General features: G+C 35.0%; 86 protein-coding genes, 1 tRNA gene and 1 pseudogene. 39 read left to right on the plus strand and 49 right to left on the minus strand.

Going from position 1 to position 105464, the window contains the following annotated elements:
* Positions 1–285: hypothetical protein (locus ACP5P5_RS03625; RefSeq protein ID WP_428284750.1), on the plus strand; the 285-nt coding region annotated here is incomplete at its 5' end.
* 788 nt (positions 286–1073) lie between these two features.
* Here the strand turns inward: ACP5P5_RS03625 and ACP5P5_RS03630 are convergent.
* The 3 genes from ACP5P5_RS03630 to ACP5P5_RS03640 form a co-directional block, all read right to left on the minus strand.
* The gene (locus ACP5P5_RS03630; protein WP_428284751.1) at positions 1074–1280 is read right to left on the minus strand and encodes a type II toxin-antitoxin system HicA family toxin; all 207 of its coding nucleotides are present in this window, start codon (positions 1278–1280) and stop codon (positions 1074–1076) included.
* A complete protein-coding gene (locus ACP5P5_RS03635; RefSeq protein ID WP_428284752.1) occupies positions 1277–1501 on the minus strand; it encodes a type II toxin-antitoxin system HicB family antitoxin in 225 nt (74 codons plus the stop codon). The genes ACP5P5_RS03630 and ACP5P5_RS03635 overlap by 4 nt, the downstream gene beginning before the upstream one ends.
* A 104-nt stretch (positions 1502–1605) precedes the next feature.
* The gene (locus ACP5P5_RS03640; protein ID WP_428284753.1) at positions 1606–1827 is read right to left on the minus strand and encodes a hypothetical protein; all 222 of its coding nucleotides are present in this window, start codon (positions 1825–1827) and stop codon (positions 1606–1608) included.
* 452 nt (positions 1828–2279) lie between these two features.
* On the opposite strand from ACP5P5_RS03640, the gene ACP5P5_RS03645 reads away from it, so the two are divergent.
* Positions 2280–3314, plus strand: coding sequence for a sensor histidine kinase (locus tag ACP5P5_RS03645; RefSeq protein ID WP_428284754.1), 1035 nt, complete (start codon positions 2280–2282; stop codon positions 3312–3314).
* Positions 3311–4024 carry a LytR/AlgR family response regulator transcription factor gene (locus ACP5P5_RS03650; RefSeq protein ID WP_428284755.1) on the plus strand — a complete coding sequence of 238 codons (714 nt, stop codon included), beginning with the start codon at positions 3311–3313 and terminating at the stop codon, positions 4022–4024. The genes ACP5P5_RS03645 and ACP5P5_RS03650 overlap by 4 nt, the downstream gene beginning before the upstream one ends.
* A 154-nt stretch (positions 4025–4178) precedes the next feature.
* Here ACP5P5_RS03650 and ACP5P5_RS03655 read toward each other — a convergent pair whose 3' ends face one another.
* Complete coding sequence (locus ACP5P5_RS03655) at positions 4179–6791, minus strand: outer membrane beta-barrel protein (protein WP_428284756.1); 2613 nt, start codon at positions 6789–6791, stop codon at positions 4179–4181.
* 310 nt (positions 6792–7101) lie between these two features.
* On the opposite strand from ACP5P5_RS03655, the gene ACP5P5_RS03660 reads away from it, so the two are divergent.
* Positions 7102–7653, plus strand: coding sequence for a hypothetical protein (locus ACP5P5_RS03660; RefSeq protein ID WP_428284757.1), 552 nt, complete (start codon positions 7102–7104; stop codon positions 7651–7653).
* A 315-nt stretch (positions 7654–7968) separates the two neighbouring features.
* Here the strand turns inward: ACP5P5_RS03660 and ACP5P5_RS03665 are convergent, their stop codons facing one another.
* The 6 genes from ACP5P5_RS03665 to ACP5P5_RS03690 all read right to left on the minus strand — a co-directional run bounded on the left by ACP5P5_RS03665 (position 7969) and on the right by ACP5P5_RS03690 (position 21663).
* On the minus strand, positions 7969–9189 hold the full coding sequence (locus ACP5P5_RS03665) for a serine hydrolase domain-containing protein (protein ID WP_428284758.1): 1221 nt from the start codon (positions 9187–9189) through the stop codon (positions 7969–7971).
* A 54-nt stretch (positions 9190–9243) separates the two neighbouring features.
* Positions 9244–12393, minus strand: a complete 3150-nt coding sequence (locus ACP5P5_RS03670) for a DUF5107 domain-containing protein (RefSeq protein ID WP_428284759.1) — start codon at positions 12391–12393, stop codon at positions 9244–9246.
* Positions 12394–12463: 70 nt separating this feature from the next.
* A complete protein-coding gene (locus ACP5P5_RS03675) occupies positions 12464–13573 on the minus strand; it encodes an acyltransferase family protein (RefSeq protein ID WP_428284760.1) in 1110 nt (369 codons plus the stop codon).
* A 1-nt stretch (position 13574) separates the two neighbouring features.
* Positions 13575–16883 carry a VCBS repeat-containing protein gene (locus tag ACP5P5_RS03680; RefSeq protein WP_428284761.1) on the minus strand — a complete coding sequence of 1103 codons (3309 nt, stop codon included), beginning with the start codon at positions 16881–16883 and terminating at the stop codon, positions 13575–13577.
* An 87-nt stretch (positions 16884–16970) separates the two neighbouring features.
* A complete protein-coding gene (locus ACP5P5_RS03685) occupies positions 16971–18605 on the minus strand; it encodes a SusD/RagB family nutrient-binding outer membrane lipoprotein (RefSeq protein ID WP_428284762.1) in 1635 nt (544 codons plus the stop codon).
* A 19-nt stretch (positions 18606–18624) separates the two neighbouring features.
* Entirely contained in the window at positions 18625–21663 is a 3039-nt protein-coding gene (locus ACP5P5_RS03690) for a SusC/RagA family TonB-linked outer membrane protein (RefSeq protein ID WP_428284763.1), read from the minus strand.
* A gap of 372 nt (positions 21664–22035) precedes the next feature.
* Between ACP5P5_RS03690 and ACP5P5_RS03695 the strand changes: the two genes are divergently transcribed.
* The 11 genes from ACP5P5_RS03695 (at position 22036) to ACP5P5_RS03745 (ending at position 36274) form a co-directional block, all read left to right on the plus strand.
* The gene (locus tag ACP5P5_RS03695) at positions 22036–23412 is read left to right on the plus strand and encodes a Gfo/Idh/MocA family protein (RefSeq protein ID WP_428284764.1); all 1377 of its coding nucleotides are present in this window, start codon (positions 22036–22038) and stop codon (positions 23410–23412) included.
* Between the two features lie 83 nt (positions 23413–23495).
* Positions 23496–25688, plus strand: a complete 2193-nt coding sequence (locus tag ACP5P5_RS03700; RefSeq protein ID WP_428284765.1) for an alpha-N-acetylglucosaminidase — start codon at positions 23496–23498, stop codon at positions 25686–25688.
* Positions 25689–25723: 35 nt separating this feature from the next.
* Positions 25724–26740 (plus strand): LacI family DNA-binding transcriptional regulator, encoded by a 1017-nt coding sequence (locus ACP5P5_RS03705; protein ID WP_428284766.1) that lies wholly within the window; start codon positions 25724–25726, stop codon positions 26738–26740.
* A gap of 91 nt (positions 26741–26831) precedes the next feature.
* Complete coding sequence (locus ACP5P5_RS03710; protein ID WP_428284767.1) at positions 26832–27911, plus strand: phosphotransferase enzyme family protein; 1080 nt, start codon at positions 26832–26834, stop codon at positions 27909–27911.
* A 14-nt stretch (positions 27912–27925) separates the two neighbouring features.
* Positions 27926–29605, plus strand: coding sequence for a GMC oxidoreductase (locus ACP5P5_RS03715; RefSeq protein ID WP_428284768.1), 1680 nt, complete (start codon positions 27926–27928; stop codon positions 29603–29605).
* 7 nt (positions 29606–29612) lie between these two features.
* Positions 29613–30491, plus strand: a complete 879-nt coding sequence (locus ACP5P5_RS03720; protein ID WP_428284769.1) for a sugar phosphate isomerase/epimerase family protein — start codon at positions 29613–29615, stop codon at positions 30489–30491.
* A gap of 18 nt (positions 30492–30509) precedes the next feature.
* A complete protein-coding gene (locus ACP5P5_RS03725; protein ID WP_428284770.1) occupies positions 30510–31787 on the plus strand; it encodes a sugar MFS transporter in 1278 nt (425 codons plus the stop codon).
* Positions 31788–31812: 25 nt separating this feature from the next.
* A complete protein-coding gene (locus tag ACP5P5_RS03730) occupies positions 31813–33741 on the plus strand; it encodes an alpha/beta hydrolase family protein (protein ID WP_428284771.1) in 1929 nt (642 codons plus the stop codon).
* A gap of 6 nt (positions 33742–33747) precedes the next feature.
* Positions 33748–34488 carry a glucosamine-6-phosphate deaminase gene (locus ACP5P5_RS03735; RefSeq protein WP_428284772.1) on the plus strand — a complete coding sequence of 247 codons (741 nt, stop codon included), beginning with the start codon at positions 33748–33750 and terminating at the stop codon, positions 34486–34488.
* 10 nt (positions 34489–34498) lie between these two features.
* Positions 34499–35677 (plus strand): N-acetylglucosamine-6-phosphate deacetylase, encoded by a 1179-nt coding sequence (gene nagA / locus ACP5P5_RS03740; RefSeq protein ID WP_428284773.1) that lies wholly within the window; start codon positions 34499–34501, stop codon positions 35675–35677.
* 87 nt (positions 35678–35764) lie between these two features.
* On the plus strand, positions 35765–36274 hold the full coding sequence (locus ACP5P5_RS03745) for a DUF421 domain-containing protein (protein WP_428284774.1): 510 nt from the start codon (positions 35765–35767) through the stop codon (positions 36272–36274).
* A gap of 75 nt (positions 36275–36349) precedes the next feature.
* On the opposite strand, the gene ACP5P5_RS03750 is transcribed toward ACP5P5_RS03745, so the two are convergent.
* The 5 genes from ACP5P5_RS03750 to ACP5P5_RS03770 form a co-directional block, all read right to left on the minus strand.
* Positions 36350–36982 carry an outer membrane beta-barrel protein gene (locus ACP5P5_RS03750; protein WP_428284775.1) on the minus strand — a complete coding sequence of 211 codons (633 nt, stop codon included), beginning with the start codon at positions 36980–36982 and terminating at the stop codon, positions 36350–36352.
* Positions 36983–37019: 37 nt separating this feature from the next.
* The gene (locus tag ACP5P5_RS03755; protein ID WP_428284776.1) at positions 37020–37658 is read right to left on the minus strand and encodes a DUF4136 domain-containing protein; all 639 of its coding nucleotides are present in this window, start codon (positions 37656–37658) and stop codon (positions 37020–37022) included.
* Between the two features lie 180 nt (positions 37659–37838).
* Entirely contained in the window at positions 37839–38084 is a 246-nt protein-coding gene (gene atpC / locus ACP5P5_RS03760) for an ATP synthase F1 subunit epsilon (RefSeq protein ID WP_428284777.1), read from the minus strand.
* A gap of 31 nt (positions 38085–38115) precedes the next feature.
* A complete protein-coding gene (atpD, locus tag ACP5P5_RS03765; protein ID WP_428284778.1) occupies positions 38116–39621 on the minus strand; it encodes a F0F1 ATP synthase subunit beta in 1506 nt (501 codons plus the stop codon).
* 168 nt (positions 39622–39789) lie between these two features.
* Positions 39790–40422 carry a DsrE family protein gene (locus ACP5P5_RS03770; RefSeq protein WP_428284779.1) on the minus strand — a complete coding sequence of 211 codons (633 nt, stop codon included), beginning with the start codon at positions 40420–40422 and terminating at the stop codon, positions 39790–39792.
* 337 nt (positions 40423–40759) lie between these two features.
* Here ACP5P5_RS03770 and ACP5P5_RS03775 point away from each other — a divergent pair, with 337 nt between their 5' ends.
* Positions 40760–44116, plus strand: a complete 3357-nt coding sequence (locus ACP5P5_RS03775) for an Ig-like domain-containing protein (RefSeq protein WP_428284780.1) — start codon at positions 40760–40762, stop codon at positions 44114–44116.
* Positions 44117–44236: 120 nt separating this feature from the next.
* Here ACP5P5_RS03775 and ispF read toward each other — a convergent pair whose 3' ends face one another.
* The 3 genes from ispF to porU all read right to left on the minus strand — a co-directional run bounded on the left by ispF (position 44237) and on the right by porU (position 49539).
* On the minus strand, positions 44237–44725 hold the full coding sequence (gene ispF, locus ACP5P5_RS03780) for a 2-C-methyl-D-erythritol 2,4-cyclodiphosphate synthase (RefSeq protein ID WP_428284781.1): 489 nt from the start codon (positions 44723–44725) through the stop codon (positions 44237–44239).
* Positions 44726–44873: 148 nt separating this feature from the next.
* On the minus strand, positions 44874–45962 hold the full coding sequence (gene porV / locus ACP5P5_RS03785; protein ID WP_428284782.1) for a type IX secretion system outer membrane channel protein PorV: 1089 nt from the start codon (positions 45960–45962) through the stop codon (positions 44874–44876).
* Between the two features lie 112 nt (positions 45963–46074).
* The gene (porU, locus tag ACP5P5_RS03790; protein ID WP_428284783.1) at positions 46075–49539 is read right to left on the minus strand and encodes a type IX secretion system sortase PorU; all 3465 of its coding nucleotides are present in this window, start codon (positions 49537–49539) and stop codon (positions 46075–46077) included.
* Positions 49540–49700: 161 nt separating this feature from the next.
* Between porU and ACP5P5_RS03795 the strand changes: the two genes are divergently transcribed.
* The 5 genes from ACP5P5_RS03795 (at position 49701) to ACP5P5_RS03815 (ending at position 54174) form a co-directional block, all read left to right on the plus strand.
* Positions 49701–51266, plus strand: coding sequence for an SUMF1/EgtB/PvdO family nonheme iron enzyme (locus ACP5P5_RS03795; RefSeq protein WP_428284784.1), 1566 nt, complete (start codon positions 49701–49703; stop codon positions 51264–51266).
* Between the two features lie 129 nt (positions 51267–51395).
* Entirely contained in the window at positions 51396–52682 is a 1287-nt protein-coding gene (locus tag ACP5P5_RS03800) for a UDP-N-acetylmuramoyl-tripeptide--D-alanyl-D-alanine ligase (protein WP_428284785.1), read from the plus strand.
* Between the two features lie 13 nt (positions 52683–52695).
* On the plus strand, positions 52696–53343 hold the full coding sequence (locus ACP5P5_RS03805; protein ID WP_428284786.1) for a Crp/Fnr family transcriptional regulator: 648 nt from the start codon (positions 52696–52698) through the stop codon (positions 53341–53343).
* A gap of 35 nt (positions 53344–53378) precedes the next feature.
* Complete coding sequence (locus tag ACP5P5_RS03810; protein ID WP_428284787.1) at positions 53379–53717, plus strand: rhodanese-like domain-containing protein; 339 nt, start codon at positions 53379–53381, stop codon at positions 53715–53717.
* A 22-nt stretch (positions 53718–53739) separates the two neighbouring features.
* Positions 53740–54174: a DUF983 domain-containing protein gene (locus tag ACP5P5_RS03815; RefSeq protein ID WP_428284788.1), complete on the plus strand. Its 435-nt coding sequence runs from the start codon at positions 53740–53742 to the stop codon at positions 54172–54174.
* A gap of 9 nt (positions 54175–54183) precedes the next feature.
* On the opposite strand, the gene ACP5P5_RS03820 is transcribed toward ACP5P5_RS03815, so the two are convergent.
* The 7 genes from ACP5P5_RS03820 to ACP5P5_RS03850 form a co-directional block, all read right to left on the minus strand.
* Positions 54184–55440 (minus strand): hypothetical protein, encoded by a 1257-nt coding sequence (locus ACP5P5_RS03820; RefSeq protein ID WP_428284789.1) that lies wholly within the window; start codon positions 55438–55440, stop codon positions 54184–54186.
* Positions 55441–55603: 163 nt separating this feature from the next.
* Entirely contained in the window at positions 55604–56152 is a 549-nt protein-coding gene (locus ACP5P5_RS03825; RefSeq protein ID WP_428284790.1) for a hypothetical protein, read from the minus strand.
* A gap of 65 nt (positions 56153–56217) precedes the next feature.
* Positions 56218–57627: a hypothetical protein gene (locus tag ACP5P5_RS03830; protein ID WP_428284791.1), complete on the minus strand. Its 1410-nt coding sequence runs from the start codon at positions 57625–57627 to the stop codon at positions 56218–56220.
* Positions 57628–57654: 27 nt separating this feature from the next.
* Complete coding sequence (locus tag ACP5P5_RS03835) at positions 57655–60465, minus strand: carboxypeptidase-like regulatory domain-containing protein (protein ID WP_428284792.1); 2811 nt, start codon at positions 60463–60465, stop codon at positions 57655–57657.
* A 200-nt stretch (positions 60466–60665) separates the two neighbouring features.
* Positions 60666–60752 (minus strand) — tRNA-Ser (locus ACP5P5_RS03840).
* 118 nt (positions 60753–60870) lie between these two features.
* Complete coding sequence (locus ACP5P5_RS03845) at positions 60871–61638, minus strand: TatD family hydrolase (RefSeq protein WP_428284793.1); 768 nt, start codon at positions 61636–61638, stop codon at positions 60871–60873.
* 153 nt (positions 61639–61791) lie between these two features.
* A complete protein-coding gene (locus ACP5P5_RS03850; protein ID WP_428284794.1) occupies positions 61792–62427 on the minus strand; it encodes a polysaccharide deacetylase family protein in 636 nt (211 codons plus the stop codon).
* Positions 62428–62482: 55 nt separating this feature from the next.
* Between ACP5P5_RS03850 and gltX the strand changes: the two genes are divergently transcribed.
* The 4 genes from gltX to ACP5P5_RS03870 are packed head-to-tail and all read left to right on the plus strand — an operon-like array spanning position 62483 to position 66840.
* A complete protein-coding gene (gene gltX, locus ACP5P5_RS03855; protein WP_428284795.1) occupies positions 62483–64006 on the plus strand; it encodes a glutamate--tRNA ligase in 1524 nt (507 codons plus the stop codon).
* 38 nt (positions 64007–64044) lie between these two features.
* On the plus strand, positions 64045–65601 hold the full coding sequence (locus ACP5P5_RS03860) for an ArnT family glycosyltransferase (RefSeq protein WP_428284796.1): 1557 nt from the start codon (positions 64045–64047) through the stop codon (positions 65599–65601).
* A 39-nt stretch (positions 65602–65640) separates the two neighbouring features.
* Positions 65641–66060 carry a cobalamin B12-binding domain-containing protein gene (locus tag ACP5P5_RS03865; RefSeq protein WP_428284797.1) on the plus strand — a complete coding sequence of 140 codons (420 nt, stop codon included), beginning with the start codon at positions 65641–65643 and terminating at the stop codon, positions 66058–66060.
* A 3-nt stretch (positions 66061–66063) separates the two neighbouring features.
* On the plus strand, positions 66064–66840 hold the full coding sequence (locus ACP5P5_RS03870) for an enoyl-CoA hydratase/isomerase family protein (RefSeq protein ID WP_428284798.1): 777 nt from the start codon (positions 66064–66066) through the stop codon (positions 66838–66840).
* Positions 66841–66845: 5 nt separating this feature from the next.
* On the opposite strand, the gene ACP5P5_RS03875 is transcribed toward ACP5P5_RS03870, so the two are convergent.
* The gene (locus tag ACP5P5_RS03875) at positions 66846–68243 is read right to left on the minus strand and encodes an alpha-L-fucosidase (protein WP_428284799.1); all 1398 of its coding nucleotides are present in this window, start codon (positions 68241–68243) and stop codon (positions 66846–66848) included.
* Between the two features lie 145 nt (positions 68244–68388).
* Here ACP5P5_RS03875 and fumC point away from each other — a divergent pair, with 145 nt between their 5' ends.
* Positions 68389–69783, plus strand: a complete 1395-nt coding sequence (gene fumC, locus ACP5P5_RS03880; protein WP_428284800.1) for a class II fumarate hydratase — start codon at positions 68389–68391, stop codon at positions 69781–69783.
* A gap of 234 nt (positions 69784–70017) precedes the next feature.
* On the opposite strand, the gene ACP5P5_RS03885 is transcribed toward fumC, so the two are convergent.
* The 6 genes and pseudogenes from ACP5P5_RS03885 to ACP5P5_RS03910 form a co-directional block, all read right to left on the minus strand.
* Positions 70018–70368, minus strand: a complete 351-nt coding sequence (locus tag ACP5P5_RS03885) for a hypothetical protein (protein ID WP_428284801.1) — start codon at positions 70366–70368, stop codon at positions 70018–70020.
* 3 nt (positions 70369–70371) lie between these two features.
* On the minus strand, positions 70372–70659 hold the full coding sequence (locus tag ACP5P5_RS03890; protein ID WP_428284937.1) for a hypothetical protein: 288 nt from the start codon (positions 70657–70659) through the stop codon (positions 70372–70374).
* Between the two features lie 34 nt (positions 70660–70693).
* A pseudogene (locus ACP5P5_RS03895) lies at positions 70694–70837 on the minus strand (hypothetical protein); the annotation flags it as partial.
* On the minus strand, positions 70834–72165 hold the full coding sequence (locus ACP5P5_RS03900) for a hypothetical protein (RefSeq protein ID WP_428284802.1): 1332 nt from the start codon (positions 72163–72165) through the stop codon (positions 70834–70836). The pseudogene ACP5P5_RS03895 and the gene ACP5P5_RS03900, both read right to left, overlap by 4 nt.
* A gap of 363 nt (positions 72166–72528) precedes the next feature.
* Positions 72529–73884: a Y-family DNA polymerase gene (locus ACP5P5_RS03905; protein WP_428284803.1), complete on the minus strand. Its 1356-nt coding sequence runs from the start codon at positions 73882–73884 to the stop codon at positions 72529–72531.
* Positions 73885–74005: 121 nt separating this feature from the next.
* A complete protein-coding gene (locus ACP5P5_RS03910; protein ID WP_428284804.1) occupies positions 74006–74584 on the minus strand; it encodes a hypothetical protein in 579 nt (192 codons plus the stop codon).
* Between the two features lie 74 nt (positions 74585–74658).
* On the opposite strand from ACP5P5_RS03910, the gene ACP5P5_RS03915 reads away from it, so the two are divergent.
* From ACP5P5_RS03915 to ACP5P5_RS03935, 5 genes are all read left to right on the plus strand, one after another.
* Positions 74659–75159, plus strand: coding sequence for a LexA family protein (locus ACP5P5_RS03915; protein WP_111293782.1), 501 nt, complete (start codon positions 74659–74661; stop codon positions 75157–75159).
* Between the two features lies 1 nt (position 75160).
* Entirely contained in the window at positions 75161–76408 is a 1248-nt protein-coding gene (locus ACP5P5_RS03920) for a PA0069 family radical SAM protein (protein WP_428284805.1), read from the plus strand.
* Between the two features lie 125 nt (positions 76409–76533).
* A complete protein-coding gene (locus tag ACP5P5_RS03925; protein ID WP_428284806.1) occupies positions 76534–77532 on the plus strand; it encodes a 2-hydroxyacid dehydrogenase in 999 nt (332 codons plus the stop codon).
* 40 nt (positions 77533–77572) lie between these two features.
* On the plus strand, positions 77573–78565 hold the full coding sequence (locus ACP5P5_RS03930; RefSeq protein ID WP_428284807.1) for a hypothetical protein: 993 nt from the start codon (positions 77573–77575) through the stop codon (positions 78563–78565).
* A 90-nt stretch (positions 78566–78655) separates the two neighbouring features.
* Positions 78656–79165: a hypothetical protein gene (locus ACP5P5_RS03935; protein ID WP_428284808.1), complete on the plus strand. Its 510-nt coding sequence runs from the start codon at positions 78656–78658 to the stop codon at positions 79163–79165.
* Positions 79166–79330: 165 nt separating this feature from the next.
* Here the strand turns inward: ACP5P5_RS03935 and ACP5P5_RS03940 are convergent, their stop codons facing one another.
* The 5 genes from ACP5P5_RS03940 to arfB all read right to left on the minus strand — a co-directional run bounded on the left by ACP5P5_RS03940 (position 79331) and on the right by arfB (position 83846).
* Entirely contained in the window at positions 79331–79990 is a 660-nt protein-coding gene (locus tag ACP5P5_RS03940) for a lipoprotein signal peptidase (protein ID WP_428284809.1), read from the minus strand.
* A 61-nt stretch (positions 79991–80051) separates the two neighbouring features.
* The gene (locus ACP5P5_RS03945) at positions 80052–81554 is read right to left on the minus strand and encodes a lipopolysaccharide biosynthesis protein (RefSeq protein WP_428284810.1); all 1503 of its coding nucleotides are present in this window, start codon (positions 81552–81554) and stop codon (positions 80052–80054) included.
* An 82-nt stretch (positions 81555–81636) separates the two neighbouring features.
* Positions 81637–82695, minus strand: coding sequence for a cytochrome-c peroxidase (locus ACP5P5_RS03950; RefSeq protein WP_428284811.1), 1059 nt, complete (start codon positions 82693–82695; stop codon positions 81637–81639).
* A gap of 23 nt (positions 82696–82718) precedes the next feature.
* On the minus strand, positions 82719–83423 hold the full coding sequence (locus ACP5P5_RS03955) for an MbnP family protein (protein WP_428284812.1): 705 nt from the start codon (positions 83421–83423) through the stop codon (positions 82719–82721).
* Positions 83424–83435: 12 nt separating this feature from the next.
* A complete protein-coding gene (gene arfB, locus ACP5P5_RS03960) occupies positions 83436–83846 on the minus strand; it encodes an alternative ribosome rescue aminoacyl-tRNA hydrolase ArfB (protein WP_428284813.1) in 411 nt (136 codons plus the stop codon).
* A gap of 35 nt (positions 83847–83881) precedes the next feature.
* Here arfB and dtd point away from each other — a divergent pair, with 35 nt between their 5' ends.
* The 4 genes from dtd to ACP5P5_RS03980 all read left to right on the plus strand — a co-directional run bounded on the left by dtd (position 83882) and on the right by ACP5P5_RS03980 (position 86617).
* Positions 83882–84334: a D-aminoacyl-tRNA deacylase gene (gene dtd, locus ACP5P5_RS03965; RefSeq protein WP_428284814.1), complete on the plus strand. Its 453-nt coding sequence runs from the start codon at positions 83882–83884 to the stop codon at positions 84332–84334.
* A gap of 18 nt (positions 84335–84352) precedes the next feature.
* The gene (locus tag ACP5P5_RS03970; protein WP_428284815.1) at positions 84353–84739 is read left to right on the plus strand and encodes a group III truncated hemoglobin; all 387 of its coding nucleotides are present in this window, start codon (positions 84353–84355) and stop codon (positions 84737–84739) included.
* Positions 84740–84750: 11 nt separating this feature from the next.
* Complete coding sequence (locus ACP5P5_RS03975) at positions 84751–85077, plus strand: nucleotide pyrophosphohydrolase (RefSeq protein ID WP_428284816.1); 327 nt, start codon at positions 84751–84753, stop codon at positions 85075–85077.
* 73 nt (positions 85078–85150) lie between these two features.
* Positions 85151–86617, plus strand: a complete 1467-nt coding sequence (locus ACP5P5_RS03980) for a glycine--tRNA ligase (protein WP_428284817.1) — start codon at positions 85151–85153, stop codon at positions 86615–86617.
* A 48-nt stretch (positions 86618–86665) separates the two neighbouring features.
* On the opposite strand, the gene ACP5P5_RS03985 is transcribed toward ACP5P5_RS03980, so the two are convergent.
* The 3 genes from ACP5P5_RS03985 to ACP5P5_RS03995 all read right to left on the minus strand — a co-directional run bounded on the left by ACP5P5_RS03985 (position 86666) and on the right by ACP5P5_RS03995 (position 88875).
* Complete coding sequence (locus tag ACP5P5_RS03985; protein ID WP_428284818.1) at positions 86666–87526, minus strand: segregation and condensation protein A; 861 nt, start codon at positions 87524–87526, stop codon at positions 86666–86668.
* A gap of 123 nt (positions 87527–87649) precedes the next feature.
* Complete coding sequence (mscL, locus tag ACP5P5_RS03990) at positions 87650–88072, minus strand: large conductance mechanosensitive channel protein MscL (protein WP_428284819.1); 423 nt, start codon at positions 88070–88072, stop codon at positions 87650–87652.
* 56 nt (positions 88073–88128) lie between these two features.
* On the minus strand, positions 88129–88875 hold the full coding sequence (locus ACP5P5_RS03995; protein ID WP_428284820.1) for a PPK2 family polyphosphate kinase: 747 nt from the start codon (positions 88873–88875) through the stop codon (positions 88129–88131).
* Positions 88876–88941: 66 nt separating this feature from the next.
* Between ACP5P5_RS03995 and ACP5P5_RS04000 the strand changes: the two genes are divergently transcribed.
* Positions 88942–89808, plus strand: a complete 867-nt coding sequence (locus tag ACP5P5_RS04000; protein WP_428284821.1) for a DMT family transporter — start codon at positions 88942–88944, stop codon at positions 89806–89808.
* 58 nt (positions 89809–89866) lie between these two features.
* Here the strand turns inward: ACP5P5_RS04000 and frr are convergent, their stop codons facing one another.
* Positions 89867–90430, minus strand: a complete 564-nt coding sequence (frr, locus tag ACP5P5_RS04005; protein WP_428284822.1) for a ribosome recycling factor — start codon at positions 90428–90430, stop codon at positions 89867–89869.
* A gap of 105 nt (positions 90431–90535) precedes the next feature.
* Positions 90536–91669, minus strand: coding sequence for a glycosyltransferase family 4 protein (locus ACP5P5_RS04010; RefSeq protein ID WP_428284823.1), 1134 nt, complete (start codon positions 91667–91669; stop codon positions 90536–90538).
* A gap of 188 nt (positions 91670–91857) precedes the next feature.
* On the opposite strand from ACP5P5_RS04010, the gene ACP5P5_RS04015 reads away from it, so the two are divergent.
* On the plus strand, positions 91858–92700 hold the full coding sequence (locus ACP5P5_RS04015; protein ID WP_428284824.1) for a transketolase: 843 nt from the start codon (positions 91858–91860) through the stop codon (positions 92698–92700).
* A 66-nt stretch (positions 92701–92766) separates the two neighbouring features.
* Here the strand turns inward: ACP5P5_RS04015 and ACP5P5_RS04020 are convergent, their stop codons facing one another.
* The gene (locus ACP5P5_RS04020; RefSeq protein WP_428284825.1) at positions 92767–93984 is read right to left on the minus strand and encodes an ABC transporter permease; all 1218 of its coding nucleotides are present in this window, start codon (positions 93982–93984) and stop codon (positions 92767–92769) included.
* Positions 93985–94020: 36 nt separating this feature from the next.
* A complete protein-coding gene (rbfA, locus tag ACP5P5_RS04025) occupies positions 94021–94395 on the minus strand; it encodes a 30S ribosome-binding factor RbfA (RefSeq protein WP_428284826.1) in 375 nt (124 codons plus the stop codon).
* A 65-nt stretch (positions 94396–94460) separates the two neighbouring features.
* Here rbfA and ACP5P5_RS04030 point away from each other — a divergent pair, with 65 nt between their 5' ends.
* Positions 94461–96281, plus strand: a complete 1821-nt coding sequence (locus ACP5P5_RS04030) for an ABC transporter ATP-binding protein (RefSeq protein ID WP_428284827.1) — start codon at positions 94461–94463, stop codon at positions 96279–96281.
* Between the two features lie 131 nt (positions 96282–96412).
* Here the strand turns inward: ACP5P5_RS04030 and ACP5P5_RS04035 are convergent, their stop codons facing one another.
* The 3 genes from ACP5P5_RS04035 to ACP5P5_RS04045 all read right to left on the minus strand — a co-directional run bounded on the left by ACP5P5_RS04035 (position 96413) and on the right by ACP5P5_RS04045 (position 102404).
* On the minus strand, positions 96413–97309 hold the full coding sequence (locus ACP5P5_RS04035) for a TraR/DksA family transcriptional regulator (protein ID WP_428284828.1): 897 nt from the start codon (positions 97307–97309) through the stop codon (positions 96413–96415).
* Positions 97310–97314: 5 nt separating this feature from the next.
* Positions 97315–100653 (minus strand): isoleucine--tRNA ligase, encoded by a 3339-nt coding sequence (ileS, locus tag ACP5P5_RS04040; RefSeq protein ID WP_428284829.1) that lies wholly within the window; start codon positions 100651–100653, stop codon positions 97315–97317.
* A 113-nt stretch (positions 100654–100766) separates the two neighbouring features.
* Complete coding sequence (locus tag ACP5P5_RS04045; RefSeq protein ID WP_428284830.1) at positions 100767–102404, minus strand: amidohydrolase; 1638 nt, start codon at positions 102402–102404, stop codon at positions 100767–100769.
* A gap of 143 nt (positions 102405–102547) precedes the next feature.
* On the opposite strand from ACP5P5_RS04045, the gene hemN reads away from it, so the two are divergent.
* On the plus strand, positions 102548–103915 hold the full coding sequence (hemN, locus tag ACP5P5_RS04050) for an oxygen-independent coproporphyrinogen III oxidase (protein ID WP_428284831.1): 1368 nt from the start codon (positions 102548–102550) through the stop codon (positions 103913–103915).
* Here the strand turns inward: hemN and ACP5P5_RS04055 are convergent, their stop codons facing one another.
* Positions 103916–104797 carry a ChaN family lipoprotein gene (locus ACP5P5_RS04055; RefSeq protein WP_428284832.1) on the minus strand — a complete coding sequence of 294 codons (882 nt, stop codon included), beginning with the start codon at positions 104795–104797 and terminating at the stop codon, positions 103916–103918. It abuts the gene before it with no gap.
* 5 nt (positions 104798–104802) lie between these two features.
* On the minus strand, positions 104803–105348 hold the full coding sequence (locus ACP5P5_RS04060; RefSeq protein ID WP_428284833.1) for a CopD family protein: 546 nt from the start codon (positions 105346–105348) through the stop codon (positions 104803–104805).
* Between the last annotated feature and the right edge of the window lie 116 nt (positions 105349–105464).

Below are 105464 nucleotides of genomic sequence, written 5' to 3' on the forward strand. Positions count from 1 at the left end.
ATCATCCAGGAAGTAGAGATGAATGGCTTGCAAGAAACGCTACGTAAGTACAATTTATCTCAATCGCTTTTTCATAAATGGCGAAGGGCCTATAATGGCGAAGGCATGAATGGATTAAAGCCCCGGTATAAAACCGTTGATCCTGTTGTCGCAGGAGCATGTTTTATTCCCGTTGTTGGTGAAGTGGTAGGTCCATTGTGGTTTGTCGGGAACTTAATTTCTTTAGGAGTTAATAGAAAAAGTTTAAGTGAAAATATTCAGGGCAGTCTTGAAAATGACAAATAAAACAAAACGACATGATTTTTTATAATAACATTTTTGCATCTAGTTATAAATATTATTCGAAATTTAAAAGGGAAGCACCGTTGTTTAGTTCTGTGTGCGTTGTTATTGTATGCCAGATGACTTTCTTTTTCTTGATACTTGTTATTTTGAAGAAACTTAATATTATTAACTTATTTAGTTTATTTCCTAGCAAGTTTTACTTCTTGCCAATATTTTTTTCATGGCTTTTCTTGTTGTTTAGATATTACACAAAAAATAGAGCGGAGGAAATTGTTATAGCTTTTAACAAGAAACCTACTAAAGAAAGAAAAATGTGGGGTGTGCTTACCTTAGCTTCTTTTGTGATTCCTTTAATTGTAATAGCTTTTTTACTAAAGAAATAATAACAATGAAGGCCCATTCAGGGCTTTTGTTTTATAACGCTGTAAGAAATGAAATATTACGAAACCATTTGCTGAAATTGTTTCTATACAATAAAACCACCAATCAATTTTTTAAAAACGGTTTTATCATCATCGGTAAACAGTTCAACAGTTTTAAATTGTTGTAATAGTTCGGTATCCCACCCCCATCTCATCGTAGTTTATTTGTTAAAAAATTTTCCCTCGGCGTATGGCTGTGCCTATGCCCTACTTTTTTGTAGCTTGCAACTACTATCAACAACATTCCTTTACCCCAATTGGTTATTTGCCTGTTAGCATTAATAATAAAACATATTATTCTAATCATATTATCGTCAATATACTTTCTTAATTTTTTTTAAACCACTCATTTCTGTGGGGCTTTTTTTAGTCCAAGTCATTTTTATCAATACCAGCCTGTTTAAGGATAGCAAGGAAAGTACCTTTTTTCATATCCTTACCACCGTGTACAGGTACGATAACAGTTTTATTGGTTTGGGCATTGTAGTATAAAGAGTGCGAACCTTTGGAGCGTTTGAAAACAAAGCCATACTGTTCCAATATTTTGATAAGGTACTTTGGGTTTAGGTTCATACACTTTCCAGGTTTAAAGAGTATTCCAAAGTATTGCTATCGTCAGGGATAACTTCGCCTCTTTCCTGCAACTCTTCAATATATAATTCGATAGCTTCTTTTGCCATTGAGATAGCTTCATCCACGTCTTCTCCATAAGTAATACAACCAGGCAAAGCAGGAACAGAAACTGTAAAACCGCCTTCGGTTTCTTTGTGTAAATGAATTTTGTATGTGTACATATTTTTAAGCAATTAAAGTTTGTAAATTATCTTTCATTCCCTTATTGGCTAAAGCCAAATCTATCATTTTGAACAGAGCTTGCTATTCATCCTGTGCAAGCTAATCAATCATTTTTTATTTTTTGCATCATAGGCAAATTCAATTCTCCTTCCAATTCATCCGCATTAAAAAACGCTGAAATAGATACTTCAAAAACAGAACCTGGTTTTTCCAATGTAGAAATAGACGGCTCAACCTTCCCATCAGTAATCTGGCTGTACTGCACTTGCCGAATAAACGAATCGGCACAGACTTCCTTTTGAGATAGACTTTTAAGATATCTCAAACGCCTGATATGCTTAGCAATTAACTCAATTGTCAGTACCATATCGTTTATAATTCAACAAAACTAATAAAATTAGGCTTTTGATGTATCTATATGAAATTTTTATGGGGTGTAATGATACAGTTAAATACATAACTGCCCCCCTCAGTGTAGTTTAACAATATCAAAATAATAAAACGGACTAGGCGTATGGCTGCGCCTACGCCCTACTTTTTTGTAGCTTTTAGCTACTATCACCAACATTTATAAAACAAATAACTTCCCCCTCAAAACCCACCACCCCCATCATATCCTTCAAAAAAATAGAAGGTGGGTAAGCAGGTCGACATCATTACCAAAAAGATAATCTTATAAAAGGTTGGCTTTTTTTATTTTGGGCTGTTGGTAGCTAAAAAACAAGTTTTTGTCGCACTTACATAAGCATTCTATCATAACTACAATATTTTAGTAGCATGAAACAACGGTGGTACGCAAAAAAATGGGTAATTATTGCCATGCACATTGCTGCATGGACACTACTTTTTTCACTCCCTTTTTTACTGCGGCCTGCTTACGAAACTAAACATGAGCATGATGATTCTTATTCACTTATAAAATACATGATTACAGCCGCACTTTGGGCCGGTTATTTTTATTTGAATGCTTATTTACTAATGCCCAAATTCATTTACAAGAAAAAATATTGGGAATTTGCATTGATACAAGTTGTGATTTTTGTTATTCAAATTGTCTTCGATTGGATTTTGTTTGAAACCTTTTTAACAGTAAGAACCTATGAATTAAAGCCTGCTATATTATTTGTATTCTTTCCCTTTCTGTTTATTTTGGCTACTAGTACAGCTTACAGAATGATTCGCGACAAAATAAAGTACGACCATATTTTACAACAAAAAGAAAAAGAAAATTTAACCACCGAACTTTCTTTTTTACGTTCGCAGGTTAGTCCGCATTTTATGTTTAATGTATTGAATAATATGGTGGCATTAGCCAGAAAAAAATCGGATGTATTAGAACCATCGCTTATTAAATTATCGGCTTTAATGCGCTATATGTTGTATGAAGCCGATGAAGAAAAAGTACCCCTTGAAAAAGAAATTGAATACCTGCAAAGTTATATTGACCTGCAACAACAACGCTTTGGCAACCATGTTACCGTTCAGTTTAATGCCAGCACACCTGATAAACATTATGATATTGAGCCTATGCTATTAATTCCATTTGTTGAAAATGCATTTAAACATGGCACAGGTTTAATAGAAGAAGCAAAAATTATGATTGAGTTGAAGGCTAATAACAATCAATTATTATTTAAAGTTCAAAATAAATACAACCCAACCTCTAGTGAGGTAAAAGATAAAACCTCAGGCATCGGCTTAAACAATGTTGAACGAAGATTAAAACTGCTTTATGGTAATTTTCTACATTTATCCATTCAACAACAAGATGGCTGGTTTATCGTTACCTTACAACTAAACTTTCATGCATGATACAATGTATAGCAGTTGATGATGAGCCCCTGGCTTTAGAATTACTGGCCGATAATATTAGCCAGGTTCCTTTTTTGCAACTAAAAGCAACTTGCAATAATGCAATGGAGGCCATGAAAGTATTACAAACTCAGCCTATTGATTTAATTTTCCTCGACATACAAATGCCCGGATTAACCGGTTTACAATTTATTCAAAGCTTACCCAATAAACCAATGATTATTTTGGTTACAGCTTATGAAAAGTTTGCCTTAGACGGATTTAATTTAGATGTGGTTGACTATCTCGTAAAGCCGGTATCGTTAGATAGATTTGTAAAGGCGTGCAACAAAGCATGGGAACTATTCCAATTAAAAAATGCGCATGCACAAATCAGTACTACTCCAACCCCATCCTATTTTTTTGTGAATGTGGATTACACGCTCTTAAAAATTGCTTTTAAAGATATTGTATGGATTGAAGGTTTGAAAGATTATATTAAAATTCATCTCATCCATTCTAATAAACCTGTTGTTACCCGCATGAGCATGAAAACATTGGAAGAACAATTACCGGGCAACTTATTCATCAGAATTCACAAGTCATACATCATTGCTATTGAACACATCACTGCCATTAAGCGAAGCAGCATTTTCATCAACAATATTGAACTACCTATTGGCGACAACTATAAAGATGCAGTGATTGCTTTAACTGGCAACACCTCTTAATGCATCCTTTCTAACAGAAATATTACACGAATATCATTTTCTTATTCATTAACATTTTAGTGAATAAGAAATGATTAAGCATTATATCAATAAAAAACAAACCGCCCCCCAACTGAATGGAAGACGGCTTTTTGCCTATCAAATCAAACCATCATTACTGAACACCTTGCAGAGCGTCCATACCGGAAGTATTGGTATTTTTTCTTTTAAATAACGAAACATCCATTTTACCAAACCGATAAGTAAAGTTGATACGTACCATTTGTGGGTTACGCAATCTGTTATAATCTTGTACAAAAAAGTTACTGAAAGAGTACTGATCAGAATAGCGGGTTCTAAAAATATCACTCATGCTAACACTTACTGTTGCAGCATCATTTTTCAAAAAGCTACGGCTAATAGCAGCATCAACACTATAGAATGAACGGATATACCCTTGCGAAGCACTTTGTGATTGCATCATTGGTGGCCCCATTTGCTGCCCGCTATTATTATTAACAGGTAAGTTGGTTTTTGATTGGTATAAACCGGTTAATTGTAGTTTGAATTTTCCCGGCAATGTAAAATTGTTGTTGATTTTTCCAAACCAACTCCACAATGCTGCCTGAGAAGTGCCTGTAATATTATTGGTATTGATTTGAGAGTTATAAATGTTTACATTCATCGTCATATCCCACCATTTGGCCAACTTGGCTACGCCTGTTAATTCAGCACCAACGGTGTAGCTTGAGTTAGCGTTTACATATGTATTGATAATATCTTGTTTACCGGTTAAATAGTTTTGTGCGGTATCTAAATATCGGGTTATTAAACCCTCGGTATGCTTATAATAAAGTGAAGCCAGGAATGTATTATTATGAGGTAAAGTTTTTAAATACGACAACTCAAATGAACTGGTAAACTCAGGCACCAAATTAGGATTACCGCGGGTAATATTTAAACTATCAGAATAATCAGTATAAGGAATTAACTGAAAAAAATTGGGGCGGTTAATACGGCGTGTATAACTAAATTGTACTTCATTCGTACCCTTAAACTTCTGGCTTAAAAATATAGATGGAAATAAACTGATTGGATAACTATTACTAAAATGTTGTTGTGTATTCAACAAATCACCGGAATAGTCTGAACGTTCGGCCCTTAAACCAATTTGATACCCAAAACTTTTAATAGCACTAGTTACAGAGGCATAAGCAGCATACACATTATTGGTGTTTTTGTAATGAATGGAAGCCAAATTAGAAAGTACAAAATTTTTGCTTGCATTATCTAGATAATAATTATCAGTTTCATTGGTTAATTTTTGTTGCTGAAAACGTAAGCCAGTTTCTAATTTAGATTTTTTACCAAATGGTTTTACATAATCGGTTTGTGCAGTTAGAAACTGATTATAGCCTGTTCCCAAAGTTTGTTGCTGTGTATTATTCACAATTGTACTACCTGCTCCATTGTTATAATAATTGGTATTGTATAACACGTTATTGGAGTTGTTACCTGAAAAGTAATTCATGTCAGCAGTTAGTGTTTGCCCCTCTTGTTTAAATAGTTGCTTAAACCCAAATTGTGCACCTGTACCATCAAACTTACGGTGGGTATTGGCATATCGTTCACTATATTGATTGGCAGTTCCCGATTGTAATAAACTATCAATATTAGTTGACAGGAATTGGTTAGGACTCATATCGGCATGTACTTTTATCATACCGGCTGAAAAAGAGGTGCGGTTGGTCATAAAATAATCTAGCCCTACTCTACCAAAAACAAAACCTCCATTATCTTTATCGGTTGAGGATTGATTAACTACCGTACTAGTATCGCCAAAGTTGGTACGATTGGTTGTGCCGAAAGTTTTCCCTTTATTTTGATTAACAAAAGCCGAAGCATTGAAATTAAATTTTCCCTGGCGTACATTAAAATCACCTCCACCATTTAAAGCGCCATAGCTATCAACTCCAGCCCTAAGATTACCATTATACCCTGTTTTTCTATTTTTCTTTAAAATGATATTTAAAATACCTGCACCACCGCCCGATGCATCATATTTAGCAGAAGGATTAGTAATTACTTCTACGCTTTCAATTGCATCAGCAGGAATTTGATCAAGGGTTAACGTTGTAGGACGCCCTTCAATATATATTTGTGGTGTTGCATTGCGTAAAGTTACATTGCCATCAATATCTACATTTACGGAAGGAACATTCTTCATTACATCTAATGCAGTTCCACCGGCATTTACAATATCTTTCTCAACATTATATACTTTTTTATCTATGTCCATTTTAAGTGTGGGTTTAGCAGAAGCTGTTACCACTACGCCTTGCAATTGATTCACAGATTCTGTTAAACGAATGTTACCCAAATCTTTATCAAAAGCATTGAAGGCCTGATTCATATTACCCATTGGTGATTGAGCACCCGGCTTAGGCATTGCAAAACTTACATTTTGAGAAATGGGCTGAAAACCGGTAGCTGAAATCTTTAATTGAAGGGCTCCAATAATTGGCACATCTTCAAAACTAAAGTCACCATTGGCTTTAGTGGTAATTCCTTTATACAATACTTCTTTTGCTTTTTTAGTGGTAGCATCCATACGGCTTTGTAATAACAATACGGTAGCATCATGTATGGGTTTTCCGGTACTGTCTAAAACACGTCCATAAATGTGCCCAATATTAGTGGCTGCAGGTTTGCCACCCATACCGGGCATTTGACTATATGCAGCATAACTAATTAACAAGGATAAGCAAATAACTATTAGTCTTTTCATATACTATGATTATAATGCCCAAAATTATGTGCACTAAAAGCATTGAAATGGATAGTTGCGACCAGTTAGAGAATTGTTGCGACGAAAATGTGAGATTAACCTCTCAATAAAGCAAGCAAATGGTTAATTGTTTTGAACAGGAATATGAGTTTAGTTTAAAATGATTAATTTTTTTTATAAAAAAGTGTCTAAATATTTGCATTTCAAAACAAATTTTCTATCTTAACAACAACCCTTTAAAATACTATCTTAAGAAAACCCTGTTCATTCCTCTCGCTTTATTTTTTAAACCTTTAAAACATTACACAAAATGAAAACATTTTTAGTAATTGCCTTATGGGCATTATTATTATCCTGTAACCAAAAAGAGGCCAATAAGGATAATACAACCTCAATGGCAAAAGACAGTATGGGTATGGCAATTCAATCTCCCTACCCTATTGGTTATTCTTCCAATTTTACAATGGGTAATCCAAAAAATGCAGAAAATTTACTACAGTTATGGAAAGACTGGGAAAATGGCAATCTTAGCGCCCACAGTAATTTTTTTGCTGATTCTGTTACTATATTTTTCGCAGATGGCAGTAGTATTCATGGATCAAGAGACAGTGTTATGGCCGGTGCTCAACGTGAAAGAGATATGTTATCATGGAGCGTAGTAAATGTTGATGCCATTATACCTGTTAAAAGTGTTGATAAAAATGAAAACTGGGCTTTAATTTGGGGAAGAGAAGTAGACACCTATAAAAACGGCAAAAAAGATTCCACCAATATTCAAGAAACTTGGCGTTTTAATAAAGAAGGGAAAGCTGATTTATTCTACCAATTTAAAGCAGCAGCAGCCCCACCTAAAAAGAAATAATCAATAGGAATGAGCCCCGGTTTCGGGGCTTTTTCTTTTGAAGAGAGGATAAAACCAAAGTGCTATCTTCTTTATGCATGTTAGGTTAGTAGGTTTATCGTTATGATGGTATTGTATGTGTAACTAACAACAACCCATTACCCAATTTACGTTGTTAAAAAGAAAAAGCGATGAATTACTGAATTGAAGGCAGGCAGATTCGATATTTCTCCCTATCAACAGCGTTGCGCAACGCTGTTGAGTCGAACGAGAGTCGAAGCAATATAGAATGTGGTCGGAATAGATTGAATCTTTGGTTGATGATGTATGTCTGCTCTATTGGTTACAATACTGCATTACCGCTTGAAAAATTTGCTTGCGAATAGGTGTTACATCAAAATAGGTGCCATTCGGCAACAAACCCATATGTTGCCGATTAATGAGTAAAATAATGGAAGTATGGTATTGAGGTATTACAACAATGCTGGTACCGGTAAAGCCGGTATGCCCAAAACTACCTTCAGGTGCATTTTTCATAAATGAATCATGGGTATCCATCATCCACCCCAAACCATTTTGAAAAGCATCTTTTGTAAAAAAGGTTTGCAGTGTAGTAGCACTAATAAAAGATTGGCCATTAACAGTACCATTATTTAAAAACATATCCACTAGTTGCTGTATGTCTGCTGCTGTGGAAAATAAGCCAGCTGCTCCGGATACACCGCCGTTGGCATACCAAGCATTTCCGTCGTTAACCTCACCACTTAACACATAGTTTCGCCAACCATTCCATGAAGTGGGATCAATATCTTTTTGGGTAAAACCTAAAGTACTATCATACACCATTCTTTTTTCATAAGGGTTACCGAATGAAGTAGCAGCAAAGTGTGTAAACAATTTCTTTTGCAAAGGATTATAAGTTGTATGCAACATATTCAAAGGCTTGAATATTTTTTCATCCTCAAATTGTTCAAAAGGCATACCCGTAATATTTTGAATAATTTCACCAAGAATAGTAAATCCTAAATCACTATACTTACGTTGTGCACCAATGGGATACCGTAAAGGTAATTTAGCAATTAAAGAAAAAACCTGTTTTCGGTTATTGGCTTTATAAAATAAAGGGTACCACTCAATAATACCTGATGTATGAGTTAATAAATGCCGAATAGTAATATTTTTTTTATCGGGTGTATTAAAATCGGGTACATATTTACAAACCGGATCATCAACCGACAATAGATGCTTGTCGACCAAATACATAATAGCCGTAGTTGTACCTACCACTTTTGTAAGTGAAGCCAAATCGAATAAAGTATTTAGTTGCATTTTTTCCGGCCGCTTCAATAATTGATGTTGATTATTAAACAAACGTGCATAACCATAGGCATGTTGGTATAATATTTTGCCATCTTTTTTTATTAAAATAACAGCACCAGGTATGTGTTGTTGCTGAACTTGCGAGTGTAAAATGCTATCAATGTTGCAAATGAGCGCTACTTTTGGGGTACCGGGCTGTGCAGAAACAGACCAGATATAAAATAAACAAATACTCAAAAATAGAAGCTTGTTGATACGGTAATACATATAATTTGATTCTAAAAGTGAGAACTATTTATTCAATGTAATTTGCCGCCATGATTGCCAAATTTCTATGTTTACATCATTGTTAAATACAGTATTAAATAAATTATTTTGGTTATTAAAACCATTATTGATTACTTCATATAACCTTGCATTAGCAGGAAATGTTTGTATACACTGTTGTACAAAATGGTTAAGTGCATCTTTGTTATTTAATTGATGAAATGCACATAAAGTTACATAAAAACGAAATGGGGAAATATACCCGTCGGCTATTTTAAGTTGGCTTTCAGAATTTTGAATTAATTGCAATAAAATTTTATAAGCTGCAGTATCAATGTGTAAAGCTAAATAGTTTTGATAAGAAAGCCAATTTTCAACTGATTCATCCAACATATTATCATAAGGTTTACCTACACCCAAATTTGTGGGCCATATTGTTGAACGTTGAATATATTTTAGGGCTTGTTGATAATTTTTTTTAGTCATATTCTGAATTGCAAGCATTAATAATGCTTTACGGTATAAATTCCTTCCAATTGTGGAACCTTCATATGGTAATATTTCAATAGAATTCAATACATTCAACACCTCATCATATTGAGCGTTTTCCATTAAGGTATTAGCATAAACAATACCCATTAAATAGTTAGTAGTATCATTTTGGAAAGTTTTTTTAGCTAAAGCAAGTGCTTCATTGAATTGATGATGTAGAAGAAAGTATTGCACTAATGACTGTGCATAGCGCCATTGTTTAGGTTCTAATTGGTATGCGCGTTGTAAATCTTTATATATTTTTACTGAATCTTTTTCAGCATATAGAGATGCGCGTACAGCAAAATATGGAGCAAACTCAATATTATTATCATAATTTAATAATAAGTTTAATGCAAGTGCTGAATGGTTGTTATTCCTTTCAATTAAAGCACTATAATAATTTAATAACCAAAATTTTTGCTCCTGCATTAATTGTTTTAAAATTCGATTTGTTTCATTTCTAAATGGAAAAATTAAATCGGGAATTAAATTTTTATTCAAGGGTTGATGTGTGAGATAAGCCAGCCATATAAGCACTTCTGTATTTTTCGGTGCCATTCGCAACAATTGAATGGCCTCTTGAATAAAACCAATATTTCTGTACCAAATAGCCATTTCTAAAAATGTTTGTGTAGGAAATTCATTGGTCATTTTCCTTAAGAATTCTTGTTTATTTTGTTTGTTAGGATTTGCTAAATAATTTTCAAATGCTACAATATGATTAAGTGGATTATAAGTCTGTAATTTATGAATTGCTTTTTTTTGAAGAGAAGTATTATTGATATGTCGACCTATTATTGCTAAGATTTGGTAGGCATCTATATTATTCTGATTGACTATAAGTGATTGCTGTGCATAGTATATGGCTTTATGCCATTGTTGTTCGCTACAATAAATTTTGGCTAATGATGTATAAGCAGCACTTCTATATGTTACATCTAGTGCTGCCACTTCAAACCCATCAATTGCATCAGCTGTCCTTCCTAGTTGCTGATTAGCCAACCCATAATAATAATTAGCTGAAGGATTATAAGTATTCAATGATAGTGCTCTAGTAGTAAATAATAAAGAAGAATCATAATCGCCATTTCTATAATGTATAATAGCAGCATCAACCAATGCGGGTAAATAATTGGAATCTTTTTGAATGGCCATTTGTATATACTGCAAAGCACTTGCATAATTTCTTTCTACCATGTTTTCATGACCTAGAGTATATAAACCGTTTACACTTGTCCAATCATAATTTTGAGGTGTTTGTAAAGGGCGATTTAATTTAAATTGCTGCGTATCGGTATAATAAATTAATAAGTTATCCCCAATAACAATTGTATAATTGGAAATAGAGTCATTGATAGGAATATTTTGCTTAAACAGTTGCAGCGGTGATAAACTGAACTGTTTTTGGAATAAAGTATTTTTACCTGATTTAATTTTTAATGTATCACTTATTTTTTGAAGTGGAGAAAAATAAACATCTATAGTATGATTATGTTTGATTACATTAAGTACGCCAATGTTATTGGCCATAACCATGCCCTTTGTATGTAAGGCCGGGAACCAATATTCAGTCCAAACATCGGTGGTATGTGGTTCAAATCCTTTATGCTTAAAGGGAGTAAAGCTACTTTTTTCCTCGGCCTGATTAAAAAGGCGGCCACTTTGTACCTCTGCATATTGCCCACCAGAGTCTGTAAGTAATTTTTCCCAAATCATTCCTTGCTTAGAAAGACCCCACATCCAGATTTTTTTCCCCAGTTTATCATCCCTGGTACTATATCTACCCATACCTAATTCATCATCATGCCAATAAGCACCAAAAAAATTAGTTAAAGCACCAAAAACATGGTAAGATTTATAACTTCCAAAATCATTTTCTTTATACCAATCAATATGCTTTTCATTTTTTTTATTGATAGGCCAGCTATGATACTGCCCCTCATGCCCTAGATATGTGTTACCCGGAAAGATAAATTGTAAATCATTTTTGGCCTTTATAGCAGCATTCATCCAGTTATAGTATGGTTGTTCAAAATCATTCGCATTATACCAAAGAGAAGATGTGGTAAAATAGGCCTTATCTTTTGGTAAATTAATTTCAATTTGCCAAGATGTTCTGGTAAGTAAATCTAAAACACCAATAAAACAACTCACACTGCCATCTTGCTTATGTTGAATGGTATAATCAACCGGTGTTGCACAGTTAGGTGTATGGCCAATAATGCCATAATTAGCTTCAATACCACCGCTAGTCCAAGGACCACGCATAGCTACGTCTCTAAACTTAACAACATCATTTTTATAAATAAACGGTTTACCGGTAGACTTTTCAATGGCTGTCCAAATTTTTCCACCAATCTCCGGCATAATCAAAATCTTTATATAAGCATTCTCTAATTCTATTACTTTCCAAGATTTTTTAATAGAATGGTTTGTAAATAAATCATACCTAAAATAAGGATAAATAATATCTTTTTGAGGAATAGGATTTGGATCACTATAAGGATATGTGGTAAATATTTTATTGTACTCTTTAACAATAGTTTTTTTTTGTGCAAATAACTGTTGACATAACATTAAGATAATGAATAAAATAGATACCAATTTAACTCTTTTATTAAAATACGAATTAATGAACATGTTTACACATTTATAAGATTTACTAAATTAATACATATTATATATTTTATATTTTATACACATAGTTAATTTATAATTTAATGAAAATCTTTTTTTTGTACAACCAATTACACAAGTACCAATAAATAAACCACACAACTAATGCATTAATGAAGTAACTAACAGGTTGTGAAATATGCATTAGTTGAGCAAATCCACCAACAAAAATAAAAGTAGTGGGTCTTAACCACTGGTAACCAACAGTTTCAAAAAAGAGATAAATAAAAATTGCATTCATACCAACCGGTATAATGCTCCATGTATACTTTTTATGATTTTTTATGTCAACCCACCAATAAAGTATTAATAATATTAACAGTACCCAACCAAATGAGACCAAAACAAAAGCAGCAGTTGCAATACGCTTAATAATAAGTGATAAACCAATAAAATTGAGCAAATAACCCGAAATAATGGCTGCAACAGCAAAACTTATTAATGGAATTAAAGCAGTTTTTTTATTTTTTTTCTCCATCAAATATTTGCCAATGGTAACTCCCCACAAAGTGTGAGCTGCAGTTGGTATACAATTAATAGCCACCCAACCATCGGTATTTATTTTACCCATTAATAAAATATCAATATAACTTCCCAAATTCTTACCTTCAACAAAAGGTAAATTAAAAAAAGGTATTTGAATGAAATGATAAGCAATATCGTTAACAGCAATCAATAAAATACCTACTAATATTTGTACAAAACAAGAAGCATTTATGAATAAATAGGAAATTATAGTTGTAACAGCCAATTGGGTTAAAACATTCCAGAGTTCAAAAACAAGTTTGCCGGCATAAACACAATGTAAACCAGTACCTAATAAAAACAATTTTAAACTTCTGATGAGAATATGTTTAAAATTTTGTTGCCAAGAAATACCGAGTTTTAATTTTTGTGCATATGAAATATACATTGCAGTGCCAGCAATAGTCATAAAGGCAGGCTGAACTAAGTCCCAAAAATGCAAACCATGCCAGGGGTGATGAAAAAATTGTTGATTTAGATTGTTTAACCAATAAGGAATTGATAATTTTTGTAAAGATGAATAGAGGGTAGCACTTTCACCGGCTAATAAAATCATAATAAGGCCACGCATAACATCAAGTGAGATTAGCCTATCTGTTTTATTAAGGAATGTGGACATGTTAATGATTGAATTTTAAATCAATTACAGAAGTATCATTTGAACTAACCAATATATGTTGTTCATTGCCTATATGAATAATTGCATTTGAGCGAACATTCGTTCGAATTTTTAATCCTGACTTATATTGAGGTACATATGTAAAATTCCCTTTACCATCGCCTAACAATAAAATACCATGATTTGCATCATACCTACCAAACTTAATTCTTGTGTAGGTATTATTTCCTGTTAATAAAATGTCCTTAATTCTATCTTTATTAGCATCTAATACTGTTATGCCAAATATAGGGGCGTACTGTGCCTCAATCGGAAGGGTATGCAACTGAAAACCATCTTTTCCCTTATTTTCTAAATAAACAGTTGCCATATTATTACAAATTAATTGATTAGCATCTTGCAACTGTTCTTTTGAAAATAAATCGGTTATAGTGGCATTTGCATAATCATGGTATTGTAAAAACTTGTTTTTAAGTGAAGGAATTTGTTCAGTAATATCATCTTTTGAGAAAGCTGGATAAGAAATTCCATTAATGTAATAACACAAAATTGGATCAATGGATCCATTTCCATCAAAATCTTTATAATAAAGTTCCATAGGTGTTTTGTCACTTACCTTAAATTGTGTATTATATCCATAGTTACCAATAATTAAATCCATATCACCATCATTATCCATATCAGCAACTTCAATTTTATTCCACCAACCATTATTAGGGAAGTGAAAATATTGTTGAGAAGCATCAGTAAATTGTCCATGCTGATTTATATATATTTTTAACGGCATAAACTCTCCTACTACAATTAAATCGGGTAATTTATCACCATTTACATCTAACCATGTAGCATCAGTTACCATTCCAATATATTTTAAATTAGGTGGTGTAACATCTGTAAAATGACCTTTTCCATCATTTAGCCAGATAGCACTGTTAGGTGTTTGAGGATATTTACCAGGAATAACTCTACCACCTACAAATATGTCTAAATCGCCATCACCATCAATATCGGCCACCTTTACAACACCTGCACAAATTTTAGTATTTGGCACAGAATTAATATTTTTTTTAAAAACGCCATTCCCCATATTTAAATATAACCTACACTGCAGCAATGTATCATTTTGAGGTAAATGATATCCGGTACTTGCTACCAGTAAATCAGGCAATCCGTCACCGTTAGCATCAAAAAAAACTGCTGATGCATCATCATAAAATTTATCTTTTTCAAAATCGGGTACTATAATTTTTTGAAGTAAACCATTTTTTTGTTGAAGGAATAATTGACCGGGATGTAATGGAGAACCTCCTAAAAAAATATCCTCTAAACCATCTTTATTTACATCTGCAACAGCTAAACACGGCCCCTGATGAGAAAGAAAATTAGGCAAAAGAGGTTGAATAGAAAAATCATTAAAATCGTTTCCCTTATATTTTATTTGTGATAATACATTTTGTGTAAAAATTGGAACTGAATTAGAAATTGTTTGGTTATAATGATATACATTATTTGCCTGATTTAAGTGAAACTGTATAGTTTGATTGGCTTTTACATTTTTTATTGTTTGCGTAGCATCAGATGGCCATATAACCACAACTGAATCAATAATTGTATGAGAACCAATACCGAAATTAAGAATAGGGTCGCTGGAAGATTGAAAACCTCTTACAGGAAATGCTTCTTGATAAAAAACTTCATTTTTACAATATAATTTAACTTTAGCACCAATACCATTTATATTTTTGTTATCACCCTGGAGTTTTACTTTTAAAAAATGGTTGTTGGTATTTTTATCTGCATTATTTTTATAAACAGAAGCTATATCATTTGTATTATTCATTACTATATCCATATCACCATCATTATCTAAATCAACATAAGCAGCCCCTGCAGATACTGTAGTTTGAATAAGCCCCCATTGATTATTTATTTTGGCAAATGAATCATTTCCTACATTTTTAAAAATGTAGCTATGTTGTTTATTTTCAGGCATTTTTTCAATGAATGTTTTTACAGCATCTTCTTTGTTTAAAATGTTATTTTTTGAGGCTTTATCTGCAGAAAACTGAAGAAAATCCATATCAGTATAATCCTTCACATAGCCATTGGTTATGAGTAAGTCTTTTTTACCATCATTATCAAAATCTGAAAATAAACCCGACCAACTCCAATCAGTATTGGAAACTCCGGCCAATTGTCCAATTTCAGAAAATGTACCATCACCATTATTTTTTTGCAACATATTTCTACTATACTGGTAGTAAAATCCTCTATTAAAAAGAAGTTGAAATTTGTTATAATTCTCTGCACCGCTATGCATTTTTTGCGTATAGTTATCTTCCGGCAACATGTCTAATGTTAATAAATCAATTAATCCATCATTATTATAATCAGCAGCATCGGAACCCATTGAATATAAAGAAACATGATCCATGCTTTGTTTTAAATGATCAGTAAATGTTCCATTACCATTATTTAGAAAAAGATAATCTGGCTCATTAAAATCATTTGATATATATACATCAGGCCATCCATCATTATTAAGATCAGATATAGCTAACCCTAAACCAAAAGTGTATACATTAGAAGTAATACCGGCTTTTGCAGAAACATCTGTAAAAAAAGGATGCTTTAATTGTTCATTCCAATCGTTCCGATATAGCTTGCATTCAAATTCTGGAATTGATTTGTTTCTTAGTTGAGGATTTTCTATTGCCCCTGTTGTATATTCATGTAAAGAATGATTTATCAAAAACATATCTAAATCACCATCTTTATCATAATCAAAAAAAGCAGCCTGAGTAGAATAACCTGTGTTATCTAACCCATATTCTTGCGCTTTTTCTGTAAAAGTTAAATCACCATTATTTATAAAAAGTAAGTTTCTTCTCATTTTAGTATTTATATCAGCGGAGCGACAGATATAAATATCTAATTTTCCATCACCATTAATATCGACCATTGTAGCACCTGTGCACCATCCTTGCATGGAAGCAATCCCACTTTTATCTGTAATATCTTCAAATTTAAAATGCCCTTTATTTAAATATAATCGATTTTTTACCATATTACCGGTAAATAAAATATCAGGAAGCCCATCATTATTAATATCCCCAATTGCAACCCCTCCGCCATTATAGAAATAAATATAATTTAATATATTGAAGGATGATTCATCAAACAACTGGTTATTAAATTGAATATTAGTATCATCGGGACTTAATTTTGTTAATAACTTATCTGAATTTACTCGACAACTACCTATAACCAAAATAATACACAATAGGAATAAATATTTAAGTGAGTGCATAGGTTCTATTTAAGCATTAAACTTACGCTTTATAATAAAGGATTCCATCTTATAAAAGATGGAATCCTTAAAATAGAGCTAAAAAAATTAATTTTTATCCCACCAGAGTGGTGTGGTAACTTTATCTGGACCACCTAATAAATTAACTGCTTTGGTTACCTCGGCACCATTGGTTTGGTATTCAGATAATAAGAAAGGAATTCTTCTAATCCATTGCGTAGAGGTGTTTGTAATATCCGGATTATCGGAGTTAACTACCGGATATAATTTTAATACATGGCTTCTTCTATAATCAGCCCAAGCCTCTTGCCCATCGGGGTATAATGCCAACCATTTTTGTGTCATAATTTGTTCTAATTGAATAGCCGGGTTAGATGTATTAAAAAGAACAGGAATATTCGTCATAGGTGGCGAATTTAAAAAATCACCGGGGGCAATTGGAGTAGCAGTACTATTAATATAATTATTAATAACCGTAGCATCTGTAATGCCCCATTGATTAAATGAGGCAGTAATGCCCTGATTGTACAATGTTTGAGGAGTACCCCCCATGTTCCATCCCAACATTGCCCCTTCTGCTCTAAGAAAATATACTTCGGCACTGCACATAATATTTTGCCGGGTAGACAAAGAGGTAGCTGAACCGGTCACATTTCCATTGATATCAGTAACATTGGTTGAAGACCATCTTTTACCAACATGTGAATTGTTATTATAATTATTGGCAGGCTGTGTTAATTGGTTTACACTTAAACCATTTCTCAATCCATCATACTGATTGGTATTTACTGCTGGAAGAAAATATTCCTGCATTCTGGGATCATTATAACCCTTTAATACTGATTCCATAGAAGCACTCATTCTAAACTCATTCCAATCCGACATAATAGACAAGCCATTACCGTCATTTCCCTTTGTACTCCTATTTACAAGTGCATCATCGCCACCCGGGTTAGCTGTTGGATCGGTAATAGGAGCACTAACAGTCATAACACCACCTGCATAAGCAGCTTCGCCTTCAATTTTAGCTCTTGCAGGATCTACTTTTGAAATACGTATGGCTAATCGTAAACGAAGTGAATTAGCAAACTTAATCCAATGGTCAACATCTCCACCATATATTAAATCATAACTTCCAAAATGATTTTCTCCATGGTGTTGATTGAGTACTGCTACAGCAGTAGCCAAGCGTTTAAAGAAATCGTCATATATTTTATCTTGCGGGTCATAAGGAACGGATGGCGTAGAAACCTTGCCTGCCTGAAAATATGGAATGGGCCCCCAGTAGTCCGTAACTCTGTGAAAAGTATAAACCCACCATATGCTAGCCATAGCATATTCAGCAGACATAGAATCTGTATTTGCAAAAATAGTTTGCAATTGTGGCATTACATCTGTGTACATAGGGTCGAATGCAGCACCTACCCAATCTTGCCTTATTACTAATCTGTCAGAAGGAAAATAAGTAGCCTCACAAGCAAAATATTGCGCATATTGATCTGCAAATAAATTTTGAGCTACTTGATAATTATACATATCATGCGGTGCGGCAGAAAGTGCTTTAGAAAATAGAAAGGGCAATTCTGCAGGGCCTACTGTGGCTATTGTATTTTTATCAGTATTAATTGACTTAAAGTCTTTCGTACAGGCACTGATATTGACAACCAATGCAAAAAACAATAAGTATAAACCCGTTTTGATATTGATATTTAATTTGTTCATAATTATACTTATTTAATGTTTAGAAGGTAAGTTGTAGATTAACACCAATCGATCTTGTTGCAGGCAAAGTACCATAAGTAATACCTTGATAGTTCCCATTGCCTAAACTCATATCAGGATCAAATGTCATTTTACGCTTTCCTAATCCTGGTATACTTAATAATGATTCTCCGCGATATAACCAGAATAAGTTACGGGCAACAGCAGAAACTCTTGCGCCTTTAATGAAAAGAGTATTTTTTAAAGGGATATCATAACCTAAAGTAAGTTCACGAACTCTGAAACTGGTTGCATCATAAGCAAAGAAATCACCAACCCCATAACGTTTTCCGGAAGCAGTTTGCCAAAATTGTTGTGCAGTAATACTGGTAGTAACTGGATTGCCATTGGCATCAACACCACCTAAACTCCAACCACCTTCTCTGTATTTTGCAGTTGCTGCTGGAATACCACTGAAGGCTAAATTCATTTCAGTACCATCTACAATTACCCCCCCAATTCTTCCATCTACTAATATTCGCAAAGAAAAGTCTTTGTACCTGAAGGTGTTGGTTAATCCTAAATTTTCATTGGGATTAAAGTTGCCAATGTAAGCTTGTGCATCACCTGTTTGATAAGAAGTTAAAGGTGTACCATCCGCATTTACCTCATATCGGCCTTTGGCATCTTTCAACCATTTAAATCCAACCAAATCGCCATATCGGCCTCCTTCTTGTATTTGCATGGTAGCTGCTCGGCTATCACCAAAATAAACTGTTTTCAATTCAGGGCTCAGACTAATTACTTTATTTCTGTTTAAAGCAAAGTTCAAAGCAACATCCCAATTAAAGTTTTTTGAATGTATAGCATTAGCATTTAAAACTAACTCAATACCCTGATTTTGGATATTACCGGCATTAATATATTGTGTACTATACCCCGTTGAAGTGGGTAAACCAATTTGCAATAATTGATTAAATGAGTTGCTTTTATAATAGGTTAATGTAAATCCCCATTTATTTTTATTAAATCTGGCCTCAATGCCTGCTTCAGTATTTTTAACTATTTCAGGTTTTAAACCCGGAATTGGCAAAGTAGTACTTCTGCTTAAAAACCCATTACCGGCACCTTGGCTATAGCTATAAGTACTAGTTAATAGACCAAATTGGCCTCCGTTACCTACCTCGGCATAGTTTAAATTAGCTTTCAAAAATGAAATATAATCCGGAAGATTAATCAAATCAGAAAGTAAGGCAGATGCACCAATTGAGTAATATTGATATGCATATGGAGCAGGCAATCTTGAATCCCAATCATTTCTAATACTAGCATCTAAGTAAATAGCATCTTTGTAAGAAAAGTTTGCTTGAGCAAAAACAGCTTGTGTTTGCACTTCGGTTCCCGTTTGGTATGAAGCAGGATTAGTTGCATAATTTAAACTAAATTTATTGGTAACGTTTAATCCATTTGCAATGCCCTGCACTAAATCAAATTTATTATCCTGATAAATGGCTCCAAAATGATAGTTAGCTTTAATATTGTCAGAAATTTTATTGCTACCATCAAATATTGCATCAAACCATTTTTGTGTTGTTACTAAATTTGTTTGAGAAAAATACCCTCCGGCCTGGTTTGCCCATAATAAAGTACCTTGCGCATATTGCTCTGTTAGTTTATCTATACTTCTATCTAGGTTAGCTCTGCCTGTTACACTTAACCAAGGGGTTAATTGGTACTTAGCAGATAAAAAACCCATAATCCTATCGCGGGTTTCATTTAAAGCAGTATTATTAATAATCCAATAAGGATTTTGATAAATAGAAGTTAATGTAGAAGGCCAAGGATTTGGGGAAGCAACTCCCACATTATTAATACTTTGATACTGTTGTGCTTCTGCTAAACTTACATTTCTTGGTATTTGAAAAATATCAATTACGGGTGAATTCTCTTCGCCTGTACGTGGTTTATTTTTAATATCTTGATTAATATAAGTTACTTTAGCATCAGTAGAAAATTTAGAACTTATTTGATTAGTAACCCTTAATGTAACAGTATGACGTATCAATACATTTTTAGGCACAATTCCTTGAATTGAATTATTAGTATAAGAAAGATAAGTTTGAGCCTTTGAATTTCCACCAGAAACACTAATTGAGTTATTTAATCCTAAACCTGTTTGAAAAAAATCTTTAATATTATTAGATTGAGGATTATATTTTTGTGTTTGGCCTAAAAAATTGGTAAATGACTGACCAGTCATTTTAGCACCCCAACTATCGCCAAACAAAGAATCAACATATACATTATTGTTGCCTTGTCCATATATATTTTGCACCTTCGGTAACGAAAAGGCAGATTCAAAAACAGCACCTGAATTTACATTTACAGAAATTTTATCCTTTGAGCCTTTTTTTGTTGTAATAACGATTACGCCATTACCTGCCTGACTCCCATATAAAGCAGCAGCAGAGGCTCCTCTTAAAACTGTTACAGATTCAATATCGTCAGGATTAATATTAGAAGCACCATCAGAACCTTGTATTGAACCAAATGTACCGCCAGCAGCACTATAGGTGTTATTTTCAATGGGTACACCATCTACAACAATCAGTGCATTATTATCTCCTTGAATAGAGCGATTACCTCTTAAAACAATACGAGCACCACTGCCAGGGCCACCTGAACCTTGATTAATTACTGCATTTGCAATTTTACCTTGTAAAGAATTGAGTACATTATCTGATGCACGAACGCCTGTAAGTTCAGATACTTTTACATTTTGTGTAGCATACACCAATGTTTTTGCCTGCCTTGTAATACCCAAGGCCGTTACAACTACATCTTTTAACTGACTTGAGTCACTTCTTAATTCAATTGTTAAGAAGTTTTCATCTGGCTTTACATTTACTTCCTTCCTTATAAAACCAACCGAAGTAATTTCTAATTGCACCCTTCCATCAGGCACTTTTAAAGAAAAATTTCCATCAGCATCAGCAGCAGTTCCCTGCGTTTTGCCTTTGATGAGAACAGAGGCTCCCGAAATGGGTTTCTTGTCCGAATCAATAATCTTTCCCGTCACTGTTCTAGTTTGCGCATTTACAGTAGAACTTAGCAAGAACGCGAAGAGAAAGCATAGAGAGAAGCTAAATTTCCTCATAACACAGTAGTTTTTGTTAAATAATAATAAAATTTATCTAATTTAAATAAAAAAAAATAAAAAGTTTGAATTCCTAATTGCACAAACGTTTGCATGTAAAATGCCAACCAACTCACAAACTCTTTTATTTAATTCCATTCGCATTTAAAAAAAATTATGTTTTAGAAAGAATCTTGTTATTCCTGTTTTAGATGCAAAAATTTATCAAAAAACTTCCGCTAACGTTTGCATGCTCTACATGAAAGAATTTGGAATAAGTTTACGCTATTTATTTAAAATCAAAATACGATTGCAATGTATAACCGCAGAAAATTTATTAAAAACGCCACTTTGACTGGTGCAGGAATTACACTTTTTTCCAACCCTATTTTTTCATTTGCATCCATTAAAAAAGAAAAAATAAATATTTCAATAATTGGGGTTGGAGCAAGAGGAAAGTTGCATTTAGAACAAATGCTAAAAAGGAATGATGTTAACGTGATAGCAATTGCAGATCCAGATGCAAATAGTATTGCTACAGCTCAAGAAGTAATGGCAAAATATGGTAAAAGCCCAGTTAAGGCATATGGCAATGGGCCAAATGATTACAAAAGGCTTTTAAATAGAAAAGATATTGACGCAGTTATAATTGCGTCACCATGGGAATGGCATATTCCGCAAGCTATATATGCCATGCAAAACAAAATTGCAGTTGGTTTAGAAGTATCCGGAGCATTACATCTTCAAGATTGTTGGGATATTGTAAATACTTATGAGAAAACAAAAACCCCTGTCATGATTTTAGAGAATGTATGTTACAGAAGAGATATTATGGCCGTTTTAAATATGGTTCGTAAAGGATTATTTGAAGATGTATTGCACGTAGAAGGAGGTTATCAACATGATTTAAGAGCAGAATTATTTAATACCGCAGACAAATGCTGTTCTGGCGTAAATTTTGGGCCTACAGCAAAAGGTTCAGCTAAATGGAGAACTGAATATTATGTTAAAGAAAATGAAGACAATTACCCAACACATGGATTAGGTCCAGTTGCAATGATGATTGATATAAATAGAGGAAATAGACTAACCAAATTATCTAGCATTGCAACACCTGCAAAGGGCTTTAATAGGTATGTTGCTAAAAATCCGTTAGGTGGGCCTAATAGTCCAAATGCAAAACTAAAATTTAAGCAAGGAGATATTGTAACTACACAAATACAAACGCACAATGGTCAAACCATTGTTTTAACATTGTCTACCTCTTCACCCAGGCCTTATAATTTAGGCTTTAAAGTACAAGGTACAAATGGTATATGGCAAGAATTTTCTGCAGGCCAATTTGATAAAGGTTTGATATATTTTGAAGATAAGAGCCCCGCTGAAAGTTGGGAAAATCCTACAAAATATATGGAAGAATATGACCATCCACTTTGGAAAAAATATGCAAATGAAGCAGTAGGCTCTGGGCATGGAGGAATGGATTTCTTTGTTGATAATGCTTTTGTAGAATGCGTAAAAAGAAATATAGATTTTCCTTTAGATGTTTATGACTTAGCCACCTGGTATGCTATAACACCAATCAGTAGAACCTCTATTGCCCAGGGTGGAACTTTACAAGATATTCCAGATTTTACAAAAGGCGCATGGAAAACAAGGAAAAATACTTTCGCTATTAACGACGATTATTAAATACTTTCCCAGTTTTTTTCATAAGGCAATTAGTTCCGTTATTTCTATTTCGGAACTTTTTATTGTATAAAACAATCACTATAATGAAAAAGTTATATTTATTTATATCAATAATAATACTATCTCAACATCTTAAGGCCCAAAACAGAGAAGCCATCTTACAATTAATTAAAAGAACTATTCCGGAGAAAGCATCATTTTTTGATGTTGAATACAAAAAAAAATTATCCGGAAACGATTTTTTTGAAATAACTACAAAAAAAAATAAGATACTTCTAATTGGTAATAACAATGTAAGTATTGCTAGTGCATTGTATTATTATTTAAAGAATATAACACATTGTAGTATTAGTTGGAATGGCAGCAATTTAAAATTGCCCAAAATACTGCCAAAGTTGGCAAAGAAAATTACATGCAATACTCCTTATCAATACAGATATTATTTAAATTATTGCACCAATAATTATACCATGACGTGGTGGAATTGGGAACGCTGGGAAAAAGAAATTGACTGGATGGCTTTAAATGGAATTAATATGCCACTGGCCATTATTGGACAAAATATAATTTGGCACCAATTATACAGATCGATGGGTTTTAGCGAAGCTCAATTAAAAGATTACTTTACAGGTCCAGCTTATTCTAGTTGGTTTTGGATGAACAATATTGATAAGTGGGGTGGGCCATTGCCTTACAGTTGGTTAAAAAAAATGGAGATACTTCAAAGAAAAATATTAGAAAGAGAAAGAGCACTTGATATGATGCCAATACTACCTGCATTTACAGGTCATGTACCTAATTCATTTAAGAGTATATACCCAAATGCAAATATAAAAAAAGTAAATTGGGGCCCTGGTTATGATGATGTATCAATACTAGATCCTAATGATTCTTTATTTAAAATTATAGGCACAAAATTTTTAAAACTGCAAAAAAAAATATTTGGCACCAATCATTTTTACTCAGCAGATACCTTTAATGAAAATATTCCTCCTACTAACGACTCTTTATACTTAAATAATTTAAGTACAACCGTATACCAAACAATGGCAACTGTAGATTCAAATGCCATTTGGGTAATGCAAGGTTGGCTATTTGTAAATGCCCCGGAATTTTGGCAACCTAAACAAATTAAAGCTTTATTGAACGGAATAAAAAATAATAATATGATTATTTTAGATTTATGGAGTGAAACAAGGCCTATCTGGAACAAAACAGAAGCATATTATGGAAAAAAATGGATTTGGTGTATGCTGCATAATTTCGGAGGAAACATTGGCATGTATGGGAAAATGGACACAGTGGCTATCTTACCCTCAAAAACATTAAAAAACCCACTTAGTAAAAACTTAAGTGGAATAGGATTAACTCCGGAAGGTATAGAACAAAATCCTGTAATGTATGCACTAATGCTAGAAAATATTTGGCGCGATGAACCTATCGAACTAAACAATTGGCTTAAAAACTATGCAACAAATAGATATGGAAAAACAAACAATCAGATAGATAGCGCTTGGCAAATCCTTAGGAAAACAGTTTATAATGGTGGAGATACGGAGGGAGCACCTGAATCAATTATTACCGGAAGGCCTACACTGAAAAAAGATGCTATATGGACTTACACAACCTTACATTATGATCCAAAAAAACTTCTACCGGTATGGAAAATTTTTATTGAAAACATAGCGCAATTAAAAAATAGCGATGGATTTAGATATGACCTTGTAGATATTACAAGACAAGTATTAGCCAATTATGCAGATACTTTACAACAGCAAATTGCAATATCATTCAAAGAAAAAAATTTAGAGCATTTTAACCACCTCACAGTAAAATATTTAAACTTATTAGATGATTTAGACAATTTGTTACAAACAAGAACGGATTTTTTGTTGGGTTCATGGATAAATAATGCCAAAAAAATGGGAAATACAAAAAATGAAAAATTAATATTTGAAAGAAATGCCAGAAATCTCATTACTACATGGGGAGATAAAAATTCAGGAACACATGATTATGCTAATAAACAATGGGCGGGTTTAATAAAAGACTTTTACAAACAAAGGTGGCAACAATATTTTCAGTTTTTAAAAGAGAATTGGGATAATTATGACGAAAGTTTGAAACAAAATGAATTTGAAGAAAAAATCAAAGACTGGGAATGGAAATGGGTTCTACAAAATAATAATTACAACAATAGTACTGTAGGAAGCAGCATTAAAATAGCAACTAATTTATTTGAAAAATATTACCCGTTACTATTACAACAATACTAAAAAATTTATTTATATTGTAATAGGAAAATTCAATTATGACAAAAGGAATGCCTACTATAAAAGAAATAGCAAAAAAGCTAAATATATCATTTTCAACAGTTTCCAGAGCCTTACACGATCATCCAAGCATAGGCTTGGGAACAAAACTTAAAGTAAAAAAACTAGCTGAAGAAATGGGTTATGAACCTAATCAAACAGCGGTTTTTTTACAACAAGGTAGAACTTTTACTATTGGAGTAATTTTGCCACACTTAGCAGAGTCCTTTTTCCCTGCTGCAATAAGTGGAATTGAAGAAGTAGCTATAGAAAATAATTATGTGGTATTATTAGGGCAATCACTAGATAGCATAGAACGTGAAATTATGCTAGTTGAATCAATGCGCAAACATAGGGTTGATGGTTTAATAATTTCAATGGCAAAAAATACCAATAGCTATGAACATTTTGAAAAACTAAAAATAAATAATATCCCAATTGTATTTTTTGATTGTATACCTAACATGAAAGATATACACACAGTATCATGTAACATGATATCAGGTAGTATTCAAGCTGTAAGTTATCTTCTAAAAAAAGGACATAGAGTAATTGGTTTAATTAATGGGCCTGAAAAACTGACTGCATCAAAAGAAAGATTAGATGGCTATCAAAAAGCTTTACTCAAAAACAGATTAAAATTTGATCCATCACTCGTAGTTAATTCAGATTTAACAAAAAAAGGGAATATAAATGCATTACAAAATATTCTAAAAAATAAAAGAAAAGTAAGCGCAATTGTTGCTTTTCATGATAATTTGGCATTAGATATTATGCAGGAGTTAGAAAATATTAACAAAGAACATAAAATTTCCATAGTTAGTTATGCGAATTTGCCAATGATGCCATTTTTAAAATATAAGCCCGATGCCTCGGTAGAGCAGTTCCCATTTTTACAAGGGAAAAAAGCTACAGAAATACTGTTAGATATAATAAATAATAAGTTTAAAGAAACAATTGAGAATAATGCTTTTTATAAAATAATATTAGACTCGAAACTAATAGAATACGATTAAAATGAACATATTTAAATTTTTTACACAAACGTTTGCCAAGCAAATTCTAGTTTAATCGTGGTAAATTTAAATTCATTACAAAGTTAAAATAATGAACGATTTAGCACATGTATTACTAGTATTAAAGGAATTAAATTTAGAAAATGAAATAGTAAAAATTCAATCCTTTGGAAGTGGGTTAGTAAATAATACTTGGTTAGTAAATCTTAAAACAAATAAGATTATAGTTCAAAGAATTAATAAAAATATTTTTAAAAACCCAGAATACATAGATCACAATCTTAACATACTTGCAAATTATTTTTCAGAGAATTATCCTGAGTACATATTTACAAAGCCACTAAGCAACCCATTTGGCAAAACCCTTTTTTATATTCAAAATGAATATTATAGGGCATATGAATATATTAATAACTCATATTCTTATAACACAATTGAAAAAGAAAATTTAGCATATGAAGCTGCAAGGCAATTTGGAAAATTTACAAGCCAATGCACATGTGTAGATATTAGTAAAATAAAGCCAACTATACCAAATTTCCACCATCTTACTTTAAGATATCAAAATTTTGAACAAGTACTTAGAAAAACAAAAATTGAAAAGAAAAAAGAAGCAAAATATCTAATTCAAAAAATAGCGAATAAAAATTATTTAGTAGAACATTATAATTTGATAAGAACAAAAGAAAAGTTAAAATTAAGAATTATTCATCATGATACTAAAATAAATAATGTTTTATTTGACGTCAATAATAAAGCCATTTGCATAATTGACTTAGATACTATTATGCCCGGCTATTACATAAGTGATGTTGGTGATATGATGCGAACATATCTATCACAGGCTGATGAAAATGAGATAGATACCACTAAAATTAATATTCGTTCTGAATATTTCAAAGCAATAGCAGAAGGATATTTAGAACAAATGAAAAATTCATTAATAGAAGAAGAGTTAAACGAATTTGTTTTTTCTGGTGAATTTATGATTTACATGCAAGCTGTAAGGTTCTTAACCGATTATCTAGAAGATAACAAATATTATGCTACAAATTATCCGCTTCAAAATTTTGATCGGGCTAAGAATCAAATGGTATTACTTGAAAAATATGAAGAAATGATACCATATTTTAAAAATTTTATTAGGAATAAACTTTATTATATTTTATAATAAATTAAATATTTATGGAGAACAATACTTTTGATGCTATTGTAGTTGGAAGCGGAATTTCAGGTGGTTGGGCAGTTAAAGAATTAACAGAAAAAGGTTTAAAAGTATTATTACTAGAAAGGGGGAGAAATTTTGAACATATAAAAGACTATGTAAACGCTAATAAAGAATTTTGGGATTGGCCACATAGAGGAGAGAGAACGCAAGCTATGATAAAAGCCTATCCGGTTTTAAGTAGAGATTACCTAATGGATGAAAATATTATGGACTATTGGCCAAATGAACAAGATTGTCCCTATAAAGAAATTAAGCCCTTCGACTGGTTTAGAAGTTATCAAATGGGAGGAAGATCAATTATGTGGGGGCGACAAAGTTATCGTTGGAGTAATTATGACTTTGAAGCAAATTTAAAAGATGGAATAGCTATTGATTGGCCAGTACGATATCAAGAAATTGCGCCATGGTATGATTACGTTGAAAAGTTTGCAGGAATCAATGGATCGAAAGAAAATTTACCACAATTGCCTGATGGAATTTTTCAACCTGCAATGGAAATGAATATTGTTGAAAAACAGCTTTCACAAAAATTAAAATTCTATTATTCAAATAAAAGAACAATGATCATTGGTCGTTCAGCTAACCTCACCATTAATTTGCCAGGACGAACTAAATGTCAGTATAGAGATAAGTGCGCACTAGGATGCCCATTTGGGGGCTATTTCAGCACACAATCGTCAACTCTACCAGCTGCATTAGCAACCAAAAATCTTACAATTAGAGTATGGAGTATTGTAACTAGAATATTATATGATAAAGACAAAAAAAAAGCAACAGGTGTAGAAATAATTGATGCACTAAATAATAAAACCTATGTATTCAATGCCAAAATTATCTTCTTAAACGCTTCTACACTAAATAGTACTTGGATACTCATGAACTCAGCTAATGAAATTTGGCCCGAAGGTTTAGGAAGCAGTTCTGGAGAATTAGGACATAATCTGATGGATCATCATGTTGGCATTGATGCTTCAGGAGAAATAGAAGGATTTGAAGATAAATATTATTACGGAAGAAGGGCTAATGGAATTTATATACCACGTTTTAGGAATTTATTCGGGGATAAAAGAAATTATTTACGTGGATTCGGCTATCAGGGAAGTGCAAGCAGAGAAGGATGGAATAGAGATGTTGCAGAATATTCTATAGGAATAAATTTAAAAGAAAACTTATCTGAACCCGGCAAATGGAAATTTGGTATAGGCGCATTTGGAGAAATGTTACCCTATCATGATAATAAAATTATGCTAGATAAAAGTAATAAAGACAAATGGGGTTTACCAATTTTAGCAATTGATTGTGAAATTAAAGAAAATGAATTTAGTATGCGAAAGGACATGTTAAATGATGCTGCTGAAATGCTAGAAAAAATAGGTGTTAAAAATATTCAAACTAACGATAATGCTGGGGCTCCTGGAAGAGCCATTCATGAAATGGGTACTGCAAGAATGGGTTCTAATCCTAAAAATTCGGTACTAAACAAATTCAATCAGGTTTGGGACGCCAAAAATGTATTTGTAACAGATGGATCATTTATGGTTTCGTCTGCATGTCAGAATCCATCATTAACCTACATGGCGTTTACTGCAAGAGCAGCTAATTATGCAGTAAACGAATTAAAAAAAAGAAATTTATAAATTAGTCATGAAAAAAAAAATTAAAAACACCTTCCCTGTATCACTAGTTTTTTTGATAATATTCAATATATCCTGTAATACAAATCTGAGTCATAATAATGACTCTATCAATACACCACCATGGAATTTAGGTATTCAGTTATGGACATTCCATCTTTTTCCTTTTATTACAGCAATAGAAAAGGCAGACAGCTGTAAATTAGTGAATTTAGAAGCCTATTCCGGACAACCCATTGGGGGGGTATACCGCGATTCATTTAATATAAATATGTCTGAAACATCAAAAAGTTTTGTGAAAGCCTTTCTAAAAAATAAAAAAATGAAACTGATTGGTTTTGGCGTACTAAATCCAACCGATAAAAATGAATGGAAAAAAGTATTTGTATTTGCTAAAGAACTAGGAATACAAATATTAACAGCGGAACCAAGAAAACAAGACTTAGACTATGCAGATAGTTTAGCCGGAATATATGGGATTAAAATTGCTATTCATAATCACCCCAAACCAGCTCAATATTGGCATCCAGATTCAGTATTGGCTGCATCCATACATCATCCAAACATATTTGCATGCGCAGATATTGGACATTGGGCAAGAAGTGGCTTGGATCCTTTAAAATGTATTCAACTTTTAAAAGGCAAAATTGCCGATATACACTTAAAAGATGTTGACGCTTTTAATAAAATTGATGCTAATAATATGATATTGGGAGATGGTATAATTAACCTAAAAGCTATTTTTTCAGAATTAAAAAATCAAAGCTATAGTGGCCAAATATCTATTGAACATGAACAAAACTGGATGAACAATGTGCCAGACATAAGATTGAACATAAATTGGTATAACCAAGAAATGCTAACACTATTTAAACCAAACAAACTGTAATTAACATAATTGTATTACATGAATACAAAAACAATTTCAAAAGAAATAAATACCAAAGCTATTTTTATTATTGGTGTATTATTTTTCATATTTGGATTTATTACCTGGTTAAATGGAACGCTCATTCCATTTTTAAAGATTATATGTGAATTGCAAACAGACACGCAAGCATTCTTTGTAGTAACAGCCTCTTATATGGCATATTTTTTTTTAGCAATACCGGCATCTTTTATTTTAAAAAAAACGGGATATAAAAATGGAATGGCATTTGGCTTATTAATAATGACATTTGGCACTTTGATATTTCTGCCGGCTGCATCTTCGAGAAACTTTTCCTTTTTTTTGACTGGATTGTTTTTACAAGGAGCCGGACTTGCACTTTTACAAACTGCAGCTAACCCATACATAAGCATCCTTGGACCCATTGAAAGTGCCGCCAAAAGAATTAGCATCATGGGTATTAGTAACAAATTAGCTGGTGTAATTAGCCCATTAATATTAAGTACACTGTTGTTAGGAAATATTGAAAGTGTTGAAAAAAAACTAATAAACAATTCAAGTTTATCTGAAAAAACATTGATACTTACAGAATTAGCCAATAAAATAAAAGTTCCTTATATAATAATGGCAGTTATTCTATTTTCACTTGCTGTTTTAATTTTTCGTTCCGCATTACCGGAAATTAGGGATTCTAAGCAAAGTAATAATACTTCGGAAATAAATGCAACAACAAAAAGTATTTTTTATTATCCGCATCTTTGGCTCGGTGTATTAAGTATTTTTTTATATGTAGGAACAGAAGTATTAGCAGGTGATGCTATCGGAATTTATGGAAATGCAATGGGAATGCCATTCAATGAAACCAAATATTTTACATCATTTACGCTGAGTGGAATGTTAATTGGTTACATATTTGGTATTTTAACTATTCCAAAATATATTTCTCAGCAAGGCGCTTTAAAACTATGTGCCTTATTAGGTATTATTTTATCAATAGCCATCTATTTAACGAATGGTTATTTAGCCATTTTTTTTATTGCAATGTTAGGATTATCTAATTCATTAATGTGGCCAGCAATTTTTCCACTTGCAATAGATGGCTTAGGATCAAAAACTAAAATAGGTGCAGCTCTATTAATAATGGGAATAGCAGGTGGTGCATTAATACCATTAATTTTTGCAACACTAAAACATATACCTCACATAGGCTATAAATTAGCCTTTTTTCTATGCATATTCCCAGCGTATTCAATTATTTTATTTTTTTCGATTAAGGGTTTTAAAATAGGTAAATAAGCACTTAAAAATAAAGTTAGGGGAAATGTATCAAGATATTAGCATAAAAAACAAAACGTATTTAATAGAACCACCAATAAGTAAAACGGACAATATATACATTCAACTTAAAAAAGAAGCTAATCATTTAAGCAAAAAATTTACACCACCTACAAGTTTAGCAGACTGGAATAATAAAAAGAAATTTATATATAATGAAATTATAAAAAAAGCAGGCATTGAATTTTATAAAAATATACCAATTAAGATAAATATATCTAAAATTTTAGAAACGAAAAACTATACCATACAGAATATATATTTTAATACTCTCCCTAATGTTTATGCCACTGCTAACTTATATATACCCAAAGGTGAAGGACCATTTCCGGCAGTAATTAATTTACATGGTCATATTAAAGACGGACGATTAGATTCAACTATTCAAAACAGGGCGCACCTTTTAGCCAGTAATGGATTTGTTTGTTTGTGCATGGATACATTTGGTTCAGGAGAACGATCAGAAATACACGGAGAATCAGATTATCATGGTTCTAATAAAGGAACAGCCCTTTTTAATATCAATAAAACATTACTCGGTATTCAAATTACAGAAAATATAAGATGTATAGATTTATTAACAAGTTTACATTTCGTTGATAGTAATAATATTGGAGTAACAGGAGAAAGTGGTGGTGGAAATCAAGCCATGTGGTTAGCAGCAATAGATGAAAGAATAAAAGCTGTAGTACCTGTAGTTAGTGTAGGAACATTTGAAGCATTTGTAATGGAGCATAATTGTATTTGCGAATTATTACCGGACGGCTTAACATTTTGTGAAGAATTTCAAGTATTAGGACTAATTGCTCCAAGGGCTTTAAATATATTTAATGCACTTCAAGAAACACATGCAGCATTTAGTGCACATGAAATGGTTAAAACTGCAAGCAATGCAGGGAAAATATATAAATTATATAATTCTGATTCTTTCTTTCAGGTTCAAATATTTAATAATGCGCATGAGTATTCTTTAGATATGCAAAAAGCAATGTTAATATGGTTTAATCAACATCTAAAAAAATCGACTAATAAACTTCAACTCGAAATATCTGAAAAATGTTTTAGTGAAAGTGATTTAAGTGTATTTGCAAAAGGAAAGAGAGTAAGTGAAATCATTACTCAAAGTAAATTCTTAGAAATTGAAAGTAATTTATTGCAGCAAAATAATTTATCACAAACATTTAATCCGGAAGAAAAACGCGAAAAACTTAAAGAAATACTGAATATTAATACAGTAGCATTAACAGAAAATTTTCAAAACAGATCAGAAAAATATTCTTCTATGAAGTATCAAAAAAATATTTGTATTGAATGGACTTGCAATGACATCTCTACTTTAAATAAAAATAATAAAACGAAAAGGATTGATAATAATTCAATGATACAAATGGATCTTTATGGTTTCGGAGAAAATAAATCTTCTATAGCTGATTATTTTGATGGGCAAATGATAGCATACCATACTCTATTTAGATCTCTGTGTTGGATTGGCAGAACGTTAATAGGTGAATGGGTTATGCAAATGGTTGCTGAATTAGATACCATTATAAAAATAAACTCATTTGCAGATATTGAATTGACAGGCAGAAAAGAAGCAGGGTTGGCAATATTATTTCTATCTGCTATTCATCCTAATAAAATTAAAACTATTGAGTTAGACGATATACCTATAAGCTATTTATTTAAAGCAAATCAAAATTTTGATTATTACAATATGTCTATACATTTAAAAGGTATTTTAAATTGGGGCAATATTGTTACTGCGGCAGCATTAAGTAATGCAAAAATCATAATAAGAAATCCAAAAAACATTCATGGAAATATAATTACAGAATCTGAAAAAAAAGAATTTAAGGAAAGTCATACAATTCTTTCTAAAAGGTATAAGACAAATTCAAAATTAATTATAAATTAAACAATAATGAATATACACATTTTATCAAGCAGCAATTTACTGGGAAAAATTGCAGGAGAAAAGGCAGCAACTTTAATCAAACAGTCAATAAGAGAAAAAAATGCTGCAAATATAATTCTGGCAACTGGCGCAAGCCAATTTAATACTTTAGAATATTTAATAAAAGATAAAGAAATTGAATGGAATAAAGTAATTATGTTTCATTTAGATGAGTATATTGGTATCAAAGAAAGTCATCCAGCAAGTTTTAGAAGATATTTAATGGAACGTTTTTTAAATAAAGTGCCAAAATTAAAAGAAGTTCATTTAATAAATGGAGAAAGGGATGCAACAGAAGAATGTATTAGAATATCGCATTTAATTCAAGAATATTCAATTGATGTTGCTTTGGTTGGAATAGGTGAAAACGCACACCTTGCATTCAATGATCCACCAGCTAATTTTGAAGTGAATGATCCGTATATTATTGTAAATTTAGATGATGCTTGTAGAAACCAACAAATGAATGAGGGATGGTTCAAAAATATAAATGAAGTACCGCAACAAGCTATTAGCATGTCAATTAAACAGATCATGAAATCTAATAACATAGTTTGTTCTGTACCAGATAAAAGAAAAGCATTGGCAATAAAAAACTGTTTCCAAAATAAAGTAAGCAATCTTTATCCTGCAAGTATTTTACAAAATCACGATTTCTGTGATATATATTTAGATTTTGATTCGGCATCTATGCTCTGTAATTTATAATAAAAATTTTATGCGAATAGCTATAATTAATGGAAACATTATTACCTATAATGGAATAATAAAAAATGGCTATGTATTAATAGAGGATGGAATTATTATTAAAATTGGTGAAAATGTACATGATGAAGAAATAGATATTATTATAAACTGCAATGACTTATACGTAGCACCGGGTTTCATAGACTTACACGTTCATGGTGGCGGTGGATATGATTTTATGGACGAAACACCAGAAGCATTTGAAATGATAGCATGCACGCATTTAAAATATGGAACTACAACTTTAATGCCTACTACTTTAACAGGCAGTAAAGAACAAATATTAAATATACTAAGGTGCTACAAAGATTTTAAAAAATCAAATTTTAGAAAGGTTACATTTTTAGGCTTGCATCTTGAGGGTCCATATTTTGCGATGGAACAAAGAGGGGCTCAAAACCCAAAATACATTAGAAATCCAGATATAAAGGAGATAGAAAACATATTACTATTTGAGGAATATATAAAACGATGGAGTATAGCCCCTGAACTTCCAGGGGCGCTAATGCTGGGAAAATTGTTATCTGAAAAAAAAATAATCGCTGCTATTGCACATACAAATGCATTGTATGATGATGTAGTTTTAGCCTTCAAAAACGGTTATAATTTGATTACTCATTTATATTCTGCTATGAATGGTGTTGTTAGAAAAAAAGCTTATAGATATGCAGGGACCATAGAAGCAGCTTTTTTAAATGAAAATTTATATGTAGAAATTATAGCAGATGGCAAACATCTTCCTGCCCCACTTTTACAATTAGTTTATAAAATTAAAGGTCCCGATAAAATTGCACTAATTACAGATGCAATGCGCGCTGCTGGAACAGAAGTAACTAAAAGTATCTTAGGCAGATTAGATGATGGTGTTGAAGTAATTATTGAGGATGGAGTGGCAAAACTACCAGATAGAACTTCGTTTGCAGGTAGTGTAGCTACTACTAATCTTTTAGTAAAAACTATGTGGAAAGACGCAGGTATTGATTTAGTAGATGTTATTAAAATGATGAGTACTACGCCAGCAAAAATTGCAGGAATTGATCATGAGGTTGGTTCTATTGCCTTGAATAAGAAAGCTGATCTTGTAATCTTTGATTTAGAGGTAAACATTAAAAAAGTACTTAAAAATGGTATTGTGTTAGAAGACAATTAGTTACTAGAAACCATTATCAAGTTTCTCTATTTTTTTATCAATGTCCAATAGATTAAATTGCTTTTCATTTAACATTTAACATTTAACATGCTACCCCCCTATTTAATTATTGCAGCCAAATCAACTGCCATATATTTATTTATAATTACAGCTATTAGGATTTTTGGTAAAAAGGAATTATCGCAGCTATCGGTAATTGATTTTGTTTTTATTTTATTAATTAGCAATAGCGTACAAAATGCAATGGTTGGTGATAATACAACACTACAAGGTGGATTTGCAGCAGCATGTGGCTTATTTATTAGCAATTATGTTTTAAAATTAATATTAAGAACTTCACCATTATTCAGCAAAATAGTGCAAGGGGAAAAAATATTACTAATACATGATGGTATAATATTACGAGAGGGACTAAGAAAATCAATGTTCAGTATAGATGAATTAAAAAGTGCTATTAGAGAGCATGGAGTAGACAAAATTGAAGATGTTGACTTGGCTATTTTAGAAGTGGATGGAAACATTAGTGTACTATCAAAAAACTATTCACATAGAACAGTAAAAGCCAGAAAAAAGCCTCAGTTATCGCATAACCCATAATTTAGCAATAAAAAACAGCTATTCCCATTCAGAAATAGCTGTATATACAATTGCAAATTTGTATGAAAAAACAGATTAATGCAATTGAAAAATGAGCCCTGCATGTATGCCTACCATATTAATATTCGAAGCATCGCTCATACCAAATTTGGTATAGTTGTATGATACACCAATTTTTGCAGCAACATTTGAATTGTATCTGCTAAAAGGTAAATCAATTCCTGCATCAGCCATGGCAGAAAATTTACCACCGGAAGTGTTATCGGATGAAAACTCACCTAAGTATTGATTATAAGTTACAAAGCTAATACCTGCACCCACTGAAGCATAGGGTTGTATTAGTTTAGAGGTGCCTAAGAAAGGAGTATAAGTAAATTTAGCCAATACAGGTACCACTTGTATGGAATTAGATAATATAGCAGAGATTTGTTGATTGGGTGCTAAATCATACACAGCTCTTGGATATTTCTGATAAAAGTCTTGAAAGCCAAAGCCCAGGCCCACAGCAAATTTATTATTTAAACCAAGCGACAAGTCGCCCATAATTCCTCGTGGTGAAGTGTTAGAAACATAATTAGACTTAAAATTGCCAAGTGGCAAACCAACATTATAGCCTGCATTTAACTTAACAACACCTCGCTGTGCCATTACTGAATTTATTGATGCTAAACACATCAATATAACAATAGGTATAATATATTTTTTCATATAATACTTTTGTTTATGTTTATAAATAGAACCACCATTAATTTGCTTTTATGTATGGTGACTGACTGAATAATGCCTGTACCTGACTATCGGCTGTAGTAGCATCAGCTATGCCTTCTCCACGTATTAAACCATTCCATATAATCTTTATTTTACCATTAGCGGCTGCATTTTTCAGGTCTAACATGTCAATTGAAAGTGCACCGGAATTAATTTGATATGTGCCATAGAAGTATGGAGAATAATAACCATAACCACCATATCCCCAGTAAGTAGGATCATAATAACCTCCATAATAATCGTAATAGCTACTGTAATCAATTATGCCAGTAGTAGTTGTATTTATATATGTTACATTGATACCTAAATCTGGATTATTGGATTTCGACACTAATGTGTAACCCGCCTGTTGCATATACTTACTAATGGCATCAAGAAATGCCTGACCTGTTGGAGTAAGCGAGGTAGAAGTCTGCCCATTATTAATAACCGTGATAGAATCGTTAATGCTAAAAGTTTTGTAGTTGTTGAAATTAACAGTTGAATCTCTTTGGGTGATATAAATACGTGTATCGGCATTACTTAAGTTATTTACTGCACTGTTTTTGGTACAACTTACCAAACCCAAAACCAGCAGTGCAATAAAACTAAATGCCCATTTTTTAGTTTGTTTCATACAGGAAAATTTTATGATGTAAATTTAATCATTATCGAAAGCATTAGATTGAATAGGTTGTGAATAGTTAACACAAGCGCAGGGTTTTAAGATTTTATTGACACTACTATTATAAACAGATTAAAAAAACACCCAAAAGGGTGTTTTTTTAAATTATAATATTTAATAAAGAAAAGTGTTTTAATGAACCCCTTCAACCAAAACGGTTACTTTGTTATTTAATACCTCAGCAAAACCCCCGGTAATAGCGTAGTGTTCTGTTTTATGCTTATCAACTAGCACTTTAATATTTCCTTTGGTTAATGCACTTACCATTGGCGCATGTTTGTCAAGCACTTCAAACAAACCTGAAATACCCGGTAGTTGTATGCCATAAATATTACCGCTGTATACTTTCTTTTCAGGTGTTAATATTTCTAATTGCATAAATCTTAGTTTCCAATTAACAATGTTTGAATTAGCTACGAGCCTGAGACAATAATTTTTTACCTTTTTCTATGGCGTCTTCAATAGTACCTACCAGGTTAAAGGCAGCTTCAGGATATTCATCAACGGCGCCATCCATAATCATATTAAAGCCTTTAATAGTATCATTAATATCTACAAACACCCCTTTTAAACCGGTAAACTGTTCTGCCACGTGGAAAGGCTGTGATAAGAAACGCTGCACTTTTCTTGCACGGGCAACTACTAATTTATCTTCATCGCTTAATTCATCCATACCGAGAATTGCAATAATATCTTGCAACTCCTTATAGCGTTGTAAAATTAATTTCACACGGTTAGCACAATCATAGTGTGCATCACCTACAATGGCAGGCGTTAAAATACGAGAAGTTGAATCCAATGGGTCAACCGCAGGGTAAATACCTAAGTCGGCAATCTTACGGCTTAATACCGTAGTTGCATCCAAGTGAGCGAAAGTTGTTGCCGGAGCCGGATCGGTTAAGTCATCCGCAGGTACATATACTGCCTGTACTGATGTAATAGAACCATTTTTGGTAGAAGTAATACGTTCTTGCATTAAACCCATTTCAGTAGCCAAGGTAGGCTGATAACCTACGGCAGAAGGCATACGACCTAATAAGGCTGATACTTCAGAACCTGCTTGGGTGAAACGGAAAATGTTATCAACGAAGAATAAGATATCTCTACCCTTGCCTGTTCCATCGCCATCACGGAAATATTCTGCAATTGTTAATCCACTTAGGGCTACACGTGCACGAGCACCTGGGGGTTCATTCATTTGTCCGAATACAAAAGTGGCTTTTGAATCTTTCAATTCCTCTAAATTCACTTTACTTAAATCCCATCCACCTTCTTCCATACTGTGCTTAAAGCCCTCACCATATTTCATAATGCCGGCTTCAATCATCTCACGTAGTAAGTCATTCCCTTCACGAGTTCTTTCACCAACACCGGCGAATACTGATAAACCGCCATGCCCTTTGGCAATATTGTTAATTAATTCTTGAATTAATACCGTTTTACCTACCCCTGCACCACCAAACAATCCAATTTTACCTCCTTTTGCATAAGGCTCAATCAAATCAATTACTTTAATACCGGTATATAATACCTCAGTAGCAGTACTTAAGTTTTCAAATGTTGGAGGTTTACTATGAATTGGGCGACCATTGGCTTTTGAAATTTGAGGCAAACCATCAATAGCATCACCGGTTACATTAAACAAACGGCCATTAATTCCTTCACCAACCGGCATTGAAATAGCTTTGCCGGTATCAACAGCTTCCATACCACGTACCAATCCTTCAGTTCCATCCATTGCTATGGTACGAACACTATCTTCACCCAAATGTTGCTGTACTTCCAGCACCAGTGTATCGCCATTGGGCTTTTTTATTTCTAATGCATTGTAAATTTCGGGCAAATCGTTTTGGTTGGGAAAATGCACATCCACAACGGCTCCAATAATTTGCTTGATATTACCTATAGCGGCCATAAATAGACAGTTTTTTTAAATTTTGCGGCAAAGGTAAGGGAATGAAGGTTTCAAATTCTAACCATTTTTTAATAAATGAAAATTTTTATGCCGAGACGACATAAACACTTCAAATCCGGTAGCCTTTGCCTTATTTATTCAAGTTAAAATTGCTTTTTACGATTGTCATTAATCTGCCTTATCCTCATTATATAATATGTACCCTTTTAATTGATAGTACGACAACATAGTTTGCGCCGATAAAGCTAAGCCTATATTGGGTATTAAATCATCCATAGAAAGGTTCAAAACGTTTAAAGCCTGACCACAAGCAATAAACTTTACCCCTTTACTTTGTAATTCTTCTATTAGAGGAAGGTTTAAATTGTCAATTTTATAGCGCTTTTTGTAGTTACTGTTGGTTAATAAAGAAAACAAGGAAGGTCCATGTACCAATACCACCACGTCTAAATTTTTTGCCGGCACTCCCGATGCAACGTGCAGATTCATGATTCTTCCTATTTCTGTGAATCCTGAATTTTCCGTTTTAGCTGAACTAGAATCAGTCGGACCAACCGTTACACTAAATAATAGTTTGTAGGGCAGGTTTGCATCTATATTTTCAGTAATCCCTTTTACAGGTATCACTCCTGTCCATAAGCTGGTTTGCACAAAAGGGTGTATAGCCAACTTTTCAAACTTTGCCTGCATCCGTGTTTGCCTTTTGCTAAGCTTTTTATCAGCATTTTGGGCCATTAATGCCTGATGAAAAAAGGGAAAAGCAAAAAGGAAGATAAATAAGTAGCGTATAAAATATTTCATATATCAAAGGTTTGGTTAATCAAGTTATGCTTTGCTATCCGATTTCTATCTTTTTTCAGCAAAAAAATTATATGCATTAAAAAATAACCTTAACTAACCCCAGCTAAATGAACTTTTTGTTACGGTTAATTTTTTAATACCGACTTTTTACAAATGCACTTATTTTTGGCGCTTTAATTATTTATTAATCAATTAAAACGGCAGGCCTAAACCGTAGAATTATTTACCGATATGATTTTGTCGTAAAAAAGTAAATTATTAGTTTCACTTTTTTAATTAATATTTAATTAACAATCTGTTGTACAAAAAACCAAAATTTATAAACAAACATGCACCTATGGGAAAATTTTACACAAAAAAGTTATTTTCATTAGGATTATTGATCCTTTTGTTTGCTTCAGGTAAGGCCCAAGTATTTTTGGGAGCTTCGCCTTTTACACAAAATTTTGATACTATTGGCACCAATGGTTTGCCAAATGGTTTTACGGTTAGAACGGGAGCTAACAACACCTCATTGGGTACTGCAGCAGCATTAACTACTTCAGCCACCAGTTGGTTTAGCACCTCTGGGCGTTTTAGCAACTATGCCTCTGCAACGGGCTTAAAAGCCAGCACCCCATCAACTACACAAAGCACCATTTCCAACCGTGCAATAGGAGTAAGGCAAACCGGTAGCTTTGGCGACCCGGGTGCAGCTTTTGTGTTTCAGGCGGTAAATACCAAGGGCAAAAAAGATTTTGCTTTAAGTTTTAATCTGCAATCGCTCGATAGCAGCTCACCTCGCAGTACTACTTTTTTAGTTCAATATGCTACGGGTACCAATCCAAACAGCTTTACAACTGTGGCTTCTACCCCAACCCCTCTGGTAACCGGAGGAGGAAAATTTTTTGACACATTGGTAAATGTAAATTTTGGCAATTCCTTAGATGATATTAATGATACGGTGTGGATAAGAATAGTTACTTTATCAGCTAGTACAGGTAGTAGTAATCGTGCCACTTCGGCCATTGACAATTTTAATCTTAGTTGGAATGAAATTCCTACTGATACCATCCCACCTGTTGATACACTTTTAATTCCCGCAAATGGGGCTACCGGTTTTTCTTCTGTTTTACCATTGAAAATTTATTTTAGTGAACCGGTAGTTGCCAATAACGGAAATATATACATTAATGATGTTACTGATAATGTTACTGATACAATTAAGGTTGATAGTAGCATAATAATTATTAGTGGCAACCTAGTTACCATTAATACTTCCTTACAACCATTAAAACATTATGCTATTGGTATTGATGCAGGAGCATTTACCGACTTTTCAAACAACGCTTATTCCGGTAAAAATTCTAACAATTGGCAATTTTCTACCGCCAGCAATGATACCGTTCCTCCTGTTATTACCGGTTTATCGCCTGCTAACGGAGCTACCAATGTACCCATTAAACCTAATTTCAGCATAAAGTTTAATGAGGGGGTTACATTAGGTTTAGGAGCAATTGAAATAAAACAAGTAAGTAATGATAGTTTGGTTCAAGTTATACAAGTGAATACAGCTACAGCAAGCGATAGTACAATTCAATTTTCGGCAACTACTAATTTAAAATTTAGTACTAAATATTACGTAAAAATATCAGATACAGCTTTCCAAGATTTATCAGGGAATTACTTTGTGGGATTCAATGATAGCACGCATTGGAGTTTTACTACTCAGGCACCTAATTATTTCTTTAGTTTAAATAATTGCAGTAATGGCTTACCTGATGCCTTTAGCCAATACAATGCTGCCGGCGATTCTACATGGAATTGCACCATTTATGGTTATCAAGGTAATGGCATTCAAATGAATGGCTATGGCGGTGGTGGCGCACAGTTGAATGATGATTGGTTAATAAGTCCTCCTTTAGATTTAACCAGCTTTACTTACCCATTGTTACAGTTTTATAACAGAACTAAATATAATGGGCCTCAATTAAAGTTGTTGGTTTCTACAAATTATTCGGGCTCTGGTGATCCGGCATTAGCTACTTGGACAGAAATAAACGGGCATTTCCCTCCCATTAATTCTGACACATGGACCAAGTGTGATAGTATCAACTTAACAAATTTCAAATCAACTAATACATACATTGCCTGGCGTTATGCTTCAAACCCAACTGATGGAGCTGCCAGAACTACATTAGATAATATAACTATTTATAATAGTTCTCAAATACCGCAACCCAGCATTACAGTTCAACCCAATGATTTGTTTTTTGGATATACTGCAGCCGGAGCAAGCACTGCGGGGAAAGCTATTCAGTTTACAGTATTAGATGCAAACAGCAATCTTACCATAACAGCACCTTCACAGTTTCAGGTTTCAAAAGATAGCAGCAATTATGGCAATAGCATACAATATACCCCTAGTGAATTAGCTCAGCCAAACGTTAAGGCATTTGTGCGATTTGCACCTAATCAAAACAACCTAGAGTTTAGCGGACAAATTAATTTTGCTATTGCTGCCGTAAACAAAAACTTCACAAGAGTATATGGTAATACCATTAATAGAAGTAATACCATTGATATTATTAACTGGAATATTGAATGGTTTGGAAGCAGTGGTTTTGGACCAACTAATAAAGATTTACAAGAAAGCAACGTTAAAAAAGTATTGCGTTATTTAGATGCAGACATTTATGCGCTAATTGAAGTGGTAGACACCATGCGATTTAGAAGATTAGTTGATTCATTAGGAAGCAATTGGGGTTATACCATTTCTCCATTCTGCACCAATGCGAGTACCCCATCAGGTGGCAACTGGTTAAGTGGTCAAAAAATGGCATTATTGTATAAAAAAGATATGGTAAGTAATGTTACTGGAAGAGGCTTTATGTTAAGTAGTCCTACTGCTTATAGTAGTTGGGCAACAGGCCGTGTTCCTTATTTAGTTACTGCCGATATTACCAAGAATGGTGTAACAAAAACTATTAATTTCTTCATCATTCATGCTAAATCGGGAAGTACCAGCTCAGATTATGATAGAAGATATGCCGGTGTAAAAGAAATGAAAGATAGTTTAGATGCAAGCTTTAGCAATAGCAATGTTATGATCTTAGGCGATTATAATGATGATTTAGTAAGTACAATTTCAACAGGTTCAGGTCCTGTTTCATCGTGGGATCCAATTTTGAAAGATTCTGTTGGAACTAAATTTTACAAAGCACTTACCCTTCCATTAGATTATCAAGGTTATGCCACAACCATCGATTATCCCGGAATGATTGATCATAATATCATTTCAAGCAGCTTAATAAGTAGTTACATCAATAATTCAGCTAAAGTTCGTACCGATGTAACATCAGTAGTCCCTGATTATCTATCCAATAACACATCCGATCACTACCCCATTTATGTACGATTTAATTTCGGAACTACCACCGCTGTTACTCCTGTAAATAATGATCCGAATTTACTAAACTTGCTTGGGAACCCCGTTCACCAACAAATTCGCTTTATGTTTAACAAAAATGTGAATGGCCGTTTACAAATTCAATTAATGGATTTAAATGGACAAATGTTACAAAATCAAATTGCAGAGCAGGTTACTAAAGGTCAAATTATAAGCTTACCGGTACAAAGCTTACCGGCAGGAACTTATATGTTACGTGTGGCACATAAAGATGGCACTACAGTAAAACAAATATTAAAATACTAAAGTTTGGTTGTTTGGTTGATGAAAAAACCCGTAGCTTTAATTAGCTGCGGGTTTTGTTTTTATACTAACCGTTACAGGTTTATGTAAAGATATTTATGGACTAATATATTAACAATTGACCTACAATACCAATTTTGCTGGTTTATGAATAAGCACGGTAGCATAAGCAACCAATCCTTCTTCTCTTCCAACGAAGCCCATTTTTTCGGTGGTAGTAGCTTTTACAGATACATCTTCTTCAGTTATGTTGCAAGCTTTTGCTATAACTTGTTGCATCTGTTTAACATAAGGCTTTATTTTGGGAGCCTCCAAACAAATACTTGAATCTATATTAATAATTTTATATCCTTTCCCCCCAATTAATGCAACACATTTTTGAAGTAAAATTTTGCTGTCAATATTTTTGTATTCGGCTGCCGTGTCAGGAAAATGTAATCCAATATCGCCTAAACAGGCGGCACCTAACAATGCATCACAAATCGCATGCAATAAAACATCAGCATCAGAATGGCCTAATGCCCCTTTATGATAAGGTATATGAACACCACCCAACCAAAAATCGCGTCCGGGGACCAACTGATGAAAATCAATGCCAAAACCAATTCGCATATAAAAAAATTTAAGTAATAAAATAGTTCCAACAATTTAGTGCAAAGGTTCCTTACATTAAAATAAAAAGCCCGGTTGTGCATTACGATGAAAAAGTCCGGATTTTATTAACCCGGACTTTTGTTGCATTAAACCATTGAAATATGATTTATTTTTTTGAACCATTGTTCGCCAAATCAAAATTTAATCCAATACGAATGGTATTGGAAAGTGGGTTACGGGTTGTAACATATCCTGAGGCTACTAAATAAGAAAGATTGATACCAATATTTTGATAATTCAAACCCAATCCAAAGGTTAAATAGTTTCTGTTACCTCGATATTTGTTTTCATAAAAATAACCCGTTCTAATAAAAAAAGTATTGTCGTAATTATACTCTGCCCCAGCAGAAACAGTCCATGACGTTAATTGATTACTACCATCATTAAACGATTTAAACCAGCTTGAGAAAACACTTTGTGTATAATAAGTGGGAGCCGTTGTAGAATCGTAAGTAGGTACCAACAATTTATTTAAATCGAGTGCAAATGTTATACTATTATCACGGTCTAAACGAGCTTTGTAAGCAGCACCTAAACCTAAGTTGGCAGGAATGTAATCTTTATTATTTGCATCGTTAGTATAACTAATTTTCGATCCAAGATTGCTTAAAGTTACCCCCCAAGTAAAATAGCTTTTAGTTGTATCAGGAGCAATGTGATATAAGGTAACATCGCCTGCAACTGATGATCCCGCTTTATAAATAACACCGCTGTTATTAGGATCGCCTGAAGCAAGACTGCTATTAATGTATCGCAATGCTACACCAATGCCTAATTGATCAGATAATTTACGTGAATATCCAAAGTCAATACCGAACTCACGGGGCATTGAAGAACCCAACAAATTACCGTTTGCATCAGCAAACTGAATATTGCCTAGGCTAAAATAACGCACAGAAGCAGATATTACCTGTTCGTCGTCTAATCTATGATATCCTGCGATGCTAGCTAAATACACATCATTCAATCCTAAATCTCTAAACCAAGGAGAATAAGTAACACCAATGGAATTATCATTTTTAGCAAAAGGCAATTTGGCTCTATTCCAAAACATACCATTTACGTCGGGTGAAGTAGCAATACCAACATCGCCCATTCCACTTGCTCTTGCATCACTAGAAATTCTTAAAAATGGTACTGCTGTAGTTGTAACATTCACGGTTTGAGTTTGTGCAAAGGCAACTGTGCCTAGCATGCATAACACAAGTAGTAAAAAGAATAACCTTATTCTCATATTTAATTGAATTGTATAAAAATACCCAATGGGTTAAAAAAATTTCGGAGTAGAATTAATTCATTCAACTATTTTAATGAATAATAAATTTGGATGTTGCTTCAGCTTTTCCTGTATTGGAGGCTGCAATAATATGATAAAAATACAAACCATTCAAGATTTTTTTGTTATTCAGCCCTCGCCCATCCCAATTTAATTCTAAAACACCACCCTGAGTATTAGGAACTGTTTGCAATAACCTTGCCACCATACTGCCATTCATATTATAAACGTATATTTCTACTTGTATTTCATTATCAGGAAAGTTTTGTACCAACCTAAAGGTAGTTTGGTTTGAAAATGGGTTGGGGTAATTATATACCGATAAAATACTTAATGGAGCGGCATTAACTGTAAACTGTAAATTTACTGTAGTAGCTATGTTGGCTACGTTCCATGCCTTAATGGTTAAGGTATGTTTTCCTGCATTAATACCGTTTAATGGAAAGCGAATGAAGCCCGACTGATAACTATTAGGTAATGCTTCATAAAAACTATTCAATACCATAGGGTTATTGTTATTATCATCTAGCACCGCTGTAATATCGTGGCCTATTCCTGCTCCAATAGTGTTAATTCCTAAAGAATCAAATAAATGAACAAGCAAGATGGGGTTGGGTCCTACGTTACTTCCATTCACAAATAAAGTATCATTTAAATAAGCTTTTATGGTTGGTGCACTAATAACATTAGGTAATAAACTATCACCTCCACCAATTAAAAAATTGTTGGTATAACCGGCTGCATCAAGGGTATTGTTCCAGGCATATAAGCTAAGTTTTCCATTTCCCACTTTGTAATTAATATCTTTTGGAACTACGAAACTTACCTGAAATTGTCCGTTACTAACCGATACTTGTCCTTTATAAATGATATTGGTTTGTTGTGAAAATGTTGTTATGGGACTTGCAGGATTATTTCCTAAAGTTTTGATGAGTTGAGGTTTATCGAACAAAGTAGCAATTAAGTTTCCATTGAAATTAGTTTGTACTTGCCCCTGATTATTTGTAACAATACCGCCAAATGTGTAGGTATTTAAAGCCTTTAAAGTATCAGCACTTGTTAACCCCTTACCATTTAATGTAGTTACTTGTATTTGCAATGAAGGAAAAGCTAATTGCATTGCCGGATCTCCAAGCAAAGTAAATTTTCTATTGTTCAACACATCTCCACTTGATTGGTAGGTTAGGTTTTTGGCTGCTAACACTGCCTCACCCAAATTAGGGTATGCACCATTTGCCTTTCGTTGCAAAGCAGCTTGCATGTAGTTATTATTAATGATTTGATTACTATAGGCAAAAACCACCCGTGTAGTAGTTAATAACGCAATAGCACCATTTAAACTATTATACAATAAACCACCACCTAAAGAATTTTTCGTAGGATCGTCATAAGGAGCAAAATCACAGGTTGCTGTAATAAACAAGGGTAATTTACCCGCATTGTTAAGCTGTTGTAATTCGGCTTGGCCAAATACTGCTGAATTGGATAGTTGTTGATATCCACCATGACCGTTATAGTTAAAAAATAAAGCTCCATTATATAACTGATTCACAATGGCCGTGTTTACCTGAGGATAACGACTTCCTGCTGCAGTACTTACCATTGGGTATGCATCTAAGTAAATTTTAGTTGCGTTTAAAGCACTATCTTTTTGTGCAGCAGTAGAAGCTATAGATTCGGCATCTTGCAAATGCAGGTCATTATCTTTATCATCAGCAACAAAAATGGTTTGATTACGCCACGCCCCAAACGTAGAAGGATTATGATATTGAATTACTTTATTTACCATGGTGTTGGCTTCAGCAATACTTCTTACTGGAAAACGCCCAATTGCTAATTGCAAAGGAGGTGAAGGGTTAATTTGGTTAATATCATCTGAATTACCTAGTAATGCAAAAAAATCATCTGTAACATAGGTATTCAAAGGTTCTATACTATTACTACTTTCATAGGAAGGAACAAAATTGGTATTGGGCTGAATACGATTTTTATAATCAAATGAAGCTGCCCCTATTAACAGTACATACTTTAATCGATTGGCTGAGTCGGTACCAAATTTATCGTAATACATTTTTAAGAAATCGCGAATGGCAGAAGGATCTGCAATTCCACTTCCAAACTCCTGAAAAATTTGTGTGGTTGTTATCACCTGAACCCGCTGCTGATAATAATTTTGATGAAAACCGGCTAATTGGTTTGCAGCATTTAAAAATTGAGGATGCGTTATAATAATAAAATCAGTGGGTAAAGTTTGATGTAGATTTTGATTAGGTATTTGACCCAAAGCAATGGGCACTAGCGCATTTACGTCTGAAAAAGCAATAAACTGCCTTAATGAATCGGCTTTTTGTATAAAGCTTAGCTGTTGGTTACTAACCTGCACTTGCATTTCAATGGGTTGTAAAGGCTGAGTAACATCCCAAACACGAGTACCATTATTGGCATTCCCTAATTGATATTGAGCCACCTGATTTATGCCTACTGCTGTAGGATTGGCAAATTGTAAAAAGGGGGTATTGCTATACATTGCTAATTGCCGCCTAAATTGTATGGTAATTTGTTGATACCAACCTTGCGCACCAGATACCCCCGGATTAAATGAAAGTGAAAGTTTTAATACACTATCTATGCCGGTTAAAGCAATAAATGCTTGTTGCTGAACAGCAGCGGCATAAGCATCTAAAAAATAGCCTGATACTGCATTAATAGTTGGTGTTGCAAATAAATTACCATTCAAAGCCAAACTAAAATTACTGTTGGCTCCAACACTAATACCGGCCAAATAATAGTTAATAGTAATAGGCATCCCATTTAAAATACCCGGAGCATTCACTATAAAGTTTCGAGTTAATCCAGCCGATTGGTTCATAGGATTACTCCACCACAACTTCCCACTATTTAATAAGTTTACAGAATCGGGCTCAAAAGCCACATGCTCTGTGTAATTGTTAACCTGGGTTGTTGGATTTAACCCCGAAGGCTGAAGTAAAATTCTTTTACCGGAAGGTTGTATGGTTAAAAAATAGTAAGCAGTATCACTGTACAAATTGGTTACATATTTAAACTGTTGGTTCACACTATCAAATACCCATTGCTTTGTTCCGTCAGCATAAAATAAAAAATAGTCATTGTTGTTAAAAACACCATCGCCCCCATCATTCACCCAAATGGCATTTTCAAAAAGGTCATCAATTCGGGGCGTAGCATTATTTTCGGGAATCATTTGGCCACCATTACCATATAAACGAATATTTGCAGAAGGCAAATTGGCCGTATTTACACCTAGGTTTTTTAAGAAATTAACATCAATTTTATAAATACCCCCCTTTACAACTCCAATTTTATACCAATTACCTGAAGATAAAACCGAACCCGTTGCATAATTTCTTTGCGCTTTTAACGTTAATACAGCAATAAGCGTAAAAAAAAGTAGGGAAAATTTTAAAAAAAAGGCAATAGTTTTTGGCTGGAAACAATTTATCGTTTTATTTAGCATACGCATTTACAACGGCTATACCCTGTTTTAAAGGTTAAAATTAGGGTTTTAGATGTAAGTATGCAGGTTTTATATATTTCATGTACAAAAAATCGCCTATATTCGCACAGCGCAAAATTTACCCTCTATTTTTACTGATTAAAAACTTTAAATTTCGAAACATGCAATTGCTTACAACTGCAAGAAACTGTGTGCTGTTATTGTCGCTGATTGGCGCTGCTACTTCTTGTAATGTATTTAAGAAGAAACCCGAAAAATCGTCAGTAACGGGTTGGAATTATAATGATAAAACACAGGGTAATTTTTATGTTGCCAAACCCAAAGACATTAATACAGCCCCAGGTTTAGTATTTGTTCAAGGTGGTACTTTTACAATGGGTGCTACTCAGGAAGATGTAATGGGCGATTGGAATAATATTCCCCGTCGTGTTACCGTTAATTCATTTTTTATTGACAAAACCGAAATTGCCAATGTGCACTATCGGGAATATTTGTATTGGGTAGAAAATGTATTTAGCGATACTACTGCATACCCTGAAGTAATTGAAGCTGCAAAGCCCGATACTTTGGTATGGAGAAGCGAATTGGCCTATAATGAACCTTATGTAGAATACTATTTCCGCCACCCTGCCTATAACTACTACCCGGTAGTTGGCGTAAACTGGAAGCAAGCCAACGACTTTTGCGTTTGGCGAACTGACAGGGTAAATGAATTAGAGTTAATTAAGAAAGGATACATTAACAAAAACAATATTAAAACTGAGTTGAACGGTGGTGGTCAGGAAAACTTTAATACCAAAGCTTACTTAATGGGTGAATACCAAGTACAACCCGGAAAACTAGCCACTTCTAAAAGCAACCCCTTAAAAGATTCGCAAGGCCGCCCAAGAACCACCGTTAAATTTGATGATGGTATTTTATATGGTGATTATCGTTTGCCTACCGAAGCTGAATGGGAATATGCAGCCTATGGATATATTGCTGAAAACCCGCAAGTAAAAAGAGGTAAAAAATCAAGAGGTGAAGAAAATATAGCTAATAAACAAATTTATGCTTGGAAAAATGCAGGCTTCGATAACCTTCGTTCAACCAAAGCAGGTGCTTACCAAGGCGCTTTCCTAGCCAACTTTAAAAGGGGTGCAGGTGACAATATGGGTGTAGCCGGTGGTTTAAACGACAATGCTGCTATTCCTGCTGAAGTAACCTCATTTGCCCCTAATGGTTTTGGCATTTATAACATGAGTGGAAACGTAAGCGAATGGGTAGCCGATGTTTACCGCCCATTAACTAGTTTAGATGAAGATGATTTCAATCCATTCAGAGGGAACGTATTCAAAAAAGTAGATATGAGCCGCGGCACCGGTAATTTACGTGATAGCCTAGGACGTATTATCATGGTTCCTGAATCTGATTCTGCTTTAAGAGAAAGAAGAAATTATCAAAGAGCATATGCTAAAAACTACTTAGATGGTGATTCATTAAGTGGTGTTAATTACGGATATGGCATTACCACATTAATTTCCGATAAGTCTCGTGTAGTAAAAGGGGGTAGCTGGAACGACAGACCTTACTGGTTGTCACCAGGCACTCGTCGTTTCCTAGAGGAAGACCAAAGTAGCAGTACCATTGGATTCCGTTGTGCAATGACTCACTACGGCGCAGCTGAAGGAACATCAAGAAAAGCACAAACCGGTAACTTCTTCCCTGCAAGAAGAGCCAAAAGATAAAAGGAAAGGTAAATACAGCAATGCCACTTTATTGTGGCAAAAGAAAACGCCATCTGCCATTCATGATGGCGTTTTTATTTAAAATTAATGCTACCTGTGCTAAATTGCAAGCTATTTCAATGAAACAATATGATTAGTATACCACAATTATATGATCTTTACCTTCAACACCAACAAGTTAAAACCGATACCCGCAACATTCAACCCAATGATATATTTTTTGCTTTAAAAGGACCTAACTTCAACGGTAATGCATTTGCGCAAGATGCTTTAACTAAAGGTGCAGCTTATGCTGTTGTTGATGAAGCACCAACCCAACCTAATGAAAAAATACTGGTAGTTGAAAACGTTCTACAAATATTACAACAACTTGCCTTACACCATCGCAAACAATTTACCATTCCATTTTTAGCTATTACTGGCAGTAACGGAAAAACGACTACTAAAGAATTAATTAATGCAGTATTAAGTCAACACTACATATGTTACACCACTCAAGGAAATTTAAACAACCATATTGGTATTCCCCTAACTATTTTACTTATAAAAAAAGACGCACAAATTGCCGTAATAGAAATGGGCGCCAATCACCAAAATGAAATTGCTGGGTATTGCACTTACACTTTACCAACACACGGTATAATTACCAATTGTGGCAAAGCACATTTAGAAGGCTTTGGTGGAATTGAAGGGGTAAGAAAAGGAAAAGGTGAACTATATGATTTTATAAGAGATAATAAAGGCACCATATTCATGAATGCTGATTATGATTATTTATGGAACATGAGTAATAATATTACCGAACGGATTACTTATGGAACCCAAAATGCTGATATTGTTGGCAGCATAGTTGAAAATAATGAAATGCTTGCAGTAAAAATAACAAAAGGAACCAATGCATTAAAAACCATTCACACACATTTAGTAGGTGAATACAATCTTCCTAATGTACTATGCGCTGTGGCAGTAGGAAAATACTTTAACGTACCCGAAGAAAAAATAAAAGCAGCTATAGAAGCCTATCAACCGAACAATAGTCGTTCACAATTAATTGAATTCAACAATAATCATATTATTTTAGACGCCTATAATGCAAATCCTACAAGCATGAGAGCCGCTATTGAAAATTTTGCAAAAATTCCAAGCCAACATAAAATTGTAATGATTGGAGGAATGATGGAGCTTGGTGCAGATAGTGTTTATGAACATCAACAAATTGTTAACCTGCTTCAACAATTTAATTGGCAATCGGTTATATTGGTAGGAGGTGATTTTAAGCAGGTTAATCACCCATATCTATATTTAGAAGATTCAATAGCAGCAGCCGAATGGTTCAAAAGTCAACATTTAAATAACACATATGTACTAATAAAAGGTTCCAGAAGCATGCAAATGGAAAAAATACTCAATAAATAATCTCGTTCAAATTATGCAGCCATTATATAAAATGTTTCCGCAATTAGAGCCCGCTTTATTAGAAGAAATAGAAGCGAACGCTATTGTAAAAACAATTCCTGCCGATGAGGTATTAATACGCACCGGTCAATATATTAAAAGTGCATTATTGGTTATTGAAGGAACTTTAAAAATTTTTAGGGAAAATGATGAAGGTGCTGAATTCTTAATGTACTATTTGCAACCAGGCGAAGCTTGTGCTATCTCATTGGTTTGTGCTTCTAAAATGGAGGCTAGTAAAGTAATGGTAAAATCTGTTGAAGAAAGTATCATAATGATGGTGCCTATTCAACTAATGGACCAGTGGATGAGTAAATATAAAAGCTGGTATTATTATGTTTTAGAAACCTATCGCAATCGATTTGAAGAACTATTAATTTTAATTGACCATGTGGCATTTAGGAATATGGATGATCGTTTAGTTTTTTATTTAAAACGTTATGCCAAAGCACACAAAACCAACTTTATTAACCTTTCTCACCAGCAAATTGCCGATGAGTTAAATTCATCTAGAGAAGTAATTTCAAGATTATTAAAAAAATTAGAACAAAAAAAACTGTTAGCACTTTCAAGAAACACCATTGAATTGAGAGAAAATTTTTATAAAGAAATTATAGATTAGCGTAACATTTGTCACATTTTATGCATAACCCGTATATGAATTTTGCAGAAACAGATTTTGTGAGTAAGCGATTTATATCAGAACAGCAACCAGTGCAACATTATTTAAAAGGTTTTTTTAGAAATGGTGCAATTATTATTGACATAAGGTCAAATGAGGCTTATCATCAAGAACACATTAAAGGAACTACCAATATACCATTTGAAAAACTAAAGTTGGCTATTCCAGCATTAAAACAAATTAACAGGGTATATATTTTGGTATGCGAAACAGGCGCCAGTAGCAGCATAGCAGTAAATATACTTAGAAATGAGGGCATTGAAGCTTATAATGGCGGTTGCTGGAAACAAATAAGTGAAATTGTTTTAAATTAAATGAAGTAAAAGTTAAAGGCATATGCGTAAGTCAAGAAAAAATCCGGGTTATTTAATTGCAACGCTAACCAATAAATGCCCAAGATGCAGACAAGGAAATATATATGTTACGCAAAATGCTTATGATTTAAAGCATAATATTGAAATGCATGAAAGATGCCCAGTTTGTGGACAACCTACTGAAGTTGAAGAAGGTTTTTATTATGGTACTGGTTATGTTAGTTATGCATTGTCTGTAGCTTTCTTCGTTACTACATTTGTTGCTTGGTGGGTTCTTATAGGCATGTCTTTTGCCATTGATGATATGCGCATTTTTTATTGGATGGGTACTTCCATCATCTTAATCATACTAATTCAGCCTTTAATTATGCGTTTATCACGTTCTATCTGGCTGAGCTGGTTTGTAAAATATGATCCGGAATGGGAAAAACATCCTGCAAAAGAAAAACTATATTAAACGCTACATTTATAAGAATAGTTGATATTGTAAAGTAACTGAATTTAAACGTTCGGATTGAACGATAGCATTATTTTCAATAGTATAAAAGGGTCGATTTTGTATATCCAATGTAATTATTGATTGTTGCCCGTGCATTAAATAATTCAAGCCAACATTAAAAGTGTGGGTAGTTAACCCGTTTAATTTATCATACTTAGCTAGTGTTGCAGATGCATATGGAAGAAACTTTCCCTTTACTTTTTCATTTTTATTACCCACCAAATACCCCAATTGCGAATAAACAATATGTCCTGTTCCAAACATCGGCAATGCGTTTCCGTAAATAGGCCCATTGTTCAACAAAGTATTATTGGCAGTTAAAACAGTGCCATTAGCAGGATTCATGATGCCATTGTATCGTAAATAATTTTTTCCATAATTGGTATTGATATAACCTAAATAGGCAGATATGGCTGAACCTTTTTTACTATTCAGTGGCATGTCTAAAAAACTTTCAATCGCAAAATGCTGCATGGGTTGATAAAGGGTGTCATAATTTTGTAATTGCCATGATGAATTAGCCTGATAAATACCGCCCATAGCAATATTCCATATTTTCTTTTTTCCTAAGTAAGTACCGGCCATATAAGGAGTAACATGAGGTTCCTGCTCAAAAAATTGATATATAATATATACCTGCTGCTGTAAATTGTGGCGGTTTTGTGCAAATGTTGCATCACTGTTAATGGGAAATAAATTTGTGCCTGACGAAGTAATAGGGAAAGGATCGCTTAGAATAAATCTATAATCCAATTTACCCAATTGGCCACGGGCATAAAAACTTAACTTCCGGCTAAAGATATCAGTTTGATCAACTGTTGTTTGTAAAAAAACAGGGAAATCCATGGTTAAAATACTGCTAATAGATGGTTGCGTAAATCTGGAAAGTCCCGCAGCAATAGTAAGTCCGGCGCCTAATTTTAGTTCATTAACAGCTGTAAGACTATATTCACACAAGGCATCATGAAAAAAGGCAGCTACTTTTCTATTGCCATTGTTGCTATTGTATTGTGCATTAAAATTGTTTTGTCCAAATTGAAAATATAGAAAAGCCCTATCCGCTATTTTACCAAACATTTGTATTCTTGAACGGCGTAACCCAATATCAAACGTATTTTTTTGCAAATCGCCTTCTACTGTTGTACCCGGATTGTTTTGATTATACCTTAGCCAAACCTGATTTAAAAATGTAATGTAAATTGAAAATATTGCTTCCCGACTCATTTAAAGAAAAACGTAAACTGTTTTGTTGGCCAAAGCAACAGTGTTAATACTTAAAATAAATATACCAATAAAACGCATATAGCAAGGGTTAATTTTTCAAAGCCGTAATATAATAAAGCTAAGTTTTCCCTGCAATACTTTTACAAACGAACGGGTAATTAAATTATTTTTTTAATGAACGTTTGAATTTCGATGTATCATTAGCATAATTTGTGCCATGCAAATAATCGTAGTGACTACGAATTAAAAAATCTGTTAGATTAATGGTTGGCTGCATAATAGACAATATTGATTTATTACGCTGTTGAAGTACATGATTGATACTTACATTATACACTAAAGTATCAACATTATTTAACCAAAGCACTTCTTTATGAGAAGCTGAAATTAAACGGAAAGTATCTAAATACTTTTCCCAAAAAATACCTTTGGGTGTACAAACAATTTTTTGTAATGCAGATTGAACAGAATCGCCTTGCTGCATTTTAAAATCATACACATGAATCAGTAAATCATTTTGTCTGCTAAAATATAAATAAGAAGTATCCCTGCCTTTTATTACCCGCCAGTTATTGTTGCCAAATAAATGAAAGATACTGTCCATTTGATAAATGGGCATTAAGATTACTTCATTAGAAGTTGGTTGCTTTTTTTGTTGTGCACAAGCCAATAATAGAACAACACTTATTATTATCAATAAAAAACGAACCATATGTATAAAAAATAACAACTGTTCTATATGCAAAATATAGAACCGTTGTTGTGATTAGTGAAATATTAATTAAACTTTGTCCAAGTTTTCCACCAAGCATCACCCGGAGCACAAGCACCGATATATGCTACTGATGTGAAAAAACTATTTGTCAATTTTGCATTAGTGAAAGATGCTCCTGACTTTGCCGGAGAATTAGCCGTTGGATTAAAATCGGGAGTTGAGTAGTTAAACGGATCACCTAATGCCAACTCACTGTTTTCATTCAATATGGTATTTTTATAAGCAGTTGTATTGTACCATCCTAAAATTGAGGCATCCGTTGCTCCGGTAGGTGCAGTGGCAGAAGGTGCATATTTAACAGGGGTTGTACAGCCTGCTATCATAGTATTCTGCACAAATAAACTTGGATTGGAACCTGAAAAATTTAAATCGGTTGGGGTACCCTTACTGGCATCAATTAATAAACCTTGGGGCCATCCGGCAATAATTGAATTCATGATGCTGATACTTGAATTCCTTCTTATTTGAGCACCACATAAAAACAAATTATTCCCCTTATTATTTATTTGCGCTTTTGGGCCTAATACGGTCATATTGCTAAATACGGCATTAGTTTGCGGTAATAACGTACTCCCATTGGCGTCGTTATCACTTTCAAAAGCTTCACTTTTTGAAATGTCGGCTACGGCACTATCACGCAAAGCAATACCAAATTGAACATTACCCTGGTATCCATTGTCAGTATCAAAATCATCATCTAAAGTTCTAAATGAAATCAAGTGTTTACAATTAACGGTTCCGCCAAACCATTCAAAAGAATCATCATTTGCATACGAAACTTGTACATAATCAACTACAGTACCATTACCTACACCACCAAATGTTAAACCATTAATTTCCTTATCAGGTAAAAATGCGTAGCCGGCATATTCTATACGAACATATCTTAAAATTCCACTATTGTCTGCAGGATTAGAACTGGCACCCAAACCATACAAACCCAATCCGTCAGCATTGTTAATACCCCCTTCAATTTCACCAATACCTGCTTGTCCATTAAAAGATGCATTGGTAGGTGCCTGACCTAATAACACCACGCCAGACCAATCGCCCCTTTGAGGATTAGCAGCTTCTGAAGTAAATATAATCGGCTTATCGGGCGTACCATCGGCGATAATTTTTGAACCGCGAGTTATAACCAAACCGCCTGCTTTATTTAATTCACCTACAATTTTAGTACCGGGCTCAATGGTTAAAATTGCACCTTCCGTTACATAAACCAAACCACGTAATTTATAAGTGTAGTTGGCTTTTAAAGTTGTGTTCACTTTAATTCTTCCTTCTAAAATTGTATTTTCAGTTCCCTGAGGTTGTGTGGGTGTGGAATTACTCACCGTTCCATCTACCTCAATTTTTCTGCATCCGCTAATAATAAAAAGGGCTGCAGTTAGCATCATGAATAATTGCTTCATACGTAAAGTTGGTTTAATTGAACAATTTTATTTTATAATTGAATAAGCAAATGCTACGTTAATGTTGGTACCATACTTCCTTCTGATTGCCAGGGCATCAACACCGGCATCATATTTTTTATTATCATTTAAATCGTGGTAAAAACGCGCTTCCTGATTAATAATATCAGAAATATTTAATTTGATTTCCCCTCTGTTTTTTAATACTTTTTTCGCAAGCTGTAAATCTAACAGTGGCCTTGGCGCCTCCCATACCGGAGGATTATCACTACCCCCTACATAATAAATACGGCGACCAATTTGATTATAAAGCAGCGTTGTATTTAATCCTAAACGCGGCACATCATATTGCAAACCAATATTTAATAAGTAAGGGCTTTGCCCCTGCATGGGTCTGTCTAAACTGGGTACACGGTTGTAGATGTAGGAAAGATTTCCCTGTACCGTAAAATTTTTAAGCGCATAAAACATATCTAATCGCTTTCTAAATTCTACCTCTGCACCTACACTTTGTGCATTATCGGGCGAAATATAATTGAAGGTACCTGAGCTGCCTGCGCCGGTATTATTGAAATATAACTCGGTAGGATTTTGAAAGTATTTGTAGAATACACCTACATTAAAAATTTCTCCGGCACGTGGATATAATTCATACCGTAAATCAATATTTGAAATTTTAGTGCGCGGCAAATTGGGATTTCCGGTAATGGTGGCACCTAAATCAAAATCATAAAACGCAAATGAAGACAACTCTCTAAATTCAGGGCGAATAACTGTTTGAGAACCAGCTAATCGGATATTTACTTTGTTATTTACTTTATAGGTAGCATTAAAACCGGGTAATACGTCTAACTTTTCGGTATGCAGGTAACGGGGATCTGCTTTGCGTACACTGCCTAATAACTGGTCAAAATTTTCAACCCTTGCACCCCATATAATACGCAGCTTATTATTCAATAACTGATTATCAACTTGTACAAAACCTGCATTTAAAATTGAGTTAGCAAGGTATCGGTAACGAATGTCATATATTTCATTAAACGCAAATTTGTTATCGGTACCATTACCAAAGTTTTGCGGACTAAATACTACATCAGGCTGCTGTAAACGTAATGCCGGATTATCGATGGGTAAATAAATAGCAAAGGGACGTGAATCGAATAAGCGATCTTTTACCTGAAAGAAATATCCTGCTTTAATAGTTTGTAATTGATTTTTTACACGATACGACTTGGTAATATTTCCCCCGGTTGTATATATATAATCATTTAAAAAACCATAGTAACGGCTACCACTGCGTTGTGAAGTTTTTGAAGCACTAATTAATAATTCATAAGGTGATGTGGGCACCAAAGGATCTTCCTGATTGTATTGAATACGTCTTTGATCAGGAATATATTGATCAAGAATGGCAAAACTGGCAAACCAATCTAACTTAATTTGAAATGGTCGAATAAAATGCTCACCTGAAAGATTGGTATTATAATAAGTATTGGCTTTAAAGGCTAATTCTGTGGCACGTATATTATCACCAGTGGTTGAATTGGTTTCAAAATCTTTACCGGTTCGCTCCGTAGTGTAGTCTGATGTATTTACATTAAAAATATTTTTCCACGACAATTTATTGTAATTACCTAATTGTAGGGTTAATGAACCCAAGGCACCCCATAAAACATCATTAGCATATTTGTTATTGGTATAATCGAAATTAATGCTGGCCTGGCTGTTTGAGAAAGAGTATATTCTGTTTTCAAAGAAAGTGCGTCGAGGCGATAAATTATAATTCAATGCAAATACACCACCCAACTTATTACGTACCCCCATTGTTGTATTAAAGCCTCCGGCTATTCTAAAATTTTTTGAAAGCAGGGCTAAGTTGTTATTCTGTGCATTGGCCGACCATATATTCTCAAAACGTTTACCCCAATTGGTTTTTTCTTCAGGTGATAAATCATTAAACACTGATTTTGTAGGAATACCGGCGGGCAAAGCTCTGGTACCATCATCAAAACCTAAGAAATCTAATTTGCCACCTTTATAATTGTAAAAGTCATGCCCTATGGTTTGCGTATTTATTCCGGTACCCACTTGCACTTCCATAAATTTTTTTAAGGGCACATCATTGGTTGTAATTTGTACAAGCCCCCCGGCCCATTCGCCGGAATATTCCGGTAAAAATGTTTTATTGATGATAATATTATCAATAATATTAGAAGGGAAAATATCGAAAGCAAATGTTTTTCTATCTGGCTCAGTTGTACTCAACAAAATTCCATTCAACATGGCCTGGTTATATCTATCGGCCAATCCTCTTACAACTAAATAACGACCATCAATTACTGAAAGCCCCGGAATACGTTTTAATACCTCACCTGTATTTCTATCGGGTGTTCGCTTAATGGCTTCAGCAGATAAAACTTGTGCAACAACAGCAGTATTTTTTTGGTACTGAATAGCACTATTAATGGTTTCAACTTTTGCTTGCGTACGCGAGGCAGCCTTAACAGTAACATCACCTAAATTGTTACCTGCATCTTCCAAATGTATCGCCAATGGCTCACCGTTAGTTTCAGCCGTTACATCGGTTATTGTTTTTGTTTGGTAACCTACATAACTTATTTGTAAAGTATATTTTTGCCCAACATTGGCTTTAAATGAAAAAACACCTTCCACATTCGTTTTTACTACCTGTGTTGTGTTTGCACCGTTAACGGTAATGGTAGCCCCTGCCAAAGGTTCATTTTTACTGCCATTTACTTTTCCTTGCACAGTAACTATTTGTGCATATACAAGGGTATAACTTAAAAAACAGCTTAATAACAAAATAACTTTCTTCACAAACTTTAGCTTTGTTTGCGGCAAAAGTAAAGGGTTGTTTTACCGTTTTCGGAAAACTTAAATTAAGCAATTATTAAGTTTTTTAAACAGTATTTAAAATATTAAAACTCAATAATAAAGGGCTTTACAGACAGAAAAAACAGAAAACTTAATAAAAAATTAATACAAAAAAATTGCACTTATAGCGATAAAAGATATTGCAGAGGGGAAGGGATTCGAACCCTCGATACGGTTTCCCGTATACACACTTTCCAGGCGTGCTCCTTCAACCACTCGGACACCCCTCTGTTTGTTTTGCTGCTGTTGTTGCAGATGAACGGATTGCGACGCAACAAGTGTTAAATCGGCGTTACAGCAGCCGGTATCAAAAATAAAAAATTGGGCAGCAAAAATAGGGTTTACCTACTATATTGGGAATATTTTTTGTGCATTAGCTGTTGTAATAGCCGCCAACTCCTCTAAACTTAGGCGTTTAACTACTGCTAAATGTTCGGCAATGTATTGCAAATAGGCAGTTTCATTGCGTTTTCCGCGATAAGGCACCGGTGTTAAATAAGGCGCATCAGTTTCCAGCACCAGGTGTTGCAAAGGAATTTTTTCCAGCACTGCCGATAGGCCGGCGTTTTTGTAGGTTAGCACTCCTCCTATCCCTAATTGAAAATTCATGTCAATAATTTGAACAGCACTTTCGTAACTGCCACTAAAACAATGAAAAATTCCGGTTAATCCTTTTTGGGCAAATGGTTTTACCTTGTTAATGGTTTCTTGCATGGCGTTACGGGTATGAATTACTATAGGCAATTGATATTCTAACGCCCATTGCATTTGCGTATCAAAGGCTTCATATTGTTGTTGAGTAAAGGTTTTATCCCAATAAAAATCTAAACCAATTTCGCCTATTGCTGCAAAGTTTCGTTGTTGTAAATATTGATGTACCAATTGTAAAGCATCATTCACTTTTTCGTTTACAGAGCAAGGATGCAAACCCATCATAGCAAAACAATTTTGTGGATATTGTTTTTCTAATTGAAGCATTGCATCATAAGTGTTGGCATCAATAGCAGGCAAATACATTTTAGTAATGCCTGCAGCTAAAGCGCGCTGTATTACTGCATCTCGATCATTATTAAATTCTTCAACATACAAATGCGTGTGCGTATCAATGAATTGCATAAAATATTTTTTATTACCTCATTCACAATAAAAAAAATCAGGTATCGTTTATAAGTTACAATTACAAAATTGTTAGAAAGTATAAAACAAATTCAACTTTGTTTTCATAGGGTACGGAATAAACAGGGCCGGAGTATTTACTCTGGCCATTTTTTATGTAACAGCTTTGAACACATAACCTTGCCGTTTAAAATATTCTAAAACTTTAGGTAATACATATTGCAAATGATTGAATGCTTTTACACTATCGTGAAAAACAACAATAGAGCCTGGTTGTGCAAAACTAACTACATGTGCTAAGCATTCAACTGAACTAATAGAGGCATCAAAATCGCCACTCAAAACATCCCACATTATAATTTTAAAAGGCTGCTGCATATTATTAGAAGCCGGCGTTTGCAATACCTTTGCTTGAAAACGGGTAATGCGACCATAGGGCGGCCGAAACAAAGATGAATCAATGTAATTTTTTGCATGAAATATATCTTCAATGTATTTCTGATTAGGTGTTTCCCAACCGTTTACATGTTGAAAACTATGGTTACCAACTGCATGTCCTTCATTTAAAATACGTTCATAAATATTGCCTAACTGTGCTACATTTTTCCCCAAACAAAAAAAAGTTGCTTTTGCCTCATAATCCTTCAACACATCTAATACAAATGGAGTAGCGTTTTTTTCAGGACCATCATCGAATGTTAAAAAAAGTATTTTTTCTTTTACGGGTATGCGCCAGGTTAATGTAGGATACAATGTCCTTAACCACCATGGTGTTTTAACGAAATACATACTACAAAGATATTTGTAATTATAATAAAGCAGTTTGCGGTATTATATTTGCAGCATGGAAAATAAACCAGTTAGGGTGCGCTTTGCCCCTTCTCCTACCGGCGGATTGCATTTAGGTGGTGTACGCACCGTTTTATTTAATTATTTATTTGCCAAACAACATGGCGGTACTTTTATTGTACGTATTGAAGATACCGACCAAACACGCTTTGTAGAAGGTGCTGAACAATATATTTTTGATTGTTTACAATGGTGCGGATTAACACCTGATGAAAGTCCTGTTAGCGGTGGCCCATTTGCGCCATACCGTCAAAGTGAGCGCAAAACTATTTATAAACAATATGCATTGCAATTAGTTGAAAAAGGCTACGCCTACTATGCTTTTGATACACCGGAAGAACTGGAAGCCAAAAGAAAACAATTCCCTAATTTCCAATACAATCACCAAACTCGTCATCAGTGCAGTAATTCACTTACTTTAGCACCTGAGCAGGTACTGCAAAAATTAGCCAATAACACACCCTATGTTATACGCATTAAAATGCCAGAAAATGAAACTGTTACTTGCAACGACCTAATTAGAGGAAAAGTAGAGTTTAATACAGGCCTCAGTGATGACAAAGTGCTATTAAAAGCAGATGGCATGCCCACTTATCATTTAGCCGTAGTGGTTGATGATTATTTAATGCAAATTACCCATGCCTTTAGAGGTGAAGAATGGTTACCCAGTGCACCTATTCATATTTTATTATGGCAATATTTATTTGGGTTAGATAAAATGCCACAATGGGCACATCTTCCCTTAATTCTAAAACCTGATGGCAATGGCAAACTAAGCAAACGCGATGGAGAACGTTTAGGTTTTCCGGTATTTGCAATGGACTGGACTGACCCTGCTACAGGTAACACAACAAAAGGATTTAAAGAACGTGGTTTTTTGCCTGAAGCATTTGTAAATATGCTAGCCATGCTAGGATGGAATGATGGTAGCGGCCAGGAAATATTTTCTATTGAAGCATTAATAGAAAAATTCTCCATTGAACGCATACACAAAGGCGGGGCCCGCTTTGATTATGAAAAAGCCAAATGGTTTAACCATAGTTGGATACAGCAATTGCCCGTACAACACTATGCAGCAGCAGTAAAAAAATATTTTAGTGATGCCGGCATTACCATTACCCATACCAATTATTTTTATCAGGTAATGGAATTGGTTAAAGAGCGTTGTAACTTATTATCCGATTTTGTAGAACAAGCAGGTTTCTTTTTTCAACACCCTACCAATATTGATACTAGTGCCATTGCAGCTAAATGGAATGAAACTAAACAACAATTTTTCGTTGAATTAATGCGCAACCTTGAATTAATGTCCATTTGGAATGCTGAGAGTTTGGAAAACGATTTTAAAGAAATGGCAGCAGCGCATCAGTTAAAACCAGGTGAGCTTATGTTACCATTTAGAATTATGTTGGTGGGTGGAAAATTTGGACCGCATGTTTTTGATATTGCTGCATTGATTGGTAAAGAAGCAACTATACTGCGTATTAAGCACACGTTACAATTATTGGCTGCACAATAAGGAGTGCACAATAAAATGTATTACCTTACTGCTATTCAATGAAGCGGTTAAATACTTTATTATTCCTTTTAGCCGGCGTGCAGTTTGTATTGCCTTTTCTTTTACAAAATGGCAGATACGAACCACACCGCGATGAATTTTTGTACTTAGCCGAGTCACACCATTTGGCCTGGGGCTACATGGAGGCGCCACCCTTACTTTCACTGTTAGGATGGATAACTAACCACTTAGGCACTCAGTTATTTTGGATTAAAATGTGGCCGGCACTATTTGGTTGTGGCACTTTTTTACTTGCAGGTACAATTACCCTAAAATTAGGAGGAAAAGTATTGGCACTGCTTTTTACCTGGTTTCCTTTTGTGTTTGGAGCCTATTTGCGATTATTCTTTTTATTCCAACCTAACTTTTTAGAAGTATTTTTTTATACAGCTATTGCCTTTTGTTGGTTTCAATGGTTATTGACACAAAACACCAAATGGATATACGTTAGTGGCATTGCATTGGGCATGGGTTTGTTAAGCAAAGCTTCCGTTTCATTTTATGCTGTAGGATTATTGACAGGTTTATTATTAACCCCACAACGTAAAGTATTTACGCAAATTGCTATTTACATTGCAGCATTGATTGCCGTTGCTATTTTTCTACCGCATTTCATTTGGCAATACCGGCACCATTTTCCCGTATTACACCACATGGAACTTTTACAAAAATCACAGTTGGTACATATTGCTTATACCGATTTTATTAAAGGGCAGTTATTGTTGAATGTATCGTGCATCTACATTTGGTTAGTGGGTTTATATTGGTTACTTTTCTCGAAAATGGGCAAGCCATTTAGACTGTTTGGATGGGCTTACTTAACCGTTATTGCTCTTTTGCTGACACTTCATGGCAAAGACTATTATGCACTGGGGCTATATCCTATATTGTTTGCTTTTGGCGGTTTTCAAATTGAACAATTTACACAAATTCATACACGTTGGTTGTTATATCCTGCACTTACATTTACTATTTTAATAGGCCTATTCTTATGGCCATTGCTACTACCTATTGCATCACCGAAACAATTAGCTGCTTACTATTCTGCCACACATTTAAACAAAAGCGGCTTATTAACCTGGGAAGATCAACAAGAACATAGTTTGCCGCAAGATTTTGCTGACATGATTGGATGGAAATCGACCATCCAAAAATTGGCAGAATTTTATAACCATTTACCTGCTAATGAGCAACAACATACCATTATATTTTGCAGAAATTATGGATGGGGCGGTGCAGTTAATTTTTATGGAAAACGTTATCATTTACCGGAAGCATATTGCGATGAAGCATCCTTTTTATTATGGCTGCCGCAACAAAATAATGCATCTGTAAACAATATTATTTTATTAGCCAAACACTTACCTGATGCGAATGATACTGCCTTCCATTTTTTTGAAAAATATTCAGTAATTGATTCACTTAATAATGCATTTGCCCGAGAGAATGGAACAAAAATTATATTTTTTCAAAAAGCCAACCCTGGATTTGGCTATTGGTTAAGCAGCAAAATCAACAGTTTGCAAGCCCCATTCAATTCACCTGCTGTAAAATAACCATGCTTTACTTACTTTTGTCGGCACCAATAAGGCAGTATGACCAATGCATTAAACAGGCCCATTAGGGTGTTAATTGCTAAAGTAGGTTTAGATGGGCACGACAGAGGAGCCAGAATAATTGCTACCGCCCTGCGCGATGCCGGAATGGAAGTGATTTATACCGGGTTGCGCCAAACACCCGAAATGGTGGTAAATGCCGCATTACAAGAAGATGTGGATGCCATTGGTATCAGCATTTTAAGTGGTGCACACATGACTGTGTTTCCACACATACTTGCTTTAATGAAAGAAAAACAAATGGATGACGTTTTATTAACCGGTGGCGGCATTATTCAGGAAGAAGATATTGACACATTGCAGCAAATGGGGGTTGGCAAATTATTTACACCGGGCACACCAGTCACTGAAATTGCTGATTATATTCAACAATGGACATTAGAACACAGAAAATTTTAAACTATGTATAGCACTATTTTAACTGAATTAAAGAACAACATATTTACCATTACCATTAACAGACCTGACAAGCTGAACGCATTAAACAAAGCAGTGTTTGAAGATTTAAACAAAGCTTTAGATGAAGTATATACAAATGAAGAAATTCTTTCGGCTGTAATTACCGGAGCAGGCAATAAAGCTTTTGTTGCGGGCGCTGATATAACTGAATTCAAAGGCCTTACAGTTGAGCAAGGAAAAGAACTGGCCAAAGCCGGACAAGATACTTTTTTTAGAATTGAAAACTGCCCTAAACCAATTATAGCTGCCGTCAATGGGTTTGCGTTAGGTGGTGGTTGCGAACTGGCTATGAGTTGCCATTTTAGGGTGGCAGCGAACAATGCTAAATTTGGACAACCCGAAGTAAACTTGGGCTTAATACCCGGCTATGGTGGTACACAACGTTTGGCACAATTAATTGGCAAAGGCCGTGCTATGGAATTATTAATTAGTGCCAACATGATTGATGCTGCTACTGCTTTACAATATGGCTTAGTAAATCATGTATTTGAATCCGAACAACTATTAGCCGAAACCTATAAAATCTTAGCCAATATTAACAGCAAAGCACCTTTGGCTATTGGCGCTTGCATTAGTGCATTAAATGCCGGTTATGATGAAGCCCGCGATGGCTATGCAGTTGAGATAGACGCTTTTGGCTTTTGCTTTGCTACTGATGATATGCAAGAAGGGACTCAAGCATTTATTGAAAAAAGAAAAGCTGTGTTTAGCGGTAAGTAAACCCACTACAACACAGCTTGTAATAATTTTTCGGGAAGTTGGTAAGCAGCAATTTGTTTTAAATAAGGCAAATTTTTTGCACCACTCACTACAACAGATAACTCTGTTGCTTTACAAGTTGGGAAAAACACCATGCGTTGATGCCCAACAGTTGTAATGGGTATTGTTTGCTGCACTTCACCATTAATACTAATGCTAATATTTACGCTGCTAATGGCCTGCCCCTTCGTTAGGTCTTCTTCCAGCACCACACAATTCATTGATACAGGTTCTTTAAAAATGTAGTGATAGGCCGGATATCTTCTTTTCACATCTTTTCGGTTGGTATGGTTGGTTGTAACCATTGCACCCCGTTGCAATAAATTTTTGGCAAAAGCCTCTTCACGTAATTTTTTAAATTGCATTAACGCCAATGAATCTTCACTATTAAAAAGGCCTTTACGGTTAGGTGGAACATTTAATAATAAATTGGCACCACGCCCTACACTTTTAGTGTAAATATTCCACAACTGCAAGGGTGTTTTTACCAAACTATCCTCGTTGCTATGGTAAAACCATCCTGGCCTAATACTTACATCGCATTCAGCAGGGATATAACAACACCCATTATAATTACCTGTTTGTAAAGTATCGGCTGGTGGTGCACCAATGCCGGGGGTAAATGTAGCAGTATCTAACGTATTCCAGTTGGTTGTGCCGGCTATTCCTTTTTCATTACCCACCCAACGTATATCAGGACCAACATCACTGAAAATAAGTGTTTGGGGCGATAGTTTTCGCACGGTTTGTATAAACAAAGGCCAATCATAAACTTGCTTTTTACCATTTGGGCCTTCGCCATTGGCACCATCCCACCACAGTTCGGTAATAGGCCCATAGTTTGTAAAAATTTCTTTCAACATATTTACAAACACGGCATTATATCCCGGTGTGCCATATTGTGGATGATTCCTATCCCACGGCGACAAATACACACCAAATGACAAACCATATTTTTTACAGGCTGCTGCACAAGCTTTCAATACATCGCCTTTGCCGTTTTGCCATTTACTTTGTGCTACCGTGTGGGTGCTGTATTTACTGGGCCATAAACAAAAACCATCATGGTGTTTAGCAGTTATAATCATTCCTTTTGCACCGGCCGCTTTGGCAATTCGTGCCCATTGTTCACAGTTCAAAGCAAAGGGGTTAAAAACATTTTCGGGTTCATTACCTAATCCCCACTCTTTATCGGTAAAAGTATTCGGGCCAAAATGCACAAATAAATACAATTGCTGATTTTGCCAGGCCAATTGGGCTTCTGTAGGCTTAGGCAATAAGGCTAATCCGTTAGCATCGGTTTGTGCTTTTCCCAACAGTACCATCCATAAAAAGCTTATCCCTAAAGTAATTCTATACAACATGGGCAGATAATTGGTATTCTATTCTCAATATTAGTCATTCTTTTTCTTAACGAAACAAAATCCACAATTTTAATGGCAAACAAAACTTAGTCATAACTTTGCGGCTACATAGACAAAAAATCTTTTTACATTAAAAATAAACCATATGGAATATAGAATTGAAAAAGATACCATGGGCGAGGTAAAAGTTCCGGCACACGTTTATTGGGGCGCACAAACAGAGAGAAGTGTAGAGAATTTTAAAATTGCCAGAGATATTAATCAAATGCCCAAACCCATTATTCAGGCATTTGCTTATTTAAAAAAAGCAGCAGCCTTAGCCAATTTTGAATTGGGGGTTTTATCCGAAGAAAAATGCAAAGCCATTGCAACTGTATGTGATGAAATTTTATCCGGCCAATTAGACGACCAATTCCCATTGGTAGTTTGGCAAACCGGAAGCGGCACACAAAGCAACATGAATGTAAATGAAGTAATTGCCTATCGTGCGCACGTATTAAAAGGCGGAAAATTAACTGATAAAGAAAAATTTTTACACCCCAATGATGATGTGAATAAATCACAATCCTCAAACGATACCTTTCCCACGGCCATGCATATTGCAGCCTATAAAATGTTGATAGAAACAACTATTCCAGGTATTACTCAACTAAGAGATACATTGGCCGAAAAAAGCAAAGCATTTATGCATGTGGTAAAAATTGGTCGTACCCACTTTATGGATGCGACACCATTAACCTTAGGCCAGGAATTTAGCGGTTATGTTGCCCAATTGAACCATGGCTTGAAAGCCATACAAAACAGTTTAGCCCATTTAAGTGAATTAGCACTGGGAGGTACTGCTGTTGGTACCGGCATTAATACGCCGAAAGGATATGATGTATTGGTGGCCAAAAAAATTGCTGAATTAACCGGATTACCTTTTGTAACTGCAGCCAATAAATTTGAAGCTTTGGCTGCACACGATGCAATTGTTGAAGCACATGGTGCGCTAAAAACAGTAGCTGTAAGTTTAATGAAGATTGCCAACGATATTCGCATGTTATCATCAGGCCCACGGAGTGGCATTGGCGAAATACATATTCCGGATAATGAACCCGGTTCTTCTATTATGCCCGGTAAAGTAAACCCCACACAATGCGAAGCATTAACCATGATAGCCGCTCAGGTGTTGGGTAACGATGTAGCCATTAATGTTGGTGGTGCTACCGGCCATTTTGAGTTGAATGTATTTAAGCCCATGATGATTTATAACTTTTTACACAGTGCCCGTTTAATTGGCGAAGGTTGTATAAGCTTTAATGAAAAATGCGCAGTAGGCATTGAACCCATTGAAGCCAATATTAAGAAGCATGTTGACAATTCACTTATGTTGGTAACAGCTTTAAATACCAAAATTGGTTATTATAAAGCCGCTGAAATTGCGCAAAAAGCCCATAAAGAAGGTACTACATTAAAAGAAATGGCACTTAAGTTAGGGTATGTAACACCTGAACAATTTGACGAATGGGTAGTGCCGGCCAACATGGTAGGTTTGTAATACAGAAGAGTAAGTTTCTAATGAATAACACAACGGGCATGGCATTGTTCATGCCCGTTTTTTTATGTTACCACTAATTTATCAAAGAAATTATTGTCAGTTAAAAAAATTAATTCGTATGATGAGAATAAAAAGTTAAACCCACAGATATATTAAAAATATTCAACTTAGTATATACATTCACAAATGTTTTTGGAAAGCGAGTGTATATTAAATTTTATTACTATGTTCTTTTTATTTTATTACAGTATTAGTATCATATACTTCAATTACATATTTTGAATTTGGAGTGCCTGATAAATCTGAGTAATAAAAGCCTTTATTTAATTTTCCATCTTTTAAATTAAATCTAGATTCAATTCTGAAATCATGAGCATTAATATTAATACTATTGAATGGAATGATAATTATGGAGCGTTTACTTGCTCCTATTTTATCAACTTTAAATGTTTTATCTTGAACGTTAAGAATCAAAGAATTTATTGTTTCATCGCTCTTATTTTCAATAATGATTTTAAAATCTTTCTTGTTGCAATAAATCAAGAGGCTAGAAAATAGCAATACGATAAAAAATATATGTTTCATTAATTATTGATTTGTCGGTGTAAGTTGAGTCGAGTTTGTAATTCCATGTGTTGCAGTTAAGGGATTGTTTAATCCGTTAGCTCCCCAAAAATTCGGGTCTTGTGATGGAGAAAGAACAGGTTTTAAATATCTTAATTCTCCATTTGTAAGTTTAGTTAGTACATCAGATGAAAGACTTGAATTTGATGTGAAAATTGGAAACATTACATTTCCAACTAGATGTCCAACAGCATTGTTCCACAAATCCATATCTTTTTCTTTTTTGTAACTGAGGAGGTACTTCACTTTCATGTGCATCAGAAAAAAGTTTAGCAATATTTTCAAGTGTCATTGGGTCTAAACCTAAGTCTCTTCTGTTCATGGCATTAAAAAAAGCATGTCTAAAAGCATCACTCTTATCATTTAACCCATTTTGCCCAAAGATTGAAATTGTCTCTTGTTCGGCTATCGGTTTGTTTTTACTTATCATATATGCATGAGTTGGATATTTTTAACTAAGGCTTTTTCCGCTGCTGTTAATCGGTCATATTGACCGTTCTGATCTTGGTCTAAATCTAGGTTAAAATTATTGGGGTTATCTAACCAATTATCATCCTCCCACCAGACATTGTTTGAACTGCTACTTGAATAATATTGTTGATTAAATGCTAAATAATCTAGATCTGACATCATTTTATTAATATGCTCATTTGCGATACTATTTGCCAGAGGATTAGTTGTGCCTTGCAAATAGTTGTAAATTTCATTTGCCCTCAAAGGATTACTTTCCAACCAAAGAGATTGAGCATATGAGAGCCCTAATTGATTTGAAAGAGCGGTAACTGTTGGAGAAAATCCGCTTCCGCCACTTCCTCCACCAAATCCACCACCGCCAGTCCACCACCAACTCCAATCGGGTTCAGTGGGGCCGCCACCACTTATTCCTCCACCCGGATTCCAAGGAAAATAAGGATAACCGGTGCCATAATCCCACCAATTGCCATTGCTATTTCTGGTGCCACCCACACCATCTATAATACCATCCCTCGGTGTTGCACAATTACAACTTCCCCCTCCTGTACAATCAATGATAATGGTTAAAGTTACAGAGTAACTTTCTGTAAAGTACACTGTATTCCCATCAAGGGTAACTTCGAATGAATATGAAATCGTAACTTCTATGCTCATTTCACAACCACCACCCACCATTGTCCTTCTTGATGATTGTGTGCTTTGGGTATTGGTTTGCTTTGGCCCATTAAATACAACGGCCACATCTCTTATTTTTCCCTCTATCGGCGTTTTAACTTCTAGTACCTTCTGATTATTAATTTCCTTTTCAAAATACCCAAAGACTGCCTGCGTATTTAATAAGTTATTTTTAGCCTCTACCGTTTTAGGGTGAATGGCATTTAATGAATCTCGATTATACAACCGGTAAGTATATAAACTATCATTGTGTTTATAAGCCACTAAGTATGACTGAATGGTATTAGTATTTTGCGCTTGTAATGGTATAAAAAATATACCCTGACTGCCCTCCGTTTTATTACTTTGCGTGTATTTTACAGTGTTACCTGCTGCATTAACCCCATATGTAGATAATTGTTTACCTGAGTTAGAATGATTGCTGCTATATATTACTTTATCCCATCTCGGTATGCCATTTTTCTTTACAAATGCTGGTAAAAAATGAAATAGGCTATCCTGCTTTCTAATATCGGCAGCTAATTTTTTTATGGCAATATCCGCTGTAGTACCGGTATTAAAAAACTGTTGTTGTAATTGCGCATAATTGGGGCTTTTTATATTGGGCATACTGTCATATTTGCGGCAACCAAACAAAAAAGCAATCATACTAAAAAGCATAAAAAAGCAAAAGATTGTTACCGCATTTGTTTTGTAATTGTGGGGGGGGATGATTAATTTTTTCATAGTAAAATGATTTTAGTTATGATAAAAATAATTAAAATTTTATTAAAATAAAATTATTTTCATCTTTTTTTAATCTATTACTTACCCCCCATTCATTCCGGTTCCACCCTTTTGCCATCCATCTACCTATCAACAGCGTTGCGCAACGCTGTTGAGTCGAACCAGTCTCGAAGCAGGGTCGAAGCAATTAGCTAGGGGTACCCATTAAGGAGAAGCCAATGGGTATACATTTGAATAATTGCAGCCCTACTGCACCAAGGGTAATTCCTTCCAACGGGCGGTATAACGGGGGCTACGCAGTTCCTGGCGCATTTTCCAGTTGCGGCCGGTTCCACCGGCCGCAAAATGCAACACATCATTCCGCATACTTCCATTAATATTATCCATTACCTCCATTAATTTACCATTGGCATTACCGGGTGGCGGCACAAATAAATTGCCGGGCGGGGCCTCGGCCGGTATAATACCACTTAACAGTACCCCTGCTTTCTTGTATATTTTGCCGGGTGCATATAACTGCTCGGCTAATTGCAAAGCCGGCTTTATCAGCTCATTGGTATTAGCAGTGGCATTAGGCAATATTATTGAAGCACTTACCGAAGGGCCATGCCTGAAATGCCCACCCGGTAACTGCTCGGCTTTATATACCATAAATACCGTAATAACCGATGCCACACTTTTTTGCCTACGCAACTTTTCGGCAGCACGGGCTATATAAGTTGCCACTGCCTCTTTTACCTGCTGCAATTCCGTAACGGGTATACCAAACATGCGGGTAGTGGCAATCATTTTTTTGGTAACCAATTCATCGCCCAGCCCAATAGCCGGTTCGCCCTTTAGCTCTTTTAATAATCGAGCACCCACAACCCCACCCAACTGTTTGCGTACCCAATTTTCGGGCATAAGGCTTAACTGCAGTGCATCATAAATACCAAAGCTGTTCAACTTTTCGGCATAACGGCGGCCAATGCCCCAAATATCGCCTACCGGTGTTCGTGCTAATGCCTGCTGTATTACTTCAGGCGTATCTAACACATATACGCATTGCGTGGCTTGTTTATTTTTTTTAGCTATATGGTTGGCCATTTTACTCAGCACTTTAGTAGGGGCAATGCCCACCGATACTGAAATACCCGTCCACCGCTCTACTGTTTTGCGTATATGCAAAGCCAATGCTTTATAGTCGGCAACCTTCCAACCCGACAAGGCTAAAAAAGCCTCATCAACCGAATACACTTCCGTGTTTTGTTCACCCACCAAAAAGCGCAAAGTATCCATTACCCGCTTGCTCAAGTCGCCATATAAATTGTAATTAGAGGAAAAAGTAGTTACGCCATATTGTTCAATAAACGGTTTGGCTTTAAAATAAGGACCGGCCATTTCAATCCCCAATCGCTTAGCTTCATCGGTTCGGCTAACAATACAACCGTCGTTATTGCTAAGCACCACTACCGGCCGGTTCCATAAATCGGGTCTAAACAAACGCTCACAACTACAATAAAAACTATTACAATCAACAATAGCATACCATGTATCCTTATTTTTATCGGCATTGGCAACCACTGTTGCAGGCAGTGCCGTATTAACTTGTTGTGTATTCATACCACACTAAAAACAAACGAAATATTTGAATAAACGAATAACTGATGCCCATTGTCCGGAACGATGAAGTGATTGCGACGCAACCGGCGATGCTACAAGGTACCATAGCCGGTATTACACCTTACAACAAATGATATTTACATAACGGCACCTCATTGCTGTAATTATTTTTACATTTTAACAATACCCATTCCGTTGCCATAAATGCAGCATAAAACACCTGCTGTGCATAGTGGCTAACAGCTTTTCGGTACACATTAGGCGGCAATGCTGCAGCAAGGGGTATATGGGCACGTTGCGTAATTTGTAAATGCGGAAAACCGTTGTCACTAATATAATTATCAATGGGTTGCAATGCCTGTATCCATTGCTGAAAACAAACAGGTTGTTGCACACGTACATATATGGTATGTTCGGGTATACTGCTGTAATTGTTTAATGTTACCGATAATGCATGTTGCATACCGGCAATGCGTTGCAAGTAGCGCAACAAAGTATTTTCCATGGCTTCGTGGGCAGTAAAATGGGCTATGCATAACCGAGGTGCGCCACACACATACCCATATTGTGCCGTAAAAAATGCCTGTTGTTGCCGCAGCATTTGCTGTACAAAATGGGGCAAGGCTACCACTAAACTGTATGAATAGGCTGTTTGTTGAAGCTTGCCTGCCCCCGTGGCTGTTAATGATACTGTGTGCATAAACATTTTTTTGATTGTCAACAAATTTAGCATAAAATTGCTAAATAATTTAGTAAACAGCAAAATATTTTTTTATGATAGATAATATTGCCTACACGCCTGCCTACCGTGGCAGTAAAGATTTTACCCAGCACCACATTCCCACCGCCAATGCCAATGGGTTTGGTGCTGCCGCCGACGATTATATGGAACGGGGTATTGACCTGAATGAACAACTGATTATGAACAAGCCGGCTACCTTCTTCTTCCGTATGAACGGTGATGCCATGACGGAGGCCGGCATTCATAGCGGCGACGTGTTAATTGTTGACAGAAGTGTACCCATAGCATCGGGCAAAATTATTGTGGCAGCTATTAACGGTGAGCTATTGGTGCGTCGGTTGCAAACGCATTTTAATCGCGCTACCCTATTGGCCGAAAACAGCCGTTATGCCCCTATTGAAATTACCGAATTTAGCGAGCAGTACATATGGGGTGTAGTTACCTGCGTTATTCATATTTTAGAAAAGGGATTATTATCGGGCGGTACGATTAATAAACCCAATAGCAACAACAAAAAAGGCATTCATTATTAGTATGGCACCGGCTTTTGTAGTACTATGCGGCACCGCTTGCGTCGCACACTTATACCGCAACAATACGGGGCAGCATTTACTGCTACTAACGAACAGGCATTTGTGTAAAAAAAGCATTACACATTTATTGTACACAACTACCAACACCATGAACAGCAATCCCAATCAACAACCCTTGCCTGCCCAAAAAGAGGCAGCACTGCAATACCTGAAAGGCAGAGGGGCACAAATAAACACCCCCAATCATTTTTTACAAAACCATACCGAAAAATGGCATATTGAAGCCATAGATGATTGGGAAAACAGCAACTGCCCTACACAATATATTTTTACCAAAGCAACAAGCATTGTAAACAAAGTAGATAGCCCCGATGTAGGCATGCTATACAGCATGAACCCATACCAAGGCTGCGAACATGGCTGCATTTACTGCTATGCCCGTAATGTACACGAATATTGGGGCTATAGCGCCGGCACCGATTTTGAAAGTAAAATATTGGTAAAACAAAATGCACCGGAATTGCTGCGCCATTTTTTAATGAAACCAAGCTGGCAATGCCAACCTATTGTATTAAGTGGCAATACCGACTGCTACCAACCTGCCGAACGAAAGTTTAAACTTACCCGGCAATTATTACAGGTGTGTCAAAGCTTTAATCAGCCGGTGGGCATTATTACTAAAAATGCAGCCGTATTACGCGATGCAGATATACTGCAAGCCATGGCGGCCAAAAATCTGGTGAGTGTATTGGTAAGCATTACCTCACTGAACGAACCCCTGCGCAGTGTAATGGAACCCCGCACTACAACCGCTACCCAACGCTTACGCATTATTGAAACTTTAAGCGAAATGGGGGTACGTACCGGAGTAATGTTAGGCCCTATGATTCCCGGCTTAAACGAACACGAAATGCAACCCATTATGGAAAAAGCCGCCGCCGCAGGCGCACGCTTTTCAGCCTATACCTTTATTCGGTTAAATGGCGCCATTGGCAGTTTGTTTAAAGACTGGCTGTTTAAAAATTTTCCCGACAGGGCTAATAAAGTGTGGCATTTAATTGAACAAGCCCATGGCGGGCAGGTAAATGATAGCCGCTGGGGGGTTAGAATGCGCGGCGAAGGCCCCATTGCGGCATTGGTACAACAACAATTTAAAAACTATAATCGCAAATACCAACTAAATACCGAACATTGGCAATTAAATACGCAGCAATTTATGCGGCCGGGCACACAGGGCAGTTTATTTTGAATTATTTTGATTACTACTGAGAAGATGGATTGTTTTCCACATAACGTTATTACCACATAAGCTTACATTACCTTTAAGACACTAATTAAGCAGCTTTTTTACATATCTGCCTTAAAATTATTTGCATGAAAATTACCTTCTTTTCTACACAACCATATGATAAAGAGTTTTTCATTAAAGGAAATGCATCCTATGGTTTTGAATTCACTTTTTTTGAAACACATTTAGGCCCACATATTGTGCAGGCTGTAGAACCAACTGATGCAATTTGTATATTTGTTAACGATAAAGTAACTGCAGAAGTAATAGCCGTACTGGCACAAAAGGGGGTAAAAGTAATTGCTTTACGTTGTGCCGGATTTAATAATGTGGATATTGAAGCTGCAAAAAAGCACCAAATTAAGGTATGCAGGGTACCTGCTTATTCTCCGGAAGCGGTGGCAGAACATGCTTTGGCAATGATACAAACCTTAAACAGAAAAACACATAAAGCCTATAACCGTGTTCGTGAACAAAATTTTTCACTCAATGGCTTATTGGGTTTTACATTAAAGGGAAAAACGGTAGGCGTAATTGGCACGGGCCATATTGGAGCTGCATTTTGCACTATTATGACGGGTATGGGTTGCCGTGTAATTGCCTACGACATACAAATCAACACCTCACTTACTGCATTGGGAATCACCTACTTATCTTTGGCACAGGTTTTGGAAGAAGCTGATATTATTTCATTGCATTGCCCACTTACACCCCAAACGCATCATTTAATTAACCCAACCACCTTACAAAACATGAAAAAAGGCGCCATGCTCATTAATACAAGTCGCGGTGGATTAATTGACACCCATGCCGTAATTGAGGCCCTGAAAACCCATCAATTGGGTTATTTGGGTATTGATGTATATGAGCAAGAAGAGAAAATATTTTTTAAAGACCTATCTGAAAATATTATTGCTGATGATACACTACAACGCTTAATGGCTTTTCCAAATGTATTAGTAACAGCGCATCAGGCATTTTTTACCAAAGAAGCTTTAGAAGAAATAACACATATTACTTTAACTAACGTAGATGCTTTATTACATCATAAAAATTTTACCAACCAAACAGCGTTATTAGTGTAAACACTATCATTACATTAACATTTATCATTAATTTTACCGCATGAAGGCAATTCTTAAATATGGCATTTTTGCATTAACCATTATGTTTCTTTTTCAGGCATGTAGCAAGGAATATAGTTACGAAACCGGAAAAGGCTATAGCGGTGTTGCCATTGGCACTTTACAAGATAGTACCGGAAATTGCCAAAATGTATTTGTAAATGGTACTTATGTAGTAGATAGCGTATTAACTGATAGCAATTACATTGTAGTAACTGTTAATATTATTTCACCGGGTAAATATTATATTTTTACTGATACAGCAAACGGTTTTTGGTTTGCCGATTCTTCCATTGTTTTATCAACCGGCACACAAAACATTAAATTAAAAGGCTACGGCAAACCTATTTTACCGGTTGATGCCAACTTTGTTATTACTTTCGGCAGTTCGGCATGCCAGTTTACCATACCTTACAACACAGCAGTAATAGGAAATTATTTTCCCACTACAGCCGGCAGTTATTGGACTTACAACGATAGTCAGCTAAACGACACTATTACCACCCATGCTTTATCGGTACTGGCGAATGTTGCCAACACAGGGCAGACCTATGCCGTATTTGTAGATAGATTAGGCGATACTTCTTTATACAGAAGAAGTGGTAACACCTATTATACCTATGGTAGTATTTATCCTGACCCTTCAGTACAACCGGTTGAATATGCCTTTTTGAAAGCCGGTGTACCGGCAGGTACTAGTTGGGATTCACCCATTGTTTCAGTAGTGGTATCCAATCAAAATATAAAAGTAAAATACCATTTTACCCTTTTGGGTAGTGGCCTAACGGCCAGTTACAATGGCAACAATTTTACCAACGTAATTAAAGTACAACTCGATATTCAGGCTTTAGTACCACCTGCTATTAATTATGCTACGGCTCAAACATCGTATTTCTATTATGCAGAGGGAATTGGCTTAATTGCTATTGAAGTACCGGGTAGTACCACAGTGATGCCTTATAACTCCACCCTTGCACAGTGGCATGTAAATTAATGAAGCAGTATAGATAATTGGGCATTAGAAATAATTTCAACTATAATTTTAGTATACTGTATCTGTAAAATGAGCATTTAAACCTGTTCCGTGAAACATTTATTAGTATGGATATTATTGACTTATGCAAGTTATGCTTGTCATAAAAGCAATACCGTTACTTCCGGTTGTGACATACAAAATACCAACGCCCAAAATGCACAAAAGGTAACTATTACAAAAGGGGTATGGGGTACTGTATCATCAATGGAAGGCAATTGCATGCCCATGGTACTGCCGGCCACCAATACCTGTAAACATTGCGCTGTGCAGCGTACAATAAAAGTTTACCCTTATACCTTAAAGCAAAATGCAACATTGGTACCCAACACCGCTAGTTTTTACGAAAGCTTCAATGTACCGGCGGTGGCAGAAATTACAGCAGATGCTAATGGCTTTTACGAAATTAATTTACCCGATGGGCAATATTCCTTAGCCATTGTTGAAAATGGAAAACTTTATGCTTCCGGCCTTGATGGGCAAGGTGGATTAAATCCGGTTACTATTAACGGCGGTGCACAAAAAGTAAACCTCATTATGACATACAAAGCAGTATTTTGAAAAGATATCGACTAGTGATTTATAGAAGCTGATCATCCTTTCCAATAGAATATTTTATTGATAACCCAAGAATAATAGTTTTGTATTATGCAATATAATCATCCTGTTTCCCCAATGAATGTTAGGAATTGCAACAATCTATGCCATATCTGAAAAGGCAAATAATTAAGAAACTTTAGCTTCCTGTGTAGCAGTTTCTTTTTCGGCTTCCGTATGTTTTTTTCCAAAAAATTTATTTTGAAATAACAGTAAAACTATTACGCCTACTGAAATAGATGCATCGGCAATATTGAATACGGGCTCAAAAAACTCAAAACGTTCACCACCCCATACCGGAAACCACTTAGGATAGTACGTATCAATAATTGGAAAATACAGCATATCAACTACTCTACCATGCAAAAAATTTGCATAGCCACTGCCAAAGGGTACGAGTTTAGCTACATTTTGAGCAAACACATCGCTATTCTCAAATATCAACCCATAAAACATACTATCAATTAAATTACCTAATGCACCTGCATAAATTAGTGATGCACAAATAATAAAACCGGTGTGGTATTTTTTTCTGATAAAATCGCGCAATAAAAAAGTACCCCAAATAACGGCTACCAATCTAAATAAGGTTAAAATAATTTTCCCGAAACCACCCCCAAACTTCCAACCCCAAGCCATTCCTTCATTTTCAACAAAATGTAGCCGAAACCAATTGCCAATTACATGATGTTCTTCCCCTGCGTAATAGTGTAGCTTTATATAAAACTTTAATGCCTGATCGGCCAGTATAATAGCAGCTATCAGAATAATAACGTGTTTCGCTTTCACTGAATGTTTTTTTAAAGCGGCAAAGATATATGAATTGCGGTTGTGTTTACCAATGCCTTAATTAGGCCAGGTATTTTCCTACAAATGGCAGCTTTTGCATTTCCTTTCGCTCAATTTTTAACAAAAACCCTATAAACAATAATAGCAATAATGTGGCTAAAATATAACTAAAGGCATAATGTGTAATATAGGCTGTTATGGTATGGTGTACAAAAAATAACAAAAATGCAATAACCATATAAGCTATTAACTTTTTCCAGGCATAAGGTATGCGATAAACTTTTTGCCCCCATACATAACTAATTACCATCATACTTCCATAACAGGTAAACGTTGCCCATGCGCAGGCCATGAAACTAAAGTATGGAATAAATACATAATTAATGATAATGGTAATGGCGGCTCCGGCTAAAGTAACCCAGGCACCTGCCATAGTTTTATTGGTAATTTTATACCAAATACTCAGATTATAATAAATACCCAAAAACATATTGGCAAATAATAAAATGGGTACCACTTTTAACCCCGACCAATACTTGGGACCAATAAAATGTTTCCATACCGGCAAATACAGGGCAACCACCAAAAACATAATAGAAATAATCATCACAAAAAACTTCATTACCCTTGCATATACTTTTTGTGGATTATTGCTTTCGGCTTGTTTAAAAAAGAAAGGCTCGGCCCCCATTCTAAATGCCTGTATAAATAATGTAATTAAAATAGAAAGTTTGTAACAAGCATTGTAAATGCCTACTTGTTCTTCTCTAAATGTTTCACTTCCGGGCAACCACCAACGCAACATTAAACGGTCAAAGGTTTCATTAATCATACCGCCCATGCCCGCAATAACCAAGGGTAAAGAATAAATCATCATTTGCTTCCACAAACGTGCATTAAACTTTAATTGTATTTTGGCTATTTCCTTCCACAACAATAATAAGGTTACCGCCGATTGCACCACATTCGCAAAAACTACATACACTATTGGATTGGTTTCAGTATTAAAAACCAATACTACCCAACTGCCTTTGGGCTGTTGCAATTGCTTGGGACAATACACAATGAAAAACCAGGTAATAAATATGTTTAATAAAATGCCTGCAATTTTTACGAAAGCAAATTTCAAAGGACGTTCTTCTTGCCGCAACTTAGCAAAAGGAATAGTTGATAAAGCATCTAAACTAATTACAATAATACTTAAGCGAATAATTTCGGGAAAATTGGTTAAGCCGGTAAATGCACCAAATGCTGACTGATTTAGCCACAGTAAAATTGAAAAAACAATAGTGGAAAAAAAAAGGGATAAGGCTGCCGTATCGTATATAATATTTTTATTTTCTTCTTTGGATGAAAACCTGAAATAAGCCGTTTCAAAACCATAAGTAAATACTACATTCAGTATAGGTATGGCAGCATAAATTAAGCCCATTTTACCGTAGTCGCTGGTTTTTGCCAGGCCGTAGGTAAGCAAAGGAGTAAGCAAATAATTAATAAAACGTGCAGCAATGGAACTGGCTCCATACCACATGGTTTGTCCGGCTAATTTCTTTATACTACTCAATCGTTTAATCTTTATAAGGCGCTAAAATAACAAATAGGTTACAGTTAGTGCCGTTGTTGAGCAAATACTTTAACAGTTTCATTTAATGCACATGTTCAGCAGGTGGCTGATTATTGAAGTTAGGCGGCGCAAATCGTGGATTTTTTAAGAATGCCGTATCAGTTAACGTATACAAAAAAGCTGTTAGTTGTCCTATTTCATAATTAGATAACGGAAGTTTGTTTTTTAGCAAACTGTCGGTAGTTGGATCTACTACCATATTTTTTCTGTAATGGTCAAAAACATTAATTAGGAAAAAGAAACGTCCATCGTGTCCATAAGGTTCAGTAACTGCTACATTTCTCAAACTGGGTACTTTAAATTTTAAAGAGTCGGACGGATTACCCGTTATTTTCATACGTCCTTCATCTTTTAACACAGCATCCATTGGCATACCATTGTTTCGGTAACTAAAATCAGTAAAAAAAGGTTCAGCATGACATGAAGCACATTTTTGTTTAAAAATAGCATAGCCTAAACTTTCGGGTAAATTAAATTGTGCTTCTCCGCGCATTACTTTGTCGTATTTACTATTGCTACTCACTAACATTACTTCAAACTGACTTAAAGCTTGCATAATACGTTGCGTTGTAATTTGCGGACTACCAAAAGCAGCTTTAAACATGTTTCTATATTCCGCATCTGCACTTAATTTTTTAATAATATTTTCAACTGTTTCTGCCATTTCGTTGGGTGCAGTAATGGGCGCTAAAGGCTGTGCATCTAAATGGTTAATCCCACCATCCCACATAAAAGCTTTTTGCCAAGCTAAATTTTGTAAGGCCGGCGCATTACGGGTAGTGAATGAATTATCATACCCATGACTTAAATTATGATCATAAGTAGCAAAAGCAGCAAATTGCTGGTGGCAACTGGCACAAGGAAAATTTCCATCTTTACTTAACCTGCCATCATAAAATAATTTTCTGCCTAATTCAAAGCCCTGCAAGGTTAGCGGATTTTGTTTAAAATCATACACCGGTTGCGGCCAGCCGGGTGGCACTTTAAATACTAACGGAGTAGGCTTGCTGCCATTATTGGTAAAAGCAGTAGCCATTATTAAAAAAATAAGAATACTTGCTATGGTAATTTGCCACTTCATATGCTTTATACACAATACCGCCTTTATTGAACTTTTAATAGTTGAAACATTTTACTGTAATTATCTGCAATTTGCATTGCCAATTTACCCGGTGAATGACATAACGGATGGGCTTTTATGCTTAAATCATTAACACCATTAAACCAGTTTAATACATTAGCACCAATTATGATGGTTGAAACTTTATGGGAACTGTTAATGGGTATATGTATGGTTTTTGAAGCATTCTCATTATGCTTATAACCACCAACATGATAGCTGAATGTTTGCTGTGGAAGTGGCGAAACAGTTGAATTTCCTTCTAACTTAGCAAAAATGTAGCCGGTATTCCATGTCCAGAACATACCCAACATAGGATCTAAAGCACCCGTTTGAATGCCGCTAACATTTTTTATACTATCAACCCCAATGGTAAAAGATACTGCACTCAGTATTTGTGGTTGAATAGGCAATTGAATGTTCCAGGTGGCGGTATCGCTTGCAGAAAATAAATAATAATTATTTTTTACCGGAATAGTATTACCATGAACATCTTTCACATGAATATGGCTTACATAAAATAAAAATTTTCGAACTGTTATCGGCTCACCGGCTTTTGTTTGGTAAATACTGTCGTTCAGCACCAAAGAAGTATTTCCCGCTAGGGGAATAAATTTTAATTGCAGGCTTTGAGCAAATGAACTAATCACCACCAACAAACCCAATATCAACAAATACAATTGTTTCATTACAATTTTCTTTTAATTGTTATAGGTTTTCCAATTTTTATTCCGCAAATGTTTAATAGCCGAGCGGTTTTGTTTATCCATTTGTTTTTTCAATTTAGAGGCAGCAGTAGGTCGGGTAGCTATACGCGCTTTTTTAGGCTTTAATGCCGCATTTACCCATTCATTCATTTTAGCAATTACCATAGCCTTATTGTCCAACTGTGTTCTTGCCACTTGCGATTTTACCAGTAAAAATCCATCTTTAGTAATTTTGTTACGTAAATGTGTGTTAATTTGTTGCTTTTGTTCTTCACTCACCAAATTCGATTGCATAATGGGCCAACGCCCCTCAACCATGGTTTCCACTTTATTTACATGCTGCCCACCCTTGCCGCTACTGCGTGCAGTTGAAAAAATAATTTCATCTTGAATATTTATCTTCATACTTCTGTAAAGTTAAACCATTCATTTCAACACATATGCGAGTAGTTATACAAAGAGTAACAGAAGCATCAGTAAAAGTACACGAAGAAACGGTGGGTGCTATTCAACAAGGTTTATTGATTTTGGCGGGTATTGAAGCAGCCGATACGGATGAAGATATAGAGTGGTTAAGCCATAAAATTGTGCAACTACGCATTTTTAATGATGCACAAGGACTTATGAATGTAAGCTTGAAAGAAATAGATGGCAACATATTATTAATAAGTCAGTTTACCTTACATGCAGCTACCAAGAAGGGGAACCGCCCTTCGTTCATTAAAGCAGCCAAACCGGAAATAGCTATTCCCATTTATGAAAAGCTAATTGCGAGTTTAGAAAATGCTTTAGGCAAAAAAATTGAAAAAGGTATTTTTGGTGCTGATATGAAAGTAGCTTTGCTGAATGATGGACCTGTTACCATTTTCATTGATTCGAAAAATAGAGAGTAACAGTTGTTACCAATTTTTATGATAACTAAAAACGATATTACCAATAGGGATGATTTATTAGCATTGATGGAAGCATTTTATGCTAAAGCATTAAAAGATGAATTAATACAACATTTCTTTAATGAAGTTGCGCATTTAAATTTAAAAACACACTTACCCATCATTGTAAATTTTTGGGAATCCGTGTTGTTTGAAACTGCAACCTATAAAGGTAATGCAATGGCTGTGCATCAACACTTGCATCAACTTTCGCCTTTCAAACAGGTGCATTTTAATCGTTGGGTAAGTTTATTTCAACAAACAGTGGATGAATTGTTTGCCGGAGAAAATGCCGAAAAAATAAAACAACGTGCCCAATCTATTGCTACCATTATGGCATTAAAAACCATTTATAAAAACGCATAAATAAAAAAAATATGACTATTGCGGAAGCACAACAACAGGTTGATGAATGGATTAAAACCATTGGTGTTCGCTATTTTAATGAATTAACCAATTTAGGAATTTTAATGGAAGAAGTGGGTGAGTTAAGTAGAATAATGGTGAGAAAATATGGCGAACAATCATTTAAAGCAGGCGAAAATGCCGATGCGTTGGCCGATGAAATGGCTGATGTGCTTTGGGTACTGATTTGCTTAGCCAATCAAACCGGAGTTAATCTTACAGAAGCATTACAAAAAAATATGATTAAAAAAACCAATCGTGATGGCAATAGGCATCAATTAAACCAAAAGCTGCACTAAACAAACAATTGTTTGTATAAAAAATACAAAAGCAGCTGCATTAAACATTTTCAGACAAGTATATTTGCACATTATGAGTACGCAACAAGACAATAATTTTCAGGCAATTATAGCCCATGCCAAAGAGTATGGCTTTGTTTTCCAGAGTAGCGAAATTTATGATGGATTAAGTGCAGTATACGACTATGGTCCGTATGGCAGTGAACTGAAAAAAAATATTAAAGATTATTGGTGGAAGAGCATGACGCAACTGCATGAAAACATTGTAGGTATTGATGCCGCTATTTTCATGCACCCTACTACCTGGAAGGCTAGTGGACACGTGGATAATTTTAACGACCCTATGATTGATAATAAAGACAGCAAAAAGCGATATAGGGTTGACCATTTAATTGAAGCACATGCAGCTATTTTAGAAGATCAAGGCAAGCAGAAAGAGGCAGATGCACTATTACAGGAAATGGATGCCTTATTAGCGAAAGATGATTTTACAGGATTAAAAAAATTAATAGAAGAGCATAAAATTGTTTGCACTATCAGTGGTACTTGTAACTGGACCGACATTCGTCAGTTTAACTTAATGTTTGAAACACAATTGGGCTCTGTTACCGATGAAGCCAGTACCATTTACTTACGCCCCGAAACTGCACAAGGTATATTTGTAAACTTTTTGAATGTGCAAAAAACAGCCCGCATGAAAGTGCCATTCGGTATTGCACAAATTGGAAAAGCTTTTAGAAATGAAATTGTTGCCAGACAATTCATTTTTAGAATGCGTGAGTTTGAACAAATGGAAATGCAATTTTTTGTACGGCCCGGCACTGAAGGTGAATGGTATAAATATTGGAAACAGGTGCGCCTTCAATGGCATTTGAGTTTAGGATTACCGGCAGAAAAATATAGATATCATGATCACAGCAAACTAGCGCACTATGCAAAAGAGGCATGCGATATAGAATTTGAATTTCCTTTTGGCTTTAAAGAAGTGGAAGGAATTCATTCGCGCAGTGATTTTGATTTAAGCCAGCATCAAACCTACAGCAAGAAAAAAATGCAATATTTTGATGCAGATATTGATCCTGCTACCAACAAACCTTATGGTAATTATGTACCTTATGTTATTGAAACATCTATTGGCTTAGATAGAATGGTATTACTCATACTTTCCAATGCTTATGAGGAAGAAACCATTCAAAAGGAAGACGGCACTACCGATAGCAGAGTAGTGATGCATATTCCCGAAAAAATTGCTCCGATTAAATTAGCAGTTTTACCACTTACTAAAAAGGATGGCTTACCGGAAATAGCACGTGATTTAATGGATGAGTGCAAAAATTATTTCAGGTGTTTTTATGAAGAAAAAGATGCCATTGGTAAACGCTATCGTCGTCAAGATGCCATTGGAACACCTTTCTGTGTTACTATTGATCATCAAACAAAAGATGACAATACGGTTACCATTCGCTACCGCGATTCGATGCAACAGGAAAGAATTTTAATGAGTCAGGTAAGAGATGTGGTACTAAACGCAATAGCATAAATAAACCTAACAAAAAAGGCTGTAAACTAAAATTTACAGTCTTTTTTGTTAATTCAACAGTTCAGGATTATTGTCGTCTAACTGCTCCGTTTCAGCTTTGGGTTCTGGATCATGCTCCGCTGCTCGTTCTACTTCATCGCCGGCGTATTTTAAATCATCTTCCCTATTTTCATTCCAATCTAATATAAAATTGTTTCTTCCTTCACCAATCATAATTTTCAAAAATTTCTGTTGCACTAATTCTAGTATGGAAAGGAACAAGAAAATAGCATGAATACGGTTCTCGCATATTTCAAATATATTTTCAAATGTAGCCGATTTTTCTTTTGCCATAAATTCCATCATATAATCGCGGCTACCCTCTATGGTATAATTATAACGGACCACCGTATGCGTAGGCATTTTTTGTTTATCGTGCACACGTTGCATTACCTTTTCAAATGTTTTCATCAATTTAAAAAGGGTAATTGTTTGTATTTCGGTTCCTTCGCCGGCCTCCTCAGTAATTTTAGCCATTTCAGCTTGCAAATTCCCCCGCTTAACTAACAATTGCCTATTAGCTTCCATTTCGGCCATTTTTGCAGCAGCTTCTTTAAAGCGTTTATATTCTAAAATTTTATCAACCAATTCTTGCCTGGGGTCAATTTCATTACCTTGTGCGTCAACCTCTTTACGTGGCAATAATAATCGGGCTTTAATACGCATAAGGGTTGATACGAACAGAATAAATTCACTGCTCAACTCAATATTTAAGCGCTCTTGCGCATGAATAAAATCAAGAAAATCTTTAATTATTTTACTAATAGGAATATTGTAGATATCCAATTCATCGCGTTCAATGAAGAACAGCAATAAATCGAACGGGCCTTCAAAATGCTCAATTTTAATTTGGTAGGTTTCCTGGTTCACATATACAGCTTTAAGTATTGCAAATAAAGGAAAAGCACTGGTATTTTCACTTTTATCACCATTTTATTTATCCACCAAAAAACAACCGCCCGAAGGTATTCGGGCGGAAGGCTTAATGATTGATTATTTTTTTAATGCATCACGAATTTCCATTAACAATTGCTCCGTAGGCGTAGGCCCGGGTGGTGGAGGTGGTGGAGGGGCTTCCGTTTTGCGCTTTAATCGGTTCATGGCTTTTACCAGTAAAAAAATAACAAAAGCCAGAATTAAGAAATTAATAACCGCAGTTACAAAACTACCCCAAGCAAGTACAGGCCCCAGTTTTCTTGCTTCAACAAGGGTTAAACCCATAGTTACCTTTGAAGAAAGAGGTATGTACAAATTCGTAAAATCGGCTTTAAATAAAATGCCTATAATGGGCATAATTAAATCATTAACTACCGAATCAACAATTTTCCCAAAAGCGGCACCTATAATTACACCAACTGCCAGGTCCATTACATTGCCCTTCGTGGCAAATTCACGGAATTCTTTAAAAAACGACATATTTTATCTAAGGTTTGGTTGAATTAAAAATAAGTGTATTTCACCATATCTTAAAATTATTTTTTAAGTCCCGGATATTGCATTTTTAATCCACTCAATAATTCATATAAATTTTTAGCAATAATATATTCCTTATACCAATGTGCATCTGAAGGAGTAATAATCCAGGGCACTTTATTACAATTATTTAAGCAATCTTCATACACTTCCATATACTCAGGCCATAATTTAGATTCTTCAAAATCTTTTTCGTTGTATTTCCATTGTTTTTGAGGATTTTTTATGCGTTCATCCAATCGTTTTAATTGCTCTTTATGCGATATATGCAAATAGAATTTTAAGATATGAGTGTGATTATGTTCAACCAATAAATTCTCAAAATCATTAATGGCACCCATTCTTTTAAAAGCCAATTTATTGTTGATGAGCTTGTGAACTCTGGTAACCAAAACATCTTCATAATGGCTTCTATTGAATATATGTATCATACCACGAGCCGGTGTATGCTGATGAATGCGCCACAAAAAATCGTGTGATAATTCTAATGATGTAGGTTCTTTGAATGAAGTAACCTGTACACCTTGGGGATTCAGTTTCCCAAATACATGCCGTATGGCCCCATCTTTCCCGGCAGCATCCATACCTTGTATCACAACTAGTATGGCATATTTAGACTGTGCATATAATAAATTTTGCAACTCATCCAACTGCACTATTAATTTTTCGGTAGCAGCAATAATTTTATTTTTATCCGTTTTTTTTGGCGGAAGTGTACTTATATTGGCTAATCGAATTTTGGCCATGATTAACGATTTTTTTAAATATACCACTATTTTGTAACAAAAAACTAGGTTTGCAAAAATTTTAGAATGCGAAAGCCTTTTTTCAGTTGGTTTTTATTTATAATACTTTCGTTTATTTGGGGCAGTTCATTTATTTTAATGAAAGAAGGCTTGAAAGCATTAACTCCTTATCAGGTTGCAACCATACGCATTCTAAGTGCAGGTGTTATTTTAGCCCCATTTGGAATAAGTGCGTATAAAAAAATCCCTAAAATAAAGCGCTGGCCTGTTTTGGTTTCCGGATTATTAGGAAGTTTTTTTCCGGCCTATTTATTTTGTTTAGCCGAAACAGAACTAAACAGTGCATTGGCCGGAATTTTAAATGCGCTTACGCCACTTTTTACTATTGCAACAGGAATAATGTTTTTTCAACAAAAAACTAAAATACAACAAGCTCTTGGTGTTATTGTTGGTTTTACAGGCCTCATATTGTTATTTTATCATAAAGGAGAATTTAGCTTTACGCATTTAGGATATGCCACTTATATTTTATTGGCCACTTTTTTGTATGGTTTAAATGTAAACTATGTTCGAAAACACCTGCAAGGTATTGGTTCATTGCATATTGCCAGCGTTGCATTTGGTTTATTGATAATACCTTGTTTAATAATATTAGCTTTTACAGGTTATTTTTCCCAAAACTTTAGTACAGCTTTTATACAAGCCAGTTTATTCAGTGCTTTATTGGGTATAATGGGAACTGCAGTGGCCACTATTTTATTTTATGTTTTGTTAAAAGAATCTGGCGCATTATTTGCATCGATGGTTACCTATGGAATTCCATTTGTTGCAGTGGGTTGGGGTTTATTGGCCGGTGAAGCATTTGGTTGGAATCAGTTAATTAGTTTATTGATAATTTTAAGTGGCGTTTACCTGACAAATAAATTCAAATAAAAAAGGCAAACACGCTTTATAGCATTTGCCAAATTATTTTATATAAAATGTTGACTGATTAAACGGTCATTATTTCTTTTTCTTTTACTGATAAATGCTTTTCAACCAAATTTATGTACTTATCTGTAATTTCCTGAATAGCTTTTTCAGCGTCTTTACTTGCATCTTCACTTAACCCATCTTTCTGCAATTTCTTTACCTGTTCAATACCTTCTCTTCTAATATTTCTAATAGCCACTTTGGTTTGTTCACCTTCAGCTGCCGCTTTTTTAACCATTTCTTTTCTACGCTCTTCAGTAAGCGGCGGCATAAATAAACGAATTTGATTGCCATCGTTTTGAGGCGTAATGCCAATATTTGCTTGCATGATAGCTTTTTCAATGGCAGCCAACATTTTCTTTTCCCAGGGTTGTATACTAATAGTTCTGGCATCCAAAACACTAACGTTAGCCACCTGCTGAATAGGTGTTGGCGCGCCATAATAATCTACCATAATACCCTCAAGCATCGCCGGGCTAGCTTTACCAGCTCTAATTTTTGTTAATTCAACTTCTAAATGAACGATGGCTTTTCCCATGCCACTTTCAACATCATCTATTATTAGGTTCAGTTCTTCAGTCATATTTTTAAAAAGATTAAGTGGCGCAAAGCTAATAAAGAATATAACACGATAGGAATATGGCCTTATAATTCATAGCTAAAACAGCAAGAACTTATACTAATAAAATTATTTTTCTGCAATAGCAGCAACGGAAGTGGTATTATTTGTGTTAATAGCTACATAAGTATTGGGTTCGGCCTCATGCAATATTAACTGTTTGTTTTTTTGTTGGCGAATTTTACCTAAATACAACAAGAATATGGCTGTGAAAAACACAAAAATTTGTGCCAAAATAACCTTAGTGGTGCCCATTGGTAAAGCAAAATAGCTAAGTACAATAAATAAAATAGCTGATATAGATAAACAAAGAGTTATTTTTTTGTGTGAATAACCACGGTCTAACAGTAAGTGATGCAAATGATTTCTATCTGCCGAAAAAGGAGATCGTTTATGAAATATACGAATGGCAAAAACCCGAAGCGTATCTAATAACGGCAATAAAAGAATGCCAAAACCCATAGCAGGAGCTGCGAAAACGGGTAGAATATGAGAACCTTCCGCAGTTTTAATAAAGTGAATAACCAATATAGCGTTTACCAACCCTAACAACATAGCACCAGTATCACCCATAAATATTTTAGCAGGGGATAAATTAAAACGTAAAAAAGCAATTAGGGCACCTGACATGGATATTCCCATTAATGCATACAACCAGTCGTTATTTAAATAGAAGAACACTGAAAAAATAATACAGGTAATTAACCCAATGGATGCTGCTAACCCATCAACTCCATCAATTAAATTGAAAGAATTCATTACCACAATAATAGTGAACATGGTTAATGGATAACTGAACACGGGCGGTATTATGCCAATATTTAAAAAACCGTGCATATCATCAATCAGCAATTTGCTTTTGTACATTAAAATGAAAGCTACTGCTAATTGACCTAAAAACTTTTTTAATGGTGTAATGACTAAAATATCATCTTTTACCCCAAAAAAGAATACAACGACAAATGCAGCAATATAATAGGGAAAACTGTGACCACGGGGAGCTACATCGCTCATTAATAAAAGGGCAATTAAAAATCCTGCAAATATGCCTACACCTCCTAATGAAGGAATGGGCGAAGCGTGTACCTTTCTATCGTCCGGCACATCGTATAATTTTTTCATCTTTGCAATTTGTATAATGGCAGGAATTGCAAGTAGTGTAATAACAAATGCCAATATTCCCCCTATAAATATTTTCTCCATGTAGGATTTTTTTCGAATGAGTAATCAAGTTTGAGGGGTAGAATTACGAAGGCAATATAAACGTTTTTTTTAAATCTTTAACATTTGTAGATAAAAAGCCTAAAAAAATCAATTTCTCATAACATTAGCTGCTCTAACGCTAATAATATTTAAATATCAATTATCTTGCCAATTCAAAATTTTAGACTATGGAAGATGTAGCAACTTTAGAAAAAACTGCCTCGCAAGTAAGAAGAGATATATTACGTATGGTACACGCAGTACAAAGCGGACACCCTGGAGGTTCATTAGGATGTGCTGATTTTATGACTGCTCTTTATTTCAACATCATGGATGTACACATCCCTTTTAATATGGATGGTATTGGCGAAGATGTTTTCTTTTTATCGAACGGACATATTTCCCCATTATTTTACAGCGTATTAGCTCGCAAAGGCTATTTTGATTTAAAAGAATTAAATACATTCCGAAAAATAAATTCACGTTTGCAAGGGCACCCAACTACCCACGAACATTTGCCGGGCGTAAGGGTTGCCAGTGGTTCATTAGGCCAGGGAATGAGTGTAGCCATTGGTGCAGCACTTTCTAAAAAATTAAACGGTGATAAACATTTAGTATTTTCATTACATGGAGATGGTGAATTAGAAGAAGGCCAAAATTGGGAAGCAATTATGTTTGCTGCTCACCACAAAGTAGATAATTTAATTGCTACCATTGATTACAATGGCCAACAAATTGATGGACCTACCAGTGTAGTAATGAACCTGGAAAGCTTAAAAGCTAAGTTTGAGGCTTTTAACTGGCATGTTTTAGAAATGAATGGAAATGATATGGATGAAGTAGTGGCAGGCCTGAATAAAGCCAAACAATTAACCGGACAAGGAAAGCCCATTTGTATTTTGATGAAAACTGTAATGGGTAAAGGGGTAAGCTTTATGGAAGGGCACCATGAATGGCACGGAATTGCACCCAGTGATGCACAATTAGCGGATGCATTAAACCAATTGCCTGAAACATTGGGAGATTATTAATTTTAAGAACATATTTTTGTTGAGGCTGGATTTAATGTCCGGCTTTTTTTATTATTTACTGTTACACTAACTTCTTAATGATAATTTTTCTTTTCCAGCTTTGAATGCAGGAAACCAGGCAGCTAGCAAAGTAATTACAAATACAGTTGCAATAACCAACACAAAATCACCCAAAGCTAATTTTACGGGGTAATAATCAATGATAAATGTTCCACCTCCCAAACTAATTAAATGAAATTTTATTTGAATATAACAAATAACCAATGCTAATATCATTCCTGCCCCACCGCCTACGGCAGCTATTAAAAAACCTTCCGTTAGAAAGATTTTTTGAATTAAGCCATCTGAAGCACCTAATGCTTTCAAAACGGTAATATCTTTTTGTTTTTCAAGTACCAACATAGTTAATGCACCAATCATGTTAAATGCGGCTATAATAAGAATGATGGATAAAATTCCATAAATAACCCATTTTTCAACTTCCATTACAGTATACAAACTTTCATTTTGTTGATAACGTGTTTGTACCTTAAAACTATTTCCCAACAAATGCTGCAATTCAGTTTGTACTTGTTGCGTATTGGCAGTTTTGGTTAATTTAATTTCAACGGCACTAAAAGTATTTGCATCCATATTCAGCATATACTTTACAAAAGCTAAATTGGTAAATACATATTTATTGTCAAAATCTTCTTGTATCATAAAAGTGCCGGCCGGCATTGCATTAAATGAGTATAATCCCTCCGCTGAAAGCATATTAGCAGATTGCCTGTTGGGCATATACAAGGTTACTGGATATAAACTTTTTTCAACATCTAAACCCAATGCATTTTCAATACCCGCCCCAACTACTAACTGGGGCTTTTGTATGGTGCCCAGATTAAAACTACCACGTATTAAATGCGTTTGTACCGGATTAACTTGCGTAAAACTACTATCAACCCCTTTTACAAATACAATAGATTGATTATCGCCATTCACCAATAAAGCTTTTTCTTCAGCTGTTAAGCTATAAAAGGCAACGCCTTCGGTATTTTGTATTTGCTGAATTTGTTTGGGTGTTAACAAAAAGGTTTTACCCACTTGCGGTGTTATGCGCAAGTCGGCATAAAAATCAGCATATAACCCCTTTACTAAATCTTCAAAGCCATTAAATACGCTTAGCACAATAATTAATGCAGCAGTACCTACCATTATTGCAGATATACTAATCCATGCAATAAGGGTAATGGCATTGGTAGATTTTTTTGAAGTAAAATAGCGCCTGGCAAATAAAAAATTCAAGTGTTACAATTTTCAAAGTTGGGCAATAGCAGTAGGCTATGAACCGGAATCCGGTTTTTTAGAAGCATTTATTTGTTTAAAAATTTCTTCCATTTTAAAAACATGATCTAAAGTATCATCTAAATAAAATTGCAATACAGGTATTCGCCTTAGCTGATGTTTTACCTTTTCGGCCAAGTGCTTTTTTATTTCCCAAGCCCGATCTTCTATGCGTTTCATGGCAGCTGCGGGTTGTTCAATTTTAAACAAACTGATATAAATTCTGGCCTCTAATAAATCGGGAGTAACCTTTACGTTTGAAATAGAAACCATGCCTCCCTCAATCATATTTAAGCCCAAATGCATAAAAATATCATTGAGTGTTTCTTGCAACACAGCTGCAACCTGTTTCTGACGTTTTCCTTCCTGCATAATCTTTAAGGTTTATTTGGAGGTAAATTTAGTTACTTTGCGGCTTTGTTATTGTAATATAATATATGAAGCGATTTTCCCGAATTTTATTTTACCTGAAATCACAGAAAAAAAACATTGTTTTATATGTTGTTTTCAACTTTTTATCCATTGTATTTTCGCTGGTTTCACTTGCTATGTTAGCACCTTTTTTGCAACTGTTGTTTGGAAAAGAAAAATTAATTGACTTAAAACCCAATTTTTCTTTTAGCGCCAGCGGTATTTTAGAATATTTAAAATACATATTAAGCCAATTGATTAAGACCCATAGCGAAATGTATGCCTTGGCATTTATTTGCCTGGTGGTTATTATTTCAATTTTTTTAAAAAATCTGTTCATTTATTTATCATACCGCTCATTAACGCCCATGCGTAACTATGTAATGACGAAATTAAGAGCTGATTTGTTTTCAAAAATTCTGATACTTCCCATTGGATATTTTACAGAGCAACGTAAAGGCGATATTATAAGCCGTATGAGTAATGATGCCAATGAAATTGAATGGAGCATCATTGGCACTTTAGAGGGTTTGGTAAAAGACCCTTTAAATATTATTATTATTTTAATTACACTTATTTTTTTAAGCCCTGCATTATCGTTGTTTTTATTGGTTTTATTGCCCTTAACGGGCTTTATCATTGGCCGTGTAAGCCGAAGTTTAAAGAAGCAGTCAACACAATCACAGGAAATACAAGGCTCACTGATGAGTATTTTGGATGAAACACTAGGCGGTTTAAGAATTATAAAAGCCTTTAATGCGGAAAATATTATTGGCAACAAATTTTTTAGTACCAATAACAAACTAAATGAGATAAGAAATAAGATGAATTTTCGACGCGATTTAGCTTCACCTATGTCGGAATTTTTAGGAGTAATTGTATTGTGTTGCATTTTATGGTTTGGAGGACGCCTTGTATTGGGTAGCAACACTTTTTTACAACCCGATGCATTTATTACTTATATTTTATTTTTTACACAAATTATTAATCCGGCTAAATCATTATCAACTGCATTTTATAATGCACAACGGGGAAGTTCGGCCATACAAAGAATTGAAGAAATTTTAAAAGCACCGGTAACCATTAGCGAACCAGACAATGCTATTATATTTAATGAGTTTAACCATGCTATTGAATTTAAAAATGTTAGCTTTAGTTATGATGAATACTCTACCTTACGCAATATTAATTTAACAATACACAAAGGGACTACCGTTGCTATTGTTGGAAGTAGTGGTGCGGGTAAAAGCACATTTGCAGATTTAATACCTCGCTTTTTAGATGTAAATGATGGAGAACTTTTAATTGATGGGATTAATATTAAAAATTACGATTTAACAAGTTTTCGAAATCATATTGGTATTGTTACGCAAGAGCCTATTTTATTTAATGATACCATTGCCAACAATATAGCTTTAGGCAGTGAAAATGCCACCCGAGAACAAATTATTCAGGCGGCTAAAATTGCAAATGCGCATGATTTTATATTGAATAAGGAAGATGGTTATGATACCAATGTGGGCGACAGAGGTAATAAACTGAGCGGTGGCGAAAAACAACGCATTACCATTGCTCGTGCTATTTTAAGGAACCCGCCTATTCTAATTTTAGATGAAGCCACTTCTTCTCTTGATACTGAAAGTGAACGGTTAGTGCAGGATGCCATTAACCACATGATGCAAAACAGAACTAGTATAGTTATTGCACACCGTTTATCAACCGTTAAACATGCGGATGAAATTGTAGTTTTAGATAAGGGTGTGATTATAGAACGCGGTACTCATCACCAACTCATTAATTTAGAGGGCACTTATAAAAGATTGGTAACTATGCAGGAAGTGCATTAAATAAGATCGATCGTGTTTGACATTAGTGATGAAAAATACCAATTTCCATCTTCTTTTAAATTAGCATATAAAAAATACAGGCTACCTTTTTCAAAGTAGCCTGTAAAAGTATGTGCTAAGATTATGCTGTCTTATTCATTACTTCCACCTTTATCGGGACCTTTTACCAAGCCCAATTTTGCTTCTAAACTAAGTGTAGCGTGAGGTACTGCGCGTAAACGTGCTTTATCAATTAATTTACCGGTTACACGACAAATACCATAAGTTTTGTTTTCAATACGCATTAAAGCTTTCTCCAAGTGATCAATATAAGTAATTTGGCGACTAGCCATTTGGCTTAATTGTTCGCGTTCCATACTCATTCCCCCATCTTCCATGGTCATGTAACGGCCTTCACTTTCATCGCCACCCAGCTCATCTTTGCGAGTGATTAATCCTTGCAAATAAGCTAATTCGCGTTTAGCGCTGTCTAACTTTTTGTTAATAAGCTCTTTAAATTCATTTAACTCAGAATCAGAGTACCGAACTATTGACTCTGCCGGTTTACTTGTTTCAACCCTTTTTTCCAAAGGGGTGTATCCCGGATTATAAGGTATACTACTTTTGGTACTGGTTTTTGGAACTTTTACTTCTTTTATAGGTTCAGGTTGTTTTTTCTTTGGCATGGCAACTGTTGCAGTTTTTGCTGTCTGCACGTGTTTAACAGGTTCTGAATAATTGTTTTCTTGCTTAGATTTTGCAGTAGCTACCACTTCCTTTTTCTCCGGTTGTGCCTTTTTAGGAATTGCGACCTTTTTTACCGGTGCAGTTGGCTTTTTTGCTGTAGCAACAGCTTTTTTAGCCGGTGCTGATTTTTTAGCAACTGCAGCCTTTTTGGCAGGTGCAGAGGCCTTTTTAGCGGGTGACGCTTTTTTAGCCGATGCTGCTTTTTTAGTTACTGCACTGGCTTTTTTGGCCGGAGCCGCCTTTTTTACCGCTTTTGCGGCAGGTTTTGCTGTTTTTTTAGGCGCAGTTTTTTTGGTAGCCATACTTTTTATCCTTTTTTGGTTACTGCCAGTTTTAGCATTTCACCATTAATTTCAACTGATACCCCATTTTGCAAATCGGATACCCATTGAATGGAATCTGCCAAAATTTCGCGGCAAATATAATCGTTAAATTGAATTATGGAAGGCTTTAATGAGGCATTTTCCATAATGTGTACGAATATACGGTCTGTTAATTCAAATTCATTGTCTTTTCTTAAATTTTGAATACGATTTACCAATTCACGGGCATTTCCTTCTTTTTCCAACTCGGGGGTAACTGTAATATCTAAGGCTACGGTGAGGGTTCCTTTAGAAGCGACACTCCAACCGGGTATATCTTCTGCCAAAATTTCAACTTCAGCTAAAGAAACTGGCACCTCCTCCTCATCTAATTGAATGTTAATGGCTCCATTTTGCTCCAGTAAACTAATTTGATGTTGATTTAATTGACTAATTATTGCAGCAGCCTGTTTCATTTTGCTGCCCATTTTAGCACCTAACGCTTTAAAATTAGGTTTTACCTTTTTCTTAATTATTCCTTCCGTATCCGTTAAAAACTCAATTTCCTTAACATTCACTTCAGCTTTGATTAAATCCGTCATTTTTGCCAACTGCGTTTGCATGTTTGCATTTAATACAGGTATCATTACTTTTTGCAATGGCTGCCTTACTTTAATGTTTACCTTTTTACGGATAGATAGCACCAATGAACTTACCTCTTGCGCCAATTGCATTCTTTCCTCCAATAAGGCATCAATGCACGCTGAATTGGGTTTAGGGAAATTGGTATGATGTACAGACTGCACATTAAACCTTTTGGCAACAGCATTCAGATTACAGAAAATAGCATCACTGAAAAAGGGTGATATGGGTGCCATTAACTGCACAATTGTTTCCAAACATTCATACAAAGTTTGGTAAGCGCTTATTTTATCTGTTTCATATTCTCCTTTCCAAAATCTTCTTCTGCACAAACGCACATACCAATTACTTAGCTGTTCATTTACAAAATCTTCAATAGCTCGTCCGGCAATAGTGGGTTCAAAATCGTTAAACGCATCCGTAACCTTTTGAATAAGGGAATGCAAAGAAGATAAAATCCATCTGTCAATTTCAGGCCTATCAGCCACCGGAATATAAGCTTCCTGAAAAGCAAATCCATCTACATTGGCATATAGTACAAAGAACTGGTAAGTATTATATAAGGTTCCAAAGAATTTACGCTGAACTTCTTTAATACCTTCCAAATCAAATTTCAAATTATCCCAAGGTGAGGCATTGGTAATTAAATACCAGCGGGTAGCGTCTGCACCAAATTGTTCAATGGTATCAAAAGGATTTACCACATTACCCAAGCGCTTACTCATTTTATTGCCATTCTTATCTAATACCAACCCATTGGATACCACGTTTTTATAAGCAACATTATCAAAAAGCATTACCGCTAATGCATGTAAGGTATAAAACCATCCACGGGTTTGGTCAACTCCTTCGGCAATAAAATCGGCGGGAAAGGCACTGCCTTTATCAATAAAATCTTTGTTTTCGAAAGGATAATGCCATTGTGCATAGGGCATGGCACCACTATCAAACCAAACATCCACCAAATCGGGCACCCTTTTCATGGGCTTTCCTGAAGGGCTTACCAAAATAATTTCATCTACATAAGGCTTATGTAAATCTAAAATACCCTGGTGTAGGTAATGTTGGTTAATATTTCCATCTAAAACCTCATTGGCTTTTTTAATAGCGTTGTTTAATTCTTCAACAGAACCAATGCAAATTTCTTCGCTACCATCTTCAGTTCGCCAAATGGGCAAAGGGGTACCCCAATAGCGGCTGCGGCTTAAATTCCAGTCAACCATATTTTCTAACCAGTTACCAAAACGACCTTCTCCGGTGCTTTTGGGTTTCCAGTTAATGGTTTTATTTAATTCAACCATTCTATCTTTTAATGCAGTGGTTTTAATAAACCAGGCATCTAAAGGATAATAAAGAATGGGTTTATCGGTGCGCCAACAGTGGGGATAGCTATGTTCATATTTTTCAACCTTAAAGGCTCGATTTTCTTTTTTCAGTTTAACACATATATCCACATTTACATCTTGGTAATTGGGATCATCGGTATAATTTTTTACATAACGACCACTAAATTCACCTAACCCATCTACAAATTTGCCCTGTTTGTCAACTAAGGTTAATATACCTATGCCATATTTCTTACCCACTTTAAAGTCGTCGGCGCCAAAAGCAGGGGCAATATGTACAATGCCGGTACCGTCGTCAGTAGTAACAAAATCGCCTAGCATTACCCTAAATGGATTTCCTCCAGATAAGGCAGGTTGATTGGCCTCATAAGGCATTAATTGTTCATAACGGCAATTCTCCAATTGGCTGCCTTTAAATTGCGCCAATTGCTGCCAGGGAATCATTTTATCGTTAGGCGAATAAGCAGCAAAATCGCTGTTTTCTGCTTCAGGTTTAAAATATTTGTGCACTAAATCTTTGGCCAATACCACATTAATGGGCAAATGGGTATAGGGATTAAAGGTTTTAATAAGTACATAATCTACATTGGCTGCAACAGCCAAACCCAGGTTGGATGGCAATGTCCAAGGTGTGGTTGTCCATGCTAAAAAGAAAAACTCATCGCCATGTAAAAGTTGATGAATAAAAGCAGATTGTTCATCTTGTACGGCTCTAAACATGGCCACACAACTGGTATCTTTTACATCTTTATAAGTACCCGGCTGATTCAATTCATGTGAACTAAGGCCTGTACCTGCCGCCGGTGAATAGGGTTGAATGCTTACACTTTGGTATAGTAAGCCTTTTTTATACAATTGCGCCAATAACCACCAAAGGGTTTCTACGTACTTATTATCGAAAGTAATGTAGGGGTCGTTCAAATCAACCCAATAGCCCATTTTAGTGGTAATTTCGTCCCATTTATCTTTATAGCGTAAAACCGCTTCACGGCACTTTTGGTTATAGTCTTCAATTGAAATTTTCTTACCAATATCCTCTTTAGTAATACCTAATTCTTTTTCTACACCCAATTCAACAGGAAGCCCATGCGTATCCCAGCCTCCTTTGCGTTTAACTTGAAAGCCCTGCATGGTTTTGTAACGACAAACCAAATCTTTTAATGTACGCGAAATAACATGGTGAATACCCGGCATTCCGTTTGCACTGGGTGGCCCCTCATAAAACACAAAGGGCTGTGCACCTTCCCGTAAGGTTATGCTTTTTTCAAATGCTTGATCCTGTTGCCAACGCAGCAAAATTTCTTTTTCAATAGAGGGTAAATGCAATGTCTGAAATTCGCGATAGGTATTGCTCATAAATTTGAAAACTAAGAATACGGTTTTAAAAGTTGCGAAGGTAAGGAATAAGTGCCTGAGTTAGGCCTTCCCTTTACATTCATTTGAATAGAAATGACATTCACCAAACAACGTTATTTTGAGTAAACTTTTTCACCGGAAATGAAAGTTTGCAACACTTTTGTTTGCAATACCTGCTGCCAGGGAATTTGCATTAAATCTTTGTCAAGCGCTATAAAGTCGGCTTTTTTACCGGGTTCTAAACTTCCGGTTTCTTTATCTAAAAAACCGGCTTTAGCGGCCCAAATAGTCATTCCTCTTATAGCCTCTTGGCGCGTAAGTGCATTTTGTGGTTGAAAACCACCTGCAGGGAATCCGGTACTATCAACCCTAAATACCGCAGCTAAAAAGGTTTTAAACGGCGATATATCTTCCACCGGAAAATCGGTGCCTAAAGGCAACCATCCATTTTGTTCTAAAAGGGCTTTATTGGCATAAGCTGAATTTATTCGCTGTTTACCCAAACGGCTTTCCGCCCAATACATATCGCTGGTGGCATGGGTAGGCTGTACGGAAGGCACAATAGAAGCCTGACCAAACCATGCTATGTCATTAGGATTTACGATTTGTGCATGTTCAATACGCCAACGTTTATCGTTTTTACCCTGCAAATATTTATTATAGATTTTCAGCATTACGCGATTGGCAGAATCGCCAATAGCATGGGTACACATTTGAAAATTAGTTTTGCTAAGTATAGCCGCCATTGAATCAAAATGTTGCTGGCTACTTAACAAAAAGCCATACCAACCCGGTTTATCGGAATAGGGTTGTAAAAGGCAGGCACCGCGGCTTCCTAAAGCTCCATCTGCATAAAACTTAAATCCATTTACAAATAAGCGATCCGTTTTATAGGGGCCTTTGGGTAAAAAGTAATCATAATTTTCTTTTCTATCGCTAAGCATAAGGTATAGCTGCATTTTGAGTACGCCGGCTTTTTGCAAACTATCAATTCGTAACACATCTTTATAGCTAAGCCCACAGTCAGTAACGGTAGTTAAGCCTTGCGCAAAACAGTTTTGTTGCGCAGCTTGCAGGCGGACAGAGAAATCCTTAGCGGACAGTGGCGGCATTACTGCTAAAACCGGTTTTTGGGCATTATCAATTAATACCCCGGTAAGCTTCCCGTTAAACATTTCAAAACTACCACCTTCAATTTTTTGTCCCGGCTTTAATTGGGCCAATTGCATGGCTTTTTCATTAATAATGGCTGCATGCCCATCAACCCTTGTTAAAAAAACAGGTGTATTTGGAAACAGTTGATTGAGTTTTTCTACTGAATTGGGAAATGCCTTTCCGGGCCATTTGTTTTGGTCCCAGCCCCTACCCAAAATCCAGGCTTCATTGGGATGCGATGCCGCAAAACTTTTTAATCGCTCTAATACCTCTTCAAAGCTTTTGGTATTGCGTAAATCGGCAGTAAATAGTTCTTGCCCATAACCTACAAAATGAGCATGTGCATCAATGAAACCAGGGAAAATAGTATTACCATTTTCATTCAACATTTCCTTGGCATTGTAATGTTGCAAAATGGAATCATTGGTTCCTATAGCTACAATTTTACCCTGCTGAATGGCAATAGCTTGGGCAGTATCAAATTGTGCGTTTACCGTATAAATGTGGGCATTGTAAACAATTGTATCAACCTGCTTTTTAGATTGACAGGCAAAAAACAAACAGGCAACAGGCAATATTTTAAACAAACTTCGCATCGTAATTAGTTGATTGAATGAACATTGAAGTTAAAAATTTATTGCAAGATGCTCTTGGCTATTTTACGCCAATATCAGAAGCTTATGATTTTAATCATTTTACAGAAGATGACTGCATTTTAGTTTTGTGAAAATTTATTATCATGCAGGTGAATCAACAATTATTAGAAAAGTACAATGTACCTGTGCCCCGTTATACCAGTTACCCAACTATTCCGTTTTGGAATGAAACCATTGAAATTAAGCAATGGGAAAATTTAGTGCGTAACAAATTTTCAAATGAAACTGACGGTATTAGTTTATACATTCATTTACCCTTTTGCGAATCATTATGCACGTATTGCGGATGCAATAAAAAAATTACAACTAATCATCAGGTTGAAGGTGAATATTTAGCAGCGGTTTTAAAAGAATGGCAATTGTATTTAAACTTAATGGAAGAAAAACCTGTTTTACGTGAATTGCATTTAGGAGGTGGCACACCCACATTTTTCTCCCCGGAAAATTTGTATAAACTCATTCATTCCATTTTACAAACAGTAAAGGTGCACCCCGATCACGAATTTGGATTTGAGGGACATCCCAACAACACAACATTTGAACATTTAAAAACATTATTTGAATTAGGTTTTAAGCGAGTTAGTTATGGCATTCAAGATCACAACCCAAAAGTACAAGCCATTATTAACCGCATACAACCTATTGAAAATGTAAAGAAAGCTGTTGAAACGGCCCGTAGTATTGGTTATAATTCCGTAAACTTTGATTTAATTTACGGTTTACCGCTTCAAACGGTTGAAAGCATGCGCACAACTATTGAACAAACAATAGCTTTACAACCCGACCGTATTGCATTTTACAGCTATGCACATGTACCATGGACCAGTAAAGGACAGCGATTATTTGATGAACATGATTTACCCAATGCCGCTACCAAAATGCAACTATATCAATTAGGGAAGGAAATGTTTAGCAAGGCGGGGTATATTGATATTGGAATGGACCACTTTGCTTTACCCACTGATTCATTACATGAAGCACAATTAAATAAAAAATTACACAGAAACTTTATGGGCTACACCACCCAGCAAACGCAATCTATGATTGGATTAGGTGTATCAGCCATTAGTGATATTGGGGATGCTTTTGCACAAAATGAAAAAACATTACACAATTACTATGAAGCAGTATGCAATAGTACTTTAGCCATAAGTAAAGGCATTGTATTAACCAATGAAGACAAGCACTTTAAAAAATACATTTTAGATATTAGTTGTAATGGCCAAACTATTTTAAATAAAGAAGATGAGGGTATTATTACCAAATTTGTATTGCCTGAATTAGAAAAATTGGAATTAGACAATTTAATTGAACTAGATGAAAATGTTTTAACGGTAACGCCTTTAGGTAAACATTTTATTAGAAATATTTGTAGCGCTTTTGATATTCGTTTAGCCCGCAACCATATACACAATAATCAACAACACGCACAGTTCAGCAAAGCTATATAACTAAAAGGTTTTAGGCACTGAAGGATTGGTAATAATAACAAAGTCGGCTAAATTTTGGAATTGTTTCCAATCAGGATGTTCAAATTGTGTATCACTAAAACAGCTAATATTCATCATTTTCAGTTTGGGAGCTAAGGCTTGCAAACGTGCATAAGTACCTAATTTATCGTCGCTATGAAAGCGGCCATTTACTTGAAAAATGGTGAATGATTTGTGCTTTTTCCAAAACCGATAAATGCTGTTTGCCATGGTTGCATCCCACAAATTTTGAGCATCAAACATATTTTGATTAAACTGCTCATGCCCACCCATAATCTTTTCGAATTTTTGTTGATAAGCTTGTTGAGCTTCCGTAAAAGGCAGAGGCGGCAAATAAGATTTTGAAAGTTTATCTAATTGCATTAATGATGCCACACCGTTTTGATGTACCATATTTACATACCTGCGCGGTGCATTGGCGGCAATTACCGGCAAATGATACAGTTTTGCCGTTTCAATCATCGGTTTATAATCTGCATAATTATTCCAAGGTCGGGCACTGGCCAAAAATTGTTTTTCGCTAATGTAGCCGGCAACATATTCATTTAAAGGAGCTTGACAATCGGTTTCAAACATTTCTAATGAAAGCGCTACGGGCTTATTGCTTTGCACTAAAGCTTTCAGTAAAGTATCTTCTAAATAATGTGCTACTGCATCATTATGGTCTTCGCCAAAAAAAACTACTTGCGCTTTTTGTAAATGACTTATTAACTCAGATAATTGAATGGTTTTATGTTGCGCAGCATCATATATCATGTAATTATTAGTCATATTACTTTGTGCCAATAACATTGTTTGAAATAGCAGACATAATGTAAATAATGCAATTAATTTTTTTAGCATAAAATTTAATTTTTACGCAATAGTTTATAAATTTTTATTGCAGTTAACAAAACTATCAACAAGGCTATCAATGCAACAAAACCCCACAATAAACTAATACTTTGTTTTACTGTTGCCAAAAAAACTATGGCAAACAAAAAAAGAGTAGCCACTTCATTCCATATACGCAATTGCTGAGATGTGTATTTATAAATGCCTTTCAATTCCTGATTAACAATTTTTTGCAATGAAAAATGATAAGCATACAATAAAACAACAAAAATTAATTTAATGAGCAGCCATCTTCCTTCAGGTGAAAAAATTACGCTGTAATAGTTACTTGAAATTAATACGCTGACGCCTAATATTAAGGTTATTATGGCAGATGGCCAGGTAATTCCATACCACAATCGGCGTATCATTATTTCAAATTGTTTGCGCAAAATACTACGTTCTATTTCAGGTTTTTCAGCGGCTTCAGTGGCATATATAAATAACCTAGGCATATAAAAAAGACCTGCAAACCAGGTTACCACAAAAATAATATGAGCGGCTTTTAAGTATAAATACATGGAATTAAAGATACGTTTTAATGCAACAACATTTCAGTATCGCCTTGGTTAAATTGGTTAATCCATTTACTTATAACCGATACCCACATTGGGTGAACATTTAAGCAAGGAATAGT

The organism is Hydrotalea sp., assembly GCF_049968455.1.
Lineage (GTDB): Bacteria > Bacteroidota > Bacteroidia > Chitinophagales > Chitinophagaceae > Hydrotalea.

What these genes read in the sequence shown, in the direction of transcription:
- ACP5P5_RS03630 (WP_428284751.1), bottom strand. Translation starts at nt 1,280, where the DNA reads ATGAACCTAAACCCAAAGTACCTTATCAAAATATTGGAACAGTATGGC.
- ACP5P5_RS03635 (WP_428284752.1), bottom strand. Translation starts at nt 1,501, where the DNA reads ATGTACACATACAAAATTCATTTACACAAAGAAACCGAAGGCGGTTTT.
- ACP5P5_RS03645 (WP_428284754.1), top strand. Translation starts at nt 2,280, where the DNA reads ATGAAACAACGGTGGTACGCAAAAAAATGGGTAATTATTGCCATGCAC.
- ACP5P5_RS03650 (WP_428284755.1), top strand. Translation starts at nt 3,311, where the DNA reads ATGATACAATGTATAGCAGTTGATGATGAGCCCCTGGCTTTAGAATTA.
- ACP5P5_RS03655 (WP_428284756.1), bottom strand. Translation starts at nt 6,791, where the DNA reads ATGAAAAGACTAATAGTTATTTGCTTATCCTTGTTAATTAGTTATGCT.
- ACP5P5_RS03660 (WP_428284757.1), top strand. Translation starts at nt 7,102, where the DNA reads ATGAAAACATTTTTAGTAATTGCCTTATGGGCATTATTATTATCCTGT.
- ACP5P5_RS03670 (WP_428284759.1), bottom strand. Translation starts at nt 12,393, where the DNA reads ATGTTCATTAATTCGTATTTTAATAAAAGAGTTAAATTGGTATCTATT.
- ACP5P5_RS03675 (WP_428284760.1), bottom strand. Translation starts at nt 13,573, where the DNA reads ATGTCCACATTCCTTAATAAAACAGATAGGCTAATCTCACTTGATGTT.
- ACP5P5_RS03680 (WP_428284761.1), bottom strand. Translation starts at nt 16,883, where the DNA reads ATGCACTCACTTAAATATTTATTCCTATTGTGTATTATTTTGGTTATA.
- ACP5P5_RS03685 (WP_428284762.1), bottom strand. Translation starts at nt 18,605, where the DNA reads ATGAACAAATTAAATATCAATATCAAAACGGGTTTATACTTATTGTTT.
- ACP5P5_RS03695 (WP_428284764.1), top strand. Translation starts at nt 22,036, where the DNA reads ATGTATAACCGCAGAAAATTTATTAAAAACGCCACTTTGACTGGTGCA.
- ACP5P5_RS03700 (WP_428284765.1), top strand. Translation starts at nt 23,496, where the DNA reads ATGAAAAAGTTATATTTATTTATATCAATAATAATACTATCTCAACAT.
- ACP5P5_RS03705 (WP_428284766.1), top strand. Translation starts at nt 25,724, where the DNA reads ATGACAAAAGGAATGCCTACTATAAAAGAAATAGCAAAAAAGCTAAAT.
- ACP5P5_RS03710 (WP_428284767.1), top strand. Translation starts at nt 26,832, where the DNA reads ATGAACGATTTAGCACATGTATTACTAGTATTAAAGGAATTAAATTTA.
- ACP5P5_RS03715 (WP_428284768.1), top strand. Translation starts at nt 27,926, where the DNA reads ATGGAGAACAATACTTTTGATGCTATTGTAGTTGGAAGCGGAATTTCA.
- ACP5P5_RS03720 (WP_428284769.1), top strand. Translation starts at nt 29,613, where the DNA reads ATGAAAAAAAAAATTAAAAACACCTTCCCTGTATCACTAGTTTTTTTG.
- ACP5P5_RS03725 (WP_428284770.1), top strand. Translation starts at nt 30,510, where the DNA reads ATGAATACAAAAACAATTTCAAAAGAAATAAATACCAAAGCTATTTTT.
- ACP5P5_RS03730 (WP_428284771.1), top strand. Translation starts at nt 31,813, where the DNA reads ATGTATCAAGATATTAGCATAAAAAACAAAACGTATTTAATAGAACCA.
- ACP5P5_RS03735 (WP_428284772.1), top strand. Translation starts at nt 33,748, where the DNA reads ATGAATATACACATTTTATCAAGCAGCAATTTACTGGGAAAAATTGCA.
- nagA (WP_428284773.1), top strand. Translation starts at nt 34,499, where the DNA reads ATGCGAATAGCTATAATTAATGGAAACATTATTACCTATAATGGAATA.
- ACP5P5_RS03745 (WP_428284774.1), top strand. Translation starts at nt 35,765, where the DNA reads ATGCTACCCCCCTATTTAATTATTGCAGCCAAATCAACTGCCATATAT.
- ACP5P5_RS03750 (WP_428284775.1), bottom strand. Translation starts at nt 36,982, where the DNA reads ATGAAAAAATATATTATACCTATTGTTATATTGATGTGTTTAGCATCA.
- ACP5P5_RS03755 (WP_428284776.1), bottom strand. Translation starts at nt 37,658, where the DNA reads ATGAAACAAACTAAAAAATGGGCATTTAGTTTTATTGCACTGCTGGTT.
- atpC (WP_428284777.1), bottom strand. Translation starts at nt 38,084, where the DNA reads ATGCAATTAGAAATATTAACACCTGAAAAGAAAGTATACAGCGGTAAT.
- atpD (WP_428284778.1), bottom strand. Translation starts at nt 39,621, where the DNA reads ATGGCCGCTATAGGTAATATCAAGCAAATTATTGGAGCCGTTGTGGAT.
- ACP5P5_RS03770 (WP_428284779.1), bottom strand. Translation starts at nt 40,422, where the DNA reads ATGAAATATTTTATACGCTACTTATTTATCTTCCTTTTTGCTTTTCCC.
- ACP5P5_RS03775 (WP_428284780.1), top strand. Translation starts at nt 40,760, where the DNA reads ATGGGAAAATTTTACACAAAAAAGTTATTTTCATTAGGATTATTGATC.
- ispF (WP_428284781.1), bottom strand. Translation starts at nt 44,725, where the DNA reads ATGCGAATTGGTTTTGGCATTGATTTTCATCAGTTGGTCCCCGGACGC.
- porV (WP_428284782.1), bottom strand. Translation starts at nt 45,962, where the DNA reads ATGCTAGGCACAGTTGCCTTTGCACAAACTCAAACCGTGAATGTTACA.
- porU (WP_428284783.1), bottom strand. Translation starts at nt 49,539, where the DNA reads ATGCTAAATAAAACGATAAATTGTTTCCAGCCAAAAACTATTGCCTTT.
- ACP5P5_RS03795 (WP_428284784.1), top strand. Translation starts at nt 49,701, where the DNA reads ATGCAATTGCTTACAACTGCAAGAAACTGTGTGCTGTTATTGTCGCTG.
- ACP5P5_RS03800 (WP_428284785.1), top strand. Translation starts at nt 51,396, where the DNA reads ATGATTAGTATACCACAATTATATGATCTTTACCTTCAACACCAACAA.
- ACP5P5_RS03805 (WP_428284786.1), top strand. Translation starts at nt 52,696, where the DNA reads ATGCAGCCATTATATAAAATGTTTCCGCAATTAGAGCCCGCTTTATTA.
- ACP5P5_RS03810 (WP_428284787.1), top strand. Translation starts at nt 53,379, where the DNA reads ATGAATTTTGCAGAAACAGATTTTGTGAGTAAGCGATTTATATCAGAA.
- ACP5P5_RS03815 (WP_428284788.1), top strand. Translation starts at nt 53,740, where the DNA reads ATGCGTAAGTCAAGAAAAAATCCGGGTTATTTAATTGCAACGCTAACC.
- ACP5P5_RS03820 (WP_428284789.1), bottom strand. Translation starts at nt 55,440, where the DNA reads ATGAGTCGGGAAGCAATATTTTCAATTTACATTACATTTTTAAATCAG.
- ACP5P5_RS03825 (WP_428284790.1), bottom strand. Translation starts at nt 56,152, where the DNA reads ATGGTTCGTTTTTTATTGATAATAATAAGTGTTGTTCTATTATTGGCT.
- ACP5P5_RS03830 (WP_428284791.1), bottom strand. Translation starts at nt 57,627, where the DNA reads ATGAAGCAATTATTCATGATGCTAACTGCAGCCCTTTTTATTATTAGC.
- ACP5P5_RS03845 (WP_428284793.1), bottom strand. Translation starts at nt 61,638, where the DNA reads ATGCAATTCATTGATACGCACACGCATTTGTATGTTGAAGAATTTAAT.
- ACP5P5_RS03850 (WP_428284794.1), bottom strand. Translation starts at nt 62,427, where the DNA reads ATGTATTTCGTTAAAACACCATGGTGGTTAAGGACATTGTATCCTACA.
- gltX (WP_428284795.1), top strand. Translation starts at nt 62,483, where the DNA reads ATGGAAAATAAACCAGTTAGGGTGCGCTTTGCCCCTTCTCCTACCGGC.
- ACP5P5_RS03860 (WP_428284796.1), top strand. Translation starts at nt 64,045, where the DNA reads ATGAAGCGGTTAAATACTTTATTATTCCTTTTAGCCGGCGTGCAGTTT.
- ACP5P5_RS03865 (WP_428284797.1), top strand. Translation starts at nt 65,641, where the DNA reads ATGACCAATGCATTAAACAGGCCCATTAGGGTGTTAATTGCTAAAGTA.
- ACP5P5_RS03870 (WP_428284798.1), top strand. Translation starts at nt 66,064, where the DNA reads ATGTATAGCACTATTTTAACTGAATTAAAGAACAACATATTTACCATT.
- ACP5P5_RS03875 (WP_428284799.1), bottom strand. Translation starts at nt 68,243, where the DNA reads ATGTTGTATAGAATTACTTTAGGGATAAGCTTTTTATGGATGGTACTG.
- fumC (WP_428284800.1), top strand. Translation starts at nt 68,389, where the DNA reads ATGGAATATAGAATTGAAAAAGATACCATGGGCGAGGTAAAAGTTCCG.
- ACP5P5_RS03885 (WP_428284801.1), bottom strand. Translation starts at nt 70,368, where the DNA reads ATGAAACATATATTTTTTATCGTATTGCTATTTTCTAGCCTCTTGATT.
- ACP5P5_RS03890 (WP_428284937.1), bottom strand. Translation starts at nt 70,659, where the DNA reads ATGAAAGTGAAGTACCTCCTCAGTTACAAAAAAGAAAAAGATATGGAT.
- ACP5P5_RS03900 (WP_428284802.1), bottom strand. Translation starts at nt 72,165, where the DNA reads ATGCCCAATATAAAAAGCCCCAATTATGCGCAATTACAACAACAGTTT.
- ACP5P5_RS03905 (WP_428284803.1), bottom strand. Translation starts at nt 73,884, where the DNA reads ATGAATACACAACAAGTTAATACGGCACTGCCTGCAACAGTGGTTGCC.
- ACP5P5_RS03910 (WP_428284804.1), bottom strand. Translation starts at nt 74,584, where the DNA reads ATGCACACAGTATCATTAACAGCCACGGGGGCAGGCAAGCTTCAACAA.
- ACP5P5_RS03915 (WP_111293782.1), top strand. Translation starts at nt 74,659, where the DNA reads ATGATAGATAATATTGCCTACACGCCTGCCTACCGTGGCAGTAAAGAT.
- ACP5P5_RS03920 (WP_428284805.1), top strand. Translation starts at nt 75,161, where the DNA reads ATGGCACCGGCTTTTGTAGTACTATGCGGCACCGCTTGCGTCGCACAC.
- ACP5P5_RS03925 (WP_428284806.1), top strand. Translation starts at nt 76,534, where the DNA reads ATGAAAATTACCTTCTTTTCTACACAACCATATGATAAAGAGTTTTTC.
- ACP5P5_RS03930 (WP_428284807.1), top strand. Translation starts at nt 77,573, where the DNA reads ATGAAGGCAATTCTTAAATATGGCATTTTTGCATTAACCATTATGTTT.
- ACP5P5_RS03950 (WP_428284811.1), bottom strand. Translation starts at nt 82,695, where the DNA reads ATGAAGTGGCAAATTACCATAGCAAGTATTCTTATTTTTTTAATAATG.
- ACP5P5_RS03955 (WP_428284812.1), bottom strand. Translation starts at nt 83,423, where the DNA reads ATGAAACAATTGTATTTGTTGATATTGGGTTTGTTGGTGGTGATTAGT.
- arfB (WP_428284813.1), bottom strand. Translation starts at nt 83,846, where the DNA reads ATGAAGATAAATATTCAAGATGAAATTATTTTTTCAACTGCACGCAGT.
- dtd (WP_428284814.1), top strand. Translation starts at nt 83,882, where the DNA reads ATGCGAGTAGTTATACAAAGAGTAACAGAAGCATCAGTAAAAGTACAC.
- ACP5P5_RS03970 (WP_428284815.1), top strand. Translation starts at nt 84,353, where the DNA reads ATGATAACTAAAAACGATATTACCAATAGGGATGATTTATTAGCATTG.
- ACP5P5_RS03975 (WP_428284816.1), top strand. Translation starts at nt 84,751, where the DNA reads ATGACTATTGCGGAAGCACAACAACAGGTTGATGAATGGATTAAAACC.
- ACP5P5_RS03980 (WP_428284817.1), top strand. Translation starts at nt 85,151, where the DNA reads ATGAGTACGCAACAAGACAATAATTTTCAGGCAATTATAGCCCATGCC.
- mscL (WP_428284819.1), bottom strand. Translation starts at nt 88,072, where the DNA reads ATGTCGTTTTTTAAAGAATTCCGTGAATTTGCCACGAAGGGCAATGTA.
- ACP5P5_RS03995 (WP_428284820.1), bottom strand. Translation starts at nt 88,875, where the DNA reads ATGGCCAAAATTCGATTAGCCAATATAAGTACACTTCCGCCAAAAAAA.
- ACP5P5_RS04000 (WP_428284821.1), top strand. Translation starts at nt 88,942, where the DNA reads ATGCGAAAGCCTTTTTTCAGTTGGTTTTTATTTATAATACTTTCGTTT.
- frr (WP_428284822.1), bottom strand. Translation starts at nt 90,430, where the DNA reads ATGACTGAAGAACTGAACCTAATAATAGATGATGTTGAAAGTGGCATG.
- ACP5P5_RS04010 (WP_428284823.1), bottom strand. Translation starts at nt 91,669, where the DNA reads ATGGAGAAAATATTTATAGGGGGAATATTGGCATTTGTTATTACACTA.
- ACP5P5_RS04015 (WP_428284824.1), top strand. Translation starts at nt 91,858, where the DNA reads ATGGAAGATGTAGCAACTTTAGAAAAAACTGCCTCGCAAGTAAGAAGA.
- rbfA (WP_428284826.1), bottom strand. Translation starts at nt 94,395, where the DNA reads ATGCAGGAAGGAAAACGTCAGAAACAGGTTGCAGCTGTGTTGCAAGAA.
- ACP5P5_RS04030 (WP_428284827.1), top strand. Translation starts at nt 94,461, where the DNA reads ATGAAGCGATTTTCCCGAATTTTATTTTACCTGAAATCACAGAAAAAA.
- ACP5P5_RS04035 (WP_428284828.1), bottom strand. Translation starts at nt 97,309, where the DNA reads ATGGCTACCAAAAAAACTGCGCCTAAAAAAACAGCAAAACCTGCCGCA.
- ileS (WP_428284829.1), bottom strand. Translation starts at nt 100,653, where the DNA reads ATGAGCAATACCTATCGCGAATTTCAGACATTGCATTTACCCTCTATT.
- ACP5P5_RS04045 (WP_428284830.1), bottom strand. Translation starts at nt 102,404, where the DNA reads ATGCGAAGTTTGTTTAAAATATTGCCTGTTGCCTGTTTGTTTTTTGCC.
- hemN (WP_428284831.1), top strand. Translation starts at nt 102,548, where the DNA reads ATGCAGGTGAATCAACAATTATTAGAAAAGTACAATGTACCTGTGCCC.
- ACP5P5_RS04055 (WP_428284832.1), bottom strand. Translation starts at nt 104,797, where the DNA reads ATGCTAAAAAAATTAATTGCATTATTTACATTATGTCTGCTATTTCAA.
- ACP5P5_RS04060 (WP_428284833.1), bottom strand. Translation starts at nt 105,348, where the DNA reads ATGTATTTATACTTAAAAGCCGCTCATATTATTTTTGTGGTAACCTGG.